94 protein-coding genes (1 of these 94 only partly in view) are annotated in these 115343 nt (G+C 70.1%); 51 read left to right on the top strand and 43 right to left on the bottom strand.

Translation table 11 applies throughout. The annotated features are described in order from the left end of the window. The first annotated feature begins 108 nt into the window (after positions 1 to 108). Together CFRA_RS00700 and CFRA_RS00695 are read left to right on the top strand one after the other, a co-directional pair. Positions 109 to 1506 (top strand): 3-oxoacyl-ACP reductase, encoded by a 1398-nt coding sequence (locus CFRA_RS00700; RefSeq protein ID WP_075663034.1) that lies wholly within the window; start codon positions 109 to 111, stop codon positions 1504 to 1506. A gap of 4 nt (positions 1507 to 1510) precedes the next feature. Then, a complete protein-coding gene (locus tag CFRA_RS00695; RefSeq protein WP_075663033.1) occupies positions 1511 to 2545 on the top strand; it encodes a MaoC/PaaZ C-terminal domain-containing protein in 1035 nt (344 codons plus the stop codon). 234 nt (positions 2546 to 2779) lie between these two features. Here the strand turns inward: CFRA_RS00695 and CFRA_RS00690 are convergent, their stop codons facing one another. Beyond that, a complete protein-coding gene (locus CFRA_RS00690; RefSeq protein ID WP_075663032.1) occupies positions 2780 to 3415 on the bottom strand; it encodes a CG0192 family protein in 636 nt (211 codons plus the stop codon). Between the two features lie 89 nt (positions 3416 to 3504). Here CFRA_RS00690 and CFRA_RS00685 point away from each other — a divergent pair, with 89 nt between their 5' ends. After that, a complete protein-coding gene (locus tag CFRA_RS00685) occupies positions 3505 to 4467 on the top strand; it encodes an alpha/beta hydrolase (RefSeq protein WP_075663031.1) in 963 nt (320 codons plus the stop codon). A gap of 12 nt (positions 4468 to 4479) precedes the next feature. Here the strand turns inward: CFRA_RS00685 and CFRA_RS00680 are convergent, their stop codons facing one another. Next, a complete protein-coding gene (locus tag CFRA_RS00680) occupies positions 4480 to 6252 on the bottom strand; it encodes an ATP-binding protein (RefSeq protein ID WP_083666740.1) in 1773 nt (590 codons plus the stop codon). A 314-nt stretch (positions 6253 to 6566) separates the two neighbouring features. Continuing rightward, entirely contained in the window at positions 6567 to 7442 is an 876-nt protein-coding gene (locus CFRA_RS00675; protein ID WP_075663030.1) for a hypothetical protein, read from the bottom strand. An 82-nt stretch (positions 7443 to 7524) separates the two neighbouring features. On the opposite strand from CFRA_RS00675, the gene CFRA_RS00670 reads away from it, so the two are divergent. Continuing rightward, complete coding sequence (locus CFRA_RS00670) at positions 7525 to 8097, top strand: hypothetical protein (RefSeq protein ID WP_169842154.1); 573 nt, start codon at positions 7525 to 7527, stop codon at positions 8095 to 8097. Between the two features lie 137 nt (positions 8098 to 8234). Here CFRA_RS00670 and CFRA_RS00665 read toward each other — a convergent pair whose 3' ends face one another. From CFRA_RS00665 to CFRA_RS00640, 6 genes are all read right to left on the bottom strand, one after another. Then, positions 8235 to 8579, bottom strand: coding sequence for an MGMT family protein (locus tag CFRA_RS00665; protein ID WP_083666739.1), 345 nt, complete (start codon positions 8577 to 8579; stop codon positions 8235 to 8237). 1 nt (position 8580) lies between these two features. Continuing rightward, positions 8581 to 9411: a VOC family protein gene (locus CFRA_RS00660; RefSeq protein ID WP_075663029.1), complete on the bottom strand. Its 831-nt coding sequence runs from the start codon at positions 9409 to 9411 to the stop codon at positions 8581 to 8583. Next, positions 9412 to 9702, bottom strand: a complete 291-nt coding sequence (locus CFRA_RS00655; RefSeq protein ID WP_075663028.1) for an RNA-binding S4 domain-containing protein — start codon at positions 9700 to 9702, stop codon at positions 9412 to 9414. Positions 9703 to 9785: 83 nt separating this feature from the next. Beyond that, entirely contained in the window at positions 9786 to 10481 is a 696-nt protein-coding gene (locus CFRA_RS00650; RefSeq protein WP_075663027.1) for a LysE family translocator, read from the bottom strand. 11 nt (positions 10482 to 10492) lie between these two features. Further along, positions 10493 to 11227, bottom strand: coding sequence for an SDR family NAD(P)-dependent oxidoreductase (locus tag CFRA_RS00645; RefSeq protein WP_075663026.1), 735 nt, complete (start codon positions 11225 to 11227; stop codon positions 10493 to 10495). A 137-nt stretch (positions 11228 to 11364) separates the two neighbouring features. Next, positions 11365 to 12051 carry an alpha-ketoglutarate-dependent dioxygenase AlkB gene (locus CFRA_RS00640; protein ID WP_075663025.1) on the bottom strand — a complete coding sequence of 229 codons (687 nt, stop codon included), beginning with the start codon at positions 12049 to 12051 and terminating at the stop codon, positions 11365 to 11367. Between the two features lie 29 nt (positions 12052 to 12080). On the opposite strand from CFRA_RS00640, the gene CFRA_RS00635 reads away from it, so the two are divergent. The 3 genes from CFRA_RS00635 (at position 12081) to hrpB (ending at position 17563) form a co-directional block, all read left to right on the top strand. Further along, positions 12081 to 12719: a sugar O-acetyltransferase gene (locus tag CFRA_RS00635; RefSeq protein WP_075663024.1), complete on the top strand. Its 639-nt coding sequence runs from the start codon at positions 12081 to 12083 to the stop codon at positions 12717 to 12719. 628 nt (positions 12720 to 13347) lie between these two features. Further along, complete coding sequence (locus CFRA_RS11705) at positions 13348 to 14946, top strand: hypothetical protein (RefSeq protein ID WP_075663023.1); 1599 nt, start codon at positions 13348 to 13350, stop codon at positions 14944 to 14946. Positions 14947 to 15055: 109 nt separating this feature from the next. Next, on the top strand, positions 15056 to 17563 hold the full coding sequence (hrpB, locus tag CFRA_RS00625) for an ATP-dependent helicase HrpB (protein ID WP_075663022.1): 2508 nt from the start codon (positions 15056 to 15058) through the stop codon (positions 17561 to 17563). Positions 17564 to 17600: 37 nt separating this feature from the next. On the opposite strand, the gene CFRA_RS00620 is transcribed toward hrpB, so the two are convergent. Further along, complete coding sequence (locus CFRA_RS00620) at positions 17601 to 18380, bottom strand: TSUP family transporter (RefSeq protein WP_075663021.1); 780 nt, start codon at positions 18378 to 18380, stop codon at positions 17601 to 17603. Between the two features lie 132 nt (positions 18381 to 18512). Here CFRA_RS00620 and CFRA_RS00615 point away from each other — a divergent pair, with 132 nt between their 5' ends. Together CFRA_RS00615 and CFRA_RS00610 are read left to right on the top strand one after the other, a co-directional pair. Beyond that, positions 18513 to 19571, top strand: coding sequence for an AbrB family transcriptional regulator (locus tag CFRA_RS00615; RefSeq protein WP_075663020.1), 1059 nt, complete (start codon positions 18513 to 18515; stop codon positions 19569 to 19571). A gap of 383 nt (positions 19572 to 19954) precedes the next feature. Further along, positions 19955 to 20254, top strand: coding sequence for a hypothetical protein (locus CFRA_RS00610; protein WP_075663019.1), 300 nt, complete (start codon positions 19955 to 19957; stop codon positions 20252 to 20254). A 49-nt stretch (positions 20255 to 20303) separates the two neighbouring features. Here the strand turns inward: CFRA_RS00610 and CFRA_RS00605 are convergent, their stop codons facing one another. Further along, a complete protein-coding gene (locus tag CFRA_RS00605) occupies positions 20304 to 21980 on the bottom strand; it encodes a DUF885 domain-containing protein (RefSeq protein WP_075663018.1) in 1677 nt (558 codons plus the stop codon). A gap of 284 nt (positions 21981 to 22264) precedes the next feature. Between CFRA_RS00605 and CFRA_RS00600 the strand changes: the two genes are divergently transcribed. Both CFRA_RS00600 and CFRA_RS00595 read left to right on the top strand, forming a co-directional pair. Next, a complete protein-coding gene (locus CFRA_RS00600) occupies positions 22265 to 22993 on the top strand; it encodes an NAD-dependent deacylase (RefSeq protein WP_075664766.1) in 729 nt (242 codons plus the stop codon). 260 nt (positions 22994 to 23253) lie between these two features. After that, the gene (locus CFRA_RS00595) at positions 23254 to 24408 is read left to right on the top strand and encodes an ROK family transcriptional regulator (protein ID WP_075663017.1); all 1155 of its coding nucleotides are present in this window, start codon (positions 23254 to 23256) and stop codon (positions 24406 to 24408) included. 11 nt (positions 24409 to 24419) lie between these two features. Here CFRA_RS00595 and CFRA_RS00590 read toward each other — a convergent pair whose 3' ends face one another. Together CFRA_RS00590 and CFRA_RS00585 are read right to left on the bottom strand one after the other, a co-directional pair. Then, positions 24420 to 25493 (bottom strand): FAD-dependent oxidoreductase, encoded by a 1074-nt coding sequence (locus CFRA_RS00590; RefSeq protein WP_075663016.1) that lies wholly within the window; start codon positions 25491 to 25493, stop codon positions 24420 to 24422. 5 nt (positions 25494 to 25498) lie between these two features. Next, positions 25499 to 25828, bottom strand: a complete 330-nt coding sequence (locus tag CFRA_RS00585; RefSeq protein WP_075663015.1) for an ArsR/SmtB family transcription factor — start codon at positions 25826 to 25828, stop codon at positions 25499 to 25501. A 123-nt stretch (positions 25829 to 25951) separates the two neighbouring features. On the opposite strand from CFRA_RS00585, the gene arsB reads away from it, so the two are divergent. Then, on the top strand, positions 25952 to 26998 hold the full coding sequence (arsB, locus tag CFRA_RS00580) for an ACR3 family arsenite efflux transporter (protein ID WP_075664765.1): 1047 nt from the start codon (positions 25952 to 25954) through the stop codon (positions 26996 to 26998). 73 nt (positions 26999 to 27071) lie between these two features. Here arsB and CFRA_RS00575 read toward each other — a convergent pair whose 3' ends face one another. Then, positions 27072 to 27608: a gamma carbonic anhydrase family protein gene (locus tag CFRA_RS00575; RefSeq protein ID WP_075663014.1), complete on the bottom strand. Its 537-nt coding sequence runs from the start codon at positions 27606 to 27608 to the stop codon at positions 27072 to 27074. Continuing rightward, positions 27605 to 28201, bottom strand: a complete 597-nt coding sequence (locus CFRA_RS00570; RefSeq protein ID WP_075663013.1) for an HAD family hydrolase — start codon at positions 28199 to 28201, stop codon at positions 27605 to 27607. Before CFRA_RS00570 ends, CFRA_RS00575 begins: the two co-directional genes overlap by 4 nt. 59 nt (positions 28202 to 28260) lie before the next feature. Here CFRA_RS00570 and CFRA_RS00565 point away from each other — a divergent pair, with 59 nt between their 5' ends. After that, the gene (locus CFRA_RS00565; protein ID WP_075663012.1) at positions 28261 to 28674 is read left to right on the top strand and encodes a phage holin family protein; all 414 of its coding nucleotides are present in this window, start codon (positions 28261 to 28263) and stop codon (positions 28672 to 28674) included. Between the two features lie 93 nt (positions 28675 to 28767). Here the strand turns inward: CFRA_RS00565 and CFRA_RS00560 are convergent, their stop codons facing one another. The 3 genes from CFRA_RS00560 to CFRA_RS00550 form a co-directional block, all read right to left on the bottom strand. Then, positions 28768 to 29346 carry a nitroreductase family protein gene (locus tag CFRA_RS00560; protein ID WP_075663011.1) on the bottom strand — a complete coding sequence of 193 codons (579 nt, stop codon included), beginning with the start codon at positions 29344 to 29346 and terminating at the stop codon, positions 28768 to 28770. 124 nt (positions 29347 to 29470) lie between these two features. Next, a complete protein-coding gene (locus CFRA_RS00555; protein WP_075663010.1) occupies positions 29471 to 30937 on the bottom strand; it encodes an amidohydrolase in 1467 nt (488 codons plus the stop codon). Between the two features lie 5 nt (positions 30938 to 30942). After that, positions 30943 to 32586 (bottom strand): AbgT family transporter, encoded by a 1644-nt coding sequence (locus CFRA_RS00550; RefSeq protein WP_075663009.1) that lies wholly within the window; start codon positions 32584 to 32586, stop codon positions 30943 to 30945. Between the two features lie 267 nt (positions 32587 to 32853). Between CFRA_RS00550 and CFRA_RS00545 the strand changes: the two genes are divergently transcribed. Together CFRA_RS00545 and CFRA_RS00540 are read left to right on the top strand one after the other, a co-directional pair. After that, a complete protein-coding gene (locus tag CFRA_RS00545) occupies positions 32854 to 35490 on the top strand; it encodes a DUF6541 family protein (protein ID WP_075663008.1) in 2637 nt (878 codons plus the stop codon). 114 nt (positions 35491 to 35604) lie between these two features. Further along, a complete protein-coding gene (locus tag CFRA_RS00540) occupies positions 35605 to 37362 on the top strand; it encodes an FAD-binding dehydrogenase (RefSeq protein ID WP_083666738.1) in 1758 nt (585 codons plus the stop codon). Positions 37363 to 37506: 144 nt separating this feature from the next. On the opposite strand, the gene CFRA_RS00535 is transcribed toward CFRA_RS00540, so the two are convergent. Continuing rightward, positions 37507 to 38292, bottom strand: coding sequence for an ABC transporter ATP-binding protein (locus tag CFRA_RS00535; RefSeq protein WP_075663007.1), 786 nt, complete (start codon positions 38290 to 38292; stop codon positions 37507 to 37509). Between the two features lie 49 nt (positions 38293 to 38341). Then, complete coding sequence (locus CFRA_RS00530; RefSeq protein WP_083666737.1) at positions 38342 to 39373, bottom strand: ABC transporter permease; 1032 nt, start codon at positions 39371 to 39373, stop codon at positions 38342 to 38344. 337 nt (positions 39374 to 39710) lie between these two features. Here CFRA_RS00530 and CFRA_RS00525 point away from each other — a divergent pair, with 337 nt between their 5' ends. From CFRA_RS00525 to CFRA_RS00510, 4 genes are all read left to right on the top strand, one after another. Then, the gene (locus CFRA_RS00525) at positions 39711 to 41048 is read left to right on the top strand and encodes a sensor histidine kinase (RefSeq protein ID WP_169842152.1); all 1338 of its coding nucleotides are present in this window, start codon (positions 39711 to 39713) and stop codon (positions 41046 to 41048) included. 407 nt (positions 41049 to 41455) lie between these two features. Then, on the top strand, positions 41456 to 42142 hold the full coding sequence (locus tag CFRA_RS00520; RefSeq protein WP_075664763.1) for a response regulator transcription factor: 687 nt from the start codon (positions 41456 to 41458) through the stop codon (positions 42140 to 42142). 102 nt (positions 42143 to 42244) lie between these two features. Then, a complete protein-coding gene (locus CFRA_RS00515) occupies positions 42245 to 42823 on the top strand; it encodes a Panacea domain-containing protein (RefSeq protein ID WP_075663005.1) in 579 nt (192 codons plus the stop codon). After that, positions 42820 to 43272 (top strand): type II toxin-antitoxin system death-on-curing family toxin, encoded by a 453-nt coding sequence (locus CFRA_RS00510; RefSeq protein WP_075663004.1) that lies wholly within the window; start codon positions 42820 to 42822, stop codon positions 43270 to 43272. The genes CFRA_RS00515 and CFRA_RS00510 overlap by 4 nt, the downstream gene beginning before the upstream one ends. 9 nt (positions 43273 to 43281) lie before the next feature. Here CFRA_RS00510 and CFRA_RS00505 read toward each other — a convergent pair whose 3' ends face one another. Both CFRA_RS00505 and CFRA_RS00500 read right to left on the bottom strand, forming a co-directional pair. Beyond that, the gene (locus CFRA_RS00505; protein ID WP_075663003.1) at positions 43282 to 44502 is read right to left on the bottom strand and encodes an acyl-CoA dehydrogenase family protein; all 1221 of its coding nucleotides are present in this window, start codon (positions 44500 to 44502) and stop codon (positions 43282 to 43284) included. A gap of 130 nt (positions 44503 to 44632) precedes the next feature. Beyond that, entirely contained in the window at positions 44633 to 45532 is a 900-nt protein-coding gene (locus CFRA_RS00500; RefSeq protein WP_075663002.1) for a LysR substrate-binding domain-containing protein, read from the bottom strand. Positions 45533 to 45903: 371 nt separating this feature from the next. Between CFRA_RS00500 and CFRA_RS00495 the strand changes: the two genes are divergently transcribed. Continuing rightward, positions 45904 to 47142 (top strand): CaiB/BaiF CoA transferase family protein, encoded by a 1239-nt coding sequence (locus CFRA_RS00495; protein WP_075663001.1) that lies wholly within the window; start codon positions 45904 to 45906, stop codon positions 47140 to 47142. Positions 47143 to 47209: 67 nt separating this feature from the next. Here CFRA_RS00495 and CFRA_RS00490 read toward each other — a convergent pair whose 3' ends face one another. Continuing rightward, positions 47210 to 48427: a hypothetical protein gene (locus tag CFRA_RS00490; RefSeq protein ID WP_075663000.1), complete on the bottom strand. Its 1218-nt coding sequence runs from the start codon at positions 48425 to 48427 to the stop codon at positions 47210 to 47212. 408 nt (positions 48428 to 48835) lie between these two features. Between CFRA_RS00490 and CFRA_RS00485 the strand changes: the two genes are divergently transcribed. Next, entirely contained in the window at positions 48836 to 50074 is a 1239-nt protein-coding gene (locus CFRA_RS00485) for an acyl-CoA dehydrogenase family protein (RefSeq protein WP_075662999.1), read from the top strand. Between the two features lie 207 nt (positions 50075 to 50281). Here CFRA_RS00485 and CFRA_RS00480 read toward each other — a convergent pair whose 3' ends face one another. From CFRA_RS00480 to CFRA_RS00470, 3 genes are all read right to left on the bottom strand, one after another. Further along, complete coding sequence (locus CFRA_RS00480) at positions 50282 to 50773, bottom strand: DUF4411 family protein (protein ID WP_075662998.1); 492 nt, start codon at positions 50771 to 50773, stop codon at positions 50282 to 50284. Then, complete coding sequence (locus tag CFRA_RS00475) at positions 50770 to 51924, bottom strand: ImmA/IrrE family metallo-endopeptidase (protein ID WP_075664762.1); 1155 nt, start codon at positions 51922 to 51924, stop codon at positions 50770 to 50772. The genes CFRA_RS00480 and CFRA_RS00475 overlap by 4 nt, the downstream gene beginning before the upstream one ends. 158 nt (positions 51925 to 52082) lie before the next feature. Next, on the bottom strand, positions 52083 to 53060 hold the full coding sequence (locus tag CFRA_RS00470) for a restriction endonuclease (RefSeq protein WP_083666990.1): 978 nt from the start codon (positions 53058 to 53060) through the stop codon (positions 52083 to 52085). Between the two features lie 664 nt (positions 53061 to 53724). Between CFRA_RS00470 and CFRA_RS00465 the strand changes: the two genes are divergently transcribed. Next, complete coding sequence (locus CFRA_RS00465; RefSeq protein ID WP_075662996.1) at positions 53725 to 55197, top strand: anaerobic C4-dicarboxylate transporter family protein; 1473 nt, start codon at positions 53725 to 53727, stop codon at positions 55195 to 55197. 212 nt (positions 55198 to 55409) lie between these two features. Then, positions 55410 to 56765, top strand: coding sequence for a M20 family metallopeptidase (locus tag CFRA_RS00460; protein WP_075662995.1), 1356 nt, complete (start codon positions 55410 to 55412; stop codon positions 56763 to 56765). A 152-nt stretch (positions 56766 to 56917) separates the two neighbouring features. Here the strand turns inward: CFRA_RS00460 and CFRA_RS00455 are convergent, their stop codons facing one another. After that, on the bottom strand, positions 56918 to 58144 hold the full coding sequence (locus CFRA_RS00455) for a PucR family transcriptional regulator (protein ID WP_075662994.1): 1227 nt from the start codon (positions 58142 to 58144) through the stop codon (positions 56918 to 56920). Positions 58145 to 58289: 145 nt separating this feature from the next. Between CFRA_RS00455 and CFRA_RS00450 the strand changes: the two genes are divergently transcribed. Then, a complete protein-coding gene (locus CFRA_RS00450) occupies positions 58290 to 60329 on the top strand; it encodes a hydantoinase/oxoprolinase family protein (RefSeq protein WP_075662993.1) in 2040 nt (679 codons plus the stop codon). After that, the gene (locus CFRA_RS00445) at positions 60287 to 62293 is read left to right on the top strand and encodes a hydantoinase B/oxoprolinase family protein (RefSeq protein WP_156887924.1); all 2007 of its coding nucleotides are present in this window, start codon (positions 60287 to 60289) and stop codon (positions 62291 to 62293) included. Before CFRA_RS00450 ends, CFRA_RS00445 begins: the two co-directional genes overlap by 43 nt. A gap of 90 nt (positions 62294 to 62383) precedes the next feature. Here the strand turns inward: CFRA_RS00445 and CFRA_RS00440 are convergent, their stop codons facing one another. From CFRA_RS00440 to CFRA_RS11765, 9 genes are all read right to left on the bottom strand, one after another. Beyond that, entirely contained in the window at positions 62384 to 63361 is a 978-nt protein-coding gene (locus CFRA_RS00440; protein ID WP_075662991.1) for a restriction endonuclease, read from the bottom strand. A 67-nt stretch (positions 63362 to 63428) separates the two neighbouring features. Beyond that, positions 63429 to 65519 carry an MMPL family transporter gene (locus CFRA_RS00435; protein WP_075662990.1) on the bottom strand — a complete coding sequence of 697 codons (2091 nt, stop codon included), beginning with the start codon at positions 65517 to 65519 and terminating at the stop codon, positions 63429 to 63431. A 315-nt stretch (positions 65520 to 65834) separates the two neighbouring features. Beyond that, positions 65835 to 68957 carry a type I restriction endonuclease subunit R gene (locus tag CFRA_RS00430; RefSeq protein WP_075662989.1) on the bottom strand — a complete coding sequence of 1041 codons (3123 nt, stop codon included), beginning with the start codon at positions 68955 to 68957 and terminating at the stop codon, positions 65835 to 65837. Positions 68958 to 68959: 2 nt separating this feature from the next. Then, complete coding sequence (locus tag CFRA_RS11955) at positions 68960 to 70243, bottom strand: restriction endonuclease subunit S (RefSeq protein ID WP_281247482.1); 1284 nt, start codon at positions 70241 to 70243, stop codon at positions 68960 to 68962. 11 nt (positions 70244 to 70254) lie between these two features. Further along, complete coding sequence (locus tag CFRA_RS00420) at positions 70255 to 72249, bottom strand: type I restriction-modification system subunit M (protein WP_075662987.1); 1995 nt, start codon at positions 72247 to 72249, stop codon at positions 70255 to 70257. Between the two features lie 40 nt (positions 72250 to 72289). Continuing rightward, positions 72290 to 72772, bottom strand: coding sequence for a recombinase family protein (locus CFRA_RS00415; protein ID WP_169842148.1), 483 nt, complete (start codon positions 72770 to 72772; stop codon positions 72290 to 72292). Further along, on the bottom strand, positions 72769 to 73185 hold the full coding sequence (locus tag CFRA_RS11505) for a hypothetical protein (RefSeq protein WP_156887922.1): 417 nt from the start codon (positions 73183 to 73185) through the stop codon (positions 72769 to 72771). The genes CFRA_RS00415 and CFRA_RS11505 overlap by 4 nt, the downstream gene beginning before the upstream one ends. A gap of 192 nt (positions 73186 to 73377) precedes the next feature. Then, on the bottom strand, positions 73378 to 73824 hold the full coding sequence (locus CFRA_RS11500) for a PIN-like domain-containing protein (RefSeq protein WP_156887921.1): 447 nt from the start codon (positions 73822 to 73824) through the stop codon (positions 73378 to 73380). Further along, positions 73821 to 74117: a DUF433 domain-containing protein gene (locus CFRA_RS11765; protein ID WP_245797779.1), complete on the bottom strand. Its 297-nt coding sequence runs from the start codon at positions 74115 to 74117 to the stop codon at positions 73821 to 73823. The genes CFRA_RS11500 and CFRA_RS11765 overlap by 4 nt, the downstream gene beginning before the upstream one ends. 583 nt (positions 74118 to 74700) lie before the next feature. Between CFRA_RS11765 and CFRA_RS00400 the strand changes: the two genes are divergently transcribed. The 5 genes from CFRA_RS00400 to rbsD all read left to right on the top strand — a co-directional run bounded on the left by CFRA_RS00400 (position 74701) and on the right by rbsD (position 79852). Then, complete coding sequence (locus CFRA_RS00400; protein ID WP_075662984.1) at positions 74701 to 75810, top strand: LacI family DNA-binding transcriptional regulator; 1110 nt, start codon at positions 74701 to 74703, stop codon at positions 75808 to 75810. A gap of 48 nt (positions 75811 to 75858) precedes the next feature. Beyond that, complete coding sequence (locus CFRA_RS00395) at positions 75859 to 77463, top strand: sugar ABC transporter ATP-binding protein (RefSeq protein ID WP_075662983.1); 1605 nt, start codon at positions 75859 to 75861, stop codon at positions 77461 to 77463. A gap of 86 nt (positions 77464 to 77549) precedes the next feature. After that, positions 77550 to 78464, top strand: coding sequence for an ABC transporter permease (locus CFRA_RS00390; RefSeq protein ID WP_156888024.1), 915 nt, complete (start codon positions 77550 to 77552; stop codon positions 78462 to 78464). Between the two features lie 33 nt (positions 78465 to 78497). Then, positions 78498 to 79463, top strand: coding sequence for a substrate-binding domain-containing protein (locus CFRA_RS00385; protein WP_075662981.1), 966 nt, complete (start codon positions 78498 to 78500; stop codon positions 79461 to 79463). Between the two features lie 11 nt (positions 79464 to 79474). Continuing rightward, positions 79475 to 79852, top strand: coding sequence for a D-ribose pyranase (gene rbsD, locus CFRA_RS00380; RefSeq protein WP_075662980.1), 378 nt, complete (start codon positions 79475 to 79477; stop codon positions 79850 to 79852). 82 nt (positions 79853 to 79934) lie between these two features. Here rbsD and CFRA_RS00375 read toward each other — a convergent pair whose 3' ends face one another. Continuing rightward, complete coding sequence (locus CFRA_RS00375; RefSeq protein ID WP_075662979.1) at positions 79935 to 81047, bottom strand: arginase family protein; 1113 nt, start codon at positions 81045 to 81047, stop codon at positions 79935 to 79937. Positions 81048 to 81125: 78 nt separating this feature from the next. Between CFRA_RS00375 and CFRA_RS00370 the strand changes: the two genes are divergently transcribed. The 12 genes from CFRA_RS00370 (at position 81126) to CFRA_RS00315 (ending at position 97929) form a co-directional block, all read left to right on the top strand. Then, positions 81126 to 82007, top strand: a complete 882-nt coding sequence (locus tag CFRA_RS00370) for an IclR family transcriptional regulator (protein ID WP_075662978.1) — start codon at positions 81126 to 81128, stop codon at positions 82005 to 82007. Between the two features lie 276 nt (positions 82008 to 82283). Then, positions 82284 to 83987, top strand: a complete 1704-nt coding sequence (locus tag CFRA_RS00365) for a urocanate hydratase (protein WP_245797603.1) — start codon at positions 82284 to 82286, stop codon at positions 83985 to 83987. A 216-nt stretch (positions 83988 to 84203) separates the two neighbouring features. Continuing rightward, positions 84204 to 85370 carry an acyl-CoA dehydrogenase family protein gene (locus CFRA_RS00360; protein WP_075662976.1) on the top strand — a complete coding sequence of 389 codons (1167 nt, stop codon included), beginning with the start codon at positions 84204 to 84206 and terminating at the stop codon, positions 85368 to 85370. Between the two features lie 98 nt (positions 85371 to 85468). After that, positions 85469 to 86644 (top strand): CaiB/BaiF CoA transferase family protein, encoded by a 1176-nt coding sequence (locus tag CFRA_RS00355; protein ID WP_075662975.1) that lies wholly within the window; start codon positions 85469 to 85471, stop codon positions 86642 to 86644. 30 nt (positions 86645 to 86674) lie between these two features. Next, on the top strand, positions 86675 to 88051 hold the full coding sequence (locus CFRA_RS00350) for a YjiH family protein (protein ID WP_245797601.1): 1377 nt from the start codon (positions 86675 to 86677) through the stop codon (positions 88049 to 88051). Positions 88052 to 88127: 76 nt separating this feature from the next. After that, positions 88128 to 89309, top strand: coding sequence for an amidohydrolase family protein (locus tag CFRA_RS00345; RefSeq protein WP_075662974.1), 1182 nt, complete (start codon positions 88128 to 88130; stop codon positions 89307 to 89309). Positions 89310 to 89398: 89 nt separating this feature from the next. Continuing rightward, positions 89399 to 91075 (top strand): DUF4352 domain-containing protein, encoded by a 1677-nt coding sequence (locus tag CFRA_RS00340; RefSeq protein WP_075662973.1) that lies wholly within the window; start codon positions 89399 to 89401, stop codon positions 91073 to 91075. A gap of 101 nt (positions 91076 to 91176) precedes the next feature. Beyond that, positions 91177 to 92799 carry an LppP/LprE family lipoprotein gene (locus CFRA_RS00335; protein WP_075662972.1) on the top strand — a complete coding sequence of 541 codons (1623 nt, stop codon included), beginning with the start codon at positions 91177 to 91179 and terminating at the stop codon, positions 92797 to 92799. A gap of 567 nt (positions 92800 to 93366) precedes the next feature. Further along, positions 93367 to 94335, top strand: a complete 969-nt coding sequence (locus CFRA_RS00330; RefSeq protein ID WP_075662971.1) for a dihydrodipicolinate synthase family protein — start codon at positions 93367 to 93369, stop codon at positions 94333 to 94335. A 5-nt stretch (positions 94336 to 94340) separates the two neighbouring features. Continuing rightward, positions 94341 to 95354, top strand: a complete 1014-nt coding sequence (locus CFRA_RS00325; RefSeq protein WP_245797600.1) for an ROK family protein — start codon at positions 94341 to 94343, stop codon at positions 95352 to 95354. A gap of 39 nt (positions 95355 to 95393) precedes the next feature. Continuing rightward, on the top strand, positions 95394 to 96092 hold the full coding sequence (locus CFRA_RS00320; RefSeq protein WP_083666989.1) for an N-acetylmannosamine-6-phosphate 2-epimerase: 699 nt from the start codon (positions 95394 to 95396) through the stop codon (positions 96090 to 96092). Positions 96093 to 96414: 322 nt separating this feature from the next. Next, positions 96415 to 97929, top strand: a complete 1515-nt coding sequence (locus CFRA_RS00315; RefSeq protein ID WP_075662968.1) for a sodium:solute symporter family protein — start codon at positions 96415 to 96417, stop codon at positions 97927 to 97929. Between the two features lie 107 nt (positions 97930 to 98036). On the opposite strand, the gene CFRA_RS00310 is transcribed toward CFRA_RS00315, so the two are convergent. Further along, positions 98037 to 98816, bottom strand: a complete 780-nt coding sequence (locus CFRA_RS00310; RefSeq protein ID WP_075662967.1) for a hypothetical protein — start codon at positions 98814 to 98816, stop codon at positions 98037 to 98039. Between the two features lie 41 nt (positions 98817 to 98857). Between CFRA_RS00310 and CFRA_RS00305 the strand changes: the two genes are divergently transcribed. Further along, positions 98858 to 99982 (top strand): alkene reductase, encoded by a 1125-nt coding sequence (locus tag CFRA_RS00305; RefSeq protein ID WP_075662966.1) that lies wholly within the window; start codon positions 98858 to 98860, stop codon positions 99980 to 99982. 259 nt (positions 99983 to 100241) lie between these two features. Continuing rightward, entirely contained in the window at positions 100242 to 100427 is a 186-nt protein-coding gene (locus CFRA_RS00300; protein ID WP_075662965.1) for a PspC domain-containing protein, read from the top strand. Here the strand turns inward: CFRA_RS00300 and CFRA_RS00295 are convergent. Together CFRA_RS00295 and CFRA_RS00290 are read right to left on the bottom strand one after the other, a co-directional pair. Further along, the gene (locus CFRA_RS00295; RefSeq protein ID WP_075662964.1) at positions 100424 to 101452 is read right to left on the bottom strand and encodes a tetratricopeptide repeat protein; all 1029 of its coding nucleotides are present in this window, start codon (positions 101450 to 101452) and stop codon (positions 100424 to 100426) included. The two genes, CFRA_RS00300 and CFRA_RS00295, sit on opposite strands and share 4 nt — an antisense overlap. Before the next feature lie 194 nt (positions 101453 to 101646). After that, positions 101647 to 103461 (bottom strand): LppP/LprE family lipoprotein, encoded by a 1815-nt coding sequence (locus CFRA_RS00290; protein WP_156887920.1) that lies wholly within the window; start codon positions 103459 to 103461, stop codon positions 101647 to 101649. A gap of 133 nt (positions 103462 to 103594) precedes the next feature. Between CFRA_RS00290 and CFRA_RS00285 the strand changes: the two genes are divergently transcribed. Both CFRA_RS00285 and CFRA_RS00280 read left to right on the top strand, forming a co-directional pair. Then, positions 103595 to 104194 carry a DUF4352 domain-containing protein gene (locus CFRA_RS00285; RefSeq protein ID WP_075662962.1) on the top strand — a complete coding sequence of 200 codons (600 nt, stop codon included), beginning with the start codon at positions 103595 to 103597 and terminating at the stop codon, positions 104192 to 104194. Between the two features lie 248 nt (positions 104195 to 104442). After that, positions 104443 to 105411, top strand: a complete 969-nt coding sequence (locus tag CFRA_RS00280; RefSeq protein ID WP_156887919.1) for a DUF4352 domain-containing protein — start codon at positions 104443 to 104445, stop codon at positions 105409 to 105411. A 7-nt stretch (positions 105412 to 105418) separates the two neighbouring features. On the opposite strand, the gene amn is transcribed toward CFRA_RS00280, so the two are convergent. Beyond that, positions 105419 to 106846, bottom strand: a complete 1428-nt coding sequence (gene amn, locus CFRA_RS00275) for an AMP nucleosidase (RefSeq protein WP_075662960.1) — start codon at positions 106844 to 106846, stop codon at positions 105419 to 105421. A gap of 52 nt (positions 106847 to 106898) precedes the next feature. Between amn and CFRA_RS00270 the strand changes: the two genes are divergently transcribed. Together CFRA_RS00270 and CFRA_RS00265 are read left to right on the top strand one after the other, a co-directional pair. Next, the gene (locus tag CFRA_RS00270) at positions 106899 to 108035 is read left to right on the top strand and encodes an esterase/lipase family protein (RefSeq protein WP_083666988.1); all 1137 of its coding nucleotides are present in this window, start codon (positions 106899 to 106901) and stop codon (positions 108033 to 108035) included. Positions 108036 to 108266: 231 nt separating this feature from the next. Continuing rightward, entirely contained in the window at positions 108267 to 109943 is a 1677-nt protein-coding gene (locus tag CFRA_RS00265; protein ID WP_083666732.1) for a peptide MFS transporter, read from the top strand. A gap of 208 nt (positions 109944 to 110151) precedes the next feature. On the opposite strand, the gene CFRA_RS00260 is transcribed toward CFRA_RS00265, so the two are convergent. Beyond that, on the bottom strand, positions 110152 to 110904 hold the full coding sequence (locus CFRA_RS00260) for an SDR family oxidoreductase (RefSeq protein ID WP_075662958.1): 753 nt from the start codon (positions 110902 to 110904) through the stop codon (positions 110152 to 110154). A gap of 12 nt (positions 110905 to 110916) precedes the next feature. On the opposite strand from CFRA_RS00260, the gene CFRA_RS00255 reads away from it, so the two are divergent. After that, positions 110917 to 112395, top strand: coding sequence for a succinic semialdehyde dehydrogenase (locus CFRA_RS00255; protein ID WP_075662957.1), 1479 nt, complete (start codon positions 110917 to 110919; stop codon positions 112393 to 112395). Between the two features lie 5 nt (positions 112396 to 112400). Here the strand turns inward: CFRA_RS00255 and CFRA_RS00250 are convergent, their stop codons facing one another. Then, complete coding sequence (locus CFRA_RS00250; RefSeq protein WP_075662956.1) at positions 112401 to 112928, bottom strand: hypothetical protein; 528 nt, start codon at positions 112926 to 112928, stop codon at positions 112401 to 112403. A gap of 12 nt (positions 112929 to 112940) precedes the next feature. On the opposite strand from CFRA_RS00250, the gene CFRA_RS00245 reads away from it, so the two are divergent. Both CFRA_RS00245 and CFRA_RS00240 read left to right on the top strand, forming a co-directional pair. Continuing rightward, positions 112941 to 114365, top strand: a complete 1425-nt coding sequence (locus tag CFRA_RS00245; protein ID WP_075662955.1) for a Yip1 family protein — start codon at positions 112941 to 112943, stop codon at positions 114363 to 114365. Between the two features lie 133 nt (positions 114366 to 114498). Continuing rightward, positions 114499 to 115343: the 5' portion of a M20/M25/M40 family metallo-hydrolase gene (locus CFRA_RS00240; protein WP_083666731.1), read on the top strand. Its footprint extends 604 nt past the window's final position; the window shows 845 of its 1449 coding nt (coding positions 1–845); the start codon lies at positions 114499 to 114501; its stop codon lies beyond the right edge, outside the window.

The following is a 115343-nucleotide window of genomic DNA, read 5'->3' as shown; positions in this document are numbered from 1 at the left end:
CACGCTGCACCGTGCACCGACACCTGCAAGACAGAAACCACCTGGGTCCAGGACCGCCGGGTCCGACTCCACACGAGTACAGCACCACCGACCAAGGGAGCCAACACCATGCCGAAGTCCGGACTGCTCGAACAGTTCATCAACTCCCCGCTCGCCGCCAAGGCCGGCGTGCCGCAGGGCGAGAAGCTGCGCCGCCACGCCCCGGGCGAGCCCGCCCTCGACGGCCCCGTCGTCATCGGCGGCGACGGCCGGCTGGCCGGCGGCCTGCGCGACCTGCTCGGCGGCGACTACCAGTACCTCTCCGCCGAGGCCGACACCAAGCGCGCCGCCCTCGTCTTCGACGCCACCGGCATCACCCGCCCCGAGGACCTCGAGGCCCTCTACGACTTCTTCCACCCGCAGCTGCGCAAGGTCACCCCCTGCGCCCGCCTCGTCGTCCTCGGCACCACCCCCGAGGCCACCGCGGACATCGACGAGCGCATCGCCCAGCGCGCCCTCGAGGGATTCACCCGCTCGCTGGCCAAGGAGCTGCGCCGAGGCGCCACCTGCCAGCTCGTCTACACCGACCCGGCGCTCGGCGCCGGGTCCGCCGCCACGGGTGCGGGAACCGGCGAGGGCGGGGCGCACGCGGCGTCGGCAAGCGGACTCACCCCGCTGGCCTCCACGCTGCGCTTCCTGCTCTCCGGCAAGTCCGCCTTCGTCGACGGGCAGGTCATCCGCGTCGGCGCGCAGGCCGCCGAGGAGCCCGCCGACTGGGAGCGCCCGCTCGAGGGGCGCGTCGCCGTGGTCACCGGTGCCGCCCGCGGCATCGGCGCGACCATCGCCGAGGTGCTCGCCCGCGACGGCGCGCGCGTGGTCTGCGTCGACATCCCCGCCGCCGGTGAGGGCCTGACCAACACCGCCAACAAGGTCAAGGGCACCGCGCTGCCGCTCGACGTGACCGCCGACAACGCCGCCGAGGTCATCGCCGAGCACGTGCGCGAGCGCTTCGACGCCCCGATCGACACCATCGTGCACAACGCCGGTGTCACCCGCGACAAGCTGTTGGCCAACATGAACGAGGGCCAGTGGAAGATGGTGCAGAACATCAACCTCGTCGCCCCGGTGCGCATCACCGAGGCCCTGCTCGAGGCCGGTGCGCTCTCCGACTCCGCGCGCGTGGTCGGTGTCTCCTCGATGGCCGGCATCTCCGGCAACCGCGGCCAGACCAACTACGCGACCACCAAGGCCGGCGTGATCGGGCTGGTCGACGCGCTCTCCGGCAAGTTCGCCGAGACCGGCGCCGGCCTGACCGTCAACGCCGTGGCCCCCGGCTTCATCGAGACCGCCATGACCGCCGCGATGCCGCTCGGCCCGCGCGAGGTCGGCCGGCGCATCAACTCGCTGCAGCAGGGCGGCCAGACCGTCGACGTCGCCGAGACCATCGCGTACTTCGCCGCCCCGGCGTCGTCCGCGGTCAGCGGCAACACCGTGCGCGTGTGCGGCCAGAACATGATGGGGGCGTAAGAACATGGCTGCTGCGACCAACGGTTACACGAAGCTCGCTGCCGTCCCCGACCTGATGGGCGAGTACCGCGCGGCGCTCGGCGGGATGGTGCCCGGGCTGGGTGCGCTGAAGAAGGGATCGGGTGCCGGCGGTTCCGGCTCTGGTTCGGGCGCCCGTTCTGGCGCCGGTGCCGGTGGCGCCGGAGCGCGGGAGATCCCGGCCGAGCGCTTCGAGGTCCACGGCGTGGTCCCCGACACCGCGCACCTGGCCGAGTACTGCCGCACCACCGGCCTGCGCTTCGGCGAGGAGCTGCCCGCGACCTACCCCTACGTGCTGGCGTTCCCGCTGGCCATCAAGGTGATGAACTCGAAGGGCTTCCCCTTCGGCGCCGTCGGCGTGGTCCACCTGACCAACGCCATCGAGCAGACCCGGCCGCTGCACGTCGGCGAGGCGCTCGACATCCGCGTGCGCGCCGAGAACCCGCGCGCCCACCGCGCGGGCATGCTCATCGACATGGTCACCGAGATCACCGTGCCCGCCGAGGGCGACGAGGTGGTCTGGCGGCAGGTCTCCGGCTTCCTGGGCAAGGGCGCCAAGACCGAGGGGCTGCCCGCCGCGGCCGACTCCACGGTCAAGGCCGCCGGGGAGCCTGCGGCCAACCCCGCCTTCGTGCGGGTCACCCAGGACACGATCTCCGCGTACGCCGAGGCCAGCGGGGACAAGAACCCGATCCACGTCTCCAAGGTGGGCGCGAAGGCCTTCGGGTTCCCGAGCACCATCGCCCACGGCATGTGGTCGGCCGCCGCGATGCTCGCCGGGATGGAGGGCCTGGTGCCCGAGGCCGCGCGCTTCGAGGTGGAGTTCAGCAAGCCGGTGCGGCTGCCCTCGAAGGTCGCGTTCACGGCCGACCGGGATGCGGACGGTGCGGGGGCGGCTGGCGTGTCGACCGGCGGGTCGACCGCCGTCTCCGCGACCGGTTCCGGCTGGGGGCTGCAGCTGCGCTCGGCGAAGAAGCCCGAGGTCATCCACGCCGTCGGGCGGCTCGAGCCGCTGAACTGAGTCGGGCCGGGGCGCCGGGGACGGAGCGGCCGGTTCGGGCGGCTCAGCCCGCTCGCCCGGCCGCTCCGCAGGGCGCCGGGCACCCGGGCCGCCGGGGTTTTACCGGGTCCGGGTCGGTAAACCCGAAATGGGCCCACTAAACCCGCAGGTCACAGAATCGGGCGAAATCGCTTACCGACCCTGGGTCGGTAAAACCGTGCCGGCGCCCCGGAAATCACACCGGCCCCTGGGCCCCTACCCCATCCAGTACAGGTCGGCCAGCACGACCTCGGAGTCACCGAAGAGCTCGGGCGCCGTGGTCGTCAGCCGCAGCTTCGGCGTCTGGTACCCGGTGCTCGAGGGGCGGGCCGGGCCGGGCTGAGCGGCGATACGCAGCACGAAGTTCCTGTGCGCGCCGTCGACAAGCGCCACGCCGGAGGCGCGCTGACGGGTGCACTCACGCACCTCCACCTCGCCGACCTCGCTGATCGGGTCGTCGGCCACGCAGCCGCTGCCGTGCGCGGTGAGCACGGGGCTGCCCAGCGAGAAGTCCGCCGAGGTGTCGCCGGTAAGGATCGCGCGGATCATCTCGCGCACCGCGACCGGGTCGGCGGTGGCCATGGTGACCGCGCGTCGGCCGAGTTCGCTGTGGTCCATCTCGGTGAAGGTCACGCCCTCGTCGAGCGCGTCCTCGATCGGCCGGTAGGTCACGGGCAGCTGGAGCACGCGGCCGTAGAAGTCGCGGCCGACGAGGATCTCGATGCCGACCTGGTCGTCGGGGTCGACCAGCCGCCAGGACCCGACGACCTCGTCGAAGCCGGCGAAGCGGCGGGCCAGGTCTTCCTTGGTGGGGTTCAGCTCGGCGTCGTAGATGTGCGCGGTTCCGCTCATGGCTCGCTCCTGCCCTTCGAGGCGATTCAGCACGCTTTCTCCTCCTTATGTACCACAACCGGCTGTGAGGCCGACTTAGACTGGGGCCCATGAACGACGCATCCCACGAGCACGACCAGGACCTCGAAAAGCAGGCTGACCAGCGCACGGAGGCGGAGATCGACGCCGCCGAGCGCGCGGCCTTCCACGTCGGCGGGGTCGACCGCACCCCGACCGAGGAGGAGCAGCTCGAGCAGATCGGCTCCTACATCGACGCGCACTACCCGCTGCCGCCGTTCACCCCGCCGTGGGCCGGCGGCGACGGCGACCCGGAGCCGGCCGACAAGTGGACCGCGCTGCTGCCGGACCGCCTGACCCACGCGGGCATGCTGATGCTGGGCGCGGGCCTGGACCACTCGATGCCGGGCGTGGCCTTCGGCACCCCGGCCACGGTCGAGGAGCTCCCCGAGCTGAACGCCGCCGCCTTCGTGCCGCCGGAGCCGACGGGCGCGTGGGCCGTCTCGCTGCACTCGGGCGGCTGGTGGCGCGGCGCCGGCGAGGCGATGGAGATGCAGTGGCGCCCCGAGGTCGCGGCCGCGGCGGTGCTCTCGGGCACGACGATCATCGACCTCGACTACCCGCTCGCCCCCGAGCACACGGTCCCGGAGATGGTCTCCGCCGTCGAGGCGTGCATCGACCACGCCCGCGCGCAGGGCGCGAAGACGGTCACGGTGTGGGGTTACTCCTCGGGTGGCGCGCTGGCGGTGCTCGCCGGCGCGCGTGCCGACGCCCTGGTGCTGACGTTCCCGGACCTGGGCAGCGTGGCCAAGCTTCCCGACGCCGTGCGTGACGGCGCCGAGCTTCCCGCCCCGTCCGAGTGGGCGCCGACGCTGGCGCAGATCGGCCTACAGGACGAGATCGCCGCCCGCCCGGAGGGGATTGACGACGCCGCGCAGATCACCGTGAGCGAGCTCGTCGCCCGGCACCGCATCCAGACGCCGGCGGTGGCGCGCAAGAAGGTGCAGCAGGTCGCCGACTACCTGCGCGAGGTCACCCCGCGCGAGGGGAAGTAGGCGGGAGCCGGGTCAGCTTTCGGGTTTGACCCGGTAGAAGGTCCGGCGGCTGCCTTGGCCGCCGACCATTTCTATGGCTTCGGCTTCGATCAGTTTGTTCACCGCGTAGCGCGCCTGCCCCTGAGTCAGCCCGGTGCCGTCCACGATGCCGGCGAAGTTCAGCGGGCCGGCGACCAACGCCTCCATGACGAGCTGCTGGTTGGTGGGGATCCGATCGATCCCTCGGCCGGTCGAGGACGGTACCGGCTGCTCGTCAGGCCCAGCGGACTGTTCCTGCGGGAAGCTCGAAGACGGACCGGTATCGCGGTCATTTGCCGGGCTCAGCGGGGTCGATGCCGTCTCCAGGTAACCGTGTTCCCGCAACCACTCGATCTCCCTTCGAGCGCTTTCCCGGTCCAGCGGCGAGAACTCCTCGACTACCCGCTCCGGGGTCCACGTCTCTCCGGCGTCGCCGGCCAGAATGACCGTCTTCTGGATCGCCGAGAGATCAGTGCCGGGGAAACGCCGCTCCAGAGCCTTCTCGTCGTCGGCGGTGAACCGTCGTTTCCTGGGCAGCATGACGGTGAATTTCACGCCGTTGTCGAAGAGCCTGGGCCTGGCCAACCCCGCCTCACGCACGGAGTCGAACATCTCCCGGATTCCGCCGCCCTCTCCCTCGACCACGCGGGAACCGTCAGGGGTGACGGCGTACTTCATCAGCTGATAGAGACGCTGGTTGACCTCAGCGGTGTGGACCTCGGTGCTCTCCAGCTGCTCAACCGACACGCCACGCAGACCGCCCGGGCTGGTGATCACCATTCGGTCGTTGTGGACCCGGACGTCGACGTGTCGGCCCGGCTCATCGAGGGACGCCGGGCCGAGATCCCGGTGGACCAGGGCATTGGCCACAAGCTCGCGGATCGCCCGCCCGGGGAACTCCGGGCGCTGCTCCATGTGTCCGTCCTCGCGGTAGGCCTGCTCGGTACCGGTGTTCGCGGCGATCCAGTCCACCACGTCAGTGAGCATCTGCGGCACGGGTCCCTCGAAGTGAGTCAGATTCCGGGTTCGCGCCGGTCCCCGCCCCCGATCGAGACGCACCGCCGCGGTCACAGACAGCGAAGGCAACCGTCCCTGCGGGTAGTAGCCGAGTCCGTAGAGGCCGGCGACCGTCAGTTCCCCGTCCTTTGTCAGGACTCCGACTGTGCGAAGAAGATCGTCATCGGAGGACAAAGCCCCGAGACGCCTGCTGCGCCGTCGGATGCTGCCCAGGTAAGCGCCGGTCAGGTCGCCATCGAGGTCTTCTCTCGAAGTGCCGGCCACCGGCCGTAGCTCGCCGGGCACCTGCTCCCTGAACAGCAGCTTGTCGATCTCGAGAAGACGCAGGTCATTGGCGTTCATCTGGTAATCGCCGTCGCCCTGACGCAGGTACGCGACACCATCCACCTCTGCGGGGCGCAGACTCGGGTGGACCGGTCGAACTTCCGCGACCACGACGCTGACGCCCTCGATCTCCACTGAGCTCGTCACTACATGGGGCGCGGGATCCACCGTGGCACGGGTCCTGTCGACCAGGCCCTGAGCGAGCACATTGGGTTGGCGGACACCGGAGATGGCGAAACCGTCATGCTGGTCGACTCCGAGCAGAATGACGCCCCCGCCCGGCATGTTCGCAAAAGCGCACACTGTCTCCGAGAGACTCTCGGGCAGTCCCCCGTCTGCGCGTTTGGCTTCCACCGAGACGAAGTCGTCACCGTAGCGCCGCATGTCCTCGACGGCTGCACGCACCTTGTCCGCGGTCCAGTCCATATCGCCAGAGTACAACCAGAGTCATACTTTTACAATGAGTCAGTACAACTTTTAAAGTGAGCGCCCATACCGCACGAAGCCTCAGGGCAGGCGACCAAATAGCCGAGGAAGTACCTGCACAAGGGAACTATCCGGCTTCACGACCTCCAGGCGAGACTCCCGGATAAACCACCGTCGTCCGCCCCAGAGTGTGAAACTTTCACACTCTGTTTGCACTCTGGCAACCACAATGAGACTCTCACTGTGGTTTCACTCTGACTTTCTCAGTGAGACTTTCTCACTCCGGCGATCGCGGCCGGACTCCCGCCGCCTGATCAGCAGGCCGGGATCGCGTCGGCGATCTGGACCGGGATCAGCCAGGCGTCGACGATGCCGGCGCGCAGGTTGTACGGGTCGTGGCAAGCCAGGCGCGCCTTGAGCTCGGCGCCGCTGACCGCGGGGATCGCCGAGGAGCCCAGGTCGATCGACAGCTGGCCGGACGGGGCGCCGGGCAGCTGCGGCAGGCCCGCGGGCAGCGCGGCGTGCACGTCTGCGGTGTGGGCCTCGCGGGTGCCGTAGGTGTTGGCCGCGAGCACCACGCCCGGGGCGATCGAGGCGGTCGCGTGCACGCTGCGGCGGTCGTCCGACCAGCCGAACTTGGTGCCGGTCACGCCGGGAACGGTCGCGGTGCCGTAGTCCTGGCGGTAGCCGTCGGCGGCCACCGGGGCGGCGGTCTCCATGCCGCGGAACATCGGAGCGGCGACGGGGTCACTGCGGGTCGCGTCGAGGAAGCGCGTCAGGTCATTGGCCGAGGTCACCGAGTTGCCCCAGAAACCGTTGCGGTGGGTGTTGGGCAGCCCGAACCAGTCGGCCGTCTCGTCGATGGCCTGCGGGTAGCGCGCGTCGAGTTCGCTGGCGATGCGGTCGTCGGAGAAGCGGATCATCTGCTCGACGCGTGCGGCGTCGCCCGGCGCGCCGTGGTGGAGGACCCAGTGGCCGAGGTACAGCTTCGACAGCGAGAGCGCCGGGCGCGGCTCGTCGGCGTTCGGGGTGGCCAGGCGCGGGCCGTTCTGCACCTGGACCGAGGCCTGGGTGCGCGGCGGGGTCGCCCCGAGCGGCAGGGCCGAGGCGACAGGCTGAGCGGAGACGGCGACGCCCACGGCGAGCAGGAGAGCTGCGGCGGAACTGGCTGTGCGCTGGGTGTTCCTCATGGAAACTCAGTCTAGACCCGCGAGGTCGCCGCGCACGTCAACCGCGTCGCCTCGTCGCGCCCCCCCCATTACGATGCCGCCTATGGGCTCCGGTTACGTCGCGTTCGCAGATGAGTCGATCATTCAGATGCCTTCTGGTCGACAGGCGTACCGAATCGGAGCGGCTCTCCTAGCTACAACTGAACTCGAAGCAGCACGTGATGTCCTTCGTCCTCTTCTCCTGCCGGGCCAAAGCAAACTTCATTGGAGAGACGAGAGTCCTCCCCGCCGCGATCAGATTTCACGACAGGTCGCCGCTACCGGGTCGATGCTCACCATCGTGACTCATTGGAGCGAAGTCCCTGCCAAAGAGGAGAGATCTCGCCGGAAGTGTCTCGAACGGCTCTACTACGAGCTTGCGTCGATGGATGTCCAAGATGTCTCCCTCGAATGTCGTCAGCAGGCACAGGACGCGAAAGATATTCGCCACATCGTTGCCCTCCAGGCACGCAATCAAGCGAAGAATCTGCGGCTCTCCCACCTACGCGGCAAAGACGAACCTTTGCTATGGATCCCCGATGCCGTCTTGGGGGCGCTGAATGCGGCGCAACTCGGCGAGCCCAAGTTCTGGGATCAGGTCCGGGACACCGTTGTGCTAGACATCACGACTTCGTAAGGCTCTAAACCTGCACATTAAAATGCGGCAACCCCGGGTCCAGTCGTCCGGCTGGCATCCCGGGGTTCCCTTCCGATCCTGTCGTAACAGGTGGCGTCAATGCCTAACTTAGCTGACGGCACATGTTGATGTCGAGGCTAAATTTCTCCCGGTCGCAGACCCGCCCAACGCATATCCACGCGGTAACGCGCGCCCTCGCGGGTGCGGGTCACCGTGTACGGGATGCCCTCCTCGTCCCAGTGGACACGTGCCCGCTCCCCCACCGGCGAGGTGCCGTCCGCGCGCACCACCCGCCACCAGGCGGTCAGGTGGCCGTGGGTGCGCATCGCGCGGCCCGCCCGGCGCGCGGTGGTGCCGGCGGCCGCACCGACCGCGCCGTAGCTGGCCACCCGGCCTGCCGGGATCTTGTCGACTACTGCGAGGACGGCGTCGGTGACGTCGTCCAACGCCAAGGGCGAGTCGGGCGCGGCGTCGTCAAGCAAACTAGCCCAGGCCCTGCGCGCGCAGGGCCTCGAAGACGTCGTTGCCCTCCTGGATGTCGAGCTCCTCGTACTCCTCGACCTCGCAGAGCGTCACCGTCGCGCCGGTGGGGTCGGCGATGATGAGCAGGCGGCCGAACTCGGCGTCGAAGGGGCCCTGGATGACCTCGCCGCCGAGCTCGGGCACGCGCGCGGCGGCCGTGTCGACGTCGAGCACACCCAGGAAGGTCTGCCAGAAACCGGGCACGCCCTCGGGGAAGTGGCCGGCGGCGTCGCGGAGGCCGGCGAAGGGGGCGGAGTCGGCGAGCAGCGTGCCGTAGCGCGGCAGGTCGGTGCCCTCGCCGCCGACGGTGGCGGACTGCCAGCCGAAGAGGCCGGTGTAGAAGTCGAGCGCCTTATCGAAGCCGGAGGTGCAGGTCAACTCGTGCCAGACGGCGCAGCCGGGCTCGCCGCCGGCGACGAAGGCGTCCTCGCCGCGCGGTTCGACCAGGCCGAAGAGCGCGCCGTTCGGGTCGGCGGCGACGCCCATGCGCCCGATCTGGGCGTCGGTGGGCCCGGCGAGGACCGTGCCGCCGAGCTCGCCGATGCGGTCCAGCTGCGCCTCGAGGTCGTCGGCGAGGAAGTAGGTCACCCACGTCGTCGCGCCGCCGGTGGCGGGGATCAGGCCCGCCACCGGCAGGCCCTGCACGCGGGCGACGAGGTAGCCGGAGCCCTCGACCTCCTCGTTGACCTGCCAGTTCAGCAGCCCGGTGTAGAAGCGGGCCGCGGCCTCGGGCTCGGGGGTGTTCAGGTCGATCCAGTAGGGCATGCCGCCCTGGGCGTTGAACGCGGGCATCTACATGTTCCTCCACTTCTCGGGGTCGAAGTCGTCGTCAGCGGTGGCCTCGTCGAAGTAGTCGTCCTCGCCGTCGTCCTCGGCGACCACGGCGCAGGCCTCGGCCACGCAGACCCGGTCGCCGATGGCGAGGTGGCGCCCGCGGCGCGTGTCGGTCTCGCCGTTGACGGTGACCAGGCCCTCGGAGATGACGGCCTTGGCCTCCCCGCCCGTGGCCACGAGGCCGGCGAGCTTGATGAACTGACCCAGTTTGATCGACCCGCCGGAGACGGGAACCTCAACGTCCTGCATGCGCACGAGTCTAACGGGCGGGCGGGACGGGCGGCCGCGCGGACGGGGCGGACGGGTGGGGCGGGTGCGGCCCGCGGGCAGGCCTATCCGCCGAGCAGCCCGACGGCGCCCTCGAAGATCATCACCGCGGCGAGCAGACAGAAGATCGCGCCGGTGACGATGTCGATGACCGCGGAGTTCTCCGCGATGCGCGCCGAGAACGCGCGCACGGCCAGGGCGAAGCTGACGAACCAGGCCAGGCCCACCGCGATGAGCAGCACCGCGATGAACGCCGTGATCCCCCAGCTCATGCCGGGCTCGATGAACTGCGCGAAGACCGCGCCGAAGAAGAGGACGGCCTTCGGGTTGGCCAGGTTGGTGGTGAAGCCGGCCCGCCACGCCTGCCCGGCGGTCGGGTCCGCGTCGGTGCGCTTCGGCGGGGCCTCAGGCGTGACGGAGTCCCGGGGCCCCGAGGGGTGGTCGGCGTGCACGGCCCGGGCGGCCTGGCGGCGGGTGGCCAGGCCGCCGCGGATGGAGCTGACGCCCAGGTAGGCCAGGTAGGCCCCGCCGATCAGCTGCAGCCAGGCCAGCAGCGCCGGGCGCGCGGTGAGCAGGGCCGAAAGGCCCAGCAGGCTCGCCAGGATCCAGCCGGCGTTGCCCGTCATCACCCCGAGTGCGGCCCAGACTCCCGCGCGCTTCGAGCGCGCACCCTGACGAGTGATCTGCACGACGTCGGGGCCGGGGCTCACGATGGCCGCGACCCAGATGCCCAGCAGGGTGAGGATCGAGCCGACTGTCATGGTGGTGCAGGTTACACCTGATCACGCGGCATGATGTGGATGCGGTCGATGTTGACGTGCGCCGGCAGCGAGGCCACCCAGCGCACGGCCTCGGCGATGTCCTCCGGGCCCAGGTTGAGGTGGCCCTCGTAGACGGCGTCGGCCTTGTCCCGGTCGCCCTTGAAGCGCACCAGCGAGAAGTCCGTCTTCACCCGCCCCGGGTCAATCTCGGTGACGCGGATGTTCGTGCCCTCGGTGGCCTCCTCGATGCGCTGCACGCGCGTCATCGCTCGCAGGCCGAACTTCGCCGCGTTGTAGCCGGCGCCGCCCGCGTACGGGTTGAGCGCGGCGACCGAGGCCATGTTGACGATCAGCCCCTCGGAGGCGACGAGCTTGTCGCGCAGCGCCAGGGTGACGCGCAGGGTGCCGAGCACGTTCGTCTCGTACATCCACTGCCAGTCCTCGAGGTCGGCCTCCTTGACCGGGTCGAGGCCCTTGGCGCCGCCGGCGTTGTTGACCAGCAGGTCCACCCGGTCGATCCGGGCGGCGAACTCGGCGACCGAGTCGTCGTCGGTGACGTCCAGGCGCACCGCCCCGCCCCCGATCTCGGCGGCGATCTTCTCCAGGCGGTCCACGCGGCGCGCGGCGACGATCACGTACCAGCCGTCGCCGGCCAGCGCCCGCGCGGTCGCCTCGCCGATGCCGGAGGAGCCGCCGGTGACCACGGCGACCCTCTGGTCGTCCTGTGCAATCTCTTTGTCAGCCATAGGACCATTCTGGCAGCGCCGCCGGGGCCGCGCAGTCGGGATCCGCCCCGCCCCCACATCCGGGGCGGGCCACTCCCCTGCCGCGGCCCGGGCCCGCGGCCCGCACCACCGACGCCGGACCGCAGCCGACCCCGCGCCTAGTAGTCCACCTGCCGGATCGTGATGTTGATGCGCCCCTCCTTCAGTCCCGCGTGCGCGGGCGCGGTGCCGTCCTCGACCTGTGTGATGCCGTGAAAGGCCCTGCGCGCCGGCCCGCCGAAGACGAAGGCGTCGCCGCTGATCAGGGGCACGTCCACGAAGGGCCCGGTGCGCTCCTCGGCCCGCCCGAGCCGGAAGAGCGCGGTGTCGCCGATCGAGAGCGAGACCACGGGCGCCTCGGCGACCTCGTCGGCGTCGACGTGCAGGCCCATCCGCGAGCCCGGCGGGTAGTAGTTGACCAGCGCGACCTCGGCGCGCATGCGCCCGGCCCAGGGCGCCAACGCCGCGGAGCGCCCGCCCGCGGCGACCAGCACGGCGTCGACAATCTCCTGGTAGTTGGCGGGAATCGGGGGCACGGGCACCCCCTCGAACTCGCGCACGTAGCGGTACGGGTTGGTCGCCCAGTGCCGCCCGAGCGAGAGGATGTGCACGCTCATCCGCCCCGTGCGCGTGCGCGGGCGCGCCATGGCCACCGGGGTGCCGGCGACCGAGCGGGCGATCTCTCGCGCCTGCGTGACCAGCGCGGACTGCTGTCGCGCGTCGAGGAAGCCCGGCAGGTGCACCGCGCCCGGGGCGAGTTCGCGGGGCGGGCGGGGCAGGCCGGCGGCGTCGAAAAGCGTGGGCACGGGCACTCACCTCCTGGCACGATGGGGTCATGTCCGACTTCGACGCCCAAGCCTATTCATCGATGGCCCGGATGCGCTCCGGCGCCTGGTACCTCACCCACGGCGAGGACATCGCCGCCGAGCAGCACCGCACCGCCGAGCTGATGCGCGAGTTCAACGAGCTGGCCAACACCGACCTCGCGCGCGGCCGTGAGATCATCCGCGAGGTCACGCGCGCCGACCACGCCGAGACCACGCTCTTCGCGCCCGCGCGCATCGAGTTCGGCGAGAACGTCCACCTCGGCCGCGACGTCTTCATCAACTTCGGGGTCACGATCCTCTCCTCGGCGGAGGTCACCGTCGGCGACCGCACCATGATCGGGCCGAACTGCCAGCTGATCACGCCCACGCACCCGACTGACGACGTCGCGATGCGCCGCGGCGGCTGGGAACGTGCGGCGTCGGTGCGCCTCGGCTCCGACGTGTGGCTCGGCGCGGGCGTGACGGTGCTTCCCGGCGTCGAGATCGGCGACGGCACCACCGTGGGTGCGGGTTCCACGGTGACGCGTTCCCTGCCGGCGAACTGCATCGCCGTCGGCACGCCGGCCCGGGTGATCCGTGAGTGCGACCCGGAGCGCCGCGAGCGCGTGCAGCTCGACGAGGGCAGCCCGGTCGAGCCCTTCGCCTGAGCGGCGGTGTGGCCCGGTGCCGAGGCGGGGCGCGGCGGGCGGATGAGTGCGGCGGCCGGGGCGAGCGGGACGTCTGACCGCCTCCGATTAGCGAATCCGCATGATCTGAGGTAGAGACAACGCCTCGCCGCCTCGCACTACCCCCGCCCGGCGGGCCGACGGGTCCGAAAAATGCGAATACCCTCCCGGGGTACCGGCGTTTCCGCAGTTCACAGGGTAGATACAGAAATCGTTCAACATTCTCCAAAAAGGTTCCAGGGCGACAGTACGCTACCCCCGGTGATGGTTGACGCGTCCCCGATCAGACACCCACAGTGACACATGCGACCGGAGTAGATGAATTAGATACCCCTGGATTAGGGTATTTCATTTCATGACTTATGAATGCTCTTCATTCCATCGGCGGGGCGACTATCAGGGGGAACGGTCTTACCTACGGGGCCGAAAGTTGCATACGGTGGTAAAACTTTCGCAGACGAAGCTGTTGCGCGGCGGCGGGCCCGGCGTCACCATTCACAGCGGCCCGTAGGACGCTGTTCAGCTCCCACGGATTCGATTTTCATTCCCGGCGTGGCTTTGCCCCCGGTATCTCTCACCGCAACACCTCTCACACCAGGAGAAAAATTCCATGAAACTGACCCGTCGCGTCTGCACGTGGCTGGCTGCCGCCTCCGTCGCGGCCACGGGCATCATCGCCCCGACCGCCGGTGCCGACACCTTCCACGAGACCTACCCCGAGACCCCGGCCCTGAACCCGGACCTGCCGATCGTCCACACCACGCACGGCTCGGACCACATCAAGGCCAACGTCCTCAACCCGCGCCCCGTGTGCAACTCCGGTGAGGACTACCGCACCGTGGTCTACAAGGTCACCGACGACTTCTCGCCGGCCGGCACCATCTCGGCGACGAACAAGTCGAAGAACACCATCCCGCTGACCCAGAACCTGTCGAAGTCGCAGACCGTCTCCCTGTCCATCAAGGGCGACCGCACCGACGAGACCTCCATCAACCTCGGCGGCTCCCACAGCCAGGACGGCTCCGAGGGCTCCATCGGCATCGCCAAGACCATCACCGAGCAGATCGGCGGCGAGTTCTCCTACTCCCTGAGCTGGGAGGCCGGTCAGCAGATCGGGCCGTACGACGTCCCCGCCGGCCACACCGGTGAGGCCACCTACGGCTTCCGCACCATCAACCTGGACGGCACCCAGCAGTACTGCCGCCCGAACGGCACCTGGTCCACCCCGACCCCGTGGCGCGTCTTCGCCCCGATGAAGAACGAGGTCGAGGTCAAGCTCTACAAGAACGCCTCCGACTCCTGGATGGGCACCGCCGACGAGGCTGACGAGGACAAGACCGCCGACGCGTCCACCCAGACCGAGGGCGTCGACGAGTCCACCCAGACCGAGGACGTGACCGACGAGGTCGCCGAGGCCGACGCCGATGCCGTGGCCACCGACGGGAACACCGAGGTCGACCCGGAGGTCGACACCTCCGTCGCCGACCCGGAGGTCGAGGAGGGCACCGACGCCGAGCCGGAGATCGAGCCGGAGACCGCCACCGACCCGGAGGGCGACCTGCCCGCCGACGGTGAGACCGTGCTGGACGAGAACGCCGCTGAGAACGAGGCCGCCGACGAGGAGGCCGCTGAGGACGAGGCCGCCGAGAACGAGGCGACCGACGAGGAGACCACCGAGGACGCCACCGACGAGGCGGCTGCCGAGGACGAGGCCACCGAGAACGAGGCCAAGGCCGACTACGACCTGGAGCCCTACTTCACCGTGGCCGCCGGTAAGTCCGCCGGCTTCGCCGGCCTGGTCGCCCTGCGCGTCAAGAACGTCGGCGACAAGCGCTACTTCCAGGACAACATGGCCACCCGCTTCCGCATCGACGTGCACACCGCCGAGGGCCCCGAGGGCGTCGACCGCCTGATCACCCCGGGCTGGTTCAACGGTGCCTACACCCGTGACCTGGGCTTCGACGCCGAGAAGGGCGTCCGCTCCTTCGAGGTCACCCTCTCCAACCCGATCAACTCGGGTGACACCGCCCTGCTGGCCAACCTGAACTTCGGCGACGGCCAGACCAAGGAGGGTCGCCTGAAGAACTACATCACGGTCACCCAGACCGGCCGCATCGACGGTGACGAGACCACGTCCAACGACCAGGACGTCGACTCCCGCGAGCACACCTTCGACCACATGGGCCGCAAGAACAAGGGCATCTTCTAAGCCCTCACCTTTCCTGCGCGACTGACCGGGCGCTCCGCCACCGCGGCGGGGCACCCGGTCTTTCCGTGTGCGCGGCAGGCGCGGCGCCCCGGCTACCCTGGGACAGGCCATGAACATCCCCGCCAGCCCCTTCGATCTCGACGCCATCGGCGCAGGTCTGCCCGTCACCGGCGCGCTGCCGGAGATCGCCGAGGCCCTCGAGGCCCACCACCGCGCCGTGGTCGAGGCCCCGCCCGGCACCGGTAAGACCACGCTGGTCCCGCCGCTGGTCGCCGACCTGCTCGCCCGCCGCGCCGGGGACGCCGACGCCGAGGCCGCGGACACCGCGGCCGCCGGGACCGGCACCGCCCCGCTCAAGACCATCGTCACCGCCCCGCGGCGCGTGGCCGTGCGCGCCGCCGCCCGCCGTCTGCACCACCTCTCCGGCAACGCCAGGGCGGTCGGCCACCGCGTGCGCGGCGACTCGCAGGCCGGCTCGGCCGTCGAGTTCGTCACCCCGGCGGTGCTGGTGCGCATGCTGCTCTCCGACCCCGAGCTGCCCGAGGTCGGCGCCGTGGTCATCGACGAGGTCCACGAGCGCGAGCTCGACACCGACCTCGCGCTGGCCTTCTCCGCGGAGCTGGCCGCCCTGCGCGAGGACCTCGACCTGGTCGTCATGTCCGCCACCCTGGACACCACGCGCTTCTCCGAGCTGCTCGGCGAGGCCCCGGTCGTCTCCACCCCGGCGGTGACCCACCCGCTCGAGACCAGCTACCACCCGCACCCCGGGCGCATGGCCGCCGACCGGCGCTCCCGCGACGCCTTCTGGGCCCACCTGGCCGCTCTGGCGGACGCGGCCGTCGAGAAGTCCGGGCACTCCGCGCTGGTCTTCGTGCCCGGCGCCCGCGAGGTCGAGCAGACCGTCGCCGCCTGCCGCACCCGGGCGCTGCCCCTGCACGGCCGCCTCGAGCGCGCCGCCCAGGACGCCGCCCTCGACGGCACCGGCCCTGCGCGCGTGGTCGTCTCCACCGCCGTCGCCGAGTCCTCGGTGACCGTGCCCGGGGTGCGCACCGTCGTCGACTCGGGGCTGTCGCGTGTGCCGCGCCGCGACTCCGGGCGCGGCATGTCCGGGCTGGTCACGGTCTCGGAGGCGCGCTCGACGGCCGAGCAGCGCGCCGGCCGCGCCGGGCGTGAGGGCCCCGGCACCGTGCTGCGCGCCTTCACCTCCGACGACCTGCGCCACTTCGACGCCCACGTCACCCCGGAGATCGACACCGCCGACCTGACCCAGGCCGCGCTCTGGATGGCCTGCTGGGGCACCCCGCGCGGCGAGGGCCTCGCCCTGGTCAGCGAGCCGCAGCCGGCCGCGATCGCCGCCGCCGAGGAGACCCTGCGCGCCCTGCACGCCGTCGACGCCGAGGGCCGGCCCACCGAGCTCGGCCGCCGGCTCGCCGACCTGCCGCTCGACCCGCGCCTGGGCCGTGCGCTGCTGACCGCCGGGCCGTCGGCGGCCGAGGTGCTCGCCGCGCTTTCCGACGGCGCGTCGGGCGACCTGGGGCGCGCGAGCGCACCGTCGCGGGAGGTCGCCCGCCTGCGCGCCGTCGGCGCGCGGGGCGCCGGCGGCGCAGCCGCCGACGCCGGGGATACCGCCCACCGCAAGAAGGGCGGCGACAGGCGCGGCGCGACGTCGGCAAGCGACGGGGTGGCCGTGGGCCTGGCCTTCCCCGAGCGCATCGCCCGCCGCGAGGGCGGCGGGGAGTACCTGCTGGCCTCGGGAACCCGGGCGGTGCTGCCCGGGGACACCGGGCTGAGCGGGGCGGAGTGGCTGGCCGTCGGCGAGGTCACCCGATCGGGTACACCGGGGCGGGCCGGGCGGGCCGGCGCGACGATCCGCTCGGCGGCGCGCATCGACGAGGCCGACGCCCTGGAGATCATCGGGGTGACCGAGGAGCTGCGCGCCGACTTCGCCGACGGGAAGCTGCGCGGGCGGGCGGTGCGCCGGGCCGGGGCCATCGAGCTCGCGGTCACCCCGACCACCGTGCCGCCGGAGCGGGCCGCCGAGGCCGTCGCCGCCGCGGTGCGCGAGGAGGGCACCGGCATGTTCCGCCTCGGCGAGAAGGCCGCCGCGCTGCGCGACCGGCTGGCGTTCCTGCACGAGCGGGTCGGCGAGCCGTGGCCCGACCCGGAGACCGCGGAGCCGGAGGTGTGGCTGGCCCCGGAGATCCAGAAGGCCGCCCGCGGCACCCCGCCGGGGAAGATCGACCTCTTCGACGCCCTGCAGCGTCTGCTGCCCTGGCCCGAGGCGACCCGCATGGACGAGCTCGCACCCCAGCGCCTCGAGGTGCCCAGCGGCTCGCACCCGCGGGTGGACTACTCCACCGGCCGGCCCGTGGTGCGCGTCAAGCTGCAGGAGTGCTTCGGGCTGGCGGAGTCGCCCCGGTGCGCCGGGGTGCCCGTGCAGTTCCGGCTGCTCTCGCCGGCCGGGCGCGACCTGGCCGTCACCGACGACCTGGAGAGCTTCTGGTCCGGGCCCTACGCGCAGGTGCGCGCCGAGATGCGCGGGCGCTACCCGAAGCACCCGTGGCCGGAGGACCCGTGGTCTGCGACGGCGACCGCGCGCACGAAGAAGCGGATGTGAGCCGGGCGCGGCGGGCGCGCTGAGCGGGCCCGGCCTGTCAGCCCCACTGCTGCCAGGCCAGGTAGCCGCCCATGACCACCACGACCACCAGCAGCGCGGCGCGCAGGAAGCGGGTGCCGCCGGCGATGACGGTGCGCGCGCCGAGCTGCGCTCCGACGACGTTGGCCGCCGCGAGGACCAGCGCCAGGCCCCAGGCGACGTGGCCGGTGACGATGAAGACGGCCAGGCCGCCGACCGCGGTGGCCGTGTTGACGGTCTTGGCCAGGGCGGCCGAGGCCAGGAAGTCGCGGGCGAGGATGCCGGCGAAGATCATGATGAAGAACACGCCGCTGCCGGGGCCGAACATGCCGTCGTAGTAGCAGAGCACGGCCAGCGCCACCAGGGCGAGGAGCCGGCGTGCCCGCCCGGGCAAGGGGGCGGAGGTCTCCCGGCCCAGGGCGGGGTTGGCCGCCACGACGAGACCTGCGGCCAGCATGAGCACGATGACCAGCGGGCGCATCACCTCGGCGGGCACCAGCGAGGTCGTCGCCGCCCCCGCCATCGCGCAGATAACCGCCACGGGCAGGTAGTAGCGCAGCAGCTGCACGGGCGGGCGGGCCTTGCGCATCAGCGTCACCGCCGCCGAGCCGGTGCCGCAGATGACGGCGACCTTGTTGGTGGCCACCGCGACCGCCGGTGCGAGCTCCGGGGCGACGGCCATGATCAGCGGGATGAGGATCAGGCCCCCGCCGCCGACGACGGCGTCGACCCAGCCGGCCACGAGCGCGCCGCCCGCGAGCACGGCCAGCGCCTCCGCCGAGAGTCCGAGGAAGAGCACGCGCGGGTCTCCTCTCGCTGATCGTCCCGCGTCTTTTCTCGGGGCAGGATGTGCCCCGCCCTTTCAGCCTAGGCCCGGTGGGTGCCCCACTAGGATCGGGACCGCACCACAGAGAGGAGGCCCACAACTCCGATGGCTCTCACCCGCCCCGACAGCCCCTTGCGCTGGCTGTTCGTCGTGCCGGCCTCGATCGGGCTGGGCTGGCTCTTCGACCGCTGGAACGTGCCCGCCGGCTGGATTCTGGCCGCCATCGTCGTCTCCGGCACCGTGGCCCTCGGCACCGGCCACGACCTGCAGGTCAACAAGTACTACCGGCGCTTCGGCCGCGGCATCATCGGCATCCTGGCCGCGATGCCGATCGTCGGCGTCTCCCTCGGCGAGATCGCCGGCACCCTGATCCCCGCGGCCGTCTTCGGGGCGGTGACCGTGGGCGCCGGGGTGGGCGGCGGCATCCTGCTGGGCCGCTCGGAGAAGGAGATCTCCACCGAGACCGCGATGCTCTCCATGCTGCCCGGCGGGGCGTCGACCATGCCCGCGCTGGCCGACGAGATCGGCGCGGACTACCGCTACGTCGCCCTCGTGCAGTACCTGCGCCTGCTCATCGTCTCGGTCACCCTGCCGGCCGTCGCGCACCTGCTGACCCCGCCGGCCGAGGGCGGCCACGCCATCGGCGCGGACTTCCACTTCAATCTGCTGGCCGCCGTGCTCATCGTCTCCGCCGCCATGTTCGGCGACCCCATCGGCCAGAAGCTGAAGATCCCGGCCGCCGGCGTGCTCTGCCCGATGCTGCTGGCCGTGATCGGCAGCTGGGTCACCCCGGACTCGATCAGCTTCGAGCCGCCGATGGTCTTCGCGGTCATGGCGTTCCTGTCCATCGGCTGGATCGCCGGCGGCGCGCTGTCGGTGCCGACGCTGAAGCTCTTCGCCCGCCAGCTGCCGGTGACGGTGGCCTACATCGTCTTCATGATGGCCGTCTGCGCCGGCGCGGGCGTCCTCGCCGCGCTGTGGACGGGGGTCACCCACTTCGAGGGCTACCTGGCCACCACGCCCGGCGCGCTCGAGACGGTCCTCGCGCTCTCCGCCGAAGGCGGGGCGGGCTCCGAGGTGATCACCTTTCAGATCCTGCGCCTGGTCGCGGTGCTGCTGCTGGCGGCTTGGCTGCCGCAGATCCTGCGGCTTCTACGAAAATAGATTACTAGTGACCATAAAAGCGATTATCAAACCATAAACCTACCCTGAACATTTGCTATGTTTTACATGCGATTTAGATAATTGGCGATTTTCCCCACCAAGACCTTGACATCGTTCAACGCATAAGAGACAGTGACTTTTGCCTGCCGAAACTTAAAGGTAGGGAACATGTCCATACTTGCCCACTCAATGAGCAAAGCGCCCGCTTTGCAGCTTCCAGACGAAGCCTGCAAGCAGCATGACCTGTGTCTGGCGAAAAACACCCCGACCTGCGATTGCGACCACGCCTTTACACGGCGCCTTAAAGAATTGCGTGGCGAGTACACGAATATCGCTTCCAAAGAGCGTATCTACCTCGAAGCCGCCATGAAAGGGGTTCCAGTGTGGCACCGCTGCTTCCAGAGCCAAAATCCCGCTCGCACACCCGCCTCGCGTGGGCGCTCATCGGCATCGTGTTCGCCGCCAGCGTGCTCACCTGGTTCTTCCGGGACGGCAACTCCTGGCTGACGGTGGTCATGTGGATCGCCGGGGCGGCGGTCGGCGTCTTCGGCCTCCTCACCGCGGTGCGGGAGCGCCGCCTCGGGCTCGGTATCGCCGCGGTGGCCACGATCTTCGCCGACCCGATCGTCTTCGGGGTGATGTTCGCCGGCGCGATGGTCGTCCAGGGCGGGTTCGCCCCCTAAACGCCGCGGCCCCGTCGATCCCCCGGCCGAGCAACCCCGCCGCTCGGCCTCAGTCCAGCAGATCCTCGCGCAGCACGGACATCGGGATCGAGCCGCGGCGCAGCGCCTCGTTGTGGAACTGGCCCAGCGTCATGCCCTGATCGAGGGCGTCGTCACGCAGCTCCCGCCACATGCGCTCGCCGAGCGCGTAGGCCGAGCCCTGGCCGGGCCAGCCGAGCAGGCGGTCGAGCTCGAAGACCAGGTTCGGCTCGGCCATCGCGGTGTTCTCGCGCAGGAAGGTCTTGGCGTAGGAGGAGTCCCACACCCCGCCGTCCGGCGTCTTCTTGCCCAGGTGCACGCCGATGTCCAGCGCCACGCGCGCGGCGCGCAGACGTTGGGCGTCGAGAAGCCCCATGCGGAAGCCGGGGTCGTCGCAGTAGCCCAGGTCGGCCATGAGCTGCTCGGCGTAGAGCGCCCAGCCCTCGCCGTGGCCGGCGATCCAGGTCACCGAGCGGCGCCACAGGTTCAGCGAGGACTCCGCCAGACCGATGCCGATCTGCAGGTGGTGGCCGGGCACGCCCTCGTGGAAGACGGTCGAGAGCTCCTGCCACATGTGGAAGGTCTTCTGCTCCTCCGGCACCGACCACCACATGCGCCCCGGGCGCAGGAAGTCGTCGGACGGCGGGGTGTAGAAGATGCCGCCGGTGCCGGCCGGGTCGATGCGGCACTCGATGGTCTTGATCTCGTCGGGCAAGTCGACCTCGGTGCCGTCGAGGTGCACGATGGCCTGGTCGGCCACGCCCTGCATCCACTCCTGGAGCGCCTCGGTGCCGTTGATCGTGTAGTGCTCGTCCTGGTTCAGCTGGTGCATCGCCTGGCGCACGGTGGTGCCGGCGCCGTATAGCTCGGCGGCGACCTCCTCCTGGCGGGCGCGCAGCTCCGCGATGCGCTCGAGCGACCAGGTGTAGGCCTCGTCGAGGTCGACCACGTCGCCGAGGTGGTCGTGGGAGAACAGCTCGAAGCGGTCGCGGCCCACCGCGTCGGAGTGCGGGGCGACCGGGGCGAGGTGCTCGTTGAGCCAGTCGGCGAACTCGCCGAAGGCCTCCTTGGCGGCGGTGACCTCGCGCGAGTCGGGGTCCAGGCCCAGGCCCTCGAAGACGGAGCCGGTGTCGGCCAGCTCCTCGCACTGGGTGTTGACGGCGTCGACCTGGCGCAGCGGGGCGACCAGGCCGTGGCCGGCGGCGTCGTCCAGCGAGGTGCGGTAGCCGTCGAGGGCGGCGGGCACCTTGGCCAGGCGCGCGCGCACGGCCTCGAGGTCCTCGGCCGTCTCGTGCGGCATGAGCAGGAACGAGTCGCGGATCGTCTGCACCGGCGACTCGATGACGTTGAGGTCGCGCAGGTCCTCGGCGTGGTGGTGGCGGTCGAGGAAGACGCCCAGCCGGTCGCGCAGCGCGGCGGCGGTGACCTGGTCGACGTCGTCGAAGTCGTCCTCGTCATCGGAGCTGTCGGTGGCCTCGTCGAAGGCGTCGACGTCCATGACCATCTCGCGGGTCCGCTCGCCCAGGGCGTCGTAGTACTCCGGGGAGAAGTCCTGCAGCTCGCCGTCGTGGCCGGGCAGGCCCCACTCGGTGGCCCACGTCGGAGACAGCTCCGCGAGGTCGGCCACGAACGCCTCACAGGCGGCGTCGAGCAGGGAAGGCTCCCGGGATGCCTCGTCCGAGGAGCTCAGCGCAGTCGGAGAACTCATAAGCGGACAGTCTAGCCCCCAGCCCCGGGGCGGGGCCACCCGTGGAAAATTAGCGCCTGACCTGGAATTTCCGGCGTGGTTCCCGCGCGCGCCCGCGCGGGCGCCGGTAGCGTCGAAGGCACAGCGAAGAGATAAAGGAGCAACCGGTGCACAACTCAGACACCCTCGACGCGGACATCGCGCGCGCCGCGGAGCTCATCGCCGCGGCCGCCGGGGCACACTCCGGCACAGCCGGCGCCACCGACGCGGCCGCCACCGTCCCCGCCGCCGACCCCCACCACGACCTGCGTATCGAGGTCTTCACCGGGGCGGGCATGTCCGCCGACTCCGGCCTGGACACCTTCCGCGACGCAGGCACCGGCCTGTGGGAGAACGTCGACCCCACCGCGCTGGCCAGCATCGACGCCTGGGCGCGCGACCCGGAGCCGATGTGGGCCTGGTACCTGTGGCGCGCGCGCAAGTCGCTGGACGCCGCACCCAACGCCGGGCACGTCGCGGTGGCCGACTGGCAGGCCGAGGGCCCCGGCCAGGTGCACGTGACCACCCAGAACATCGACAACCTGCACGAGCGTGCCGGCGCGCGCGACGTCGCCCACCTGCACGGCTCGCTCTTCGACTTCCGCTGCACCATCTGCGCGCGGCCCTACCGCGGCATCCACGACGGCGACATCCCCGTCGAACCGGTGGAGCGCGCCACCCCGCCGACCTGCCCGCGCTGCGGCAACCTCATCCGTCCCGGGGTCGTGTGGTTCGGCGAGGCGCTGCCCCACGACGAGTGGGACGCCGCCGAGCGCTGGGCGCGGCGCGCGGACGTGATGGTCGTCGTCGGCACCTCGGGCGTGGTCTACCCCGCGGCCGGGCTGCCGGTGCTCGCCGCGCAGTCCGGCGCCGTGATCATCGAGGTCACCCCGCAGCCGACCGAGCTGACCGGGCTGGCCGCGGTGTCGCTGTCGACCACCGCCGCCCACGGGCTGCCGCTGCTTTACGACGCCGTGCGGGACGCCGTCGGCTGACACGCGCGGCGTCGGCGCGCCGCGCCGGCGGGGCCCGGGCGCGCCGCCGCGCGCCCGCCACGCGCCCGACGGCGCGGGTACCGCACCCGGGGGACGGACGGGACGTCGGCAATTTCCTGTACCTTTACCCCGATCCGGGTGAAACCGATGGTGGATCCCCGGGCGTGCGAGCTGGTGGGGAACGCCCGTATTAGACCGAGCGGTACAGATCAGGGGGGATTTTTTGGACAACTTTGTCTATACGGGTTTATTGTGAACTCATGCACCGTCGTCCAGGCACCACAGCTTTCGCCCGCCCGCAGTCCCCTGCGGCGAAGTGCCTGCACCTGATCCGTCTGCGCAGGGCACGCACCCGCCCCGAGCTCATCGAGGCCACCGGACTGTCCCAGCCGACGATCACGCGCGCCGTGACCGCGCTGATCAACGCCGGCCTGATCCGGGCGCGCGCCGACCTGGCGGTCTCCGAGGGGCCGGGGAGGCCCACCACGCCGCTGGAGCCGGCCGACTTCCCGGCGGTCTTCGTCGGCGCGGCCGTGGGCACCTCCTCGACGTACCTGGGACTGTACGACGCCGAGGGCCGCCGCCTGCGCGACCTGGACCTGAAGATCAAGGTCTCCGAGCACGAGGACTCCGACTTCCTCGAGCACCTCGTCGCCGGCATCAACCGGCTCACCGCCGGGGTCGACGCCCCGCTCGGCGCACTCGGTGTGACCACCTCGGGGCGGGTCACCGAGCGCGGGATCGTCGACGCGCCCAACCTCGGCTGGCACGGCGTCGACTTCGCCGGGCGGCTGCGCTACCACTTCGACGTGCCGGTGACCGTCTCCGCGGCCGTGCCCGCCATCCTCGGCTCGGAGACCCAGTCGGCCAACCTGCCGGCGGCCGGCGACGAGCCGCCGCGCACGCTCGCGCTCTTCGCCGACGACTCGATCAGCGCCGCGGTCACCCACGCCACCGGGGTCACCCAGCTCAGCTCGCTGCCCGCGCCCGCACCCGGGCCCGGGCTGCCCACCACCGCCGAGGAGCGGCTGAGCACCCAGGGCTTCCTCGAGACCGTCGCCGCGGCGGGGCTGGGCACGATGTCGCTCGAGGACGCGGTGAGCCGCGCCGAGCACTCCAGGGAGCTGCGCGCGCTGCTCGACGAACGCGCCCGGCTGCTCGGCGACATGTGCGCCGCACTCATCGCGCGCCACCACCCGGACACCCTGGTCCTGGCCGGCAGCGCGCTGACGGCCGACCCGCGCGCGCCGCGGACCTTCGCCAAGACGGTGCGCGGCCGCGTGGGCAACGACGTCGAGCTGCGCATGATCCCCGGCCACCGCGAGATCGTGGTCGCCATCGCGCGCGCCGTCGCACTGGACAAGCTGCTGCGCGACCCGGTCGAGGTCGCCGACGGTGTGACCGCCGCGGCCTGAGGGCTGAGCGCTTAACGCCCGGTCTTACCCACCGCAGCCGCCACCTCGCGCGCCACGGCCTTGGCGTAGGGCCCCACCCCCAAGATCGTCGCCGAGCCCGGGCCGGTGCGGTCCCCGTAGCCGACCAGGTGGAGGCCGGCGACCGGCTCATCGGCGCCGGCGTCCGCTGCGGCACCCGCCAGCAACCCGCGGAACGGGCCGAGCGCCGGGCGGAATCCGGTGCACCAGATCAGATGCTCGGCGTCGACCTCCGAGAGAGAGTTGAACATCGGGGTCGCGCTCAGGCGGCCGGCGTCGCGCATGCGACGCACCTGCGGGAGGACCACGATGTCGCCCAGCTGTGAGTCCGCACCCGGGTCGGGTCGCCCGGCCGCGATGCTGCGGAAGCGTTCGCGGTTGCGGCGGAAGAGCACCCGCCCGTCGACATCGTCGGGCATCCAGCGCGGGGCGTGCCGGGCGTACCAGGTCACCTCGCCGACGTCCGGATCCTCGATGAGCTCGGCGGCGATCTGGGCGGCCGAGTTCGCCGCGCCGACCACCGCCACCGTCCGCCCGGCGAAGGGGTCCGGGCCCGGGTAGTTCGCGGAGTGCCACTGCCGGCCGGTGAACCGCCCCGGGTACGCGGGCACGAATGGCGCCGACCAGGTCCCGGTCGCGGCGATGACGTGCGCGCACCTCCACTCCCGGCCCTCGCGCCCCGCCGCCGCGGCGGCCCGCACCCGGAACCCGGTGCCCGCGGGCGTGCCCTCGCGCTCGACGCGTTCGACGTGGACCGGCCGCTCGACGGGGATGCGGTGGCGCCGCTCGTACATCTCCAGGTAGTCGACCACGTGCGCGGCGGGCGGGAAGCCGTCGTGGGCGGGCATCGGGGTGCCGGGGAGGTTGGAGAACCCCGCCGTGGAGAACAGGGTCAGCGACGGCCAGGCGTGCCGCCACGCGCCGCCCGGGCCCCGCTGGTCATCGAGGACCAGCACGTCGACCCCGGCGCGCAGCAGGTAGAAGGCGGTGGCCAGGCCGGACTGCCCGCCGCCGACGACGATGGCCTCGTGGTCGAGCTCCCGACCGGCGAGATCGCGCGCAACCACGGGCGTCAGTCCATCTGGAGGACCGTGCGCAGCTCGGCGAACGGTCCGGGGCAGACGGTGTGCACGACGTGGCGCCCCCGACGGCGGCGCTCAAGAAGGCCGGCGGCGGTGAGCTTCTGCAGGTGGTGCGAGACCGTCGGCTGACTCAGCCCGAGCATCGCCGTCAGGTCGTTGACGCTGAGCGGCGCGCACCCCTCGGCGGCCAGCTGCGCGAGAATGCGCAGCCGGTTCGGTTCGGCGAGGACCTTGAAGAGTCCCGCGTAGCGCGTCGCCTGGGCGTCGTCGAGCGGGCCACTGCCCAACGAGCAGCACCCGGCGGTCTGGTTCTCCTGCATGTCTCCACACTATCGCATGTCAGTGCATAGATATTTACACCTGTCTATATTAAGCCTAGGATCGTGCCCACCGCCCCGAGAGGAGAATGCCCCGTGCCCGACGCACCCGCCCACCGCCCCCGCATGTCACTGCTCGACCGGTTTCTGCCGGTGTGGATCCTCGTGGCCATGGCGGCCGGACTCGCCCTGGGCCGCCTCGTGCCCGGCCTCGGCGAGGCCCTCGGCGACCTCAAGGTCAACGGCATCTCCCTGCCGATCGCCGTCGGGTTGATGGTGATGATGTACCCGCCGCTGGCCAAGGTGCGCTTCGACAAGGCGCGGCAGGTGGCCGCGGACCGGCGGGTCATGGTGGTCTCGCTGATCCTGAACTGGCTCGTCGGCCCGGCCCTGATGTTCGCCCTGGCGTGGCTCTTCCTCTTCGACCAGCCCGAGCTGCGCACGGGCGTGATCATTGTCGGGCTGGCGCGGTGCATCGCGATGGTCCTGGTGTGGAGCGACCTCTCCTGCGCCGACCGCGAGGTCACGGCGGTGCTCGTGGCCGTCAACGCCGTCTTCCAGGTGCTCATGTTCGGCGTGCTGGGCTGGTTCTACCTCGAGGCGTTGCCCGGTTGGCTCGGGCTGCCCGGCTCCCCCGTCGACTTCTCGCTCGGCGCGATCGTCGGTGCGGTGCTGGTGTTCCTGGGCGTGCCGCTCGCCGCGGGCGCCGCCTCGCGCGTGATCGGCGAACGGACCCGGGGCCGGCGGTGGTACGAGGAGCGGTTCCTGCCGGCGGTCAGCCCGCTGGCGCTGATCGGCCTGCTCTACACGATCGTGCTGCTGTTCTCCCTGCAGGGCGAGAAGATCACCGCGCAGCCGCTGACGGTCGCGCGGGTGGCGCTGCCGCTGCTGGCCTACTTCCTGCTCATGTTCGCCCTGGCGTTGTTCACCGCGCGGGCGGCCGGGCTGAACTACGCGCGGTCGACCTCGGTGGCCTTCACCGCCGCGGGCAACAACTTCGAGCTGGCCATCGCGGTGTGCATCGGCACGTTCGGCGCGGCCTCCGCCCCCGCGCTGGCGGGCACGATCGGCCCGCTGATCGAGATCCCCGTCCTCGTGGGCCTGGTCTACGTCGCGCTGTGGGCGGGCCCACGGCTCTTCCCGGGTAACCCGACGGTGCCGGTCGCGCGCTGAGCGGCCGCCGCGCCCGATGCCGGGCGTGCGGGATGGCCGCACCCGGGCGCAGCACCGCCGCGCCGGGCGTCCCCTACGGCCGGTCCGGCTCGACGCGCGCGCCCTGCTTCTGCGCGGTCTCCACGTAGTTCGCGGCGTGCGGGATGAAGGCCTGGGACTCCTCGGCCGTCAGCTCCCGGCGCACCTTCGCGGGCACCCCGGCGGCCAGCGAGCGCGGCGGGATCTCCGCGCCCTCGAGGACGACCGCGCCGGCGGCGATCAGCGAGCCCTCGCCGATCCGCGAGCGCGAGAGCACCTTCGAGCCCATGCCGATCAGGCAGCCGTCGGCCACGTGCGCGCTGTGCACCAGGGCCAGGTGGCCGACGGTGACGTCGTCGCCGAGCACGCACTCCTCGCCGGTGTCGACGTGCAGCACGCAGTTGTCCTGGATGTTGGTGCGCTCGCCGACGCGGATCGCGCCGACGTCGCCGCGTAAGACCACCCCGTAGAAGACGGAGGCGCCGGCGGCGACGGTGACGTCGCCGATCAGGGTCGCGGTCGGCGCGATCCACGCGTCCGGGTGCACGGTGGGCCGGCGGCCGGCGTACTCGTAGAAGTAGGGCCCGGTCATTTGATCCCCAGCTCCCCGGCCACGGAGTCCCAGCCGGTGAAGAGCACCGCGCGCAGCCCCGCGGCCTCAGCGCCGGCGATGTAGTCCTCGCGGTCGTCGAAGAAGACGGTGTCGCGCGGCGAGGCGCCGAGCGCGTCGACGGCCACCGCGAAGGCCTGGGTGTCCGGCTTGGCCACACCGATGTCGCAGGAGAAGGTCACCGCGTCGAACTCGTCGAGCCACCCGGAGTGGCGCCGACGCACGCGCGCGGCCAGCCCGGTCGGGATGTTGGAGAGGATCCCGATCCTGTAACCCTCGTCGCGCAGGGCCAGGACCTTGTCGACGACCTCGTGGTCGGCCTCGAGGCAGTCGCCGTAGTCGGCGGCGATGGCCTCCTGGATGTCGAGGTCCTCGACCCCGGCGCGCAGGGCGACCTGGCGCCAGTAGTTGACCTCGGTGACCCGGGCGGCGTCCAGGGCGGGGCGCAGCTCCGCGTAGACCGGCCAGATGTCCTCGTTGCCGCCGGCGGCGGCGAGGACGCCGCGGCGGAAGCTCGGGCCGGGAAGACGCATGAGCACGCCGTACATGTCGAACAGCAGGGTGGGGTTACTCATCAGGCATCCTTTCGTCGATCACCACGATACGTACATTTTCAGCCCGTAGGATCGGGCCCATGCGCATGATCTGGAACCTCTTCGTGCACGCCGTCGCCACCGCCTTCGCCCTGCTCGTCGTCACCGCCTTCGTGCCCGGGGTGGACGTCTCCGTCCCGGCCACCCCGCTGGTCGGCGACGGCGAACACGACCGTCTGTGGGTCTTCCTGGGCGTCGGCGCGATCATCGTGCTGCTCAACATGCTGGTCAAGCCGGTGCTCCAGCTGCTCGGCCTGCCACTGACCATCCTCACGCTGGGCCTTTTCGCGCTGGTGATCAACGCCGCGATGCTGCTGCTGGCCGCCGCGGTGGCCCAGTCGGTGGGCCTAGGGCTGACGGTCTCGGGCTTCTGGGCCGCGGTCTTCGGCTCGATCGTGCTGGGCCTGGTCAACGCCATCGTCAGCCCGATCACCGCGGGACTGACCCGGCGCTGAGTGACGGTCGCTTGCCGACGCCGCGTGGGCCGGCGCCGGCGCGTCCCACCCGGCCCCGGCGCCGGCGCTGAGGCGCCGGGGCCTCAGTAGCGGTCAGTAGCGGTCGTTGACGCGGCGGCTGGCCGCGCGGCCCGGATGGGCCGGGGTCTCGTCGGGGTAGCCGGCGGCGACGACGAGCGCGATGGAGCGGTCGGCGCGCCCGCCGAGCCCGATGGCCTCCTTGACCTTCTCCTCGTCCCAGCCGGTCGTCGGGCTGGTCGCCAGCCCCTCGGCCTGGGCGGCGACGAGCAGGAAGCCGGCGACGAGCATCGCGTCGCGCAGGCCGTGCTCGCGGCGGACGGCCTCGGAGCGCTTGGCCCGCCCGGCGCGCAGGTTCTTCGCGCGCTCGGCGCCGAGGATCTCCTCGTCGTCGTCCTGCTCGACCTCGGAGCGGCCGACGGCGACGAAGACGACGGGCGCGTCGAGGAACTGCCGCTGGCCGGAGGCGTCGAAGAGGGCCTGCTTGACGTCGTGGTCGCGCACGACGACGAGGTCGCGCATCTGCGCGTTGAAGGCGCTGGGCGCCTCGAGGGCGAGCTCGGCGACGCGGTCGACGACCTCGTCGGAGGGCACCTGGTCGGTGTACTTACGGGTGGCGCGGCGCGAACGGATGGCTTCGTCGACGGTGAGCATTCTCGGGACTCCTCGGCACATAGTTGACACGTAAACGTTTCCCGGCGATCCTACGCGAACCCGTGCCGCGGCGACACCCCCTCGCCCCAGGCTGGACACCCCTCACCCCAGGCCGGACGCCCCCTCACCCCAGGTAGTCGGCCACCGCCAGGCGCCCGCCGGCCGCCTCGAACTCGGCGCGCGCCTCGGCCAGCAGCTCCGGCTCATTGAGCATGTCCACGGCCACCTGGGCCAGGCCCGCGGCGGCGTCCACCGCGGCGTCGACACCCGCCCCGCTGCGGGAGCACTCGGCGAAGCGCGCAGTGTGCAGCGCGGCGTCGTCGGGGCCGATCTTGATCATCGGGTGGATGCCGGGCACCAGGTGCGAGACGTTGCCGAAGTCGGTGGAGGCCGCCAGCGAGTCCGGCAGGATCCCGCCGGGCAGCGCCGTGCGCCCGCGCAACGCCTGGGTGCGCGCCCAGCGCCGGGCGAGCACGTGGTTGTTGCGCACCGGCAGGCTCGGCGGGTGGATGTCCCAGTCCAGCTCGACGTCGACGCCGGCCATGCGCGCGGCGCCGAGCAGCACGTCGTCGACACGCGCGGACAGGTCGCGCAGCGCCGCCGGGATCAGGGAGCGCACGTAGACCGACAAGCGCGCCTCGTCCGGGATGACCGAAGGGCGCCGCCCACCCGAGTCGATGACGGCGTGCAGCCGGTCGCTCGGCGGCATCTGCTGGCGCAGCAGCCCGAAGCCCTGGTAGGCCAGCGTCGCGGCGTCCAGCGCATTGCGCCCCATGAACGGCTGGGAGGAGGCGTGCGCGGAGATGCCGCGGAAGGTCGCGGTCATGGTGCGCCGGCCCACCCAGGCGTGTTCGGCGAGGTCGTAGCCGAAGGGGTGGACCATCACGGCGGCGTCGACGCCGTCGAAGGCGCCGCCGCGGATCATGTGTTCCTTGCCGGTGTGGCCCTCCTCGGCCGGGGTGCCCAGCAGCACGATCCGCCCCGGGCCGGTCACACCCCGCTCGAGTTCGCGGGCGGCGGCGAGGAAGGCGCCGACCCCGGCGGCGGCGATGATGTTGTGCCCGCAGCCGTGGCCGAGGCCGGGCAGCGCGTCGTACTCGGCGAGGATCGCGACGGTCGGCCCGGCGTCGCGGGCGTCGCCGGCGTCCCCGTCCCCCTCGATTGCCGACGTCCCGCCGCCCGGCGTCTGCGCCACCGCCCGCAGGGCGGTGGGCAGGCCCCCGACGCCGGTCTCGACGCGGTGGCCGTGGGCGCGCAGCAGCTGCGCGAGCGCGGCGGCGGCGTGGTGCTCCTCGAAGGCCTCCTCGGGGTGGTCGTGCAGGTCGAAGGCCAGGTCGCGCAGCTCGCCGCGCAGCTCCTCGGCGTCGGCGGCGATGCGCTCCCAGGACAGGGAGGCGACGTCGCCACCGGCCCCGGAACCGGATCCGCCTCCCTCGGATGAGGCCCCTCCCCCGGAACCGCCTCCCGCGGGCGCACCGCCGGCGTCGGCGGCCCCGGCGCGCGCGGCCTCGGCCCGCTCACGGGCACGGGCGGCGCGGGCGTCGAGAAGCTTTCGGGTGTGGTCCAGGTACGCGGTCGACGGCGTGTCCATGGGCACTACCCTGCCAAAAAGACGCCCTGGCCGGGGCCCAACGGGAGATCGAGGTAGAACCAGACGGCCAGCAGGCCGACCCAGGTGATCCAGAAGGGCACGACGAAGACGACCAGCCGGCTCATCAGCGTGCCGAGTCCCGCCTTCGGCTCGTAGCGGCGCAGCAGGCCGAGGATGACGATCATGTACGGGTTCATCGGGGTGATGATCTGGGTGGCCGAGTCGCCCACGCGGAAGGCGGCCTGGGTGAAACCGGGCTCGTAGCCGAGCAGGGCGAACATGGGCACGAAGACGGCGGCCATCAGGGTCCACATCGCGGAGCCGGAGATGATCAGCAGGTTGAGCACGCTGGCCAGGACGGCGAAGCCGACGATGGCCGCGAAGCCGGTCAGCCCGATGGACTCGAGCAGCGCCGCGCCCTTGACGGCGGTCCAGGTGCCGATGCCGGTCCAGTTGAACAGCTCGACGAACTGCCCCAGGATGAACGCGAGCACGAGGAAGCCGGAGAGGTCGACCAGGGACTTGCCCATCATGTCGACGACGTCCTCGAAGCGGCGGATCGTGCCGGCGACCATGCCGTAGGCGATGCCCATCACCGCGAAGAAGACCACGACGATGAAGACGATCGAGTTGAGCAGCGGGGACTGCGGCAGGTAGCCGCCGTCCTCGTTGCGCCAGGGGGAGCCGGGCCAGAGCACCGCGGCGGTGATGACCACGCCGACGAGCAGGGTCACCCCGAGCGAGACCTTCAGGGCGGCCCACTCGCGGGCGGTCAGCTCGGGGTCGAGGCGGTGGTCGTCGGCCTTGGCGGTCTCGAACTCCTGCTGGCCGGAGGCGGTGCGCTCGACGGGGACGTCCTGGCGCCACATGCGCGGCTCGAGGACGCGGTCGATCAGCCAACCGGCGACGAAGCCGAGCAGCACGGCGGAGGCGATGTTGAAGAAGTAGTTGGACACCGGGTTGACCTCGGTGGCCTCGTGGCCGGGCAGCGTGCCCATCACGGCGTTGGTGATGCCGGCGAACAGGGCGTCGAGGCTGGTGGGCACCAGCGCGGTCGAGTAGCCGGCGCCCACGGCGGCGAACCCGCCGAGCAGACCGGCGACCGGGTGGCGGCCGGCGGCGCGGAAGACCATGGCGGCCAGCGGCGGCACGACGACGAAGGCGGCGTCGGCCATCACCGAGGCGGTCACGCCGATCACGCCGACGGCGTAGGGCAGCACGGTCTTGTTGGCGCTGCCGAAGAGCTTGCGGATCAGCGCGGAGAGCATCCCGGAGCGCTCGGCGATGCCGACGGCGAGCATGATCGGCAGCACGGTGACCAGGGGCGGGAAGCCGATGTAGTTCTCGGCGACGTTCTCGGTCAGCCACACCAGGCCCTCGCCGGTGAACAGCCCCTTGACGTGGAGCTCCTCGTCGGAGCCGGGCACCGCGACCGAGACGCCTGCCCAGGCCATCACCGAGGAGGCCAGGGCGGTGATCAGGAAGAGGTAGGTGAACAGGAGGAAGGGCGTGGGCAGCTTGTTGCCCACCTTCTCGATGCCGTCGAGGGTGCGGTCGCCGAGGCGGCCCAGCCGGGAGCGCGGGGCGTCGGCCTGCGCGGTCGAGCCGGACCCGGTCGGTTCGTGGGTGCGGTCGGTCTTGTCGTCCATGAGCCGCGCCTTTCACTGGATTCAGCCGGCGGGAGACGGGACGGTGGACCCGAGGGCCTGCGACGCGACGTCACCTCCGCACCGGTATCAACTTGTGGTGTGGCTCACTTTATTGCACCGGAGTGTCGCGCGTGGTGGAAACCGGGCCACGGGCGATAAGGGACCGTTGTGTCGCGGCCTCCCACTAGACTCAGTGCACGCATCACAACCCCAACACCGACCCTGCCCCGGCGGGCGGGCCGGCCGCGAGGAAGGACACGAATCATCGTGACGGTCACCGCCGCCGCAGCGCCGACGGCCAGCACCGCGGCGACCACCGCGGGCATCCCCGAGCTGGTTCTGCTGTGCGCGCTCATGCTCGCCGCGCTGGTGGTCCCGGGTCTGCTCATCGGTCTGGCGCTCACCCGCCGCCCCGGCCTGTCCGCGGCGGCCTCGGCGCCGGCCACCGTCGGTGTGCTCGGGTTCTTCGGGTGGGCCTTCGGCGGGCTGGGCGTCCCGGTCAACCTGATGAGCCTCACCCTGTCCTGGGTCTTCGTGCTCGCCCTGGCGCTGCCCCTCGGGGTCATCGCCACCCAGCGGCGGCGCGAGCGCGAACGTGCCGACGCCGAACGCGGCGGGGAGTACGACCCGCGCCGGCCCGGCGCGCTCGGCGCCGGCCACGCACGCGGCGGGCGGGGCGCACACGCGCTGCGACGCGACGTCGGCAAGCGGGGCGCGCGCCACGCCGGCGGCAACCCGGGGGCCACGCCGTGGGCCTGGGCGCAGGCGCTGCTCTCGGCGGGCACGGTCGCCGCGCTCGTAGTCTGGGCCGGCACGGACGTCGCCCGGCGCATCATGGACGCCGGCGACCGGGGCCTGCGCTCGATCCCGCAGGGCTGGGACATGCACTGGCACGCCTCGCTGGTGCACTGGGTCCACGAGACGGGCGTGATCTCGCCGACGCGCACCGGCGAGCTGCGCTACGCCGAGGACGCCAAGGAGGTCTACTACCCCACCGGATGGCACGTGGCCTGCGACTACGCCGGCGAGGTCGCCTACCGGATCACCGGGCGCGAGTGGGACACCGTCGAGGTGCTCAACCTGTTCATGGGCGTCTCGATGGCGGTGGCGGCCGCCGGTGCGGCCGCGGCGCTGGTCTGGATCGGCGCCGGGTTCCTGCTGCGCCGCAGCGGAAACTTCCCGCTCGACCTGGCCTCGGTGGCCACCCGCTGGGCGGCGACCACGCTGGCCGCGGCCTCCGCGCTGCTGCTGCCGGCCTGGCAGATCATCTTCTTCGACGGCTCCTGGCCGGCCGGCTTCGGCATCGGGCTGGCGGGCATCGCCGTGGCGGTCGCGGCGGCCGCGGCCGTGACCGTCGACGCGCGCTGGGCGGCCTCGGCGCTGGCGGCGCTCGCCGTCCTCGGCGCGGTGCAGACGCACGCCTCGGCGGCCACCGTCGTCGGCGCCGGCCTGGCGTTCTGGCTGATCCAGCAGCTGGTCAAGCCCGCGCTCGGGGCCACTCGGCTGGGCGCGCTGTGGCACCTGGTGCTCACCGCGGTGCTCACGGCCGTGCCGTTCATCCCGCAGTTCCTGGTGGGCCTGGGCAACGTCGACGAGGTCACCGGCTACGACCAGCAGCTGGTCGACGACCGCGCCGACTCGCTGAGCCAGGCGCTGATGATGGAGACGAAGTTCTGGGACATGTACGGCGACGACACCGTCTGGTACGCCCTGATCATCGCCGGCCTGGTGGGCCTCGCCGTGCTCGCGTTCACGGGCGGGACGTGGCTGACCGCGCTGTGGACGCTCGGCTTCGGCGGCACGGTCTACTGCCTGATGCCCTTCGACAACTGGCTGGGCACCGCCCTGGAGATGTTCACCGCCTTCCACTACAACGCCTCGCACCGCGTGGTGCTCATCTGCGCGATGGCGGTCTCGGCCGGGGTCGGCGCGCTGATCGCCGCGCTCGGCGCCGCGTTGCAGCTGTGGGCGGCGCGCGCCCGACGTGGCGGGCGGGAGCAGATTGACGACGCCCCGGTGGCCGACGCCGAGACCGACCTCGCCGTCGGCGGGGTGGACGACATGGACCGCACGGACGCGGGCCGCACCGATCTGGACCGGACGGACGCGGACCGGGCCGACGGGGACCGCACCGCCGGGGACGTGGAATCCGCACGGCCCGGCGGCTCGCACGCGGTGGGCCGCGGGACGGTCACGGGGGCGGCGGCCCAGGACCCCGAGACCGGTGTCATGCCCGTCGTCGACGCCGCACCGGCGGTCATCGAACCGGCCGGGCGGGACGCCGGGGACGACGCGGAGGAGGCCGCCGGCCGCGGCGGCTGGGTGCAGGCGGCCCAGGCCGCGGCCGTCGTCGGCGCCGCCGCGCTGGTGATGACCACGCAGCTGCCCGCGGTGGCCAGCGCGGAGGACCACGGCCTGCAGCTCATGACCGCCTCGGCCGACCGGCAGGGCCGCGTCATCTCGAAGGCGGACCTGCGCGCGTTCGACTTCCTGCGCGAGCAGGTGGACGCCTCCCCGGAGCCGTTCTCCATCCTCTCCGCGCCCGAGGAGGGCATGGGCTGGGGCTACATCATCGACGACCTGCCGATGGTCTTCTCGCACTACCTCAACGACCGCCAGACCGACCCGCTGGACACCACCCAGCTGGTCTTCCACGCCGACCTGATCAACGGCGACCCTCTCAACCCGATGGACGAGGCCGCCTGCCGGCTGGGCGTGCGCTACATCATCGCCTCGCCGCCGATGTTCTGGCCGAACCTGGAGCCCTACGGGTCCTTCGTGAACCTCGCCAACGCCCCGGGGCTCACCCTGGTCCACGAGGAGCGCGGCGCGGAGCCGATCGACGACGTCTTCGTCTACGAGGTCGACAGCTGGGACCCGCGCTACTGCCGCAGCGTGCGCTGAGAGGTGGGGCACGCGCGGCGTCGGCAATCGCGGCGCACGTGGCACCGGAAGGCACGCGGCCGGCACGCGCCATAACGGGGACAGCGGCGACGAACGCGTGTTAGCTTCGTTGGCATGACGGACAAACCTTCCCCTGCAAAAGCCTCCGCGGACGCCGGCTTCGACCACGACCCGGCCTGCGATTTCGCGCCGGACGTGATCGTCGTCGGCGCGGGCCTGGCCGGCATGGTCGCGGCCTTCGAGGCCCAGAAGGCCGGCGCGCGGGTGCTCGTCGTCGACCAGGAGAACGCCGCCAACCGCGGCGGCCAGGCGTTCTGGTCGCTCGGCGGGCTGTTCCTCATCGACACCCCCGAGCAGCGCCGCCTGGGCATCCACGACTCCCTCGAGCTGGCGCGCCACGACTGGTTCGGCTCGGCCGGCTTCGACCGCGCCGAGGACCACTGGCCGCGCCGCTGGGCCGAGGCCTACCTCGAGTTCGCCCACCACAAGAAGCGCGCCTACCTGCGCGAGCTGGGGCTGCGCACCATCCCGATGGCCGGCTGGGCGGAGCGCGGCGACGGCACCGCCGACGGCCACGGCAACTCCGTGCCCCGCTTCCACGTCACCTGGGGCACCGGCCCGGAGGTCGTGCGCGTCTTCGACGAGCCGCTGCGCGCGGCCGAGGAGCAGGGCACCGTGCGCTTCGAACACCGCCGCCGCGTCGACGAGGTCATCGTCGAGGGCGGGCGCGTCGCCGGGGTGCGCGGGGCGAAGCTCATCGAGTGCGACGAGCTGGAGCGCGGCGTGGCCAGCCCGCGCGAGGAAATCGGCACCTTCGAGTACCGCGCCCCGGCGGTGCTTATTTCCACGGGAGGCGTCGGCGGCAACCTGGACGCGGTGCGCCGCTGCTGGCCGGAGGACCGGCTGGGGCCGATGCCGGCGGACGACCGGATGGTCGTCGGCGTGCCCGCCCACGTCGACGGGCGCGGCATCGAGATCGCCGAGGCCGCCGGCGCGCACCTGGTCAACCGCGACCGGATGTGGCACTACACCGAGGGCATGATGAACTGGGACCCGATCTGGCCGGGCCACGGAATCCGGATCATCCCCGGGCCCAGCGCGATGTGGTTCGACGCCGAGGGCGAGCGGCTGCCCGTGCCGCTGATCCCGGGCGCGGACACCGTCAAGACGATGACGCACATCCTGGCCACCGGACACACCTACTCGTGGTTCGTGCTGGACAAGACCATCGTGGGCAAGGAGTTCCTCTTCTCCGGCTCGGAGCAGAACCCGGACCTGACGGACAAGGACCTGCGCAAGCTCGTGGGCAAGCTGACCTCCGGGGTGGCCGAGCCGATCCAGAAGTTCATGGACAACGGCGAGGACTGGGTGGTCGCCGACACCCTCGAGGAGCTGGTGGCCGGCATGAACGCCACGGCGCGTGAGGCCGATCCGGAGGCCCCGGAGCTCGACGTGGAGCGGCTGCGCGCCCAGATCGAGGCGCGCGACACCCAGATGGCCAACAACTTCGCCAAGGACTACCAGGCCAACGTGGTCAACGCGACGCGGCGCTACCTGGGCGACAAGTTCGCCCGCACCGCCGCCCCGCACCGGCTGCTCGACCCCGACCACGGCCCGCTGATCGCGGTGCGGCTGCGGCTTCTGACCCGCAAGACGCTCGGCGGGATCGAGACGGACCTTGACGGCCGCGCGCTGACCCTGGGTGGCGACCCCCTGCCGGGTCTCTGGGCCGCGGGCGAGGCCAGCGGCTTCGGCGGCGGGGGCATGCACGGCAACAACGCCCTGGAGGGGACCTTCCTGGGCGGGTGCATCTTCTCCGGGCTCACGGCCGGGCGCGCGATGGCGGCGGCCGCGCGGGAGGCGCACGGGTAGGTCACGGCTGTCAGCGTCAGGCCTGCGCCCGGCCAGGTCCGGTGCCGGGCCGGGGTCCGGCGAGATGCCGGGTCCTCGCCATATTCGGGGAAGGCTCCCGACACGGCAAAGGCACCCGGCTGGCGGCCGGACGCCTTTTGTGGTTCAGGCCGCGGCGGCAGCCGGGTCGATCGAGCGCAGCTTCCCGTCGCGCATCTCGACGGCGACGTCGGCGTACTCGAGCAGCGAACGGTCGTGGGTGACCAGGACCGTGGCGGTGCCCAACTCATCGGTCACGCTGCGCAGCAGTCCCGCGATCTCGTGGGAGAGCTCGCGGTCGAGCGCACTGGTCGGCTCGTCGGCGAGCAGCACCGAGGGCTTGTTCATCAGCGCACGGGCGATGTTGACGCGCTGGCGCTGACCGCCGGAGAGCTGGTGGACGTGGCGGTCGCCCATGCCGGCCAGCCCGACGGTCTCAAGGAGCTCGTCGGCGCGTCCGCGGTCCAGGCGGTTGCCGCGCAGGTGGTCGGCGATGAGCAGCTGGTCGCGCACCTTGAGCGAGGCCAGCAGGTTGGGGTTCTGGAAGACCACGCCCTCGCGCTCGCGGCGCACGCGGGCGCGCTCGTTCTCGTCGACGGCGGCCAGGTCCACGGCGTCGGCCTCGGCCGAGGCGGCGGAGGTCGCGGAGGCGGTGCCAATGTTCGCAGCGGCGCCCGCTGCCCCGGCGCGGCCGCGCACGAGCACCTCGCCGGAACCCGGCACGACCAGGCCGGCGGCCACGGACAGCAGCGTGGACTTGCCCGAGCCGGACTCGCCGACCACGGCGGTCAGCGTGCCGGGCACAGCGGAAAAGTCGATGCCGTCCAGGGCGGTGACGGTCTGGTCACCGTCGGGGTAGGTCACGGTCACGGAGCGCAGGTCCAGGGCCGGGATGGTGTTCTTGTGGTTCATGGTGGTTCTCCTCAACGTCTGGTGTGTCCGGTTGTTCTTCAGGTGCGGGTCACGCGTTGAGCGCCAGCTGCGGGTCGACCCGGGCGACGCGGCGGGTGGCCACCACGGCGCCGATCAGGCCGAGCACCACCACGCCGACGACCGGGCCGGCGACGGTGGCCAGCGTCAGCGCGAAGGGCACGGCGCCGGCGGCCAGGGCACCGAGGCCCCAGCCGACCAGGCCGCCGCCGACGGCACCGGCGAGCACCACGGCACCGGCCTGGGCCAGCGCATCGCGCAGCACGTAGCCGCGGGAGGCGCCCAGGGCGCGCAGCACGGCGATGTCGCGGGTGCGCTGGATGGTCCACACGCTCAGGAAGGCGACGATGACCAGCGCGGAGATGCCGTAGAGCAGCGCCTGCATGGTCACCAGCGAGCCGCGCTCGGAGCGGTAGGCGGCCAGGCCGTCGTAGGAGTCGCGCAGGGTGACGGCGGTGGAACCGGTCTGGTGGGTGACCTTGTCCGCAACGTCGTCGGACGGGGCGTCGGCAAGCAGCACCGTCGGCTCGTCGCTGTGGGTGACCTCGCGCCAGGTGGTCATGTCGGTCCAGACGACCGGCAGGTGCGAGTAGTACTCGGTGGGCACGGTGTCGCTCACGGCGACGTCCTGGCCGCCGAGGACCAGCTCGCCGGAGCCGAGCTCGTCGGGGATGAGCGCGCCGGACTCCGGCACGGTGCCGCCGGGCACCTCGGTGCCGGCGGGCAGGCCGAAGACGGCGACGGCCGTGGCCTGGCCGGACATGTCGGCGCGGGTCTGACCGGCGCCGAGCGGGGTGGCGTCGGTGACCTCGCGCCAGGCGCGCTCAGTGGACTCTTCGATGTGGGATTCGGCGAAGTCGATCTTGGGCTCCTCGCCGGCCGGGGCGCCGGCGAAGACGACGCGCTCGGGCTCGAGGGCGTCGAGCGCGGAGGTGTTGCGCTGGGAGAGCCCGCCGGTCAGCCCGGTGAGCATGACGAGGAGCAGCGTGACCAGCGCGATCACGGTGCCGATGAGGGCGAAGCGACCGCGGGCGTGTGCGATGTCGCGCAGTGCGAGAAACATTGTCGGGTCCTTTCTTCGATGTACTCTCATCCTCCGTCCAAGCCTGTGACCTGCACATCGGCCGCGGACCTCACTTTCCGGTCAACCGGTCGGTTGATCCGTCACCGATGCGGTGGCGGCTAGGTTGGGCGCCATGGCCCCCTCGATTTCCGACGCCGCGTCTTCCGCACCGTCGGCGCCCGCCGCACCGTCGGGCGCGGGTACGACGACCAACGCTCCGCCCGCGGCCCCGTCGGCCGCTTCGGCCGCTTCGGCGGCTCCGTCGGCCGCTTCGGCCGTCGCCCGGTCTGCCGCGGGTACCCCGCTGGCCCGGCTGCTGACTGCGATGCGCGTCGGCGTGCACGTCCTCTTCGCCCTCCTGCTCGCGCTCGCCGCGGTGTTGAGCTGGCAGGGCGCCCGGTACCTGGAGCAGGAGGCGCCGGGCGGCGGGTGGACGGAGAACCCCGCCCATCCGTTCCTCGGCGAGGCCGCGGGGTACTTCCCCCACGACGCCACACCGGTGCGCTGCCTGGTGCTGGCCCTCACCGCCGCGCTGGCGGCCTGCTACCTGGTGGGCACGACCTGGGACCACCGCCTGGCCATGGGACGCACCACCCGCGGCCCCGGCGCGCTGCGCGGCTGGTGGCTGGCGGTGGTGCTGGTCCTGTGGTTCGCGCTGCTGATGCTCAGCACGGACTTCCTCTGGCTGCTCTTCCCGCTGGTCTTCGTGATCATGCACGTCGCCGGCGACGGCTGGCCCGGCATGGCCGTGGTCGTGGCGACCCTGGTCGTGGGAGTGGCGGTGCCCGCGTTCGGCCTGCCCGTGATCTCCGACGCCGAGGGATGGAGCGTCGGCGGGCTGATCGGCCCGACCATCGGCGTGGCCTTCGCGGTCGCGGTGCGCCACGTCTACCGCGCGCTCGTCGAGGAGCTGGAACGCCAGCGCGAGATCGCCCGCCAGCTGGCGCTGACCCGGGCCCGGGCGCTCTCGGCCGAGAACGAGGCCGGGCGGCTCGCCGAGCGCGAGCGCATCTCCCGCGAGATCCACGACACCCTGGCCCAGGGCTTCAACTCGGTGGTGCTCTTCTCCCGGGCGGCGGGCAAGGCGCTGGACAGCGGCGACACCCGGAAGGCGGCCGAGCGGCTCGGCGTGATCGGCGAGGTCGCCGCCGAGAACCTGGCCGAGGCGCGCCGCCTGGTCGCCGCCGGGCGCTCGGGGGCGCAGGCCGGACGCACTGGCGCGAAGGCCGGGAAGGGTCCGCAGCCGGCAGCCTCCGGTGCCGGCGGCGCGGCGGCCGCCGCGCCCGCCGGGCCCGGTCTGCGCGCCCGGCTCGAGGAGCTGGCCGCGGCGACCACGCGGCGCTTCGGGCTGCCCGTCGAGGTCGTCGTCGACCCGCCCGGAGAGGTCACCGGACCGCCCGCCGAGGTGCTCGAGCGGGTCACCCGCGAGTCGCTGACCAACGCGGTGCGCCACTCCGGCGCCGACCGGGCCCGCGTCACGCTGGGCGTCTGGGAGCACGAGGCGACGCTCGACATCCACGACGACGGCCACGGCTTCGACCCGGACGCCGTCCCGGAGGGCCACTTCGGGCTGGCCGGCCTGCGCGACCGCGCGGCCGAGGCCGGCGGATCGCTGGCGATCGACTCCTCGGAGCGCGGCACGACTATCACCGCCCGGATCCCGCTGGCGCGGTGAGGCGGCCGGGTCAGGGCCACCGGGGTCGGGGCCACCGGGGTCGGGACGCCTGGGCCGGTGTGCGGGGCCGGGGCTGACCGGCCGCTGAGCCTGGCGCGAGGCCGCAGACCGATCCCACCTTCCCCTCCAGCCCCACCGGCCCCACGCTCGGTGCATCCGGGCCGAGCGGACCGACAAAATGTGTCACTGCGGCTCCGAACCCCCGGCGTTTCCCCAGGTCGGCTCCGGCTGTTAATTCTGCAACGACACAATTTCCCGGTGCCTCATATCCTGGGGGCACGATGACACCTCCCGCCCAGCGCCCCTCCCCCGCCACCGAGCACGCCGCCGCCACCGCCGGCACCGGCAACACCGGCAACACCGCCGGCACCGGCAACACCGCCGCCACCGAACCGAGCGTCCGCGTCGTGCTCGTCGACGACCACCCGGTCGTGCGCGCGGGCCTGCACGCGATCCTGGAGTCTTTCCCGGAGATCACGGTCGTCGCCGAGGGCGCCAGCGGCGAGGACGCGCTGCGTCTGACCGGCGCAGACGGTGCCACCACCACCGGCACAGCCGGTGCCACCGCAACCGGCGCAGACGGCGAGGGACACACCGACGGGTCCGACGGGACGTCGGAAAGCGTGGACGTGGTGGTCATGGACATCCAGATGCCGGGCATCGGCGGCATCGAGGCGATCCGACGGCTGCGGGCCGCGGGCGGGCCGCCGGTGCTGGTGCTGACCACCTACGACACGGAGGCCGACATCGTCGCCGCCGTGGCCGCTGGCGCGCTGGGTTACCTGCTCAAGGACGCCCCCGAGGAGGAGCTGCACCGGGCGGTGCTGGCCACCGCGCAGGGGCGGCGCACGCTGTCCCCCGAGGTCGCGGCGGCGCTGGCGGAGCGGCTCTCGAGTCCGCAGGAGGCGCTCTCAGCACGCGAGATCGAGATCCTCGACGCGCTGCAGACCGGGGCGTCGAACCAGGAACTGGCCGACCAGCTGTTCATCTCGCTGGCGACCGTCAAGACGCACCTGCTGCACATCTACCAGAAGCTCGAGGTGGACAACCGGACCGCGGCGATCACGACGGCGCGGGCGCGGCGGCTGATCTAGCGGCGAGAATCCATCCTTCGAGGGCACGCGTCCGTACCATGGCTTCTGAGAGACGCCCCGGATACAGTGACCGGGTAATTCAACGCCACGAGAGGAGGAATCATGACACGCATCATCGACGTCGCCCAGTACATCGTCGAGCACCAGCCCGACGTCGACCGCATGAAGCTGCAGAAGCTGTGCTTCTACTCCCAGGCCTGGCACCTCGCCTGGGCGGGAGGTCGCCTTTTCGAGGAGGACATGCAGGGTTGGACGTACGGCCCTGTCGCGCCTCGGCTCTGGAAGGCCGTGAAACTGGCCGAGAACGATGCACAGTCCTCCTCCGCCCCCGTCGAGAGCATCCGAAGCGGTGATTCCGCACGGCTCTCCGAGTACGAGCGCGCGGTCATCGACGCCGTGGTGGTTCACTACGGCAAGCTGAAGGGGACGGTCCTCTCCGACAAGAGCCACAGCACTCGTACGTGGCGCGAGAGCCGGGCGGGCCTGACGCGGACGGACCGCGGGAACGTCCCGCTCAGCCTGAAGACACTGAGGGCTGAGGCCGTCGCGTCCTCCATGACCGGAGATTCACCGACCCCTCCCGCGATATTTCCCCCCGTCAGCGCGGATGGACTCGCCACTGCGGTCGACCGCGTGGAACGCCGGAACTGGGACACGCTTCGTGCGCTGGCTGACCTGTGAACGACGATTCCTATTGCGATGAGACCAAACGCCAGGTCGAGGCGCTGAAGGGCGCGGCCCGCACAGCCAACCGGCGGTGCGGGGAACGCATCGATCCCGTGCACGGCCCCGAGCACTATCGCGGGTACGGAGTGGACGAAAAGGCCCTCGACTCCGCGATCGGGGCTGCGTTCCAGACGATATTCGGCGAACCGGCCTTCCCGACCGTGTTCGAGCGCGCGGCGGCCCTCATCGTATATCTCGCGAGAAGGCACGCCTTCGATGACGGAAACAAACGCACATCCCTCAGCGTCGCTCTGGCCTACCTTGAGAGCCGGGGCGTGGTCGTGACCGCACCGAAGCAGGCGATGATCGACCTGATCCAGGAGATCGTCGGATCGAAGGCGGCCCCACGCCAGGAAGACATCAAGCGGGTGGCCAAGCTCCTGCTGGGCTGGTCTAGCCTCTGACCCGCCCCCTCACGCGAACGCGCCGAGCCCCGTCAGCTTCCGGCCGAGGATGAGCGTGTGCACCTCGTCGGTGCCCTCGTAGGTGCGCACGGACTCCAGGTTGACCGCGTGCCGCAGCGGCGAGTGCTCGGTGGTGATGCCGTTGCCGCCGAAGACGGTGCGCGCCTCGCGGGCGATCTCGATGGCGGTGCGGCAGTTGGCCAGCTTCGCCGCGGAGATCATGTGCGGCTCGAGCGTGCCGGCGTCCTTGGCCCGGCCCAGGCGCAGCGCGAGCAGCTGGCCCTGGTTGAGCGCCACGGTCATGTCGACCAGCTTCTTCTGGGTCAGCTGGAAGCCGGCCAGCGGGGTGTCGAACTGCCGGCGCTCACCGGCGTAGTCCAGCGCGGCCTCGATCGAGTCGCGCGCGGCACCCATCGCGCCCCAGGCGATGCCGTAGCGGGCCTCGTTGAGGCAGAGGAACGGCCCGCGCATGCCGGGGTTCTCCGGCAGGATCGCCTCCGCGTCGAGCTCCACGCCGCGCAGCTCGATGTCGCACTGCAGCGAGGCGCGCATGGACAGCTTCGACTCGATCGGGGTGGCGGTGAAGCCCGCCGAGCCGGTCGGCACGATGAACCCGCGCACCTGCTCGGTCACTCCCTCCTTGAGCCGGGACTCGTCGAGCACCCCGGCGGCACGGGCGGACTCGTTGTCCACCTTCGCCCAGATGATCGCGAGATCGGCGATGCTTGCCAGCCCGATCCAGCGCTTGGCGCCGTCGATGATCCAGCGCCCGCCCTCGAAGCGGGCGCGCGTGGTCATCCCGGCGGGGTCGGACCCGGCCTCGGGCTCGGTCAGGCCGAAGCAGCCGAGGAGCTCACCGGCGGCCATGCCGGGCAGCCACTTCTCCTTCTGCGCCTCGGAGCCGTGCTTGGAGATCGCGCTCATCGCGAGCGAGCCCTGCACGGAGATCACCGTGCGCAGCCCCGAGTCGCCGGCCTCCATCTCCTGCATGGCGATGCCGTACTCGACGGCGCTGCGCCCGGGGCAGCCGTGGCCCTTCAGGTGCATGCCGAACAGGCCGAGCTCGGCCATCTCGGGGACGAGTTCGACGGGCAGGTGGGCGGCGTCGAACCAGGCGCCGATGTTGGGGCGCACGCGCCGGTCGACGAAGTCGGCGACGCGGTCGCGCACCTCCAGCTCCTCGGCGCTGAACTCGGATTCGATGTCCATCAGGTCGGTCACGCTCGGCATGTCGGTCTCCCTCTCGGCTGCGCCCGCGGCGGGGCGGTCGGTTTCAGGTCGGCGCATGTCATCTTGGCGTGCCCGGGCCCGCGGCGTGCAGGTTTTGCTTAACGACGTCCCGGTTGTTGCGACCGCGGTATCAATGCGCCGTGGGCGATGCGTAGAGCTCGCGGGCGAGGTCGACGAAGACCTTCAGCGCCTGGCTGCGGTTGTCGCGGCGCCACACCAGGCGCAGGTCGAGGGTGGGCCGGCCGGGCAGGCGGGAGAAGGAGACCCCGTGGGCGGTGAGGTTCTCGCGGATGGAGTCGAGGGTCAGCGCCACGCCCATGCCCGCGCCGACGAAGAGGAACTGCGTCATCGAGTCGGGGGCGACCTGGCCGACCTGGGCGGTGAACCCGGCGGAGCGGGCCTGGTAGTTCAGGCGGTTCTGCAGGCCGGCGGAGAGCCCGCCAGGCAGCACGATCCAGTTCTCGGCGGCCAGCTCGGCGAAGTCGATGTCGTCCTGACCGGCGAGGCGGTGGTCGTCGGGAAGGGCGACGAGGAGTTCCTCACGGGCGACGACCAGCGAGTCGATCTCGGTGGGCCAGGTGTCCCAGCGGCCGAAGGTGGCGTCGAGGGTGCCCTCGGTGACCTGGCCGATGCCCTCGGGCGAGAGGCGGCCGGAGTGCAGGTTGAGCTCGATGCCGGGGTGGGTGCGCGCCAGCTCGCGGGCCAGTGTCCCCACCCCGCGCTGGAAGGAGGTGCCGGAGAAGCCGACGGCGATGCGCCCGGTGCGCCCGGACGCGGCGTCGCGCACGGCCTGCTCGGCGCGGTCGGCGGCGGCCACGAGCTCGCGGGCGGGGTCGACGAGCGCGGACCCGGCGGGGGTCAGGGCGACATGCCGGGTGGAGCGGGCGAAGAGCTCGGCGCCGAGGGTGGTCTCGAGCTGCTTGATCATGCGGGACAGGGGCGGCTGCGCCATGTGCAGGCGCTTGGCGGCGTGGCCGAAGTGCAGTTCCTCGGCGAGGACGAGGAAGGCCTGTGCCTCGCGAACCTCCACGGCGGGCTCCTTCCGGTCGTCGGTCTGGTCGTCTGTCGGTCTGGTCGTTCGCGGACGGGTGGACCGTGAACAGGGAGATTGCGGTCGCGGGTCGACCGTGAACTGGTGGATTGCGGTCGCAGGTCGTATTGATACCGAATGCGGAACCAACTTATCCGACCGTATGCCGTACGTCACCTTTTGCATGTGTTTAGTGTCCACCTCACCACCCCAGGTGCCGGAGATGGCGCCGGTACCCGAAACGGTCACCGCGCCGGCGACGGTGCCGGTACCGGCAACGGCCCGGGTGTCGGGCAGCGGCGCCGGTGCCGGAGCCCAGGGCCCGGCGCGCCTGAGGCCCGACCCCGACGACCCGACGACGAGGAGAGACGATGACCCGACCGCCGCACGACACCGGAGCCGAGGAAGACAGGACCGCACCGAGCGGGCCGCTCGCCGGGCTGGTCGTCGCCGACTTCTCCCGGGTGCTCGCCGGGCCGTACGCGACGATGCTGCTGGCGGACCTGGGCGCGACCGTCGTCAAGGTCGAGTCACCCGGCGGCGACGACACCCGCGAGTGGCGCCCGCCGGTGCGCGACGGGGTGAGCACCTACTACCTGAGCGTCAACCGCAACAAGCGCTCCATCGCGCTGAACCTCAAGGACCCGGAGGATCTCGCCACGGCGCACCGGCTGGTGGGCGCGGCGGACGTGTTCATCGAGAACTTCAAGCCCGGCGGGCTGGTCAAGTTCGGTCTGGACCCGGAGTCGGTCGCCGAGCGGTGGCCCCACCTGGTGCACGCCTCGATCACCGGTTTCGGCACCGCCGGCGGGGCGGGCCTGCCCGGCTACGACATGCTGGTGCAGGCGACCAGTGGACTGATGACGGTCACGGGCGCGGCCGACGGCCCGCCGCAGAAGGCGGGCGTGGCGATCTTCGACGTGATCACCGGGCTGCACGCCGCGGTGGGGGTCCTCGCGGCGCTGCGCGAGCGCGAGATCTCCGGGAAGGGCCAGCACATCGCGCTGAACCTGCAGTCCTCGGCGCTCTCCGGGCTGGTCAACGCGGCCGGCGCGGTGGTCGCCGGCGGGGTGGAGCCGCGCCGGATGGGCAACATCCACCCCTCGTTGTTTCCCTACGGGCCGTTCGCCGCCGCCGATCGCGAGGTCGTGATCACCTGCGGCAACGACGCGCAGTTCGGCCGGCTTGTCGCCGCGCTCGGGGCGCCCGGGCTGGCCACCGACGAGCGGTTCGCCACGATGGAGCAGCGCAACACCCACCGCGGGGAGCTGCAGGCGCTGCTTGAAGAGCGCCTGGCGGCCGGTACCGCCGACGAGTGGACGCAGCGGCTGCGCGAGGTGGGGGTGCCGGCGGCGCCGATCATGAGCATCGGCGAGGGCGTCGCGTTCGCCGAGGAACTGGGCCTCGACCCGGTGGCTGACGCCGGCGGAGTGCCCACAGTCGCCGACCCGATGGGGTTCTCCCGCACACCGGTCGACTACCGGCTGGCTCCGCCCGGGGTTGACGAACACCGCGCGGAAATCCTCGCGTGGCTGGAAGATCGTGAGCCGACGACGGCCGGGGCGTCGACTGGGGCGCAGCCGTCGGAAGAGCCCGCCCGCCCCCGGTGATCGCCGGGAACACGCTCGTCCCCGGCGATCCGGAAAGCGGGCCACTGACGAACCGCGGCGCCCGTACCTAGTCCGCGTGCAGGTGGCCGTGCGGGTGCTTGATGACGATCACGACGGAACCTCCACCCGGCTTATCGAGCTTGTCGGAGCCGTCGGACTTATCGGAGTCACCGGGCTGACCGGAGTCATCAGCCTTATCGGAGTCACCGGGCTCGTCGGTCTCGCCGGGATCGGGCCGGTCAGAGTCCCCCGGCCGACCGGTGTCACCGGGCTCATCAGGCACGTCCGGGTCATCCGGGTCGTCCGGCTTGTCCCGGTCACCGCCCTTGTCCGGGTCCTCCGGATCGACGGGCTGCGACGGGCCCACCGGAGTCCAGGGCACCCAGTGCCCGGTCCCGCCGGGCTCGGTGGTCCCCGGCTCGGTCGGCCCAGGCTCAGACGTACCCGGCTCGGACGTACCCGGGTTGTCCGGGTCGTCCTCGTCCGTCCCGCGTTGCGTCGACGACCCGGAGGAGTCCGAGGAGGAGCCACCCGTGCCCGGCTTCGGGGTCTCACCCGGCGCGGCCGGGTCCCCGGGCTTCGAGGGCTGGCCCGGCTCAACCGGCTCGAGCATCCCGCCGGGGACGGAACCGTTGCCCGGGACCAGGACGAGGCCGCCGGAACCGGCGTCCTCGCCGGGCGGGGTCGGAGTCGGTCCGGCGATGACGGTCGTGCCGTCGCCCCCGCCGGCCGACACGCCGGAATCGCCCTTGCCACCGTTGCCGCCGTTACCGGAGCCACCGTTGCCGCCGCCGTTGCCCGGAGCAACGGTCCAGCCGCCCCAGCCGTGGCCGCCCTGATCCGGCGCCGGGGCGCCACCGCCCCAGCCGTTGTCGTTCTGGCTCGGCGCCGGAGTGCCACCACCCCAGCGGCCCCATCCGGTACCGCCGGTGCCATTACCGCCGGCACCACCGCCGCCGGCGACGACGGACGCACCGCCGGAGCCCCCGGCGCCGTTGCCGCCGGTGCGCCCCGGGGCCACACGGGAACCCGCGGAGCCGGCGGAACCGGCAGAGCCCGCCGAACCGGCGGAGCCCGCGGCACCGCCGCGACCCTGCGCGATATTGGTCTGCCCGGACGGACGCGCGGCGGAGGAGCGGCGCGGGGCCTTTCCGTCGCGCTCGGCCTCCCACTCGTCCCACATCAGGTTGAAGCAGCGCCCGGTCAGCCCGACGCTGCCGTCGGCGAAGTAGGTGGTGCCCAGCTCGTCGGCACGCCAGTCGCCGCAGCCGGAGATCTCGCCCATCGCGCCGCCGGGGCTGAGCCCCTCGGGGCTCTCGCTGACCTTCGGCCGCTTCAGCCCGTCGCGTCCCTTCGCGCCGATGTGGGACCCGACGGAATCACCCCCGTCTACCCCCGTGTCACCCCCGCACGCGGCGAGGCTCAGGACGAGAGGTGCGCAGACAAGCGCAGCCAACAAGCCCCGGACACTATTCATGGGCTTATTCTCTCATATGCGCCCCCTGTGAACCACCTGGATGGTGGAGATATTAGCCACGTCGCACACATCGCAGCGCGGAAGAACTCACGGAAACGGGGACGCACGGGACGTCGGCAATGTAGCGTGCATCACAAACGAACGGCGATTCGTATCGCCTTCGCACAACCCCGTACGCACACGGAAACCCACACACCCGGACCCGAGGAGGCCGACATGTCCCTGCAGCCCACCCCGCACCCCGAGGCCAAGAAGCTCACCGACGCTGACTACCCCGACTTCCTGCTGCTCGACGCCGACCTCCCGGCCGACGTCATCGAGCTGCGCGACCGCATCCGCGCCTTCGGCCGCGACGTCGTCTTCGACGTGATCAACGAGTACTGGGAGCGCGCCGAGTTCCCGCCCGAGGTCATCAAGGGCCTCGCCGAGCTCGGCATCGCCGGCGGCCAGATCTCCGGCTACGGCTGCCCGGGACTGTCCGAGCTGGCCATGGGCATCGTCGCCCGCGAGCTGGCCATGATCGACGGCTCCGTCAACACCTTCTTCGGCGTGCACTCCGGGCTCGGCATGGGCGCGATCCACACCCTCGGCGACGAGGAGCAGCGCGAGCGCTGGTTGCCGGCGATGGCGCGCTTCGAGAAGACCGGCGCGTTCGGCCTGACCGAGCCCTACCACGGCTCCGACGCGGTCTCCCTGGAGACCTCCGCGCGCCGCGAGGGCGACGAGTGGGTGCTCAACGGCCACAAGCGCTGGATCGGCAACGGCCACCAGGGCGACGTGATCGTCATCTTCGCCCGTGACGAGGCCGACGGCCAGGTCAAGGCCTTCGTCGTGGAGAAGCGCGAGGACGGCAGCTACCCGGAGGGCTACCGGCCGACGGCGATCGAGGGCAAGTTCGGCAAGCGCGCCATCCAGCAGGCCGACATCGAGATCGAGGACCTGCGCATCGCGGAGACCGAGCGCCTGCAGAACTGCAACAGCTTCAAGGACGTCAACAAGGTCCTCGGCGCCACCCGCGGCGGCGTGGCCTGGGAGGCCGCCGGGCACGGTGTGGCCGCCTTCGCCGTGGCGCGCCAGTACGCGCTGGACCGCACGCAGTTCGGCGCCCCGATCGCCGGCTACCAGCTCGTGCAGGAGAAGCTGGCCACGATGCTCGCCGGGGTCACCCAGAACGAGCTGCTGTGCCGCCGGATGATCGAACTGATCGACCGCGGCGAGTTCACCCACGCGATGGCCTCCATGATGAAGATGCAGACGGTGCGCAACTCGCTCGAGGTCTGCCGCATCGGCCGCGACATGATGGGCGGCAACGGCGTGCTGCTGGAGAACCGCGTGGCCCGCCACCTCTCCGACATGGAGGTCGTGGCCACCTACGAGGGCACCGACTCCATGCAGGCGCTCATCCTCGGCCGCGAGATCACGGGTGTCTCGGCGTTCACCAACGTCAAGCGCTGAGGGGCGGCCCGGCGCGGGCGGCGGCGGTGGAGGGCCGAGGCGCGCGGGTACGCAGGGACACCGCAGCCTGGTTGCGGGGCCAAATTTCCGACGCCGCCGTGGGCGGTGTGGGCCTCAATTAGTTGCGGTGGCGGCGGTGGGCGCACAACCGTGCAGCCCCGTTCGCCGCCCCTAAAGCACCTCGCGCTTTCGCTTCGCGGCCTACCTTCAGAACCGCATACCCAGCTGGCGGTAGAGATCGAGTGGGTTTTTGTAACCCACACCATGAGCGGTGCAGGCATCAGGAATCTTAATGTTCTTCTTCGAGTTCGGCTCTGACACCTCGCTGGTTACCACGACGTGGCCCTCCGCGAGCGCCATCGCAACCAGGAAGGAATCGGCGCCCGTCAGGAACTTAGCCCGCGCAGCTTCTTTGTAATCCAGATCTCGGCACGTTGCCCACCGCGTGACGCGCTTGATCTCGCGCTGGGCATCAGCGTGGGGGTCCAACCAGAAGCTGTCAGGAAGAGGCTCGATCCAGCGCTTCAGAAAGTCCCCATCATCGCCGCCCTCGATCTCTTCCCGAACATTGACGATCGAATGGACATGCCCGGCCGCTACTTCTCGTTCCAACCAGCCCCAAAACGACGGGACAAGTTCCGGGTGGTAGTAAGTACGGGCCGCCGCCATGAAAATATTTGCATCTAACAGGTAACTCACGCCGCGTTCTCGTTCCGGTCAAGCAGCCGGTCGAGGGTGCCCAGCCGCACATCGAGGAGGCTCATCGCCTCGGTGTAAGAGGTCACCCCGTCGCGCACCTGGCGCAGGATGGCCTCGTAGGCGGTACGACCGATGCGGGCGGGCAGCGTGCGGTAGAAGTCTCCGCCGCCTTTGCCGGTCTTGGCCGCCAGGGCCGCAAGCCGGGCGCTTTCGCGGCTGAAGACCCGGTCCGCGCGCTCAGCGTCCACAAGTCCCGCCGCCTTGGCGGCGAGGATCACCACCAGCGGGGAGCACAGATAACGCTCGCGGGCCAAGCGCTCCGCGTCCTCGGCGAGCGCGGCGGCGCGGACGCCTTCCGCCCGCAGATCGTCGGCCGGCACCAGCACTTCGGCGGCGACCTTGTTGCACCAGGCTTCCACCCCGCCGCCGGCGCGAGAATCCGGGGAGATATCCACGCTGACCCCGCTGTCCCCGCGCCAGATATGCGCGCACTCGTGGAAAAAGGAGAACAGTTGGCCCGCCTTGGTGTCGGCACTGTTGACAAAGATCAGCGGGGCAATATCACTGTTCAGGCTCAGCCCACGTACCTCCTCGAGGAAAAGCGTGCGGTGAGTGTTGTTGCCGACTACGGAGTTGAACATCGCCAGGCCACCGAGCTTTTCAAACCGGTCGGCCACGTAGCGCAGGGCGGTTGTCGCGTCCCGGAGTTTGCCTCGCCGCCGCGCGGGCACGGTGAACTGGAGCGTGGTCGCGATAGCGGCAGCGGTTTCGCCTATGCCCTTTCCGGCGCTCCCAGGAAAGCCCAACGGCTCCGCGCCTTCGTCCCGTGCGTAGTCGACGTACCAGTCCTGGACCCGCTGACATGCATAGACCGTGTCCAGCAACTGCGGGCTGACTCTGCAAGAGCGGCCTCGGCCGGCGCGGAAGTCGGCGACGGGCAGGTTCACTTCCGGCGGTTCGTCGAGGAGCAGGACCCCGAAGGGGATGTGGGTGCGTTTGGCGAAGGCCCGAGCCTGCTGCACCGTCGGCTGGGCCGCGCCGTCAAACCAGGCACGCCACTTCGGCCACGTGGCCAGCTGCTCTTCCCCGAGCCCGGCACGCTCGGCCGCCCAACGCATCATCGTCGGGTTGACGTTGACCCGCTTCGTCATATCCGCCTCCTCCCCCTGGGGAGTCATCTCATGCTGCCCGTCGACTCCATTATCGCGGCCTCACGCGCGTTTCTCTCTCCATTGACTTAGACGGCGTGGCACGCGCGCCGGTTCCCACCGCTTCGCTGGCCAAAGCCCCACTCATCTTCGCGGAAGGATCAGCCCAGCTCCTCGTCCTCCTCGAAGAAGTCCTCGTCGATCTGGTAGATCTCCAGGTCCTGCAACGGTTGGACTGCGACGCCGTAGTGCCGCATCAGGGCGGTGAGCCTGATGCCGTCGATGAGGACCATCTGCCCGCCGTAGCGCTGAGCTTCCTCACGGGCGCCGCGGGTGAATGTGGAGGTGGTGATGAAGACACCCCTGCCGGCACCTTTACCGCTCAGGGCGCCGAAGAATTGCTGGATGGCGGGCCGCTGCACGGCGTTGCCGTCGGCGTAACGCTTGGCCTGGATGTAGATCTTCTGCAGACCGAGGGCGTCCTGATCGATGACCCCGTCGATGCCACCGTCGCCGCTGCCGCCGACCGTACGACCACGCCCGTTCGTCCCGCTGTATCCCATCTTTTTGAGCAGTTCGACGACGGCCTTTTCAAAGAACTGCGGGGACGCCTGCTGCAGCCGAGCACGCAGGCGGGTCTCCACCGCGTTGTTGAGCTCGTCGATGCCGCCACGGACCCGCTCCAGAAGACTCTGCCCGTCTTCATCGCTGCTTTGGGCCGCCGGGGCGGGAGAACTGCCACCCGCCCCGGAACCGCCGGCCCCCTCCGACTCGCTTGCTTTATGTTCTCGGCGCTCGGCCAGTTCCTCTTGATAGGACCGCCACTGCGGCCACTCCTCCAGGTCACGTTCGCGGTAGGCCTCGAGGTGACGCTCGGCGACCGCACGCCCGTTGTCGGTGATCCTGTAGAAGCCCCGCTGTGGCCGCTCGAGCAGATCGGCGATGGTCAGACTCGAGCACGCGTAGCTGACCCGGAGCCGCAGCCGGTTTCCGCCGGAAGCAAGGGTTTCCTCGCGCATGTCCTCGTCGAGCCCTACATGGTCGGCGGCCATGACCAGTAGGTCGAGGAGGCGGACCGGCTCCCGCTTGGCGGCCAGCACCGCCAGCACTGCGGGACGGAGGCCGTCGATGTTGGGCATTTCCGAGATCATCAGGTGCGGGCTCCTTCGGGGCTACGAAGTTCGTTGAACTGTAGGGAGCGGCAGATTCCCTGGGCCTTCGCCTCAGGCGAATGCATACTTCCCCTGCATGTGTCCACTCTACGGACGCCCAGGTCTCCCCTGGCCTGTCCGCTCGCGGCCGAGGTGTACCGCGCGGTGACAGCTCCGGCACCCACCGACCCCACCAAGCCCCGCGACTCCGCCCCCAGACCATATGGAGTGAGCCACATCATGCGCGTTATTAGCTACTTATTGTGGCTCAGTAGGTCATCCGTCCGTACTATAGAATCAGTTCCACATAGGTTTAACCTTCCGCCACGATAGCCACAGAGATCCCGCGACGGGCCGAGCCTTGTGGACGCCCATCCCACCGCCGGCGACGCGGCCCGCACCAGCGCGCCTCCGCCGCCGACGCACAGGGTCCGGCCCCCGGCACGGCCCCGGCCCCGCAAGGCCCGACCGTTCCCGGCCCCGGACGACGCGGCGGCGCTCCGGCTCAGCCCAGGCGCCGCCCACAACCCGGAACGACCGGGTACAACACGACCCGGCCCCGCCCGGGCGCAGCCCGCGGCCCGGCCCAACCAGGCCAGGCCAGGCCGAACCCTCACCACACAATCAAAGAAAACTCTTTAGGAGCCCCCTCATGACATGGATCCTCATCGCCGAGCTGGCGGTGATGCTCGCATGCATCTGGCTGGGATCGCGTCACGGCGGCATCGCCCTCGGTTTCTGGGGCGGCGTCGGCCTTCTGATCATCACGTTCGTCTTCCGCGAGGCACCTGCCAAGCCCCCGGTCGACGTCATGCTGATCATCCTCGCGGTCACCTGCGCCACCGCCACCATGCAGGCCGCCGGCGGCATCGCGTTCTTCGTGCGCATGGCGGAGAAGATCATCAAGCGCTACCCGGAGCGCATCACCATCATCGCCCCGCTGGTCGCCTACCTGTTCACCTTCGCCGCCGGCACGGGCCACATCCTCTACCCGCTGTTGCCGGTCATCCATGACACGGCACTGCGCAACGGCATCCGCCCGGAGCGGCCCATGACCGTCTCCGTGGTCGCCTCCCTGCAGGGCATCACGGCCTCGCCGGTCTCCGCGGCGATGGCCGCCTTCATCGTCGTCGTGGAGACCCAGGGCTACTCCCTGCCGAAGATCATGCTCATCGCCGTGCCGGCCACGCTGATCGGCGTGATCGTCGCCGCCCTGGTCATGCTGCGCTGGGGCAAGGAGCTCGAGGACGACCCCGAGTTCCAGCGCCGCGTGGCCGCTGGCGAGGTCGAGGACATCCCCGTGATGGTCCGCGCCCAGCGCAAGGCCCGCCGCGAGAAGATCAGCATGGACGCCGCGCTCGCCGAGCTCGGCCACGACCCCGACTCCGAGGCCGACTCCCAGGTCGCCGTCGCCTCGGCCTCCGTCAGTGCCGACGGCCGCCTGGAGGAGGACATCCTCGCCGAGAAGAACGGCGCGCGCCCCGGTTCCCCGCGCATCACCGCGGCGGTCTTCCTGGCCACCGTGGTCCTCGTCGTGGTCTTCGGCGCGTTCCCGGGCCTGCGCCCACCGGGAGAGGACGGCGAGCCGATGGGCATCGCGCTGCTGCTGCAGATCCTGATGCTCTCCGCGGCCGCGATCATGGTCGCCGTCACCCACGTCAAGGTCGGCCCGATCGCGTCCTCGTCGATCGCGCGCACCGGAGTGATCGCCCTGGTCGGCATCTTCGGGCTGGCCTGGCTGGGCCTGACGGTGATCGCGGCGAACGAGGAGCTGATCGTCGGCGGGCTCGAGGGCCTGGTCACCGAGCGCCCCTGGACGTTCGCCGTGGCACTGTTCGCCTGCTCGATCGTGCTGTTCTCGCAGGCCTCGACCACGCGCACCCTGATGCCGCTGGGGCTTTCCCTGGGCCTGGGGCCGGCCTCGCTGGCGGCGATGTGGCCGGCGGTCAACGGCGCGTTCTTCCTGCCGACCTACGGCACGATCGTCGCCGCGATGAACTTCGACCGCACGGGTACCACCGGCATCGGCAAGTTCGTCTTCAACCACTCCTTCATGGTGCCCGGCGTGACGGCCGTGGTCGCCGCCGTCGCCTCCGGCCTGGCCATCGCCGGCGTCGTGGGGTGACCGCGCACCTGCGCCGCGTACGCCCGGCGTCGTAAGTGACCGCTTGCCGACGCCGCGCGAGCACACCCACCCCGGGTACGCACCGCGTGGTGCGCCGCCCACTTGCCCGCGCCGCGCCGGCGCACCCGCGCCGGGTACGCGCGGCGCGCGCAAACACCCCGAACCTGAACCAACCGCCCCGGCCGGCAGGCCGGGAGAGAAAGGAAAGAGAAATGTGTGAGACCCGCGATTTGACCGAACCGGTCGCCCCGAACCCCGCCTTCACCCGGCACCTGGCCGCCGCCACGCAGGAGGCCAAGGACACGATGCGCTACCACGAGCCCACGCAGGCCGGCGCGCCGGAGAAGCTGAGCGGGCGGCTCGAGGAGCTGGTCGACTCCTTCCGCGAGGACATCGTGGGGCTGTCGCAGCACCTTCACGCCCACCCGGAGACGGCCTTCGAGGAGTACGGCTCCGTGGACAAGATCGTGGAGATCCTGAACAAGCACGGCCTGGAGGCGGAAAAGGGCGTCTACGGCGTGGAGACGGCCTTCGAGTCGCACCTGGAAAACGGCGAGGGCCCCACTATCGCGATCCTGTCGGAGTATGACGCGCTGCCGAACATCGGGCACGCCTGCGGCCACAACGTCATGGCGGCCACGGGCCTGGGCGCCTATCTGGGGCTCGCCGCGCTGGTCAAGGAGGACCCGGAGGCCTTTCACGGCACGGTGAAGTACATCGGCACCCCGGCCGAGGAGGGCTCCTCGGGCAAGGAGGTCATGGCCCGCGGCGGGGCCTTCAAGCCGGAGGACATGGACGCGGCGATCATGCTGCACTCCTACGGCTACGACCTGGCCGACCAGATCTGGCTGGGCCGCCGCGTGCTCACCGCGACGTTCACCGGCGTGGCCGCGCACGCGTCCTCGCAGCCGTTCATGGGGCGCAACGCCCTGGACGCGGCGGCGCTGGCGTACCAGGGGCTGGCGGTGCTGCGCCAGCAGGTGCCGCCGAGCGACCGCATCCACGCGATCATCACGGAGGGCGGCACCCGGCAGTCCATCATCACCGAGCGCGCGGAGATGAAGTTCTACGTCCGCTCGAAGTACCCGGACACGCTCAAGGACCTGTCGCGGCGGGTGGAGAAGGTGCTCAAGGGCGCGGCGATGATGACCGACTGCGCCGTGGAGCTCGACTGGGACTACTCACCGGCCACCCTGGGTGTGCGCACGAATGACCAGCTGACCAGCCGGTGGGTGGAGGCGCAGCGCAAGCGCGGCCGCGAGCCGCTGCCGCTGGGCGTGGTCTCTGAGATCATCGCGGCGTCGACGGACTTCGGCAACGTCTCCTACCGGGTGCCGGGCATCCACCCGCTGATCAAGGTCGGCGCGGAGGACGAGGCGCTGCACACGCGCGCCTTCGCCAAGGCGGCGGGGACACCTGCCGGCGACAAGGCGGCCGTCGACGGCGCCTACGGGCTGGCGCAGGTGGCGCTGGACTTCATGACGGACGCCAAGCTGCGTGAGGCGGTCAAGGAGGAGTTCGAGGCCGCCGGCGGCACCGTCGACGTCGAGCACTACTTCGACGACTGAGTTGGTCTAGGGCGGCGGCCGGTCTCCGTGCGATGAGCGCTGCGGGGCCGGTCGCTTCCGCATAGTTGGGGACCTACGTTGCCCGGTGCGGACGCCTACCGCTTGACGACGTCGCGGTGAGCCGCCTGGGGCGGGAAGGGTTGCGGTTGTGGTTACACACCGTTTGTTTCCTCTGAGACCTCCGGGTACAGCGACAGGCACAGGTTGGTCAGGGCCAACGGGTCCGAGAGTGACTCCCCGAGCAGCCCCTCGATGCGCCGAAGTCGATATCGCACCGTGTTTTCGTGGACGCGTAACTTGCTGGCCGTACTGAAGACAGTCATCCGCGAACGCAGGTAGACGATGAGGGTCTCAAGCAGCTCGGGATGCTCGCCCAGCGGCGCGACGAATCCGGTGAGCGCTTCCCGGCCGGCCCGCATGCGGTTGGCCGCGAGCAGCCACTCCGCCGGTGTGAGTTCCTCGGCCGCGATCACTGTAGCCACCGCGCCCGTTTCCCCGTCAGCTTCGACCGGAGCCCGCCGCCGCGCGACCTCGACGGCCGTACACGCCGTCCGCACTGCCTCCGGGACGCGCGTGAGCTGGTCGAAAGCGGCTGAGAGTCCGGCGGCCACCGGCGACGCAGTTTCATCATCCGCAGCGTCGCCGGGCTCCCCCTCCCCCGCTCCGAACCGGTCGGCCACCGCTGCGAGCGCAGCGGCGAGCCCGGCGCGCGCGGTCTCCGCGGGCAACGCCAGGAGCAGTTCAACCCCGTCCTGTCCGCTCGCCTCGAGGGCGAGCAACGGCAGGCCATCGGTGGCTGCGGCATCGGCGAGCGCGGCCACCGCCTCGGGAGGCAATCTGCCACCGGCCACATCGGTGCACACGGCCAGTCTCAACGGGGCATAGGGGGCGAAACCGAACTCGGCCATGCGACGCCAGGCCCGGTGCTCACCGGCCGGGCTGACCCCGAGCCGCAGGTCGCGCAACAATTTCGCGGACCCGATACTGCGCTGGGTGCGCGAGAACTCGTCGACGGCTCCGTAGGAGCCGAGAATCGCCTCGACCGCCTCGAACGCCGGCGAGGCGACGTCGCGCACGTGCCCGGCATCGAAGGCGGCTAACACGAACTGGTAAGCGTGCGCACCGACGCGAATCTCGCGGGCGGCGGTGAACCAGCGTCCTATTTCTCCGTCACCGCCCGTGCCGGCCAACCACTCCCGCACTAGAGCCACCGGGGCCCCGCCCGAGGAGGCGAGGAGTTGCGTCCCATCGCCGAAGACGAGTGCCGCACCGTTGACCGCCTGCGCGAGAGCCTCGACCAACCCGGTCAGGGGCGCGGGACCGGTCCCGGCACGAAGTACGGCGCGCATGACCGCGAGCTCGTCTTGTGGTTCGCCCATTCCCGCTCTCCTCGTCTGGCCGGACCTGGTCACACGGCAATTTGTGGTTTCCACAAATCCGGTTGGGAAGAATCATAGTTTTTTCATGGTCGTCGCGGACACACCGAGCGCAAGATATGGCACAACTCATACAGAGGAGGAAACCATGTCAGAGCTCAGAGTCGCGGTCGACGTCGGCGGAACCTTCACCGACGTCTGCATCTTCGACGACACCGAGAAGTCCATGCGAGTCACCAAGGTCCCGTCCACCCCCGACGACCCGATGCGGGCCGTCATCGCCGGCGTCGAGCGCGGCGAGATCGACCTCAGCAACGTCGAGTTGTTCTCCCACGGCACCACCGTGGCCACCAACTCCCTGATCACCCGCCGCTTCCCCAAGGCCGCGATGGTCACCACGAAGGGCTTCCGGGATGTCCTCGAGATCCGCGACGGCACCAAGGACGAGCTGTGGGACGCCTACAAGGACGTCTCCGGGCCCTACCTGCGCCGCCGCGACCGCTTCGAGGTCACCGAGCGCGTCGACTCCGCCGGCCGCGTCGTCGAGCCGCTCGACGAGGACGAGGCCCGCGACCTGGCCCGGCTTTTGCGCAAGCGCGGCGTGGGCACGGTGGCCGTGTGCTTCATCAACTCCTACGCCAACGGCGACAACGAGGTGCGCATGCGCGAGATCCTCGAGGAGGAGTTGCCGGAGGCGACGGTGTCGACCTCGGCGGAGATCCTGCCGGAGATCTTCGAGCACGAGCGCTTCAACACCACCGTCTCCAATGCGGTGCTCGGCCCCCTGGTCTCCGGGTACGTCGAGCGCCTGGACGGCAAGCTCAAGGACGGCGGCTACGACGGCGACCTGCTCCTGCTGCACTCCGGCGGCGGGTCGATGACGCCGACGATGGTCAAGCGCTTCCCCGTCCGCCTGGCGGCCTCGGGCATCGCGGCCGGGGCGATTGCCGCCCAGCACATCGCCGAGCAGTGCGGCTACCGCAACGCCGTCGGCCTGGACATGGGCGGCACCTCGACGGACATCTCGATCGTCGCCGACGGCGAACTGCGTGTGACCAAGGAGTGGGAGGTCGAATACGGCCACCCGATCGTCTTCCCCAGCATCGAGGTACTGACCATCGGCGCCGGCGGCGGTTCGCTGGCGCACATCGACATCGCCGGTTCCCTGCGCAACGGCCCGCAGTCCGCGGGCGCGGACCCGGGCCCGGCCTGTTACGACCAGGGCGGCACGGAGCCGACCAACACCGACGCGAACCTGGTGCTCGGCCGCCTGGGCACGCAGCTCGCGGGCGGCGCGATGAACCTGAACGCGGAGCTGGCGGAGAAGGCCGTCAACGAGACGATCGCCGGGCCGCTCGACCTGGACACCGCGGAGGCCGCGGAGTCGATCCTCAAGGTCGCCAACGCGAACATGGCGGACGCGGTGCGCCTGGTCTCCATCCGCCGCGGCCTGGACCCGCGCGACTTCGCGCTGATCGCCTTCGGCGGCGCCGGCGCGCTGCACGGCGCGGAGGTCGCCCGCGAGCTGGGTATCCCGACCGTGGTGGTGCCGCCGAACCCGGGTGTCACCTCGGCGATGGGCTGCCTGCTCGTCGACGTCCAGCACGACCTGGCCACGATGTACACCACCTCCACCGATAACGCGGACCGCGACCACCTGGAGCACGAGTTCGCCGCCCTGGAGGACGAGGCCACCGAGCGGCTGCGCCACGAGGGTGTCGCCGAGGAGGACCGGGAGCTGCGCCGCGGTATCTCGATGCGCTACGCCGGGCAGTGGCGCTCCCTGCAGGTCCCGATCGGCTCCGGCCCGGACGCCCTGGACTCCGCGGTCGCCCGCTTCCACGAGGAGCACGAGCGCCAGTTCTCCTTCCGCAACGACGAGACCCCGGTGGAGATCTACCAGCTGCACCTCAAGGCCGTGGGCAAGACGCCGAAGCCGGCGTTCACCCCGACCGCGGATGCCGGCGAGAAGACCCCGGAGCCGACGGGCACGCGCCAGGTGCACTTCCGCCGCGACTGGCACGACACCCCGGTCTACGACCGCGACGCGCTGGGCCCCGGCATGGAGATCGCCGGGCCGGCGATCATCAACCAGCTGGACTCGACCACGGTCGTGCCGCCGGAGACTCGCGCCGAGATCGACGAATGGCTCAACATCCGCATCCACCTGACGGGAGACGACCAGTGACCACCACAACCGATTCGCCCACCAGCCTGCACCCGGTCACCTTCGAGGTGCTCAAGAACGCCTTCGCCACCAGCGTGGACCTGATGAGCGAGCAGATCCTGCGCACCTGCTACTCCTTCGTGATCTACTCGCGGGACTTCTCCTCGGCCCTGTGCGACGCCGAGGGCAACACAGTCATGCAAGGGTCCGGAGACATCGCCGTGCACGTCGGCACGCTGCACTTCCAGTGCAAGGCGGTGCTCGAGGAGTTCGCCGGCGACATCCACCCGGGCGACGTCTTCTGCGTCAACGACCCGTACCGCGGCGGCACCCACATCAACGACGTCAGCTTCATCCGCCCGATCTTCGTCGGCGACGAGATCATCGGCTTCGCCCAGAACAAGGGCCACTGGGCGGACATCGGCGGCAACGTGCCGGGCTCCTTCGACGTCAACGCCCGGGAGCACTTCTCCGAGGGCCTGCGCATCACCCCGGTGCGCGTGCGCAGCGAGGGCCGTCTGCTTCACGACGTCGCGCAGCTGCTGGTGTCCAACACCCGCGCGCCCGAGCAGGCCTTCGGCGACCTCAACGCGCAGACCGAGGCGACGGCCGTCTGCGAGCGCGAGGTGCTGCGCCTGGTGGACAAGTACTCCAAGGACACCGTGGTCACCGCGATGCGCGAGACGCAGGACTACGTGCGCCGCACGGTGCTCGGCAGCCTGGCGGACCTGCCGCACGGCGAGTGGGAGACGGTGGACTACATCGACTCCGACCCGGCCTTCGGCGAGGGCCTGGTGCCGATCAAGGTCAAGCTCACCCTCGACGGCGAGGGCATCCACTACGACCTCTCGGAGTCGGCGCCGGCGGTCTCGACGTTCCTCAACTCCGGTTACGGCGCGACGCACTCGGCGATCTACGCGGGCACGAAGACCTTCTTCCCGGAGGTGCCGCTCAACTCGGGCTTCTACGCCGCGGTGACCGCGGAGCTCGGCGAGGAGGGCTCGGTGGTCAACGCCGGTTGGCCCTACGCGGTCTCCGGCTTCTGCTCGGGTCCGTACGAGAAGGTGATGAACGCCGTCTTCGAGCTGTGGAGCCAGATCATGCCGGAGCGTGCCATGGCGTGTGCGTTCAACCTGGAGTACTTGCTGGTCGGCGGGCATGACGCGCGCACCGAGGAGCAGCGCTACTTCATGTGGTACGACTGGATGGCCGGCGGCTGGGGTGGCCGCTCGACCAAGGATGGTTCCTCGGCGACGGCACCGGTGTTCGGCACGGGCCTGGCGGTGCAGTCGGTCGAGGGCCAGGAGCGCCTCAACCCGGTGCTGACCACCGGCCACGAGATCAAGGCGGACTCGGGCGGCCCGGGTAAGTTCCGCGGCGGCTGCGGCGTGGAGAAGGGCGGCACGCTCACCGACGCGCTCAAGGCCGTGATGAGCTACTGCTGCGACCGCGGCCGCTCGGTGACCTGGGGCATCGAGGGCGGCCTGCCGTCGGTGCCGCACGGGGTGTGGCTGAACAAGGGCAGCGAGGAGGAGCGCTACCTGGGCGCGACGTTCTCGGACGTGAAGATCCGCCCGGGCGACACCTTCACCCGCCCCTCGGCCGGTGGCGGCGGCTACGGCGACGCGCTGGAGCGCGATCCGGAGGCGGTGCTGGAGGACGTCATCGACGGCTACGTCAGCGTGCGCCGCGCCGAGCGCGACTACGGCGTGGTCATCCACGAGATCGACGCGGAGCTCGACGAGTACGAGATCGACAAGGCCGCCACCGCCGCCCGCCGCGAGGAGTTCCGTGCGGCGCGCGCGGAGTGGCTCTACACCGATCCCGAGGAGGTCGCCCGTGGCTACCGCGAGGGCGAGCTGGACGTCTACGACGTGGTCCGCCGGCACGGCGTGATCCTCGAGTGGGGCTCCGGCGAGCTGCTGCCGAAGACCACCGAGCAGTACCGGGAGACGATGCAGCGTCGGTCGGCGAGCGCCTGGTGATCGCCTCGCACTTCAATTGACGACGCCCCGGGGTCACCCGGGGCGTCTTTTCTTGCGGTTGGTGGAGCGCGACGGCTGCGCCGTCGCGGCTCAGATCTCGTCGTCGAAGAACTCCTCGTCGACCTCGAAGACGGTGAACTTCTTCGCCGGCTGAACCGCGACGCCGTAGTGGAGCATCAGCTCCGTGAGCCGAATGCCGTCGACGAGCACCATCTGCCCGGCGTAGCCGCGGGCCTCGGTGACGGCTCCCGAGGTGAAACTCGAGGTGGTGATGAAGACGCCGCCGTTGGCACCCTTGCTGTGCAGGGCGCCGAAGAACTGCTGGATCTCCGGGCGGCCGACGGTGTTGCCGTCGGCGTAGCGCTTGGCCTGGATGTAGATCTGCTGCAGGCCGAGGGCGTCCTGGTTGATCACACCGTCCACACCGCCGTCTCCGGTGCCGCCGATGTGCTGGCGGGTGCCGTTGGCACCTCCGTAACCCATCGCCCAGAGCAGCTCGACCACGGCGTTCTCGAAGAACTCGGGCGAGGCCTCCTGCAGGCGGGTCCGCAGCTCGGTGGCCACCGCGGCGTTGAGGGCCTCGACGTTCTCGGAGATGATCTCGACCGGGTCCTCCGCCGGCTCTTCCGGGGTCGGCGAGGTCGCAGAGACCCGAACCCCGGGAGCCGAGGCCGACACCTCGGAGCCTTCCGACTGCTTCTTACCCTTTCGGGCGGCGACCTCCTCCTGGTACTTCGCCCATTTGGGCCACTCGACCATGTCTTTCTCGGTGTACGTGGTCAGCCCCCGGCCAGCCACCTCGCGGCCGTCGTCGGTGACCAGGTACACACCTCGGGAGGGTTTACTCACCAGCCCGGCGTGAGAGAGCCCCGAACAAGCCCAGGAGACTCGATTGGCCAGCCGGTTTTGCCCCGAGCTCACGGTCTCCGCCCTCGCGGCCTCATCGAGGCCCATCCGGTCCGCGACAAGCTTCATGAGATCGCGCAACCGCACCGGCTCTTCTTTATCGACGAGGACGGAGAGTACGACCGGACGGACGTCATCGAGCTTCGGCACGGAGGTGTTCATGACCACCACTTTACGGAGCGAGGACCGCTCCCGGCGCCGACGCAACCGGGTGCCGACGCCCTAACCGCTACGCGGCAGCCTCGTCCTTCCGCACCTTGGCGAAAGGCTTGGCCGGCCACCAGAACTTCTCGCCGAGCAGCTGCACCACCGCGGGGATGAGCAGTGTGCGCACCACCAGGGTGTCCAGCAGGACGCCGAGGAAGATAACGATGCCGATCTGGGCGAGCACCACCAGGGGCAGCACGCCGAGGGCCGCGAAGACGGAGGCCAGCAGAATGCCCGCGGAGGTGATCACGCCACCGGTCGCGGAGAGTGCGCGCAGCACGCCGCGGCGGGTGGCCTCGCCCGGCGCGGCGACGCCGACGGCGACCGAGCCGCCCTCAGCGCTCGAGCCGGTTGCGGCACCATCGCCGTCCCCGACCCCGGAGCCGCCGACCTTGTCCCCAGCCAACGCGGCCGCCTCCTCCTTGGCTCGGGTGACCAGGAAGATCGAGTAGTCGATGCCGAGGGCGACCAGGAAGACGAACGCGTAGAGCGGGGTGGTCGAGTCGAAGCGGTCGAAGCCGAAGATCCCGGTGGAGACCCACCAGCCCAGGCCGAGCGCCGCGATGTTGGTCAGCAGCACGGTGGCGGTCATGATCAGCGGCGCGAGGAAGCTGCGCAGCAGGAACACCAGGGCGATGAAGATCAGACCGAGGATCAGCGGGAAGACGACGGTGCGGTCGCGCGCGGCGGCCTCCTCGGCGTCGACGAGCTGGGCGTCCTGGCCGCCGACGAGGGACTCGGAGCCGACGCCGGAGAGCGCCTCGCGGGCGGCATTGGTGTCGAGGTTGGAGACACTCAGCATGGCGTACTCGCCGGCGGTGCCCTGCTCGCGCACGGTCGCACCGGCGTCCTCGAGGGCGGTGGTCGCGGCGGCCGCGTCGCGGGTGGCCACATGCGCCGGGGTGGCGTCCTGCTCGGGGAAGGCCGCCTCGAGATCCTCGGCGGCGGTGATGGACTCGGGCGTGTCGAGGAACTGGTCGGACTGGTTCAGCCCCGTGGTGATGCCGAGTGCACCGGTGCAGGCCGCACCGATGACGATCAGCGAGGTCACGGTGACGGCGACCGGCTTCTTCTCCACGAAGCCGGCGACCTTGTCCCACAGCTTGTGCTCGGGCTCGTCGCCGACCTTCGGGATGCGCGGCCAGAAGACCCAGCGGCCGAAGGTCACGAGCACGCCGGGCAGCACGAACATCGCGAAGATGAAGGCGACGACGATGCCGATCATCGCCGAAAGGCCCAGGCCGCGGGTGGTCGGAACGACGCTGGCGAGCAGGCAGGCCACGCCGAGCACGACAGTGGAGGCTGAGGCGGTCACGGTGCGCAGCGTCGGGGTCCAGGCCCGCGCCATGGCGGCGAAGCGGTCGTCGGTGGCGGCGAGTTCCTCGCGGTAGCGGGAGATCAGCAGCAGCGCGTAGTTGGTGCCGGCGCCGAAGACGAGCACGGAGAGGATGCCGGCAGTGGACTCGTTCCACACGGTGCCGGTGGCGGAGAGCACCCAGGTGAACACGGTGGCGGCCACGCGGTCAGCGATGCCGATGACGATCAGCGGAAGCAGCCAGAGCACCGGCGAGCGGTAGGTGACGATGAGCAGCACCGCCACGATCGCGCCGGTGACGGACAGCAGCAGCACGTTGGCGCCGGAGAAGACGCCGGAGAGGTCGGCCTCGACTGCTGCAGGACCGGTGACCTGAGAGCTGACGCCCTCGGGCAGGTCGGCGGCGGCGTCGTCGCGCAGTTCGGTGACGGCGTCGGCGTTCTCGGTGAGCCCCTCGGAGGTCACCTCGACGGGCACGATGGCGGCCGTGGCGTCCTCGGAGGGGATGAGCGGGCCGCCCAGTTCCTCGGCGCGCTGCTGCAGCGTGGCGAGGGCGTCGGGTTGCAGGGTGGCGCCGTCGTCGGTGTTGAACAGCACGACGGCGGCCTGGGAGTTCGCCTCGCCGTCCGAGCCCGCCTCATCCTCCGAGGCCTGCTGCTGCAGTTCGGCGACCCGGGTGGAGTCGAACCCGTCGGGAAGGGTGGCGGTCGGTGAGTTGGGTTTGTCGGCCGCTCCAATGGCCATCGCCCCGATGCCGAGGGCGATGAGCAACAGCGCGAGCCAGCGGAAGGCCTTCATACGTGTGGAAGTCACAACAACGACACTACGTGTGGTGCCCGCTACCCCGACTTCCGGTGCTTACCGTCGTCCTGATTGGACCGCCAGTACGAGGGGGCTCTTCGCTGTGAACGAGCTCCACATCTCACTGGCCTAGGTTCGGTGGACGTCTCCATCACCGAGGAGATCTTGGTGGCCAAGATCCCCTAGCGGGTGTAGATCACATGGAAATGATTCGAGCCTTCAAGAAAATCAGCGTTGTTTATATAACTGGGGACGCGACAAGACCTGGCGCCGCCTACAGACGTAAACAGCTAAGCGCCAGGCCCCTCACGCTTACTCGAGTTCGCCGTTCTCGCGAAGACGGATCATCTCTTCCAGAAGCTGCGACGCGAACATCCGTCGCCCCTTCTCGTCGAACATCACCAGATCGCTGATCTCTTCGTTGCTCTTGCGCTGCTGCCAGAGCAATTGCAGGAGCTTTTCTGAGAAGGCGGTGGAGTTGCGCAGTTGTTCCGGTGTGTTGTCCAGCACCGTCCCCTTAATTTCTTGATTAGCCATCACCTTGCCCCACGTGGTCGAGATGAAGCCTGCCACTGCCTGGCGCTCGACGCCGGCGTTTTGAGCAGCCAGCATCTCGTTAACCGCGTCCACGACCTTATCCAGCGGCCCAAGCTCAGGTGTGTCTGCCCCGCCACCAATGCGTGATGGCACGAACGACAGAGCACCCCACTCGTCATCTTCGCTGTCAGTTTTCGTCAAGCCCAGGTCTTCCTCGATAAGTTTCGGCTGCATCGACAAACCTTCAAGCCGCACGCGAGCAGCATAATCCTCCTCAGACGGGCCGTGGCGGTCAACCAGGTAGCGTTGCAGGTGCGACAGGAGTAATGCACGTTTATGTAGGTCAGCATCGCGGTAGTCGAGGATCTGGGTGTAGAGCTCCCACGCCGAGATGTATGAGCGCACCAGCCTGCGGAAGTCCATGACGGTCTTCACGGCATCGTCGTCACCGGTACGGCGGGCATCCATCAACTCAGTCAGCCACGCATCTGCGATGGGCTGCAGCACCTTCACGAAGTCCCGGTGCGTGGCGTCCTTGCCATCCAACTCAGCCTTCGTAATGGCGTCCATGTCGTCATGGTCGTAGAAACCGTAGGCGTCTAACTGCGTACCCATCTCCGGCAGCTCGGCCGGGTCCAGTTCCTCGGTGATCGACGCCGACTGGTAGTACTTCTTGAAGTCCGTAAGAATCGACTCTGGATCGTTCACGAAGTCGAGCACCATCGTCGTCGTCTTGCCCGCGTGCGTGCGGTTAAGCCTGGACAGTGTCTGTACCGTGGCGACGCCATTGAGCTTCTTGTCCACGTACATCGCGATCAGGCGTGGCTCATTGAATCCCGTCTGGAACTTGTTCGCCACGATCATCACGCGGTAGTCCTGCTTATCGTCCTTAAATTTCTCCTCGACATCACCGCCCCCATTCATCGACGCCTCGGTGTACTCAAGGTCACCTGTCTCCTTGAGCGTTACTTTCTCGGAAAACGCCACCAACGCCTTGAACAGCCGCCCGTAACCCTTCGCCTCGATGTACTTGTTCATCTGCAGAGCCCACCGCACTGCATTGGCACGTGACGATGTGACGACCATGGCGCGGGCCTGGCCATCCAACTCACCGAGCACGTTCTCCTTGAAGTGCTCGACGACGATCTGCACCTTCTGTGAGATCGCCGTGTCATGGAGCCGAACGAACTTGTAGACATCTGACACTGCACGGTCGAGCTCCACCTCGTCTGACTCCTCAGCCTTAGCCGCCACGCGGGCGAACATCTCGTAGGTCGAGTAGTTCGTGAGCACGTCCAGGATGAAGCCCTCCTGGATTGCCTGTGCCATCGTGTAGGTATCGAACGCCGCTTTCTTGCCGCCATGCGCGGTACCGAAGAGCGCCAGCGTTTTTTCCTTCGGCGTGGCAGTAAAAGCGATGAAGGTAATGTTCGCAGCCTGTGCCGTCCGGCGCTTCTTCAAAAGCAACAGGTCATCGGCTGCGATCTCATCTTCGTCATCACCCAGCTCACCATCATCAGCCAACAGTTCGCGCAGCGCATTCGCCGTGCGACCCGTCTGGCTGGAGTGAGCCTCATCGGCAATGACTGCCCAGCGCCTGCCTTCGAGATCCTCACGGGACTCGATACGACTAAGCACCTCGGGGAAGGTCTGCAGCGTGCAAGTGATAATCGCATTACCAACGGTCAGAGCCTCATTCAGGCGCTCCGACTTCGCTTCTGAGCCATGTTCGATAGGCACAACCAAGCCTTCGGACGCGCGCAGCATCTGCACGCTGTCACGCAGGTTCTTGTCCAGCACCGTCCTGTCAGAAACAAGGATCACCGAGTCAAAGGTAGGCTCACCATTGGGCATCACGTGGCGGCTCAGCCGGTGCGCCAACCACGCAATCGTCTTTGTCTTGCCGGAACCCGCCGAGTGCCAAATGAGGTATGGCTGTCCCGGACCCTGCTCACTGATATCGGCTACAACACGCTCCACAGCGCGAAGCTGGTGGTAGCGCGGAAAGATCAACGTGCCGTCCGCACCGACACGTTTGTTCTTTGGCTCGAAAAAGGCGAAATTACCCAAAATCCGCAGGAACAGCTCGCGTTCCAACACCTGCTTCCACAGATACTCTGTTGCGATGCCACCTGGGATGGGGTCGTTGCCCGCATGGCCGTTCTCGCGCCCACGGTTGAACGGCAAGAAGGTTGTGGCGTTGCCGGCCAGCTTCGTGGTCATGTAGACCTCGGCATCAGACACCGCGAAATGCACCAGGCACCGGCCCGGTCGCAGCACGCGTGACGTCTTGACCGGCTTGCGGTCGGACTTGTACTGCTCCATTGCGTCGATGACATTCTGCGATGAGTCGGCTTTCAACTCCATGGTCACCACGGGTATTCCGTTGACCAGCAGCATCACGTCAATGGTGTCCTTGGTGCGCTCCGTGTCGAAGTGGACCTGGCGGATCACGCGCAGGACGTTCGCCTGAGAGCGCTTTCTTGCTGCGATGATGGTGGGATCAGCAGGGGAGAACGCCACCATGGCGCCGAATCTCGCCGTGCTGCGCCCCGGGCGTGAGTAGACAAAGCCCGTATGTAGGACACCCATCAACCCGCCTGTGGACTGTCCGGTCTTGCGGTTGACCACGGGCTTCTTGTCCAGCTGCGTGGCCAAGTCCTCCAACAGCGAGCGCTGCGCCCGCTTAAGGTCGCGGCCCGTCAGCCTGTCCGGGATCACCTTGCGATACTCGTCGGGGTACTGGCTACTCAGCCACGCCAGTACATCTTCGGGGTAGAGCGCTAGGCCGGCGTCGAAGCCCTTGTCGGCGCCGCCTGCCTCATACAGCCAGCCGTAGTCAGTCAGCTCTGAGCAGATCGTGTCTTCGAGACCGATCTCGAGATTTGCCTTAGCCATGGCTAGACCTCTTTCTGGCCAGTAACGACTGCTCTAATCAGTGCTGCACGGCGCTCCCGAAGTAACTCTCGCAGCTCCGTACATTTGTCGATCATGGTGTCGATTCGGGCTGTCCTCTCGTCCAGATCAGCAACGATGCGACGCTGTTCATCGAGGGAATGCACAGGGAATCGCCTTTGCAGGAACAAGTCCATTTTTAGGTTCTGAATTCCTGTCGTTTGGTTATAAAGGGTAGAAAAATCGCCTTTATCATAGGAATTGACTAATAGATAAAACCAGTACCGTGAATCATTCTTGCTATCAAAGCGCAGCACTTCGATGAAGTTCGCACAAACAGCTAGAGAGCTTCCTTCGTAGAAGAACGCACTTCCGACGGGCTTCTTCTCTGAACCACCCGACCTTTCTACGAGCAGATCCCCCGATTTCAAAGCTTTACTAAAAACCTTTCCCGGGACAATCGACCGTATTGTTCGCACATCATCGTTTGCCGTCTTGGTAGCTCGGTCGAAATCAGCTACCCTCACGCATTTGACATCCAGCCCCCCTCTTCCGGGATCGTCTCCCCATTCACCTGGGAAGTGCGTCTCAAGTTGCAGCCCCAGCGAAGTGCTGCCAGTGCTCGGAAATCCCGCTAGAACATCCTGCACCACCGATACCCGCCTCTCCCGCAAAAGCTCCACCTGCTCGTCCAGCTTTGCGGTCATGGCGTCAATCCGATCGGTCTCGGCATCAAGGTAGCTAGCAATGCGGCGCTGGACGCGGAGGGGTGGGAGTGGAACAGGTATCGCCAAAATCGTGTCTCGCGACAGCTCGATCTGGTTCGTACTCCCCCGTGACTCGAGCACCAGCCAATCCTCACGACAACTCAAGTAATAGGCCAAGAACTCACCCATCAGTGAGGATCCGTTTGGCCGGACTAAAGTTACGTGCCCGTCAATAGTTGCCGCTGGAACCTCATCAACTACACACACGCTTCTACCCAATGTGCCTGTACCTGTCGAGTTGATGAGAACATCTCCAGGTCTAACTAGAAGCTCGAACGGGACATTCTTTTGCCTTGAATCATTCCGTTTCGAAAAGCTCAAGTCGAGTGAGGATCCCGGCCTCACACATTTCTGATTGATGACTTGGACATCGCCATCATCAGCGTAAACAGGGGAAATTCCTCGCCGTACAAGCTCCGTGTGTGGACCGAGATGAGACTCCCCGAGGTTTCCCAACCTCGGGGAGATGACCGCATCTCGCCGCTCCCGCAGCAGCTCTACCTGCTCGCCCAGCTTCGGCATCATGGCTTCCATCACTCTTTCACCGACTCGAAGAGTTCAGCCAACTCACCCATGACGCGCTGGACATCGGCGTCGATCTCGTCGAGATCCCGTACCGGCTCGGGCTTGTAGAAAATCCTGGTAAACGGAATCTCGTAGCCGGTCTTCGCCTTGGACTCGTCCCAAACCACATCTGATGCAAACGGCACCACCTCGCGCTCCATGTGCTCATCGACATCCTCACTCAGTGGGATGCGCTCTGTCATCGAGAACAGGGGGTCGAGTACCGGCTTGCCTTTCTTATCAATCACTGGCTCTATCTCGGGGTCATGCACCGTAATCGCCGCGATGATGTCCTTCTTCAGTGTTGCTGGCAGTTTCAGACCTGCACCCTTGGCGCGCGCCTTGAGCGTCTTTTCCAGCTCAGCGAAGCCCAAGCCGTCAAGACCGTCTAACAGCGCGACATACTCCTCGCCACCCTTCTCATGCGCGCGCACCTGGTCGCGTGACTCATCGGTGACGACGACACGCAAACGAGCCTGCCGTTTCACTGGCACATCCTTGAAGCCCAGGTCATTCGCGGTGACGATGCGAGACATGTAAGTGTTCTCGAAGGCCTGGTACTCCGCCAGAATCTTGAGGCGCCCGGACTCGCTGATCTCGCGTCGTTTGTCACCCATGCCCTTGGCCATGGGCTGCCAGCACTCGGAGCCGTCAATGAGCTGAATGTAACCCTTGCGACGATCCTCTTTGTTGGTGTCGAGAATCCAAACGTAGGTCGAGATACCGGTGCCGTAGAAGATGTTCGTCGGCAACTGGATGATGCAGTCCACCAGATCCGAAGTCAACAGCCACTTACGAATCGAGTCCGGGCCTGACTCCGGTGCACCTGTGAACAGTGGCGACCCATTAGAGAACACCGCACCACGGCCACCCTGGCCGTCAGGACCGGCAGGGCGCAGCTTATGTGCCACGTGGCACATAAATAGTGACTGGCCATCACTCTTACTTGGCAGGCCGTGGCCAAAGCGCGTGCCATCAACCGCCGACTCCTCCAGGACGGACTCGTATTCATTCGACCAGTCCGAGCCAAACGGCGGATTTGACAGCACGTAATCGAAGGTCATGCCCTCGTAGAGGTCTTCCAACAGGGTATTACCCTTGCGCACAGAGTCAGGACGGCCACCCGCAATGAGGATGTCAGACTTACCCGTGGCGTATGCAACCGGCATCTTCTCCTGGCCAAAGATGTCCACCGTTGCGTTGGGGTTCATCGACTTAATACCCTTGGCACCGAAGATCAGCATGCCTCCGGTACCCGCGGTGGGATCATACACAGAGCGCACCGGCCTCGCGCCTGCCTCCGTCAGCCCGTGGTCATCGCTGGCCAACAGCACATCAACAGCCAACGCCACAGCATCGCGCGGGGTGTAGAAAGCGCCGGCACCCGCACCCTTGAGCGAGAAGGAGCGGTACATCAGGTTCTCGAAGAGGTCGCCCATCGAGTACTCGTCCATCGTTTCCGGCGACAGGTCGAGACTGGCGAAGTGGCGGATCATGGGCAACAAAATGCCTTCCGCGTCGAGCTTGTGAATCTTGTCCGAGAACTCGAAGTTCACCCAGATGTCATCGATGTCCTCGGAAAACCCTGAAAGGTATTCCTCCATCGCGTCAATCAGCGCATCGTCAGTCTGGGCAATGCGCTTCAGCGACTTCGTTGACGTGTTGTAGAACGGCAGCTGCAGCCCGTGACGTGCCATTGAGTCAAGCCGGGAGATCGACCCGCTCGTCAGCGGCACGGCATTGTCAGCGTCCGCATCACGCTCACCGCGCGCGACTTCACGTGCCTTGAGACTCTCGATCTCATCGAGGAGTTCCTGCTTCGTCGGCTCCAGCACACATTCAATGCGGCGCAGAACTGTAAACGGCAAAATGTAGTCGCCATACTCGTGCGGCTCCACGACATTGCGCAGGTGCTTGTCGGCAGTATCCCATACCGCGCTCTGGGTCAGTTTCTGGTGGCTCATCGTTGTTTATCCTTTGTGTTGCGCCCTACCAGCATTCACACTAGCTGGCTGACGGGACATGAACTGAAAGTTCATCGAACACGTGTACTAACAAGTGGCATCCGGCTCCCGTTCGCTGTAGGTCATCCGGGTCCAGCTCGCCAGCCTCAATGAGGTGCCGGTTCGTCCTCGTGATCGTCGATGCGGAGACGCCAAAGGCGGCGACCACCTCTCGATAGCTCATCTTGTCGGCCGGAGGCCACTCTTTGACCAGCTGCCCTTGCCGCTTCATGAGCTTCGGTGGAATACCTCTCGAGTGACCGCGCTGGCGAGCGACCTCCATGCCCTTTTCCGTGCGTACCGAGATCAGGTCCGCTTTGAGCTGGGCGATGGTCGCTACCATCTTGAACATCAGCGCACCCATGGGCCCCGCCAGGTCGTAGGTGTCCGCGCCAACCTGCAGCCGAACGTCCGTGGCCTCGATTTCCCGGGCGGTGGCATGGGCCCCTGCCACCGAGCGGGCTAGGCGGTCGAGCTTGGTCACCACCAGTGCGTATCCGACACACGGGCGATCCAGGGGGGAGTACCGGCCCAGCAGATCGAGCAGCATCTGGTCCGCCACCGAGAGCTTCGGCTGGTAGAGCGGCACCGGGGTGTTGCGCAGCGTGGACTCGAGCCAGATGCGGGAGTGCCGGTAGCCGCCGGAGGTGTCCGTCTCCGGGTGACGTCCGTGGGGTCGATGACCTCGACCGGCTCCAGGGAGGTGAAGAAAGTCGCCGTCTGGTCGCGCACGTAGTCCGAGACGCCGCGGGTGTGGACCTCGTAGGCGGTGCCGGCGGGCTCCTCCACCGTGTTGACGGAAGTGGCCAGCCACTTCTCGTCGCAAACCTCGCCGAGGACGCCGGGGGCGAGGCTGTCCTGCGCGGCGGTGATGTCCGCCGTCTCGATGTCTGCCATGAAGGAAAGACTACTTTGGGCACGGACGAAAGCCCCGAAGCGCGGAGGGTAGCTATGGGAAGACCCCCGGGTAGAAGCAGGACCAGCGATCCGTCTCGTCTTAGAGCCCCGACGGAAGTAAACACTTTCTATTGATACCTAGCTACTCCAGCGATCAGTCCCACCATTTCCCATCGCTTAGCGATGCAGGGCTCAGCGTGGCAGCTTGAACGCCTCTCCGTCGCGGAAGTTGCGCGCGTACTGGATCAGCTGCGAGGCACCCGCCGGTAGCTTTCTTAGCTTGAAATACATGGCCTCCCCAGACTCCCGCAGGACACTCTGCACGTGTGGCAATGCCACAGAATAGGTCGCGAGAATCTCGCGCAAACCAGCTAGCCCATTCTTCTTCGATTCCTTGTGCCCTATCCAGCTCAGGCCAGACCCTCGCAACCCCTCCATCTCGTCTGGATTCCGCAGTTGATTCAGATCTCTCGTGATCAGCAAATCGAAACCTCGAGAATTCAATTCCTCGAAAAGCTGCTGATCTGACGCCTCCATCAACCCCAGGTCTCTTACATGAACAAACTCTATATCCGTAAACAAATTCCCAAGCAGCTGAGCCAATCGAGGCATTTCATTGGCGTCGATCACAACCTTCACGCTGTACGCCCCGCATTCTCCAGGGGAACCCACCCTTGCCCTGCGTCGACTTGCGCTGCGAGATCAACAGCTTGGCGTGCATGCTCAGCGGTCACTCCGGGATAATATTCCGCAACCTCTTCTGGTCGGACCTCGCCGGTTGCAACCAGTGCCGCTACGTCGTCATATGGGATCCGGGTGTCACCAACCGTCGGATGACCCCCGAGGCGATGCTCGTTGACGCGGAGCCGTTCTCTGGGAGCGCGAAGATCAACGACGACCCCATCCTCATGAGGATGCGGGAACTGATCCATAACGTCGACAAGCGTTGGGAAGACCATGTGATGCTTAACGCCCAAGAGATCAGTGATCTCTTCCCCGTTTGCTTCCACTAGATAGATACCACGCTCGTCCTCGATGAGAGTCACTCCAGCAGGATGGTCCGTCAAGTTGAGCTCACGGAGACTCTCGTAAGCCTTACGAATCTCCTGTAGCGAATGGCGCATCCGAAGCCGAACCATTGTCCGAAGCGCAAGAATATCCCGGAAAGACCATAAGAAGCCTTCATACGGGTCCTGTGAAATTTCTGGCACCAAAAGGCCATCCCGATTCCACCTGTAGAGCTGATCACGACTCGCCCCGGTTAGAACTATGGCGAGCTCAACCGTGTAAGCCATCGCCCACCTCCAACACAAGTAGATCCCGGGATGCAAATCGCGCCCATTCGCGCCAACAAGCTTACCGGGCAAGTTAAAGAAATCTCCCCCACCCTCCCCCGGTCACGATCCGATCTCATCCCACCCCCGCCTCTTGCCCCCGCCCCACATCCTGGCTAGCGTTGACTCTAGTGCAAACGTTTGCACGCCACCCCCGTGGCACGGGAGACGAGGAGTCGACATGACCGTCAGCCGCACACACCGCCCGACGTTGAAGGACGTCGCACGCGCCGCCGACGTCTCCGTGTCCACCGCCTCCCGCGCCCTCGCCGGAAGCGACCGCATCTCCCGGGCCACCCGCGAACTCGTCGCCCAGGCCGCCGCCGAGATCGGCTACCGCCCCAACATCCAGGCCCGCGCGCTACGCATGTCGCGCTCCACCACCATCGCCGTGGTCGTGCCCAGCCTGGTCAACCACTACTTTGCCGCCATGGTCACCGCGATCCAGGAGCACGCGGCCACCCGGGGGATCACCACCATCGTCGCCGCGACCAACGAGTCTGCCACCGAGCAAACCAAGGCGCTTAACGCCCTGACCGACCAGCGCGTCGCCGGCATCATCTGCGTGCCCCACGAGGACTGCGCCGCCCAGATCCGGGCACTGGCCGCCGGCGGCACTCCCGTCGTCCTCGTCGACCGCACCCTGCCCGACCCGGCACCGCAGACGGCAGGCACCGCCAAGGACGCGGCGTCGGCAAACACACCTGCACCGCAGACGACGCCCACCATTCCGACGGTGACCTCGGCCCCGCGCCCCGGCATGACCGCCGCCCTCGAGCTGCTCGCCGACGCCGGCAGCCTGCCCGTCGGTTACCTCTCCGGGCCGATGTCCACCTCCACCGGACGCGAGCGCCTCGAGGTCTTCATCTCCGCCGCCACCAAACTCGGCCTCGACACCTCGCACGTCTTCCACGGCGGCTACGAGCAGGAACTCGGGCGCCACGGCGCCGAGGAACTCATCGACCAAGGTGTGGCCGCCCTCTTCGCCGGCGACTCCATGATGACCGTCGGCGTCATCGAGGCGTGCCACCGCCGCGACCTCGAGGTCGGCGTCGACATCGCCGTCATCGGATTCGACAACCAGCCCCTGTTCGACCTGCAGCCGCGCCCCATCACCGTCATCGACCAGGACGTGCGCCGCATGGCCCTGACCGCCCTGCAGATCCTCACCGCCCTCGTCACCGGCACCCCCGGCGACGCCACAACTGAAACCCATCCCACCGGCACCCCGGCACACGTCCGCGTGCCCACGCGCCTGATCGCCCGCCGCTCCGTGCCGCAGATCCCCTGAACACCGACACCCCTCCCCACCATCAGCCACCACCCCAGGAGGTGAACGATGACCGCCCCAGACACCGCGCCGCTGATCGAGCTGCGCCACGTGAGCAAGTCCTTCGGCCCGGTCCGAGTGATTGACGACGTCTCCGTGGCCGTGCGCCCGGGCCAGGTACAGGCCCTGCTCGGCGAGAACGGCGCCGGAAAGTCCACCATCATCAAGATGATGGCCGGCGTGCACGAACCCGACTCCGGCGAGATCCTCGTCGACGGAGAGCCCGTGCGCATCCCCGACACCAAGACCGCCGAGTCCTTCGGCATCGCCACCATCTACCAGGAACTCAACCTGGTGCCCACCCTGTCCGTCGCCGAGAACATCATGCTCGGGCGCACCCCGGCGCGCGGCGGACTGGTCAACTTCACCGAACTGCGCCGCCGCGCCGCCGAGGCGCTCGACCGCGTCGGCCTCGAGGCCGACCTGGACACCCCCGTCGGCGAGCTGTCCGTGGCCCGCCAGCAGCTCGTCGAGATCGCCAAGGCGCTGTCCACCAACGCCCGCATCCTCATCCTCGACGAGCCCACCGCCTCGCTGACCGGCCACGAGATCGACCAGCTCTTCCGTGTGGTCGACGAGCTCAAGGCCGCCGGCGTGGGCATGGTCTTCATCTCCCACCACCTCGACGAGATCGCGCGCATCTCCGACTCCGTGAGCGTCTTGCGCGACGGCTCGTTCGTCGCCGAGGTCGCCCCCGACACCGAGGAGGCCGAGTTCGTCCGCCTCATGGTCGGCCGCGACATCGACGACCAGTACCCGCGCCAGGCCGGCACCCCCGGCGAACCGCTGCTCGTCGTCGAGCACCTCTCCTCGGACGGCAAGTTCGAGGACGTCAGCCTCACCGTCCGCGGCGGCGAGGTCGTCGGCGTCGCCGGCCTTGTCGGCGCCGGGCGCACCGAGCTGGTCCGCGCCATCGCCGGGGCCGACTCCTACGACTCCGGCACCGTGACCGTGCGCGGCAAGAAGCTGCGCAAGGGCGACGTCAAGGGCGCGATCGACCACGGCGTGGGCCTGGTGCCCGAGGACCGCAAGAACCAGGGCCTCGTCCTCGACGCCTCCGTCGGCGAGAACATCGGCCTGGCCACCCTGTCGTCCTCGGCGACCGCCGGTCTGGCCGACCTGAAGGGCCAGCGCACCCTGGCGAACTCCGTCGCCGAGAAGCTGCGCGTGCGCATGGCCGGCATCGACCAGCCCGTGCGCGATCTGTCCGGCGGCAACCAGCAGAAGGCCGTCTTCGGCAAGTGGGTCATGGCCAACTCCATGGTCCTGCTTCTCGACGAGCCCACCCGCGGCGTCGACGTCGGCGCCAAGGTCGAGATCTACAACATCATCAACACCCTCACCGCCGCCGGTGGCGGCGTGCTCATGGTCTCCTCGGACCTCCCCGAGGTCCTCGGCATGTCCGACCGCATCCTCGTCATGTCCGGCGGACGCCTCGCCGGCGAACTGACCCCCGAGGCCACCCAGGACGAGGTGATGACCCTCGCGGTTTCCCGCCTCTCCGACGCCACCGACTCCACCGACTCCGACAGCACTGGCACCACAAGCACCGACACGACCGACACCGCCGGGCGCACCGGCACCGACACCGCCGAGAAGGAGAACCAGCAATGACCACCACCACAGCCTCCCCCGGCTCCGGCGCCACCGCCGCAGCGGAGAAGTCCCCCTCGTTCGGCCGCCGCCTGGGCAACTGGGCGATGGACAACGGCGCCCTCGTCGGCCTGATCGCCCTGATCGTCATCCTGGTCATCGCCACCCCGCACTTCCTGAGCGTCGACAACCTCATCAATGTCGGCGTGCAGGCCGCCGCCATCGCCATCCTGGCCTTCGGCATGACCTTCGTCATCGTCACCGGCGGCATCGACCTGTCCGTCGGCGCAGTGGCCGCCCTCGGCGGCATGGTCACCGCATACTCCTTCGCCGAGATGGCCCTACCCGGCTGGATCACCCTGATCCTCGGCCTGCTCACCGGCCTGGCCTGCGGTGCGATCGCCGGCGCCTCCATCGCCTACGGCAAACTGCCCGCCTTCATCGCCACCCTGGCGATGATGTCCATCGCCCGCGGCCTGACCCTGGTCATCTCCGAGGGCTCCCCGCAGCCCAGCCCGGACGCCGTCAACTGGATGGGCACCGACGTCGGCTTCCTGCCGATGCCGATCGTGATGATGCTCCTGGCCGGTCTGATCTGCTGGTTCGTGCTCTCGCGCACCGTGCTCGGCCGCTCCATGTACGCCATCGGCGGCAACATCGAGGCCGCCCGCCTGTCCGGCCTGCCCGTGCGCCAGATCCTCATCGCCGTCTACACCCTCTCCGGGCTCTTCGCCGCCTGGGCGGGCCTGGTCATGACCGCCCGCCTGTCCTCGGCCCAGCCGCAGGCCGGTGTCAGCTACGAGCTCGACGCCATCGCCGCCGTCGTCATCGGCGGCGCGTCGCTGTCGGGCGGCCGTGGCAAGGCCACCGGCACCTTCGTCGGCGCGCTGCTGCTCGCCGTCATCCGCAACGGCCTGAACCTGCTCAACGTCTCCTCCTTCTGGCAGCAGATCGTCATCGGCATCGTCATCGCCGCCGCCGTCGGCTTCGATGTCATCCGCAACAAGACCATCGCCCAGTAGCGACCGCACCCGGAAAGGACAGAGGAGCACAACATGTTCACGTTCATCAACCGGTCACGCGGCCGTCGGGCGGGCGCAGCCCGTCCCGCCCGCCGGGCCGCAGCGTTGGTCGCCGCCGTGGCACTCGCGACGTCGTTAAGCGCATGCGGGCGCGGCGAGGCCGAGCAGGAGATCACGCTGGCGCTGTCCACGCAGTCCAACCCGTTCTTCGTGCAGGTGCGCGACGGCGCGCAACAACGCGCCGAGGAGCTCGGCATCCCGCTGAATATCCAGGACGCCGGCGACGACGCCCTCAAGCAGGCCGACCAGCTCAACAACGCCGCGGCCATGCACACCGGAGTGGTCATCGCCAACCCCGTCGACTCCGACGCCGTGGCCAACTCCGTGACCGCGCTCAACCAGGCCGACATCCCCGTCGTCGCCGTCGACCGCACCTCCAACGGCGGCGAGCTGGCCTCCTACGTGGCCAGCGACAACATCGCCGGCGGGCGCCAGGCGGCCGACGCCATGGCGAAGGCCATCGGTGGCAAGGGCAAGATCATCGTCCTGCAGGGCATCGCCGGCTCGTCGTCCTCGCGCGACCGCGGGCAGGGCTTCAAGGAGGGCATCGCCAAGTACCCCGACATCGAGATCGTCGGCATGCAGACCGCCGGCTTCGACCGCACCAAGGGTCTCGACGTCGCGTCCAACCTGCTGCAGGCCAACCCCGACGTCGTGGGCATCTTCGCCGAGAACGACGAGATGGCGCTCGGCGCGATCGAGGCCGTCGGCGGGCGCGCCGGTGACGACATCGCCGTCGTCGGCTTCGACGGCACCCTCGAGGGCCTTGAGGCGGTGGCCGCCGGCACCATGGCCGCCACCATCGCCCAGCAGCCCGACCAGCTCGGCGTGGCCGCCGTCGACCAGGCCGCCCTGCTGCTGCAGGGCAAGGAGGTCGCCGACGTCCTGCCCGTCGACGTGGTCACCGTGACCGCCGAGAACGTCGCCGAGCACCAGTAAAGGAGAACACCATGCTCAAGAAGGGCATCCTCAACGCCCCGCTGGCCGGACGCCTCGCCCGGCTGGGCCACACCGACACCTTCGTCATCGCCGACTGCGGCCTGCCCGTGCCCGCGGACGTGCCCGTCATCGACCTCGCGATCGTCTTCGGCATCCCCCGCTTCGTCGACGTCCTCGACGCGCTGACCGACGTGCTCGAGATCGAGCACGCCACCATCGCCACCCAGGCCCCAGAGGAGATCCGCGCGATCGTGCCCGCCGAGGTCGAGCTCGACGAGGTCGACCACGAGGAGCTCAAGGCCCGGGTCGCCGACGCCAGCTTCGTGGTCCGCACCGGCGAGACCACGCCCTACGCCAACGTCATCCTGCGCAGCGGGGTGCCGTTCTAGAGACCGGGATCGTCCGGGCGCCCGACTCCATGCCTCGCGCCCGGGCGGTCCCCCTCTCTTTTTGTTGTTCCGGGGGTCGGAGTCAGCCCTCGACGCTCGTGATGTCGCTGATCAGACGGGCAGCGACCTTCGCGGTGCGGTTGTCCACGTCGAACTCGGGGTTGAGCTCGGCGACGTCGACCAGGCGCAGCTTGCCCGAGGCCGCCGCCGCGCGCGCCATCGCCCGGTAGTGCGCCAGGCTGACACCGACCGCCGCCGGCGCGCTCACACCGGGCGCGACCGAGGCCGGCAGCCCGTCGAGGTCGATGCTCAGGTGCACGTGATCCGCGTCCGCCACGGCCTTCGCGACCAGCTCGCCGGCCTGCTGCGGGGTCATCTCCGCCAGCTCGTCGTCGAGCACGGTGCGCACGCCGAGAGCCTCGGCGGTCTCGAAGAGGACTCGGGTGTTGTTCGGCTCCGAGATGCCGAGCACCGTGTAGTCGAAGTCGTGTGATTCGGACTGCTCAGCGGGCGCCGAGTCCGGGATCGGGGCGTCCGCCGCGGGACCGCCCGCGCCATGCAGGCGCGCGATCTGCAGGAACGGCGTGCCCGAGGTCGGGCGGTCCGCGGCGCGCAGGTCGAAGTGCGCGTCCAGGTTCACCACGGCGATGCGCCCGCGCTCCCCCGCCGGTGCCGGCGCGGCGTCGCCCGCGCCGGAATCGCCCGCTCCCGAACCTGCGGCACCCGAACCGGTCACCGCCTCGAAGAGCCCGCGGTGCGTCGCCCACGCGATCTCGTGGCCGCCGCCCAGCGCGACCACCAGGCGCCCGGCACGCACGAGGTCACGCACGGCGTCGGAGAGCTCGCGCTGCGCGCCCTCCAGGTCCGGGTCCTCGGTGCGCACGGTGCCGGCGTCGGCGCGAGCCACCTCGTCGTGGACGGCGAGGCTGGCCAGCGCCGAGCGGATCGCCGCGGGCCCGGCCGCCGCGCCGCGGCGCCCGCCGTTGCGCTCCACGCCCTCGTCGCTCTCGAAGCCGAGCAGCGCCACCCCGGCGGCCCCGGCACCGGAACCGGAGGCGCCCCCGACACCCGAGCCAGAACTCGAACCCGCCTCCCGCGGGTCGAGGCCCTCGATCACCGAGTGCCAGCGGGCGTGCTCGCGCCCGGGTCCGTCGTCGCGTCCGGTCCAGTCTGCGGGGTCAAAGGGGGTGTACATGCCGCGCACCCTAGTTCCCGCGCACCCGGCGCGCCGCGCCTCGACCCACCGGCGCGTCTCGGATGCGAGACTTGCACCATGGCCCAGGTCCCCGCCGCCCGGAACACGCTGCGCATCCTCGCGCTGCTCTCGCGAATCGACGTACCCGTCTCCGCCGCGCGCATCCGCGCCGAGCTCGACCTGCCACGCTCGAGCACCTACCACCTGCTGCGCGAGATGGAGGCCGCCGGATTCGTCATGCACATCCCCGGCGAGCAGACCTACGGACTCGGCGTGGCCGCCTACGAGATGGCCCAGGCCTACACGACCCAGCAGCCGCTGGTGCGCCTCGGCCAGAAGCGGCTGCGCGAGCTGGCCGTGCAGGCCGGCGGCTCCGGGCACCTCTCGCGGCTGGTCGGCCCCGAGATCGTCTACCTGGTCGAGGTCCGCTCCCCCGGCGCGCAGGCGCTGATCACCGACGTCGGCGTGCGGCTTCCCGCCCTGCGCACCGCCTCCGGCCTGGCGATGCTCTCCGTGCTCAACGACGCCCAGGTCAAGGCCGTGTTGGCCAGCCTTCCCGACGTCCCGTCGGGCCCCGCCCCGGTTCCCGCACCGTCGTCGGCGGGCGACGCGGACGCCGCCGCGCCTGCCGCCGAACACAGCGCCGGCGCAGACCTCAACCCCACCCCCGCCACCGGCGACTTCGCCGCATCGACCGGCACCACCCGCCCCACGCTGCGCCGGCTGCTCGCGGAGCTCGGCGAGATCCGCACCCGCGGCTTCGCCCTCGAGCGCGAGGCCGTCGCCCGCGGCCAGGAGTCCGTCTCCGTGCCCGTGCGCGACCACCTGGGCCGCCCGGCCGCCGCGATCACGGTCACCCACCCGCTCGACAGCCTCGACCAGGCCGGCCGCGCGGGCCTGGTGCGCAGCCTGCGGGAGGCCTCGGCCGCGCTTGGCGCGGCCGTCTTCGGCGCGCGCTGAGGCGCGTGCCCAGCAGCCCAACCCCGCGACCGACACCGCACCCGGCCCCGGCGCCCACGCCTCCCCGCACCCGCCCGCACGGCACCGCCGCCGGCGACCACCGGGACGTCGTCAATTTAACTGCGCCTGCCTGCACTGTCTCGGATACCAGACACCACCCCCTCGACAGATCTACCGCGCCACATGTGACCGCCGTTACCGTCACGGTCACAGTTGATCCACGACATAGCGCGCCGCACCGGCCGCGCCCGGATGTCGCAGACCCGAGGAGGAACAGTGACCGAGCAGAACACCGACACCGCCCAGTCCGGCCCGCGCACCGTGCGCGCCCCGCGCGGCACCGAGCTCAGCGCCAAGAGCTGGCAGACCGAGGCGCCGCTGCGCATGCTGATGAACAACCTCGACCCCGAGGTCGCCGAGCGCCCCGAGGACCTCGTCGTCTACGGCGGCACCGGCAAGGCCGCACGCAGCTGGGAGGCCTTCGACAAGATCGTCGAGACCCTCAAGGACCTCGAGGAGGACGAGACCCTGCTCGTGCAGTCCGGCAAGCCCGTCGGCGTGCTGCGCACCCACGAGTGGGCCCCGCGCGTGCTCATCGCCAACTCCAACCTCGTCGGCGACTGGGCCAACTGGCCGGAGTTCCGCAAGCTCGAGGCCGAGGGCCTGATCATGTACGGCCAGATGACCGCCGGCTCCTGGATCTACATCGCCACCCAGGGCATCCTGCAGGGCACCTACGAGACCTTCGCCGCCGTCGCCCAGAAGCGCTTCAACGGCACGCTCGCCGGCACCCTGACCCTGACCGGCGGCTGCGGCGGCATGGGCGGCGCCCAGCCCCTGGCCGTCACCCTCAACGGCGGTGTCTGCCTGATCGCCGACGTCGACGAGACCCGCCTGAAGCGCCGCCAGTCCAAGCGCTACCTCGACGAGGTCTACACCGACCTCGACGAGGCCGTCGCCCGCGCCCGCCAGGCCAAGGAGGACAAGGAGGCCGTCTCCATCGGCATCGTCGCCAACGCCGCCGACGTCTTCCCCGAGCTGCTCAACCGCCACCGCGCCGGCGAGATCACCGTCGACGTCGTCACCGACCAGACCTCCGCCCACGATCCCCTGAGCTACCTGCCCAGCGAGATCACCGTCGAGGACTGGCACCGCGAGGCCGCCGACGACCCGGAGACCTTCACCAAGAAGTCCCGCGAGTCGATGGCCATGCAGGTCCAGGCCATGGTCGAGTTCCAGGACGAGGGCGCCGAGGTCTTCGACTACGGCAACTCCATCCGCGACGAGGCCCGCCACGCCGGCTACAACCGCGCCTTCGAGTTCCCCGGCTTCGTGCCCGCCTACATCCGCCCGCTGTTCTGCGAGGGCCTCGGGCCCTTCCGCTGGGTGGCGCTCTCCGGCGACCCGGCCGACATCAAGGTCACCGACGAGGCGCTCAAGGAGCTCTTCCCGGACAACGAGCACCTGCACCGCTGGCTCGACGCCGCCGAGGAGTACGTCGAGTTCGAGGGGCTGCCCGCCCGCATCTGCTGGCTCGGCTACGACGAGCGCCAGAAGGCCGGCGTGCGCTTCAACGAGCTCGTCGCCGAGGGCAAGATCTCCGCGCCGATCGCCATCGGCCGCGACCACCTCGACTCCGGCTCCGTGGCCAGCCCCTACCGCGAGACCGAGGCGATGATCGACGGCTCCGACGCCATCGCCGACTGGCCGCTGCTCAACGCCCTGACCGCCACCTCCTCCGGTGCGACCTGGGTGTCCATCCACCACGGCGGCGGCGTGGGCATGGGCCGCTCCATCCACGCCGGCCAGGTCTCGCTGGCCGACGGCACCGAGCTGGCCGCCCAGAAGCTCGAGCGCGTGCTCACCAACGACCCCGCCATGGGCGTGCTGCGCCACTACGACGCCGGCTACTCCCGCGCCAAGGAGGTCGCCGACGAGCGCGGCGTGCGCGTGCCGATGGACTTCAACCAGCGCGACTGATCCGATTGCCGACGCCGCGCGTGCCCCACGTCGGGTGCGCCGGCTGCGGCCCAGGCGCCGCCTGGGCGGCGCCGCGCCGCGGTGGTGCATCGCGTCGGTGGGGCACTGCCCCGGCGACGCGGCGAGCACCGCGCCGGTGGCGCGAACCCGAAGAAGAACCGAGAGACACGAAGACAACAGCAGCAGACGACAAGCCGCAGAGAAAGGACCGAGACAATGGCCGGACGTTACCCCGAGGGCGACTTCTACGGATTCGAGCAGGAGCTCTCCGCCGAGGAGCGCGAGATCCTGCTGAAGGTGCGCGACTGGGCGCAGAACACCGTCAAGCCCGTCGCCGCGGACTACTGGAACCGCTGGGAGTTCCCCCACGAGCTGATGGACTCCATCGCGGACCTCGACATCATCAGCCTGGTGCGCCACAAGGGCCGCAGCCGCCTGCTCGCCGGCCTGGTCACCGCCGAGATCCACCGCGCAGACGCCTCGGTGGGCACGTTCTTCAGCGGCCACGACGGCCTGTTCACCGGCTCAATCGAGCTGCTCGGCAGCGAGGAGCAGAAGCAGCGCTGGCTGCCGGACCTCTACGCCGTGCGCAAGACCGGCGTGCTGGCGATCACCGAGCCGGAGGCCGGCTCCGACGTGGCCAAGGGCATGCGCACCACCGCCGAGAAGGTCGACGGCGGCTGGAAGCTCAACGGCACCAAGCGCTGGATCGGCAACGCCACCTGGTCCGACTACGCGGTCATCTACGCCCGCGACATCGCCGACGACCAGGTCAAGGGCTTCGTCGTCGACACCTCCGCGGAGGGCTACCGCGCGGAGCTGATGGAGAACCGCATCGCGCTGCGCGCCGTGCAGAACGCGGAGATCCACCTGACCGACTGCTTCGTGCCGGACGCCGACAAGCTCGAGGGCGCCAACACCTTCAAGGACACCAACAAGGTCTTCAAGTCCGCCCGCGCCACCGTGGGCTGGCAGGCCGTCGGCCTGCAGATGGGGGCGCTCGACGCGACCCTGGACTACGCCGACGAGCGCGAGCAGTTCGGCAGGAAGATCAGCTCCTTCCAGATCAACCAGTCGAAGCTGGCCACCATGCTGGGCAACCTCATCGCCTCCGAGTCGATGATGTACACCCTCAACCGCATGCAGGACCGCGACGCCGACCACAACGAGCACTCCGCCCTGGCCAAGGCCCAGGTCACCCGCCTGATGCGCGAGACCGTCGCCCTCGGCCGCGAGGTGCAGGGCGGCAACGGCCTGGTCACCGACTACCACATGGCCAAGATCTTCTGCGACGCCGAGGCGCTCTACTCCTACGAGGGCACCTACGACATCAACCAGCTGATCGTCGCCCGCTCCATCACCGGAGAGTCCGCCTTCGTCTAGACACCCCCTCGAGCCCGCCGGCCCGGACCGCACCGCAGTCCGGGCCGGCGGGCCCTACGGCATCGGGCCCGCCCGCGGCCGACCGAAAGGAGACCACCATGACCACCGCCGACCACCGCAGCGCGCTCGACGGCATCCGCGTCCTCGACATGTCCCGGGTCCTCGCCGGACCGTTCTGCGCCTCCATCCTCGCCGACCTCGGTGCGGACGTGATCAAGATCGAGACCCCCTGGGGCGACGACTCCCGCGAGTTCGGCCCGTTCTGGGAGGGACACTCCGCCTACTACCGCCTGTTCAACCGCACCAAGAAGGGCATCACCCTCGACCTGAAGTCCGACGAGGACCGCGAGACCCTCATCGAGCTGGCCAAGCGCGCCGACGTGCTGGTGGAGAACTTCCGTCCCGGCGTCATGGAGCGCCTCGGCATCGCCCCGAAGGACCTGCTCGAGGCCAACCCCGGCCTGATCATCACGAGCATCAGCGGCTTCGGCCAGACCGGCTCGATGAGCAAGGCGCCCGCCTACGACCTCGTCGCGCAGGCGATGAGCGGCCTGATGTCCGTCACCGGCTGGCCCGGCGGCCGCCCGACGCGCACCGGCGTCAGCCTCGGCGACCTGATCCCGGGCCTCTACGCCGCGATCGCCACCCTCGGCGCGGTGCTCGAGCGCAACCACTCCGGTCGCGGCCAGCACGTCGACCTGGCGATGTACGACTCGCTGGTCTCCGTCCTCGAATCGGTGGCCATGCGTGAGCTCTACGAGGACGAGACCCCCACCGCCGTGGGCAACGACCACGCGATGACCGTGCCGTTCAGCACCTACGCGGCCAAGGACGGCGAGGTCGTCATCGCCGTGACCAACGAGACCCTCTTCGGCCGCGTCGCCGAGGCCCTCGACCTGGGCTACATGGTCGACGACCCCCGTTTCAACACGAACGCCGCGCGCCGCGAGCGCCGCGACGAGGTCCGCCGCCTCTTCGAGGAGAAGCTGGCGGACTACACCGCCGACGAGGCGCTCAAGCACCTCGCCGAGCACGGCGTCCCGACGTCGCGCGTGCACGACGTCCACGACGCCCTCACCGGCGAGCTGGGCCGCGAACGCGGCGTCGTCGCCGAGGAGTCGGACGGCTTCCGCACCCTCGCCTCCCCGATCAAGCTGCACGGCTCCGTCGCCCCGCGGCCGGCCCCGGGGCTCGGGGAGCACAACGACCTCATCGCCGAATGGCTCGCCGAGCCTGAGCGCGTCCCCGACGAGTCCGGTTCCGCCGAACGCTGACCCGGCCCATCCCCCGAAACGGAGGACACCATGTCCGAGAACTCCACCGCTGATCCGGTACGCCCCGAGGAGGCGCCCACGCAGGCGCCCGGCGCGCGCCGCATGGACAAGCCCGTGCGTGGGCGCTGGCGGTTTTTCGTCTACAGCGCGATCGGCATCTTCGCCTTCTTCGTGCCGTTCCCCTACCAGGGCTCCAACTCGATCCTCCTGGACCACCTGGTGACGATCATCGACGACGTGCTCGGCGACGCCAACAAGTTCGTCGCCTACGCGATCATCCTGGCCGGCACCGTCTTCCAGTTCGCCTCCGGGCGCTGGAAGCAGTCGATGGCCCGCCGGGTCTTCGCCTTCCTCAACGTCCTGGGCTCTGTCGTCGCGACGATGCTCGTGTTCAACTTCGGCCCGGCCTTCCTCTTCCGCGAGGACCTCGGTCCCTTCCTGATGGACAAGCTGGTCATCCCGGTCGGCCTGCTCGTCCCGGTCGGCTCCGTGTTCCTGGGGCTGCTCGTCGGCTTCGGTCTGATGGAGTTCATCGGGGTGCTCGTCCAGCGGATCATGCGACCGGCCTACCGGGTGCCCGGGCGCTCCGCGGTCGACGCGGTGGCCTCCTTCGTGGGCAGCTACTCGCTGGGCCTGCTGATCACCAACCGCGTTTACAAGGCCGGCGGCTACACGGCGCGTGAGGCCGCGATCATCACCTCGTGCTTCTCCACGGCCTCGGTGACCTTCATGGTCGTCATCGCACGCACCCTGGACCTGATGCCGGTCTGGGGCATCTACTTCGCCGCGACGTTCATCATCACCTTCATCGTCAGCGCGATCATCGTGTGGATCCCGCCGCTGTCGCGCATTCCGGACGAGTACTACCCCGGCTCCCACCCGGATCCGGAGGAGCAGGTCACGTCCAACCGCCTGCGCCGCGCCTGGGGCGAGGCCGAGGAGGTGCTCAAGCGCTGCCCCGGCGTGCTGCGCGTGCTGTGGGTCAACTTCGCCGACGGCGTGCTGATGACCATGCAGATCCTGCCGGGCATCATGTCGGTCGGCTTCATCGGCCTGACGCTGGCCTTCTACACCCCGGTGTTCACCTGGCTGGGCTTCCTCTTCCTGCCGTTCACCTGGGCGCTGCAGGTCCCGGACCCCCAGCTGGCTTCCGAGGCACTGGCCATCGGCCTGTCCGAGCTCTTCCTGCCGGCCACCCTGGTCGCCGACGCCCCGAGCGAGACGCTCCGCTTCATCGTCGCCGTCGTCTCGATCTCGCAGATCTTCTTCTTCTCCTCGATGATCCCCGCCGTGCTGGGCACCGACATCCCGATCAAGATCTGGCACATGGTGGTCATCTGGTTCCAGCGCGTGGTGCTGACCCTGATCATCACCGTCCCGGTCGCGTTCCTCGTCACCGGCGGATAGACCGTAGGCGTGACCTTCTTCCTCTGACTCTCGTCACCGCTTCCTTCCAGCTACCGCGAACCCCAGAAAGGACCCCATGACCTCCACCCTGTTCACCAACATCGGCGAGCTGCGCACCGTCTCCGAGCGCGGCACCCTCAACGACGCCGCGATCGTCGCCGAAGACGGCGTGATCACCTGGATCGGCGAGGCCGCCAAGGCCCCCGAGGCCGACCGGGCCGAGGACCTCGGCGGGGCGGCCGTGCTGCCCGGCTGGGTGGACTCGCACACCCACATGGTCTTCGACGGCAACCGCGCCGAGGAGTTCGAGGCCCGCATGTCCGGCGGCGAGTACGCCGCCGGCGGCATCGCGGTGACCATGGAGGCGACCCGCTCGGCCGGGGCGGAGCGCCTCGACGAGCTGGTGGCCGGTCGCGTCGCGGCCGCCCGCGCCGGCGGCACGACCACCCTGGAGACCAAGACGGGCTACGGGCTGGACACGGCCAGCGAGAAGCAGGCCGCCGAGATCGCCGGCCGCCACGTCGACGAGGTCACCTTCCTCGGCGCGCACCTGGTGCCGCCGGGAGCCGACGCCGGCGAGTACGTCGACCTGGTCTGCGGCGAGATGCTCGACGCGGTGGCCCCGCACGTCGGCTGGATCGACGTCTTCTGCGAGCGCGGCGCCTTCGACGAGGACCAGTCGCGCCGGGTCATCGAGGCAGGCAAGGCCAAGGGGCTGGGCGTGCGCGTGCACGGCAACCAGCTCGGCGAGGGGCCCGGGGTGAGCCTCGCGGTGAACTACGACGCCGCCAGCGTCGACCACGTCAACTTCCTCACCGACGCCGACGTCGAGGCGCTGGCCGCCTCGAAGACGGTCGCGACGATCCTGCCCGCCTGCGACCTGTCGACGCGCATGCCGCTGGCCCCTGCGCGCCGGCTGATCGACGCGGGTGCGACGGTGGCCATCGCCAGCAACCTCAACCCCGGCACCTCGTACACGTCGAGCATGAACTTCTGCGTGACCACGGCGGTGCTCCAGCAGCACCTCTCCCTGGACGAGGCGATCGCCGCGGGCACCCACGGCGGTGCGGTGGCGCTGCGACGCCAGAATGTCGGCGACGGGCGTGACTCCCAGGGCCGCCCGGCCGTGGGCACGCTGGTCGAGGGTGCGGCCGCGAACCTGCACGTGCTGCGCTCGGCCACGGCGATCGACCTGGCCTACCGCCCCGGCATGCCGGTCACCGCGGCGACCTACCTCGCGGGCGAGCGCGTCGCCTGATCGGCGAGCGTGCGGCCTGGGCCTTGTGGGGTAGGCAGCGCTCCCCACAGGCCCCTTCCTTGATAAACAGCTACCGATAAGCTGAAAATGTGCTGCAGAACCGCCGGAACCGTGTCCTGATCGCGATCATCGCGGTCCTCCTCGTCCTGCTCGGGATGCTCGCCACCACGGCGTTCTCGCGCAAGGTCCTCGACCCCGACGTCTTCGCCCTCGGCTCCGACGAGATGCCCGGCATCGGCGACTACGTCTCGCTGGGGGATCTCGAGGTCCGCGTCGACGAGGTCGACAAGCGGGACGCCGCCGGTGTGAAGGAGGCCACCGCCGACTACCGCACGGTCCTCGGTGGGAAGGCCGTGGAGAATGTCGACGACCTCTTCGAACGGCGCGGCGACGACGGAGCCGGCGGCGGTGGTTCCGGTGGCAGCGGATCAAATGACAGCAATTCCGGTGGCAGCTCCGGCAGCGGCTCCGACCTGACCGTCATCAAGGTCGACATCCGCAACAACGGCGACTCCCCGGTCGACTTCCACGAGATCACCCCACCTTCGGTCAACGTGCAGACCGCCGACGGCACCCGCGCCGCGCCCTTGACGGAGATCCTCGCCGACGTCGACGCCGAGAACCAGGTCCTCCAGCCCGGCGACTCCATCCCCGGCGCCGTCGTCGTCGACGTCCCCGCCGGCTCCGAGCCCGGCTGGGTCCGCTGGTCCGATCCCTCGACCGGTCAGAGCGCCACCACCGACATCGGCGGCGGCGACGAGGTCCCCGGCACCTGCGAGAACTCCGACGTCGACCTGATGGAGACCGAGTTGGGCAACTTCCTCGCCGTCAACACGCTGCCCCTGGCGGAGGGGGGCCAGTACCCGGAATTGATTACCGATCTTCAGGTGGACTCCAACCAGTTCGACCCGTGCGCCGAGCTGAGCTGGGCTCTCCTCAGCGGATCGTCGGACTCCGAAGCGAGGGAAAGCGGTGACACCGACTTGAGTCATATCGTCGTGTTCTTCACCGGAGACCACGTCGCTCCCTTCGATTCCCCCGTCTACCGCGACAGCGTGTCCGTGCACCGTGACGACGACGGTTCGGTGACCGTGACCGACAAGGCCGGCAACGAAGACACCTACGACGCGGACGGCCTGGTCGACCCCTCCACGGACGGCGCGGACGAGCACGTCGACTTCGAATTCGCGAAAGTGATCGGTGCTCTCGGCGGCACCGCCTTTAACTCACCGTTGCCCTACGGCAACGTCCACTCCGCCACGCCCCTCCGGCAGGCCGACCTCGGCCGGTACGAGCGCTACTTCCGCGCACAGACGCACGGTCTCTCCGTCTTCTGTTCTCTCGCCGCGGAGCCGGGCGTCACCTGCAGGAGGGAATCCGGGACCTGGACGCTGCCCGACGGCACGGAGACCGACAGCATCACCGCCGACCTCACCAAGACCGGATACGAGCGCGGCAGTTACGGCCTCGACCTCGAGGGCAGGGAGCCCGGGTCCGCGGCCGGCGAACCGGACGGGTTCTCGAGCGACGCGTTCGACATCCCGTCGGACTCCATGGCCCTCCTTCGCCGGACCCTCCTCGTCGACACCCGCGGTGGCATCGTGCGCATCTTCGTCGCACGCATGGGCGTCCAGTACATGCTCCAGCTCGACTCCGAACGCGCGCAGGTCGCCACCATCGAGAACCAGACCAACCCCTACAACCTGGATCTCTCCCGCTGGCCGCACCACAAGTCACGGGAGGCCACCGAGACCCCGGAGCCGTGAGGCGGTAAACGACCGGCCCCGTCACCTACGTGCAGTCCCGCCTCCGGGCACCGTTCCCCGCAACCCTGCACCTGGACGCCGGCACCGGATAAGCTGAAAACGTGCTGAAAACCCGCCGCAACCGTGTCATGCTCGCGATCATCGCGATCCTCCTCGTCGTGTTCGGCATGCTCGCCACCACGGCGTTCTCGCGCAAGATCCTCGAGCCGTCGATCTTCGCCCAGGGCTCCGGCAAGATGCCCGGCATCGGCGACTACGTCTCCCTCGGCGACCTCGAGGTCCGCGTCGACGAGGTCGACAAGCCGGACCCGGCCGAGGCGGAGGAGTCCATGGGCGGCTACCACTCCGCCCTCGGCGGTGTCCCCATCGAAGCGATCACCGGCTGCCTCGCCGAGCCCCGCACGAGCAGCGGGGACGACGAGGACGCCGCCACCTCCGGCACCTCCGGCGCCCCAGGCGACACCGAGCTGGTGCTCATGAAGGTCACCTTCCGCAACAACGGCGACTCCCCGGTCGACTTCCGCGAGACCACGCCGCCGACGATGAACCTGCAGACCGTCAACGGCACCAGGGCCACACCGGCGTGCGGCACCCTCGTCGAGGCCGCCCCCGAGGACCAGATCGTCGAGCCCGGCGAGACCCTGCCCGGCGTGGGCGCCTACCGCGTCCCCGCCGGCGAGGATCCCGGCTGGAGCCAGTGGACCGACCCCGACACCGGCCAGACCGCGACCATCGACGTCGGCGGTGGCGACGAGGCCCCGGACACCTGCGAGGCGGCGGACCTCGACCTCTCGGAGACCGAACTCGGGCCGTTCCTCTCCATCGGCGAGCTGCCGCTGGCAGACAGCGGCTTCACACACGTGAACAACCTGCGCCTGGTGGACAACCAGTTCGACCCCTGCGCCCCGCTGAGCTGGGTCACCCTGGTCGGCAGCCCGACCGGATCGGACCCCGAGCCCGCGTTCAACCCGACGCGCACAGCCGTCGTGTTCTTCACCGGCGACCACCTCGCTGACTTCGACATGAGCGTCTACCAGCAGCTCGGCGAGGTCCGCCGGACCCGCCCCGACGAGGTCACCTTGAGCTACAACACCTACCGCAACATGGAGGACCCCTTCCTCACCGTCCCCTACACTCCCGCGGGCGCCGGCGATCCCGACGAGCCTCCACTCGCCAACGGACGCATCAACTTCGACACCGCCGCGCTCAGCGACGACTCGCCCTTCCACAAGAAGGTCCCTTTGCCCTACGGCAACGTCCACTCTGCGGCCCCGCTCGAAGACGCCTGGCTCGACATCGAGGACCGGAATTTCCGCACTGAAGCCGGAGGAGTCCCCGTCGTCTGCTCCGTCGCCAACGATGCAGGCGTGTCCTGCTGGCGCGACTCCGGGACCTGGTCGCTTGAGAACGGGACCGCCAGTGACTACGTCGACATCTCGTTCGTCAATGCGATGCCCGACGATCGCAACCCCAGAATCGAGTTCTATACGGAGCACCCCTCGGGCAACCGCCCGCGCGAAGGGAAGACTCTGACGATCCCCCCGGGATCTCGGGTCATGTTCCACTCGGCCTTCATCGTCGACACCACCGACGGCACCCTCCGCATCTCCCTGGCCTTCAACGGCTCCCCGCGCGTCCTCCAGCTCGACAGCGAACAGGTCCAGGACCTCCCGGTCGACGACCCGGACAACCCCTACGGCCTGGACACCTCCCGCTGGGCCTGAGCGACGCAGGCAGCCCCGCACCCGACGCCCGCCCGGCGCGGCACCGCCACACCCGCCCCGTGCGGGCCCACCGGCCCGCGCCGGAGCCCTCCGACGACCCCACACAACCCCAACCCACCCCACCACCGGGGGTACCCCCGTTCACCCCCGGTGACGGGGACGACACCCGCGGTCACGATCCGGTATCACCTGAACGGCATTCTTGCTCTCGCCACCGCCACAGGACTAATCTGAGAGTCAGCGTAAACCTTTGCGCAGATTCCAACGGCACGGAAGACGAGGAGTCGAGATGACCTCCGGCCGCACGCACCGTCCGACGTCAGAGCACGTCGCATGGTTCGCCGCCGTCTCCGTGTCTTTCGCATGGCGCCCCCTGGCCCGCACGGAGCAGACCTCCGGGGCCGGCGCCGGCCGCGCCTCGCCCGGAGGGTGACGGAACCCACCCCCTCCCACCCGAAAAAACTTCGCGATTCAGTACGCCGAAAATCGAATGTCTGACATCGCATGATCACACCACCCCCTAACCGCGGCGCCGCGGACACGGCGCCCGAAGGAAGGTCCACCACCATGACCACCACGATCACCGCCGGCGCCCCCGCCACCCCGGATCAGCTGCGCGGCGTCGTCCCGCCCGTGCTCACCCCGCTGACCGAGGCCGGCGAGGTCGACCTGGAGACCCTGCGCGCCCACGCCGAGCGCCTCATCAAGGCCGGCGTCGACGCCCTGTTCGTGCTCGGCTCCTCCTCCGAGGCCGTCTTCCTGACCCGCGAGAACCGCCGCGCGATCATCACCGCGACCGTGGAGCAGGCCGCCGGCCGCGTGCCGGTCATCGCCGGCGTCATCGACGCCACCGCCCCGCGCGTGATCGAGCACGTCGCCGACGCCGTCGAGTGCGGCGCCAACGGCCTGGTCGCCACCGCCCCGTACTACGTGCGCATCTCCGGCACGGAGATCGCCAACCACTTCCGCCTCATCCACGCCGCCGCCCCCGAGCTGCCGCTGTTCGCCTACAACATCCCGGTCAGCGTCCACACCGTCCTCGACATCGCGGACGTGATCACCCTGGCCCGCGAGGGCGTGCTCGCCGGTGTGAAGGACTCCGGCGGCTCGGACTCCTACACCCGCAACCTCTGCGACGCCCGTGACAAGGCCGGCCTGAGCGACTTCGTCGTGCTCACCGGCTCCGAGACCACGGTCGACATGGACTACCTCGCCGGGGTCGACGGCGTCGTGCCCGGCCTGGGCAACGTCGACCCGGTCGGCTACGTCGAGCTGGCCCGCACCCTGGCCGCCGGCGACTTCGCCGAGGGCAAGAAGCAGCAGGCCCGCCTGACCGAGCTGATGACCATCACGGCCGTCGGCGACGCCCCGCGCATGGGCGGCTCGGCCGCCGGCGTGGGCTCCTTCAAGGTCGCCCTCAAGCACCTCGGCCACTTCCCGTCGCTGAAGATGTTCGACCCGCACGAGCCGTTCACCGACGAGGAGATCGAGAAGATCAACGCCATCGTCGACGCCGCCCAGATCCGGGAGCCCTGAGTCCCGTGACCGCCACCCTCGCCCTCGACGTCGGCGCGACGAAGGTCGCCTACGGCTTCGTCGACGACTCCGACCCGCTGACCGCCCACGCCACCGGCGTGCTGCCCACCCAGCCTGACCCCGCGAAGTTCGGGGCCCGCCAGGCCGCCGGGCAGATCGCCGCGGCCGTGCGCGCCGCGCTCGAGCAGCCCGACGCCCCGAGTGACGTCGTCCGCGTCGGCGTCGGCGCCCCCGGCGTCATCGACCGGGAGGGCGTCGTCGTCCACAACGGCGACACGCTGCCCGGCTGGGCCGGCACCGACCTGAACGCCGTGGTGCGCTCCGAGCTCGACGTGCCCGTGGCCTGCCACAACGACGTGCGCGTCTGGGCCTTCGGCGAGCACCTCATCGGCGCCGGGCGCACGGGGTCGGCCGACCTCGACCGCGGGCGGGTGCTCTACGTCTCGCTGGGCACCGGCGTCGGTGGCGCACTGGTCAGCGACGGCGAGCTCGCCGCGGGACCGACGGGCACCGCCGGGGAGATCTCCGAGCTGGTCTGCGCCGACTTCCGCGGGATGGCCGACCGCGCCGAGAACATCGCCAGCGGCAACTCGCTGGCCCGCTACTACAACGAGCTGAGCGCCGACCCCGACCACGGCCGCGTCGAGTGGCGCGCCTGGCGCGAGACCGACCTGCGCCTGCCCGAGATCCTCGAGCGCATGCGCGCCGGCGACGCCCTGGCCCGCTCGATCATCGAGGGCAACCTCGCCGGCCTCGGCCGCTGCCTCGGCGCGCTGGCCAGCGGCCTCGACCTGAGTGCGATCGTGCTCGGCGGCGGGGTCACCGGCATCGGCGCGGAGGTCACCGACCCCCTCATCGCCGGCGTCCGCGAGGCCGCCCTGGCGCCCAACAAAACGGTCCCCGTGCTCACCAGCGCGTTCATTTCCGACGCCCCGCTGGTCGCCGCCGCGTGCTTCGCACGCACCGTCGCCGGGCGCGACGTCGCGGCCGGACGCCCTCAGCACAACACAGAGGAGTAAGTACCCATGCCCTTTTCCTTCACCGCTCCCGCGTCCGACATGGACGCGCGCCGCAAAGAGATCCTCGACGCCGTGCGCGGCCGGCTGATCGTCTCCGTCCAGGCGCCCGACGGCCACGCCCTGCGGGACACCTACGCGCTGACCCGCATCGCGATGGCCTGCGTCGACGGCGGCACCCCGGCGATCCGCTGCGGCGGCTACGGCGGGCTCGAGGACATCCGCTCCATCGTCGACGCCGTCGACGTGCCGGTGTTCGGGCTGACCAAGGAAGGCACCACCGGGGTCTACATCACCCCGACCCGCGAGTCGGTCGCCGCCGTCGCCGACGCCGGCGCGGCCGTGGTCTGCGCGGACGCGACCGACCGGCCGCGCCCGGACGGCTCGACCTTCGCCGACCTGGTGCCGGTGGCCCACGAGCACGGCGCGCTGATCATGGCGGACTGCGCCACCCCGCAGGACGCCGAGCGCGCCGCGGCGGCCGGGGCGGACATCGTCTCGACGACGATGGCCGGCTACACCCCCGACCGCGAGCAGACCGTCGGCCCCGACCTGGAGTGCCTGCGTGAGGCACGCGGCCTGGTCGGCGACGACGTCTTCGTCATCGGCGAGGGCCGCTTCCACGAACCGGCCGACCTGCCCAAGGGCGTCGAGGCCGGCGCGGACGCGATCATCGTCGGCACCGCCATCACCGCCCCCGACTGGATCACGGCGCACTTCGCCGCGGCCCTCGGGGACTGACAGCAAGAACACAGGAACACCGGACCGGCCCCGCGGCCGATCCCGAACCGGCGCCCGGCCGGGCCCCTCAAAGCCCGGCCGGGACCGGGAGGGACCGGCGGGCGCGAGCGGGACCTCCCTACCCCGACACATAAACACAGCGCCATCAGACATCCTGCATTCTTCGTAGGATCCGATAACTCAATCCCGTGCGGTGGTCTCACACACATTTCGCACCTCCAGTTGCACCCGGCCGTCCCGGCACGAACGGGACCGTGGCCATTGACCGAGAACGCCGCTAACCCATCGTTTCTTCGAACCTTCCGGACCTAAGGAAACCCCCATGGACCAGGCATCAGCCACCCAAGGACTCGGCACACTCAACTGGATCGTCATCAGCCTCTACCTGCTCGGCATGCTCGGCGTCGGCGCCTACTTCGCCCGCCGCGCCGGCAACAGCCAGGACGACTACTTCAAGGCCGGCGGACGCATCCCCGGCTGGGCGGCCGGATTCTCCATCTACGCCACGACCCTCTCGGCGATCACCTTCATGTCCACCCCGGAGAAGGCCTTCCTGACCGACTGGGCCTACTCGGCCGGCAACCTCGCGATCTTCGCGATCGTGCCCATCCTGATCGGCTACTACGTGCCGTTCTTCCGCAAGCTCAACGTCACCAGCGCCTACGAGTACCTCGAGGCCCGGTTCTCCGCGACCATCCGCATCGTCGGCACGCTGCTGTTCTGCCTCTACCACCTCGGCCGCATCGCGATCGTGATCTACCTGCCGGTGCTCGCGCTGACCGCCGTCGCCGACATCAACCCCGTGCTCGTCTCCCTGGCCATCGGCGTCCTGTGCGTCATCTACACCTTCCTCGGCGGCATGGAGGGCGTGATCTGGTCCGACGTGATCCAGGGCATCCTGCTCCTCGTCGGCGCGGCCGTGATCGTCATCAGCGCCATGGCGCTGACCCCCGGCGGCTTCTCCTCCGCGCTCGTCCAGGCGGCCGACGACGGCAAGTTCTACTCCTCGAGCAACTTCTCGATGGACAACTTCGCCGCCTCGATCCCGATCATCTTCGTGGGCAACATCCTCAACGCCCTGCACCAGTACACCGCCAGCCAGGACGTCGTCCAGCGCTACCAGACCACCCCGAGCATCGACGAGACCAAGCGTTCCCTGCTGGTCAACGGTGTCCTCGCCCTGGTCACGATCCCGCTGTTCTACGGCATGGGCACCGCGCTGCACAACTACTACTCCGCCCAGGGCGGCCTGCCCGAGACGGTCAACACCTCCGCGGTCGTGCCCTACTTCATCCTCACCGTGCTGCCCGCCGGCATCGCCGGCCTGCTGATCGGCGCGATCCTGGCCGCCGCCCAGTCGACGATCTCCTCGTCGCTGAACTCGATCTCGGCCTGCGTGGTCACCGACATCCGCAACCGCTTCTTCCGCGGCGAGGCCTCCGTGGCCTTCTCCCGGATGGTCATCATCGTCGCCGGCGTGTTCTCGGTGAGCGCGGCGATCTACCTGGTCGTCACCGACCAGTCCGACCTGTGGGACCTCTTCCTGGCCATGACCGGCCTGTTCGGCGTGCCGCTGGCCGGCGTGTTCGCCCTGGGCATCTTCACCCGGCGCGCCAACGCCGCCGGCGTGCTCATCGGCCTGCTCGCCGGTGCGGCGGCCGCCTGGTGGGTCGGCACCCTGGAGATCGGGCCGTTCCTGGTCTCCATCGCCGGCTTCTGCGTGGCCGTGATCGTCGGCTACCTGGCCAGCTTCCCGTTCGCCTCCCGCTACGACCGGGACATCCTCGGGCTCACCGTCTTCGGGCGTGACCTCGACTACGCGGGCGCCAAGAACTAGCGCCCCCTCGGGGGTCGGGGGCTCGGGGGATTCGGGGGCGCCGCCCGGCGCACAAGCCGCCCGGTGCATGCAGCCCCCGACTAACCGTCCCCCCGGCGCGCGGCGGGCTACCCCTGGTAGCTCGCCGCGTCCGCGGTCAGCCGCACGGTCTTGCCCACCACCGACGGGTCGGCGGGCGAGCCGTCGTCGGGGGTCTGCGTCGTGATCGTCAGCCCGTCGGCGCCGGCGGTGACCCGGTAGAAGCCGTAGGCGACCAGGGTCTCGCCCGGCGCGAGCTCGACCGTGCGCGCGTAGCCCCCGCCGCCCCGGCCGTCGTGGACGTCCACGCCGCCGGCGGCGAAGGAGAACGTCGCCTGGTTGCGCGCGGTGCCGGACTGGTCCGGCCACACGGGAGCGTCGGCGGTGCACACCCCGCTGGGCTCGGAGGCCGAGAGGCTGCAGGTCACCTTGTGCCCGCCCAGATTGACGACGATCGCGTCGCGCGCCGAGGGCGTCTCCGGCGCCGTGAGCGTGCGCACCCCGGCACCACCGTTCTGCTGCGCACCCGCCGGGCCGGTACCGGCGCCCGCCCCGTCGGAGCCGGTGCACACGTCGGAGTCCCCGGCGCCGTCACCCGCCCCGTTCGCGGAGTCGGAGCCCTGCGCCGCGGCACCCGGCGCGCAGTCCCCCGCGCCGCCGGTGGGCCGCGGCGCAGCCGCGGCGTCGCCCGCCGACGTCGTCGGGTGCGCCGAGGTGTCGGACGGGACGTCGGAAATCGAGGGCGAAGGCTGCACGCTGGCCTCCTCAGCCTGGGGGTCGGGCGTGGCCTCGTCGGAGGGCGGGGAGCACGCGGTGAGTGCCGCGACGGCGAGCACCGCGGCGGTGGCGAGGGCGGGGCGGGCGTTCATGCCACCAGCGTAACGCCGCGGCAAGCGGTACAAACGGGATCATGAGCATCTTGAACGAACCGTTATCGCTGGGATCACTCGAGATCCCGAACCGGATCATCATGTCGCCGCTGACGCGCAGCCGCGCCGTGGACCAGATCCCCACCGCGCTGATGGCCGAGTACTACCGCCAGCGCGCCGGCGCCGGGCTGATCATCTCCGAGGCCACGGCCGTCACCCCGATGGGCGTGGGCTACCGGGACACCCCCGGCATCTGGAGCGACGAGCAGGCCGAGGCCTGGGAGCCGGTGGTGCGCGCCGTGCACGACGCCGGCGGGCGCATCGCGCTGCAGCTCTGGCACGTCGGGCGCATCTCGCACCCGGACCTGCTCGACGGGATGACCCCGGTCGCCCCCTCGGCGGTGCTGCCGGCCGGGCGGGTGCGCCGCCTGCGGCCGATGCGCGGTTACGTCACCCCGCGGGAGATGACGCTCGACGAGATCAACGCGACCGTCGCCGACTACGGCGCGGCCACCGCCCGGGCGCGCGAGATCGGCTTCGACGGCGTGGAGATCCACGCGGCCAACGGCTACCTGATCGACCAGTTCCTGCAGGACTCCACCAACCGGCGCGAAGACGCCTACGGCGGGCCGATGTCGAACCGCGAGCGCTTCCTGCTCGAGGTCGTCGGCGCGTGCTCGGACGCCTGGGAGCCGGGCCGCGTCGGCGTGCATCTGGCGCCGCGCGCCGACGAGCACGACATGGGTGACTCCGACCTCGCCGGGCTGTTCACGCACGTCGCGGGCTCGCTGGCCGGCAAGGTCGGCTACCTGTGCGTGCGCGAGCACGAGGCGGAGGACTCCGTGCTCGGGGCGATGAAGGAGGCCTTCGGCGGGCCCGTGATCGGCAACGAGCGGATGAGCGCGGCGGACGCGCAGCGCCTGATCGAGGCCGGCACGGTGGACGCGGTGGCCTTCGGCAAGGCGTACATCGCGAACCCGGACCTGGCCGAGCGGGTGCTCGCCGCCGACGCGCGCGGCGGGGTCGGCTCGGGCGAGGACTGGCCGCGCCGCGTCGGTTCGGTGGAGCTCAACGAGCTGGTCACCGAGACGGTCTACCCGCCCTACGAGAACCCGCACGCACACCTCGAGCGCGGCTACACCGACTACCCGGCGGCGCAGCTGTAGGCGCTGGGCGGCGATTGCCGACGCCGCGGTGGTCCCCGTCGGCGCGCCCGCACAGCGCGTGCGCGCGGCGCGGGCGGCGTGGGCTCGCCCGGCGGCGAGGGGCGCGACGTCGTCAATCGGGAGGCGCGACCCCTAGGGGTGAGACCGGGACACTCCCCGATGCATTCGTCGGCGGAAATTGGTTGACTGGGAAGTGAACCGGGAAAGGAAGCCGCAACCGGCGGATTCGTCCCCCGGCCGGAGCCAGAGGAGGCCCACCATGTCCACGTCCCGCCTGCACCGCTCGCCCGTCGACCGCTGGATCGGAGGTGTGTGCGGCGGCGTCGCCGAGACCTACGGCTGGGACCCGGTCATCGTGCGCCTCGTCGCCGCCGCCCTCGGCCTCGCGATGGGCTGGCCGATCCTGTTCTACATCGTCGCCTGGATCGTCATCCCGCAGGTCTAGGCGCCGCCGTCGTCGTCGCCACCACCGTCGCCGCCACGGTCTCCACCGGGTGAGACGCCGGGCGGAGTCGGGCCACCGGGCACCCGTGTCCCGCCCTCGGCCACCAGGCGGTGGTGGACGGCGGCCTCCTCGTACTCACCCAAGTCTCCGAGCCAGGAGGCGAGACGGCCGCGCGTGGTCAACGTGCGCGGATGCTCCGGGCCCAGCGCGCGGCAGCGCTGCGCGAGGACCTCCCGGCACTCCCGGACGGCGTCGGCGGCACGCCCGCTCCTGCCGTAGCACAGGGCGAGGGAGTCCCGGCAGTCCACGGTGTCGGTCGCCTCCGGGCCGAGCACCCGCAGGCGGTCCGCGAGCAACGACTCGTACTCCGTGATCGCCTCCTCGTAGCGCCCCTCGTCGAGGAGACAGAAGGCGAGGTTGTCCCGGCTGAGCATCGTCTCCGGGGAGTCCGCGCCCGACAACCGCGTCCGGGACGCGACGTCGGCGCGGTGGTACTCCGCCGCCTCGCCGGCCCGGCCCGTCTCGAAGAGGCAGGCGGCGAGGGCGTCGCGGGTGTCCAGCGTCCGGGGCTCGTCCGGGCCGTCCACGCGGCACTGGTCGGCGAGAACCGACTCATACACGTCGATCGCCTCGTCATGGTGGCCCGCCTTGTCGAGCATATGGGCGAGGTTGCCGCGGATGATCAGCGTCTCATGGGAGTCCCCGCCCATCACCCGGGTCAGGTCCCGGGCCAGGGCGCGGTGCTCCTCGACCGCGGCGTGCAGCTCGCCGGCGTCGTTGAGGGCGTAGGCCAGCTGCGCGCGGGAGAGCAGCGTGTCGGGGTCGTCGGGTCCGAGCGTCCGGGCCCGGCCCTCGACGACGAGGCGGTACTGGGCGATCGCCTCGTCGTGCCGGCCGGCTTCGGCGAGCACGTCCGCCGCCCACTCGCGGTGCCCGAGCACCTCGGGGGTGTCGCGGTCCTCCTCCGGCATCCCCTCGTCGAGGTCGTGCAGGATCTGGATCAGCTCGTCGGGTCGTTCGGTCATACGGTTCGCCTCTTCGGGAAGGGGTGGATGACTGTCTGGGCACCCCTGAAATTAACGACGCACCGTGCGGATCACCCGGAAGGTGAGGAGCGCTCCCCGGCGCACGGCGCTCCCCGGCGCGGCACCGTCGGCGCGCGGCGCCCCCCTGCCCGGGCCCGTCGGCGCGGGGCACTCCCCGGCCCGGGCTCGTCGGCCTAGGTCCTGTCCCAGCTCTTCAGCGACTCCGGATCCGGCCACCGCGACTTGGACACCTGCACCGGCGGCTCCGCCTCCTCGACCGGACCGCCGAGGGTGACCGAGTAGCCGGAGTAGTTGTTGCCCACCGTCAGTCCGGGGCCGCGGGTGCTCATGGCGTAGGGGCCGAACTTGATCACGGCCTCGTCCGGCAGCTCCTCGCCGCCGCCGGACAGACTGCTGTCGGTGGCGTAGGTGCGCGCCCCGCCGCCGAGTCCGAGGTCCGCCTCGAAGCGGTTCGCCGGCTCGCCCTCCGGGGTCTCGTCCTGCGGCCCGGACAGCAGGTCCTTCGCCGTCCAGTGCTCGCCGTCGGGGGCGTCACAGGCCAGCGCCTGCTCGCCGCCGATCCGGCAGTTCAGGTAGGTCTCGCCGCCCTCGCCGACGGGCACGCGCACGTCGACCGCGTCGTAGCCGTTCCAGTCGACCTTGTAGTCGTAGGCGGGGTTGCGGGCGTTGCCCAGGTAACCGACGACCGAATCACGGGGCACCGCCTGGCGGTCGAAGTCGAGGCGCGGGTAGGCGTCGTCCCCCTCCCATCCGCTCTCGACCAGCTTGTCGCCCTCGAGCCGGTAGTCGACCATCGTCGTCGGGGTGTCCACGCTGGTTCCTCCCTTGACACCGACGCTCACCGCGTCCGCGCCCTTGCGGGTGACGTTCACGACCTTGGACGCGGTGAGGGGGCCGGGGTCGGTGACCAGGTCGGGGCCGTGGAAGAAGACCACGGTCTCAATCGGCTCGAGTCGTTCGGTCTCCAGGTGCAGGGTCACCCAGCTCAGCGGCGCGCAGGGGTCGAACTGGTTGCTGCGGATCTCGGTGTCCAGCCAGGAGACGTCACGCCGGTTGGTGAACACCGCGCCGGTCTGCAGCCAGTACCCGAGCGCGGTCTCCATCAGGTCGAGGTTGTACTCCTCGCACTGCTCGCCGCCGCCGGCGCCCAGGTCGATGACCTTGCGGTCCTGGATGCTCTGGTCGGCCCCGTTCAGGCCGATGCTCGAGGGGCGCTCGTTCTCGGGCAGCTGGAAGACCCACAGGATCTTCACCATCAGGCCGTTGCAGCCGTTGCCGTCGTCTCCCTCGACGCGCTCGACCACGAGCGCGTTCAGCCCCGGGATCGGCTCGTAACCGCTGGCGTCGACGGTGGACAGGTCCGCGTGGATGGTCAGCTGCACGCCGGGCTCCACCGACTGCCCCTCACCCAGGCACACCGAGGCGGGGATGACGCCGAAGCTGCCGCCGTCCTCGGCCTCGAGCTTCTCGGTCGGCGGGGTGTCGCCCTCGCTTGCCGACGTCGCGTCTGCCCCACCGTGGGCGCCCGAGTCACCGTCGCCGTCGCCGGGTGTGACTGTGGTGCCGTCGGCCAGGGTCGGATGCGGTCCGTGAGCCGACGCGCCGGAGTCTGAGCCGGATCCCGATCCGCGGTCGGAGTCGGGCTCCGAGCCGGAACCGCCGTGCGACCCCGAGCCGGAGTCGGAGTCCGAGTCGGAGTCCGAACCGTGATCCGAGCTCCGGTCCGAACGCGTGGTCACCCCGGAGCGGTCCACGAGGTCCGGGATGTCGTAGTCGGCCGGATCGAAGCTGCTGCGCTGGTCGACGTCGTCGACGCGCACCTCGAGGTCGCCGACCGAGACGAAGTCACCGATCGTCGGCATGTTCGGGTTGGGCGCGGCGAGAATCTCGGGTTCCTTCGGGGCGGAGGAGCAGCCCACCACGATGAGCAGCGCACTCACCGCGGCGAGGACCGCCGCCGGGAACCTGCGGCTTCGAATTGTGTCCATGCCCTAAACACTATCCGGACCCCGTGACACACCCCCAGGTTCCGGGGAGCGTTCTCCGCGGGGGCGGCCACCGTTCTCTCCGCGGGCGCTAAACTCCCGGACAGAAAGCCAGTCGTCCCGATTCAGGAGTCCCATGCGCGTCCACCGGATCCGCCGCCGCGCGACCGCGGCCGTCATGCTCTCCCTCACCGGTCTGCTCGTGGGGTGCGGCTCGGACGGTCTCGCGGGCCTCGGCGGATCCGACGACGCCGCCTCCTCCGCCCCGCTGACCACCGTCGCGGGCCACGGGGACGCCGGCATCGGCGACGAGGTCACCTTCGACGACGTCGCGGTGACCGTCACCGACGCCTACTTCGCCGGCGAGATCCAGCTGGGCGAGCCGTCGCAGTCCGGCTCCTCGTCCGCCTCGACCGCGATGGCCCCGGGCGGCCAGCGGTTCCTCGTCCTGAACATCCAGCAGGTCAACCGGGGCAGCCAGCCCCTCGTCCTGCTCGGCGCCGGGGCGCTGGACGTCAAGGTCACCGATGTCGCGGGCGCCCCGCACGCCGCGCTCGGCGAGCCGGAGCGCATCGCCGGCAACCCGGGCGACGGCGCGGCGGTCAACCCGGGCGAGCAGGGCACCGTCACCCTGGCGTTCCTGCTCTCGGAGAACACCGAGGCCGAGAAGGTCAGCTTCGCCCCGGCCGGCGGCGGTCCGGCCCGTGCCACGGTCTCCCTCGGAGCCCAGGCCTAGGACGGGCGCGGCGGGAAGACGTCGGGCGGCCCCGGCCGGGAGACGTCGGGCGGCCCCGGCCGGAAGACGCAGCGCCTCCCTCAGCGGGAAGGAGTAAGCAGACCTCTGCCCCGCCGGTGCGCTCGCGGGAGCCACACATATCCAGGTTCCGATACGATGGGATACAGGTGCCGTCAAGCTTGAGGCCGGGAGTTTTCCTCCGCTCAGGCGCAGGCCCTCCCCATCCGCGCGACCCGAAGGAACCACAAGTGAAACGCCTGCTCCTAGCACTCGCCGCTGTCGCCTCCCTGACACTCGCGGGATGTGGCGGGGGCGGCGGATCGGACGCACCGGCGGAAAGCGAGACCGAGTCCAGCGCACCGGCCGGGCACTCCGTCGGCGAAATGGTGGAGGCCGAGGGCGTCGCACTCCGCGTCGACGCGGTGACGGAGACCGACAAGATCGAGCTCCTCAGCGATCACTCCACCGCCGACCCGAACGTCACCGAGAAAGTCCGCGAGGGCGGCAAGTACGTCGTGGTCGACACAACGGTGCGCAACGACGACACCCAGGACATGGATCTGACCTGTGGTTTCGCCGTCCAGGCGAAGCTGGTCACCGAGCCGGCCGCCGAGTACGGCCCGGAGGACTCCCTCTACCGCGTGCCCGGCAACCCGGAGTGCAACGACAATCTCGGCCCCGGCTTCGACACGACAATGACCTGGGTTTTCGTCGTACCGAAGGACCGCAAGGTCACGGCGCTCGGCTTCGCCAACCCCGAGTACTCCTTCGACGACCTGACCTACATCTCCATCGACGGCATCGACTCCGAGCGCCCCAAGGGCAAGGGCCCGCACCCGACGACGGGTGCCGACGCCGCGGACTCCGACGCAGGTGCGGAAAGCTCCGCGTCCACCGCCGCTCCGGCCGCGGAGGAGAACGACGGGAACGCAGGCGGTTCCGACAACGCGACGGGCGCGGCCGCCGGCGGGGCTCCCGCGTACGGCGCCGGTTGCTCAGCCTCGCAGGCGGGCATGCCCGCGCGCGACGGCTCCGGCGAACCACTGGTCTGTGCGTTCATGGGCGGTTCCAAGTACACGTGGGTCTACGGACCGGAGCCGCAGGGCGCCGGAACGGCCGAGGTCGGCGGCGAGTGCGTCGACGGCGAGCAGGGCGGCCAGGACGCCGCCGGCCACGTTCTCATCTGCTCGGGCGGGCAGTGGTACCCCGGCCCGTAGCGGGCCCCTACCGGAACGGAACCTCGCCCATCGTGCGGCGCAGTTTGCGGGTGTGCAGCTTCGTCGGGTCCTGGGCCAGCCGCTCCATCGCGCGCACCGCGCACATCACGTGCGCCTCCTTGGAAGAGGTGTAGAAGGCCTGCGCCTGGGCGGGAAGCTTCGGCACGGCGTGCAGCGGCAGGTCGGAGACCGAGAGCAGCGTGCCGTAGGGCACCCGGAAGCGGTAGCCGTTGGCCGCGAGCGTGCAGGACTCCATGTCCACGGCCACGGCGGTCGAGCCGCGCAGCCACTCCCACAGATCGCGCGGGGTGTGCCACTCCCAGTTGCGGTCGCCGGTGGAGAGCACGGTGCCGGTGCGCATCAGCGAGCGGTCGCCGCCGTAGATGTCGTGGACCGAGGCCTCGAGGGCGCGCTGCACCTCGGGCACGGCGGGGATCGGCACGTCGCGGGCGATCCGGGAGTCCAGGATGGAGTCCTCGCGCTGGTAGGCGTTGCCCAGGATGAGGTCCCCGATGCGCATGCGCCCGTCGAGACCCGCGCAGTGGCCGATCATGATCCACGCCTCCGGGCGCAGCACCGCCAGCGAGTCCGTGATGGTCTTCGCGTTGGAGGGCCCGACCCCGATGTTGATCATGGTCAGCCCGTCACCGGCCTCGGTGACCAGGTCGTAGCGCGGCATCTGGTGGCTCGAGGCCAGGTCGAGGTCGTCGAGCTCGGCGCCGTGGCCGGCCTCGAGCACCTCGCCGTTGGGCAGCAGCAGGCGGGTGTAGCGGGAGTCCGGGTCGTCGATCTCACGCAGCCCGAAGCGCACGAACTCCGAGGTGTGCATCGCGTAGTTGGTGAACAGGATGTACTTCTGCACGCTGTCGACGTCGATGCCGGTGTAGTGCTCGATGCGCGCGCAGGCCAGGTCGAAGCGCTGCGGCCCGAACTGGAAGAGCGGCTTCTCCTCACCGTGGAACGCGTCCCAGTGGCCGTCGACGATCGCGTCGTGCACGTCGTCGAGCGTGGGCCGCGGCACGGCGTCACCGAGGTCCCCGGCCCGGCGCGCCTCATCGACGTTGCCGACGCCGCGGATGTACTCCGGCGGGATGCGCGTCTGGCTGGGCCCGACCTGGATGCGGCAGGGGTAGTTGCCGGTCAGGGCCTCGAGCTGCTCGATCAGGTAGCCGCGCAGCAGCCGCGGCCGGGCGAACTCGGCGACGTAGCGGCCGGCGGCGTTGACGTAGCCGAAGGGTTCGGAGCGGTCGATGGGCCGCCACTCGAGCACGTTGACGGCGAGCTTGGGGTAGACCACCTCGTTCCACGAGGCGTAGTCGCCGCTCGCCAGGATCTCCCGGGCGCGCGCCGTCGCCGTCTCGTACAGCTCGACCAGCTTGTCGACGGCCTCGCGTGCCCCGTCGACCTCGACCAACTCACCGTGGGCTCCAGTCATGCCCCCGAGCGTACCGGCGCGCGCGGGGCCAGGCGCCTCTATCCTCGTGGCCATGGCTGAGGACCTGCGCACCGAACTCGTCCGCCTGCTGCGGCGTGCCTGGCGCAACCTGCCCGTGGAGAAGCTGCCCGGCACGCCGCACTCGATGAAGATCCCCGACGACCTGGCCCGACGCATCGCCGCCGACCACCCCGACGCGACCCTGGACCGCGGGGCGAGCGGGGTGCCGCTGCTGTCCCGCCTGCGCCCCAACGGCCGCTTCGAGGACGACTGGCGCGCCCGCCCCACCAGGAGACGCCCCTGGCCGGTGGTGCTGGTGCACGGCACCGGGGCGACCAAGGGCGACTGGGAGGAGCTCGGCGCGGACCTGCGCGCGGACGGCTGGGCCGTCTTCGCCCCGGACCTCATCGGGCGTGCGACCGGCCCGCTGGCCGAGTCCGCCGGCCACCTCGGCGCCTACATCGACGCGGTCCTGCAGGTCACCGGCTCGCAGAAGGCCGTCGTCGTGGGCCACTCCCAGGGCGGGCTGCTGGCCCGCTGGTGGCTGCGCTTCGGCGGCGGCGCCGGCAAGATCCGCCACCTGGTCTGCCTGTCGACGCCGAACCACGGCACGACCATGGGCGGGATAGTCAGCTCGGCCGTGCGCGGGCCGGTGGCCGCGGGCCTGATGCGCGAGCTGGTGACGAACTGGTTCGGCCCCGCCGGCTTCGACCAGATCCGCGGCGACGCGGGCACCGGGGTCGTCGAGGCGATCAACGCCGGCGACGAGCTGGTCGAGGGCGTGACCTACACCTGCCTGGCCACCCGCTTCGACACCCTGATCCAGCCGCCGAACTCGGTGTTCCTGCGCGACCCGGGCGACGACACGGTGCGCAACCTGTGGGTCGACTCCCTCGACGAGACCGCGGTCATCACCCACGACCAGATGGCCCGCGCCCGCCCGGCGCGCCAGCTGGTGCGCGCGGACCTGGACCGGCTGTGCCGCGTCGGCGACCCGTGGACGGTCGGCGACTCCCGCGCCGACCGCGCCAACCGCACGGACACCACGAACGGCACCGGCACCCGCAGCACAGACGGCGCGGACAGCACCGGCAACGCAGACAGCACAGACAGCACCGGCGACGCAGACAGCACAGACGGCACAGACGGCGCGGACAGCACGGAAAGCTCCGATCGACCGCGGCCCTGACCGCCGGCGCGACCGCCGCGGAGGTCCGCTTCCCCAGCGCACGGTGCCCGACCGGGACAAAACCACCGACTTAAACCAACGCGACGTCGTCAATCGAGCCGCACAGGCGCACGACCTGCGCAGATGCGCACCACGCACCCACTCCCGGCGGGCTCAACGCCCGCGCCCAGCCGCCCCACAACGCGTCCTAAGTTGCCTTTACCCCTGGTTAAGGGCGGATAATAAGCCGCGATGACTTCCACACCACAAGACCCCAGACAGCCCGGGTCCGGCGATCCGGCGGCTGACGCCTCGCGCGCAGACGCCGCCGCGGACCCGCACGCCCACGACGCCGCGTACACCGGGACCCACACGGCCGGCGCGCACGGCACCGGCGCCGCCACCACCGAGGCCGCCGACGCTAACGCGGCCGACCCCGGCTTCCACGGCAGCGACGTGACCTCCCTGACCGCCACGGTGAAGAAGGGCCGCAAGTTCCTCGGCCAGCCGTGGGGCCTGGCCAACCTCTTCGGCATCGAGATGTGGGAGCGCTTCAGCTTCTACGGCATGCAGGGCCTGCTGACCTTCTACCTGTACTACTCGGCCTCCGAGGGCGGCCTCGGCATGTCCGAGGCCGAGGCGGTCTCCCTGGTCGGCGCGTACGGCGGCTTCGTCTACGTCTGCTCGCTGGTCGCCTCGTTCGTCTCCGACCGCCTGCTCGGCGCGGAGCGCACGCTGTTCTACTCGGCGATCCTGGTCATGTGCGGCCACATCGCCCTGGCCCTGATCCCCTCCTTCGCCGGCCTGGCCATCGGCCTGGTGTGCATCGGCGTCGGCTCCGGCGGCGTCAAGACCGCCTCGCAGGTCGTCCTCGGCGACCTCTACGCGCGTGAGGACCCGCGCCGCGACGCCGGCTTCTCCATCTTCTACATGGCCGTCAACATCGGCGCGTTCTTCGGCCCGCTGCTCACCGGCTGGGTCTGGGGCATGGAGGGCTTCCACTGGGGCTTCGGCCTGGCCGCCATCGGCATGGCCGCCGGCCTGACCCAGTACATCCTGATGCGCAAGACCACCATCGGCGCCGCCGGCTCCGAGGTGCCCAACCCGCTGCCGCACAAGCAGTACCTGCCCTGGGCGCTGGGCACCGTCGTGGTCATCGTCCTGGTCAGCCTGGCCATCGGCACCGGCCTGATCAAGATCCAGTGGCTGTCGACGATCATGGCCGTCATCGCGTTCTTCGCCGCGGCCGTGCTGCTCGTCGAGATGTGCATGTCCCCGCTGACCAGCGCCGTCGAGCGCTCGCGCCTGATCGGCTACATCCCGCTGCTGATCGGCGGCGTGCTCTTCTTCGCGATCTTCCAGTCGCAGTTCACCGTGCTGGCCGTCTACTCCGACCAGCGCCTGAACCGCAGCCTCTTCGGCTTCGAGATCACCCCGAGCCAGGTTCAGGCCTTCAACCCGCTGTTCATCATCATCTTCGCGGGCGTCTTCGCCGCGCTGTGGACGAAGCTGGGCGACCGTCAGTGGTCCTCGCCGTTCAAGTTCGGCGTGGCCAACCTGATCATCGGCGTCTCGCTGTTCTTCTTCCTGCCCTACTCGGGCGCCGGCGAGAACGGCACCCCGCTGCTGGTCATCGTGTGGATCCTCTTCCTGTTCACCATGGGCGAGCTGCTGCTGTCCCCGGTGGGCAACGCGCTGGCGACCAAGGTCGCCCCGCAGGCGTTCAAGTCGCGCCTCTTCGCCGTCTGGCTGATGGCCGTGGCCATGGGCACCTCGCTGTCGGGTGTCCTGGGCCAGTTCTACGACCCGACCGACCCGTCCGCGGAGCGCGCGTTCTTCATCACCGTCGCCATCGCCGCGATCGCGCTGGGTGTCATCCTCATCGCGCTGCGCCCGTGGGTGCTGCGCAAGTTCGTCGACGTGCGCTGACGCACCGCAATTGCCGACGCCCCGCACATCACCGGTGTGCGGGGCGTTTCAGCGTCTGGGGGCGGGGGTCTCCCGGGGCGGGGCGGTTGCCCGGATGGGCGGCGCCGGACGGCGGTTTCCGGGGCGGGCGGCGGTTTCCGGGGCGGGGCGGCGCCGGGCGGCGGTTTCCGCGGGGCGGTGATTCCCCGGGGCGGGCGCGGCTTCGCCCCTAGGCGGAGATGAAGCGGTTGACGAAGCGGGCCGTGCGGTCCGGGCTGACCGAGCGCGCCCAGTACATCGCCTTGTCCAGCAGCGAGACCCCGTAGTGGATCTTGCCGCGCTGCCAGCGGTTGGCCGGGTGGGTGGCGTCCCAGATGACCTCGGCGATCTGCTCCGGGGTGATGTGCACGCCGAGGCGGCGCACCGAGGTCGCGTCATTGTCGCTGAGCTTGGTCTTGGCCCACAGCGGCCAGATGTCGACCACGCGGATGCCGTCGGGCTCCCACTCCAGGCCGAGGGCCTCGGTCAGCCCGCCGACGTAGGCCTTCGTCGCCGAGTAGACGGCGATGTCGGGCTGGCCGTAGATCGCGGAGGCCGAGCCCATGTTCACCAGCTGCGAGCCGTCGGTGGCCGCCAGATAGCGGTGCGCGGCCCGCGCGCCGAGGGTGACCCCCAGGGCGTTGACCTGGATCTGTGCGGCAACCTTGGGCGCCGGCAGTGCGGCGAGCGCGCCGTCGGCGATGATGCCGGCGTTGTTGTCGAGCACGTCGAGCTTGCCGCCGGTGTGGGCGGTGAAGTCGGCCAGGGCGGCGTCCCAGCTCTCGGCGTCGGTGGCGTCGAGGTGGCCGGCGACCAGGTTCGGGTGGGAGTAGGAGACGGGGGCGATGTCGTAGGCTCCGACGGTCCAGCCCTCGGCGAGGAAGCGGTGGGCGACCGCGCGACCGATTCCCTCGGCGGCCCCAGAAATGAAGATGGATGACATATAGTCAACGATATGACAGCCATCACAGTCGTGTCCCCGAGTTCCGGCAAGGAACTCGGCGAGGTCACCGCGCACACCGCCGAAGACACCCGTAACGCCTTCGACCGCGCCCGGCCCGCACAGCGGCGCTGGCAGGCAACCCCCGTCAAGGAGCGCCGCAAGGTACTGCTGAAACTGCACGACCTGGTCCTCGAGCGCCGCGACGAGATCCTGGACCTGATCCAGGACGAGACCGGCAAGAACCGCACCAGCGCGTTCGAGGAGGTCATGGACGTGGCCATCACCGCCCGCCACTGCGGCTACGCGGCCGGGCGGCTGCTCCGCCCGAAGCGCGCGAAGACCTCGCTGCCGGGGCTGACGCGCACCCGCGTCGAGCACGACCCGGTGGGCGTGGTCGGCATGATCTCCCCGTGGAACTACCCGTTCTCCCTGACCGCCGGCGACGCGATCGCCGCGCTGGCCATGGGCAACGCCGTGGTTCTCAAGCCGGACTCCCAGACTCCCTACACCGGGCTGCTCGTCGCCGACCTGCTGCGCGAGGCCGGGCTCCCGGAGAACGTCTTCCAGGCGGTCACCGGCTCCGGCTCCGTGGTCGGCCAGGAGATCGTCGCCCAGTGCGACTACCTGATGTTCACCGGCTCGACGGCCACCGGCCGCAAGCTCGGCGAGCAGGCCGGCGAGCGGCTGGTCGGCTACTCGGCGGAGCTCGGCGGCAAGAACCCGATGATCATCGCCGACGACGCCGACCTCGAGCGGACGGTCCCCGGCGCGCGGGCGGCGTGCTTCTCCAACTCGGGCCAGCTGTGCATCTCGATCGAGCGGCTCTACGTCCACCGCGGCATCGCCGACGAGTTCATCCCCGCCTTCGTCGACTCGGTGGCCGGCATGCGCATCGGCGGCGGGCACGACTGGGAGACCGACATGGGCTCGCTGATCTCCGAGGAGCACTGCGAGCACGTCGCCGCGATGGTCGACGACGCGGTGGCCAAGGGCGCGCGCGTGCTCACCGGCGGGCGTCGCCTGACGGATCTGGGCCCGACCTTCTACGCGCCGACGCTGCTGGCCGACGTGCCCGAGGACGCCGAGCTCTTCCGCGAGGAGACCTTCGGTCCGGTGGTGGCCGTCGAGGTCGTCGACTCGCTCGACGAGGCCGTGCTCAAGGCCAACGACACCCGCTACGGGCTCAACGCCAGCGTGTGGGCCAACCCGGCGACCGGCTCGAAGCTGGCCTCGCGGCTGCACGCGGGGACGGTCAACGTCAACGAGGGCTTCGCCGCCGCGTGGTCCTCGGTGGGCGCGCCGATGGGCGGCTGGAAGGACTCCGGCGTCGGCCGGCGCCACGGCGACGGCGGCATGCTCAAGTACACCGAGGCGCGCACGGTGGCCGTCCAGCACCTGATGTCGATCTCGGGCAACACGCTGGTGGACCCGGACGTCTTCGCCAAGACCGTGACGACGGCGCTGAAGTTCGGCAAGCGGATCCTGCGCTAGGGGGATCACGCAGGGGCGGCCGCGGGAGGTGAACCCTGACGAAAAGGTCTGGATTCCGCTAAGTTGTGGGGCGCTTTAGCCAACGACTTCATCAGGAGACCCCCGTGAGCCACCCAGGACGATGGCAGGAACAGCCCCGTGAAGACGGGCACCTGCCCGACGGCTCCCCCACCCGCCCCACGTCCGGCCGGGACGGCCACCCCGGCCAGGCGGGCCAGCCGCAGCAGCCGGATCAGCCCGGCCAGTACGGGCAGTACGGCCAGCCGGACCAGCACCCCCAGGCCGCGCAGTACGGCCAGCCGGGTCAGTACGGCCAGCGCGGCCAGTACGGGCAGGCCGATCAGTACGGGCAGCCCGGCCAGCATTCCCAGGCCGGGCAGCATTCCCAGGCCGGGCAGTACGGCCAGCGCCCCCAGGCGGGACAGTACGGGCAGCCGAGTCAGCGTCCCCAGGCGGGACAGTACGGGCAGCCCGGTCAGCACGACCAGCGTGGCCAGTACGGGCAGGCGCCCCGGTCCGGTTTCCCGGGCCACTCCGTTCAGCCGATGACCGCCGGAGGTCCCGCGGGTCCGGGCGGGCCCGGCACACCCGGCGCAGCCGGCGGCCCGGGGCGTCCCGCCTCCGGCGGCTCGTCCGACCTCATCGCGGCCGGCGTCAACGGCGTGATCGCGCTCCTCGTCGTGCTGCTGGCGTTCCTGCCGGTCAACACCGTCTCGGTCCCCTTCTACGGCATGGAGATCAAGGGCGTCCAGAACGGCTGGGGCTACACGAACGTCGAGGCCACCGGCTCGCTGGACCTCAAGAAGATGATGGAGGAGGAGCTGAAGGGCTACCTGGACGAGTACGGCGGCGACCTCTTCGGCGGTTCCGGCGGGGACAGCGACTACGGCTCGAGCGACTACGGGTTCGGCTCCTTCAGCTCCCACGAGTTCGACTCCCGGGACGCGGTCCTCACCGACGGGCGCGACGGCGACTCCACGGTCGGCTTCCTGCCCGCGCAGGACTCCCTGGGTGACGCGTTCATGGACGGCCTCCAGCAGGAGTTCGAGAACCAGGCCGGGGACATCGAGCAGGAGATCAAGAACCAGGCCGAGGCCGAGTCGACGCTCACCGGCAGCGTCTTCTTCTTCATGTTGCTGATCGTGCTGCTGTTCATCGCGGCGGCCGTGCTGTGGGCGTTGCGCCTCCGACTTCCCGCGGCGATCGCCTCCATCGTGGGCGCTGCGGGGCTTCTGGGTTACTGCCTGATGGTGATCGTGGGCTCGCAGGCCAACCTCGCGGAGGGAATCGATGAGCTCAAGGACATGGACGTGACCTACACCCAGTCGTTGAACGCTGGTGTCTGGCTGATGATCCTGCTGGCCCTCGCGGCGGGGGCGTGGGGCCTCTTCTCGCTGTTCCGGTGGCCGGGCGCGCTCAAGAACGGTGGCTCGTCCTTCGCGTTGCCCGGCGGCTTCTCCCTCCCCGGTCGCCAGGGTGGCCGGCAGGCGGGCAACCGCTTCGGTTCGGCCGACCCGCAGGCGGGCAACCGTTTCGGCTCCGACGCCCCGCAGACGGGCGCGGCCGGCGGCGGCCGCTTCGGCTCCCCCAGCCCGCGGAGCGATGCACCCAGCGACAACCGCTTCGGCTCCGGCGCCCCGCAGGGCGGTGCGCCCAGCGGCAACCGCTTCGGTTCGGCCGACCCGCAGACGGGCAACCGCTTCGGTTCCGCCGACCACACCGGGCAGCAGTCCGACCGCTTCCCCGCGGACCCGGGCGATACCGCCGGCCGTGCCGACCAGCAGTCCAGCGGATTCGCCAGCGGCTCGGGCAACCACACCGGCCCCACCGACTCCGCCGACTCGCAGACCCGCGGCTTCCGCAGCTGGCCCGGGACCGGTTCGCAGCAGAGCACCCCGGAGCATTACCGCCCCCAGGACAACGGCCCGGAGCACAACGGCCCGGAGCAGCCGGGCGACCACCGGAGCTGACCCGGGCACGGACCCCCGGATCACCCCCACACACCACCTCTCCGCCGAGTAGACCGCCCGGTACAACCATTCCAGTCCGAGCGGTACGCCCCGGCCTTCCGGCCGGGGCCTGACAGGCGTAGACTCCGGGGCCATGGCCACCACTGAAGCCCTGTACAACGAGACCCTCGACCTGCTGCGCGAGCTCATCCGCAACGCCTGCGTCAACGACCTGACCGCGGACTCGGGCGAGGAACACCGCAACGCCGAGACCCTCAAGGCCTTCTTCGCGGAGACCCCGAACGTCCGTGTCCAGGAGTTCGAGCCGCACCCGGGCCGCGTCTCGGTCATCTTCACCGTGCCGGGCACCGACCCCGACGCCGAGCCGCTGACCCTGATGGGCCACACCGACGTCGTGCCCGTCGACGAGGACGCCTGGGCCCACGAGCCCTTCGGCGCCGAGATCGTCACGAACGCCGCCGGCGAGGAGGTCCTCTACGGCCGCGGCTCGGTGGACATGCTCTTCATCACCGCGACGATGGCCGCGGTCACGCGCGACGTCGCCAAGCGGGGCGGCGCGCGCGGGGAGCTGACCTTCGCCGCGCTCGCCGACGAGGAGGCGCGCGGCGGCCTGGGCGGCAAGTGGCTCTCGGAGAACGCCGCCGAGGCGTTCAGCTGGCGCAACTGCCTCTCGGAGACCGGCGGGGCGCACCTGCCGGTTAACGGCGGCTCGGACGCCGTCGTCGTCTACGTCGGAGAGAAGGGCGCCGGCCAGCGCCGCCTGACCGTGCGCGGCGAGGCCGGCCACGGTTCCACCCCCTACGGGCGCGACTCGGCGATCGCGAAGATCGGCGAGGTCGCCGCGCGCATCGCCGCCATCGAGCCGCCGGTGACCGACAACCCGATCTGGCAGGGCTTCGTGCGCGCCTTCCGCTTCGACCCGGCCACCGAGAAGGCCCTGCTGACCGGCTCGGACGCGGCGGACTACGCCGTCTTCGG

Source organism: Corynebacterium frankenforstense DSM 45800 (genome assembly GCF_001941485.1).
In the GTDB taxonomy this organism is placed as follows: Bacteria; Actinomycetota; Actinomycetes; order Mycobacteriales; family Mycobacteriaceae; genus Corynebacterium; species Corynebacterium frankenforstense.
The sequence above is the reverse complement of the archived record's forward strand: the minus strand, read 5'-3'. Positions and strand labels throughout refer to the sequence as shown.

What these genes read in the sequence shown, in the direction of transcription:
- CFRA_RS00700 (WP_075663034.1), top strand. Translation starts at nt 109, where the DNA reads ATGCCGAAGTCCGGACTGCTCGAACAGTTCATCAACTCCCCGCTCGCC.
- CFRA_RS00695 (WP_075663033.1), top strand. Translation starts at nt 1,511, where the DNA reads ATGGCTGCTGCGACCAACGGTTACACGAAGCTCGCTGCCGTCCCCGAC.
- CFRA_RS00690 (WP_075663032.1), bottom strand. Translation starts at nt 3,415, where the DNA reads ATGAGCGGAACCGCGCACATCTACGACGCCGAGCTGAACCCCACCAAG.
- CFRA_RS00685 (WP_075663031.1), top strand. Translation starts at nt 3,505, where the DNA reads ATGAACGACGCATCCCACGAGCACGACCAGGACCTCGAAAAGCAGGCT.
- CFRA_RS00680 (WP_083666740.1), bottom strand. Translation starts at nt 6,252, where the DNA reads ATGGACTGGACCGCGGACAAGGTGCGTGCAGCCGTCGAGGACATGCGG.
- CFRA_RS00675 (WP_075663030.1), bottom strand. Translation starts at nt 7,442, where the DNA reads ATGAGGAACACCCAGCGCACAGCCAGTTCCGCCGCAGCTCTCCTGCTC.
- CFRA_RS00670 (WP_169842154.1), top strand. Translation starts at nt 7,525, where the DNA reads ATGGGCTCCGGTTACGTCGCGTTCGCAGATGAGTCGATCATTCAGATG.
- CFRA_RS00660 (WP_075663029.1), bottom strand. Translation starts at nt 9,411, where the DNA reads ATGCCCGCGTTCAACGCCCAGGGCGGCATGCCCTACTGGATCGACCTG.
- CFRA_RS00655 (WP_075663028.1), bottom strand. Translation starts at nt 9,702, where the DNA reads ATGCAGGACGTTGAGGTTCCCGTCTCCGGCGGGTCGATCAAACTGGGT.
- CFRA_RS00650 (WP_075663027.1), bottom strand. Translation starts at nt 10,481, where the DNA reads ATGACAGTCGGCTCGATCCTCACCCTGCTGGGCATCTGGGTCGCGGCC.
- CFRA_RS00645 (WP_075663026.1), bottom strand. Translation starts at nt 11,227, where the DNA reads ATGGCTGACAAAGAGATTGCACAGGACGACCAGAGGGTCGCCGTGGTC.
- CFRA_RS00635 (WP_075663024.1), top strand. Translation starts at nt 12,081, where the DNA reads ATGTCCGACTTCGACGCCCAAGCCTATTCATCGATGGCCCGGATGCGC.
- CFRA_RS11705 (WP_075663023.1), top strand. Translation starts at nt 13,348, where the DNA reads ATGAAACTGACCCGTCGCGTCTGCACGTGGCTGGCTGCCGCCTCCGTC.
- hrpB (WP_075663022.1), top strand. Translation starts at nt 15,056, where the DNA reads ATGAACATCCCCGCCAGCCCCTTCGATCTCGACGCCATCGGCGCAGGT.
- CFRA_RS00615 (WP_075663020.1), top strand. Translation starts at nt 18,513, where the DNA reads ATGGCTCTCACCCGCCCCGACAGCCCCTTGCGCTGGCTGTTCGTCGTG.
- CFRA_RS00605 (WP_075663018.1), bottom strand. Translation starts at nt 21,980, where the DNA reads ATGAGTTCTCCGACTGCGCTGAGCTCCTCGGACGAGGCATCCCGGGAG.
- CFRA_RS00595 (WP_075663017.1), top strand. Translation starts at nt 23,254, where the DNA reads ATGCACCGTCGTCCAGGCACCACAGCTTTCGCCCGCCCGCAGTCCCCT.
- CFRA_RS00585 (WP_075663015.1), bottom strand. Translation starts at nt 25,828, where the DNA reads ATGCAGGAGAACCAGACCGCCGGGTGCTGCTCGTTGGGCAGTGGCCCG.
- arsB (WP_075664765.1), top strand. Translation starts at nt 25,952, where the DNA reads ATGTCACTGCTCGACCGGTTTCTGCCGGTGTGGATCCTCGTGGCCATG.
- CFRA_RS00575 (WP_075663014.1), bottom strand. Translation starts at nt 27,608, where the DNA reads ATGACCGGGCCCTACTTCTACGAGTACGCCGGCCGCCGGCCCACCGTG.
- CFRA_RS00570 (WP_075663013.1), bottom strand. Translation starts at nt 28,201, where the DNA reads ATGAGTAACCCCACCCTGCTGTTCGACATGTACGGCGTGCTCATGCGT.
- CFRA_RS00565 (WP_075663012.1), top strand. Translation starts at nt 28,261, where the DNA reads ATGCGCATGATCTGGAACCTCTTCGTGCACGCCGTCGCCACCGCCTTC.
- CFRA_RS00560 (WP_075663011.1), bottom strand. Translation starts at nt 29,346, where the DNA reads ATGCTCACCGTCGACGAAGCCATCCGTTCGCGCCGCGCCACCCGTAAG.
- CFRA_RS00555 (WP_075663010.1), bottom strand. Translation starts at nt 30,937, where the DNA reads ATGGACACGCCGTCGACCGCGTACCTGGACCACACCCGAAAGCTTCTC.
- CFRA_RS00550 (WP_075663009.1), bottom strand. Translation starts at nt 32,586, where the DNA reads ATGGACGACAAGACCGACCGCACCCACGAACCGACCGGGTCCGGCTCG.
- CFRA_RS00540 (WP_083666738.1), top strand. Translation starts at nt 35,605, where the DNA reads ATGACGGACAAACCTTCCCCTGCAAAAGCCTCCGCGGACGCCGGCTTC.
- CFRA_RS00535 (WP_075663007.1), bottom strand. Translation starts at nt 38,292, where the DNA reads ATGAACCACAAGAACACCATCCCGGCCCTGGACCTGCGCTCCGTGACC.
- CFRA_RS00530 (WP_083666737.1), bottom strand. Translation starts at nt 39,373, where the DNA reads ATGTTTCTCGCACTGCGCGACATCGCACACGCCCGCGGTCGCTTCGCC.
- CFRA_RS00515 (WP_075663005.1), top strand. Translation starts at nt 42,245, where the DNA reads ATGACACGCATCATCGACGTCGCCCAGTACATCGTCGAGCACCAGCCC.
- CFRA_RS00505 (WP_075663003.1), bottom strand. Translation starts at nt 44,502, where the DNA reads ATGCCGAGCGTGACCGACCTGATGGACATCGAATCCGAGTTCAGCGCC.
- CFRA_RS00495 (WP_075663001.1), top strand. Translation starts at nt 45,904, where the DNA reads ATGACCCGACCGCCGCACGACACCGGAGCCGAGGAAGACAGGACCGCA.
- CFRA_RS00490 (WP_075663000.1), bottom strand. Translation starts at nt 48,427, where the DNA reads ATGGGCGAGATCTCCGGCTGCGGCGACTGGCGTGCCGACGAGCTGGGC.
- CFRA_RS00485 (WP_075662999.1), top strand. Translation starts at nt 48,836, where the DNA reads ATGTCCCTGCAGCCCACCCCGCACCCCGAGGCCAAGAAGCTCACCGAC.
- CFRA_RS00475 (WP_075664762.1), bottom strand. Translation starts at nt 51,924, where the DNA reads ATGACGAAGCGGGTCAACGTCAACCCGACGATGATGCGTTGGGCGGCC.
- CFRA_RS00470 (WP_083666990.1), bottom strand. Translation starts at nt 53,060, where the DNA reads ATGCCCAACATCGACGGCCTCCGTCCCGCAGTGCTGGCGGTGCTGGCC.
- CFRA_RS00465 (WP_075662996.1), top strand. Translation starts at nt 53,725, where the DNA reads ATGACATGGATCCTCATCGCCGAGCTGGCGGTGATGCTCGCATGCATC.
- CFRA_RS00460 (WP_075662995.1), top strand. Translation starts at nt 55,410, where the DNA reads ATGTGTGAGACCCGCGATTTGACCGAACCGGTCGCCCCGAACCCCGCC.
- CFRA_RS00455 (WP_075662994.1), bottom strand. Translation starts at nt 58,144, where the DNA reads ATGGGCGAACCACAAGACGAGCTCGCGGTCATGCGCGCCGTACTTCGT.
- CFRA_RS00450 (WP_075662993.1), top strand. Translation starts at nt 58,290, where the DNA reads ATGTCAGAGCTCAGAGTCGCGGTCGACGTCGGCGGAACCTTCACCGAC.
- CFRA_RS00445 (WP_156887924.1), top strand. Translation starts at nt 60,287, where the DNA reads ATGGCTCAACATCCGCATCCACCTGACGGGAGACGACCAGTGACCACC.
- CFRA_RS00440 (WP_075662991.1), bottom strand. Translation starts at nt 63,361, where the DNA reads ATGAACACCTCCGTGCCGAAGCTCGATGACGTCCGTCCGGTCGTACTC.
- CFRA_RS00435 (WP_075662990.1), bottom strand. Translation starts at nt 65,519, where the DNA reads ATGAAGGCCTTCCGCTGGCTCGCGCTGTTGCTCATCGCCCTCGGCATC.
- CFRA_RS00430 (WP_075662989.1), bottom strand. Translation starts at nt 68,957, where the DNA reads ATGGCTAAGGCAAATCTCGAGATCGGTCTCGAAGACACGATCTGCTCA.
- CFRA_RS11955 (WP_281247482.1), bottom strand. Translation starts at nt 70,243, where the DNA reads ATGCCGAAGCTGGGCGAGCAGGTAGAGCTGCTGCGGGAGCGGCGAGAT.
- CFRA_RS00420 (WP_075662987.1), bottom strand. Translation starts at nt 72,249, where the DNA reads ATGAGCCACCAGAAACTGACCCAGAGCGCGGTATGGGATACTGCCGAC.
- CFRA_RS11505 (WP_156887922.1), bottom strand. Translation starts at nt 73,185, where the DNA reads ATGGCAGACATCGAGACGGCGGACATCACCGCCGCGCAGGACAGCCTC.
- CFRA_RS11765 (WP_245797779.1), bottom strand. Translation starts at nt 74,117, where the DNA reads ATGGATCAGTTCCCGCATCCTCATGAGGATGGGGTCGTCGTTGATCTT.
- CFRA_RS00400 (WP_075662984.1), top strand. Translation starts at nt 74,701, where the DNA reads ATGACCGTCAGCCGCACACACCGCCCGACGTTGAAGGACGTCGCACGC.
- CFRA_RS00395 (WP_075662983.1), top strand. Translation starts at nt 75,859, where the DNA reads ATGACCGCCCCAGACACCGCGCCGCTGATCGAGCTGCGCCACGTGAGC.
- CFRA_RS00390 (WP_156888024.1), top strand. Translation starts at nt 77,550, where the DNA reads ATGGACAACGGCGCCCTCGTCGGCCTGATCGCCCTGATCGTCATCCTG.
- CFRA_RS00385 (WP_075662981.1), top strand. Translation starts at nt 78,498, where the DNA reads ATGTTCACGTTCATCAACCGGTCACGCGGCCGTCGGGCGGGCGCAGCC.
- rbsD (WP_075662980.1), top strand. Translation starts at nt 79,475, where the DNA reads ATGCTCAAGAAGGGCATCCTCAACGCCCCGCTGGCCGGACGCCTCGCC.
- CFRA_RS00375 (WP_075662979.1), bottom strand. Translation starts at nt 81,047, where the DNA reads ATGTACACCCCCTTTGACCCCGCAGACTGGACCGGACGCGACGACGGA.
- CFRA_RS00370 (WP_075662978.1), top strand. Translation starts at nt 81,126, where the DNA reads ATGGCCCAGGTCCCCGCCGCCCGGAACACGCTGCGCATCCTCGCGCTG.
- CFRA_RS00360 (WP_075662976.1), top strand. Translation starts at nt 84,204, where the DNA reads ATGGCCGGACGTTACCCCGAGGGCGACTTCTACGGATTCGAGCAGGAG.
- CFRA_RS00355 (WP_075662975.1), top strand. Translation starts at nt 85,469, where the DNA reads ATGACCACCGCCGACCACCGCAGCGCGCTCGACGGCATCCGCGTCCTC.
- CFRA_RS00350 (WP_245797601.1), top strand. Translation starts at nt 86,675, where the DNA reads ATGTCCGAGAACTCCACCGCTGATCCGGTACGCCCCGAGGAGGCGCCC.
- CFRA_RS00345 (WP_075662974.1), top strand. Translation starts at nt 88,128, where the DNA reads ATGACCTCCACCCTGTTCACCAACATCGGCGAGCTGCGCACCGTCTCC.
- CFRA_RS00330 (WP_075662971.1), top strand. Translation starts at nt 93,367, where the DNA reads ATGACCACCACGATCACCGCCGGCGCCCCCGCCACCCCGGATCAGCTG.
- CFRA_RS00320 (WP_083666989.1), top strand. Translation starts at nt 95,394, where the DNA reads ATGGACGCGCGCCGCAAAGAGATCCTCGACGCCGTGCGCGGCCGGCTG.
- CFRA_RS00315 (WP_075662968.1), top strand. Translation starts at nt 96,415, where the DNA reads ATGGACCAGGCATCAGCCACCCAAGGACTCGGCACACTCAACTGGATC.
- CFRA_RS00310 (WP_075662967.1), bottom strand. Translation starts at nt 98,816, where the DNA reads ATGAACGCCCGCCCCGCCCTCGCCACCGCCGCGGTGCTCGCCGTCGCG.
- CFRA_RS00305 (WP_075662966.1), top strand. Translation starts at nt 98,858, where the DNA reads ATGAGCATCTTGAACGAACCGTTATCGCTGGGATCACTCGAGATCCCG.
- CFRA_RS00300 (WP_075662965.1), top strand. Translation starts at nt 100,242, where the DNA reads ATGTCCACGTCCCGCCTGCACCGCTCGCCCGTCGACCGCTGGATCGGA.
- CFRA_RS00295 (WP_075662964.1), bottom strand. Translation starts at nt 101,452, where the DNA reads ATGACCGAACGACCCGACGAGCTGATCCAGATCCTGCACGACCTCGAC.
- CFRA_RS00290 (WP_156887920.1), bottom strand. Translation starts at nt 103,461, where the DNA reads ATGGACACAATTCGAAGCCGCAGGTTCCCGGCGGCGGTCCTCGCCGCG.
- CFRA_RS00285 (WP_075662962.1), top strand. Translation starts at nt 103,595, where the DNA reads ATGCGCGTCCACCGGATCCGCCGCCGCGCGACCGCGGCCGTCATGCTC.
- amn (WP_075662960.1), bottom strand. Translation starts at nt 106,846, where the DNA reads ATGACTGGAGCCCACGGTGAGTTGGTCGAGGTCGACGGGGCACGCGAG.
- CFRA_RS00270 (WP_083666988.1), top strand. Translation starts at nt 106,899, where the DNA reads ATGGCTGAGGACCTGCGCACCGAACTCGTCCGCCTGCTGCGGCGTGCC.
- CFRA_RS00265 (WP_083666732.1), top strand. Translation starts at nt 108,267, where the DNA reads ATGACTTCCACACCACAAGACCCCAGACAGCCCGGGTCCGGCGATCCG.
- CFRA_RS00260 (WP_075662958.1), bottom strand. Translation starts at nt 110,904, where the DNA reads ATGTCATCCATCTTCATTTCTGGGGCCGCCGAGGGAATCGGTCGCGCG.
- CFRA_RS00255 (WP_075662957.1), top strand. Translation starts at nt 110,917, where the DNA reads ATGACAGCCATCACAGTCGTGTCCCCGAGTTCCGGCAAGGAACTCGGC.
- CFRA_RS00245 (WP_075662955.1), top strand. Translation starts at nt 112,941, where the DNA reads ATGACCGCCGGAGGTCCCGCGGGTCCGGGCGGGCCCGGCACACCCGGC.